General features: G+C 66.7%; 94 protein-coding genes. 36 read left to right on the top strand and 58 right to left on the bottom strand.

Annotated features, from left to right (window positions below):
* Positions 1 to 224 precede the first annotated feature (224 nt).
* The 5 genes from AC1EJR_RS22615 to AC1EJR_RS22595 all read left to right on the top strand — a co-directional run bounded on the left by AC1EJR_RS22615 (position 225) and on the right by AC1EJR_RS22595 (position 5,068).
* Positions 225 to 1,865: an exonuclease domain-containing protein gene (locus AC1EJR_RS22615; RefSeq protein ID WP_477147580.1), complete on the top strand. Its 1,641-nt coding sequence runs from the start codon at positions 225 to 227 to the stop codon at positions 1,863 to 1,865.
* A gap of 69 nt (positions 1,866 to 1,934) precedes the next feature.
* Positions 1,935 to 2,345, top strand: a complete 411-nt coding sequence (locus AC1EJR_RS22610) for a hypothetical protein (protein ID WP_092293353.1) — start codon at positions 1,935 to 1,937, stop codon at positions 2,343 to 2,345.
* An 80-nt stretch (positions 2,346 to 2,425) separates the two neighbouring features.
* A complete protein-coding gene (locus tag AC1EJR_RS22605) occupies positions 2,426 to 3,106 on the top strand; it encodes a TetR/AcrR family transcriptional regulator (RefSeq protein WP_477147579.1) in 681 nt (226 codons plus the stop codon).
* 148 nt (positions 3,107 to 3,254) lie between these two features.
* Complete coding sequence (locus AC1EJR_RS22600; RefSeq protein ID WP_441593678.1) at positions 3,255 to 4,253, top strand: Bug family tripartite tricarboxylate transporter substrate binding protein; 999 nt, start codon at positions 3,255 to 3,257, stop codon at positions 4,251 to 4,253.
* 140 nt (positions 4,254 to 4,393) lie between these two features.
* Positions 4,394 to 5,068, top strand: a complete 675-nt coding sequence (locus AC1EJR_RS22595) for a histidine phosphatase family protein (RefSeq protein ID WP_477147578.1) — start codon at positions 4,394 to 4,396, stop codon at positions 5,066 to 5,068.
* A gap of 23 nt (positions 5,069 to 5,091) precedes the next feature.
* Here AC1EJR_RS22595 and AC1EJR_RS22590 read toward each other — a convergent pair whose 3' ends face one another.
* Positions 5,092 to 5,718: a LysE family translocator gene (locus AC1EJR_RS22590; RefSeq protein ID WP_092293361.1), complete on the bottom strand. Its 627-nt coding sequence runs from the start codon at positions 5,716 to 5,718 to the stop codon at positions 5,092 to 5,094.
* 243 nt (positions 5,719 to 5,961) lie between these two features.
* Here AC1EJR_RS22590 and AC1EJR_RS22585 point away from each other — a divergent pair, with 243 nt between their 5' ends.
* Positions 5,962 to 8,133, top strand: a complete 2,172-nt coding sequence (locus tag AC1EJR_RS22585) for an alpha/beta hydrolase domain-containing protein (RefSeq protein ID WP_477113737.1) — start codon at positions 5,962 to 5,964, stop codon at positions 8,131 to 8,133.
* Between the two features lie 69 nt (positions 8,134 to 8,202).
* On the opposite strand, the gene AC1EJR_RS22580 is transcribed toward AC1EJR_RS22585, so the two are convergent.
* On the bottom strand, positions 8,203 to 8,421 hold the full coding sequence (locus tag AC1EJR_RS22580) for a hypothetical protein (RefSeq protein WP_092293365.1): 219 nt from the start codon (positions 8,419 to 8,421) through the stop codon (positions 8,203 to 8,205).
* Positions 8,422 to 8,700: 279 nt separating this feature from the next.
* On the opposite strand from AC1EJR_RS22580, the gene AC1EJR_RS22575 reads away from it, so the two are divergent.
* Both AC1EJR_RS22575 and AC1EJR_RS22570 read left to right on the top strand, forming a co-directional pair.
* Positions 8,701 to 11,067, top strand: a complete 2,367-nt coding sequence (locus tag AC1EJR_RS22575) for a mechanosensitive ion channel family protein (protein WP_477147577.1) — start codon at positions 8,701 to 8,703, stop codon at positions 11,065 to 11,067.
* Positions 11,068 to 11,387: 320 nt separating this feature from the next.
* Positions 11,388 to 12,569: a helix-turn-helix transcriptional regulator gene (locus AC1EJR_RS22570; RefSeq protein WP_092294323.1), complete on the top strand. Its 1,182-nt coding sequence runs from the start codon at positions 11,388 to 11,390 to the stop codon at positions 12,567 to 12,569.
* Between the two features lie 12 nt (positions 12,570 to 12,581).
* On the opposite strand, the gene AC1EJR_RS22565 is transcribed toward AC1EJR_RS22570, so the two are convergent.
* The 11 genes from AC1EJR_RS22565 to AC1EJR_RS22515 form a co-directional block, all read right to left on the bottom strand.
* A complete protein-coding gene (locus AC1EJR_RS22565; protein WP_477113736.1) occupies positions 12,582 to 13,787 on the bottom strand; it encodes an MFS transporter in 1,206 nt (401 codons plus the stop codon).
* Between the two features lie 42 nt (positions 13,788 to 13,829).
* Positions 13,830 to 14,099, bottom strand: coding sequence for a hydroxyquinol 1,2-dioxygenase (locus tag AC1EJR_RS22560; RefSeq protein WP_177219892.1), 270 nt, complete (start codon positions 14,097 to 14,099; stop codon positions 13,830 to 13,832).
* Positions 14,100 to 14,337: 238 nt separating this feature from the next.
* Positions 14,338 to 14,958 carry a 2-hydroxychromene-2-carboxylate isomerase gene (locus tag AC1EJR_RS22555; RefSeq protein ID WP_092293370.1) on the bottom strand — a complete coding sequence of 207 codons (621 nt, stop codon included), beginning with the start codon at positions 14,956 to 14,958 and terminating at the stop codon, positions 14,338 to 14,340.
* Entirely contained in the window at positions 14,955 to 16,280 is a 1,326-nt protein-coding gene (locus tag AC1EJR_RS22550) for an MFS transporter (RefSeq protein WP_477147576.1), read from the bottom strand. The genes AC1EJR_RS22555 and AC1EJR_RS22550 overlap by 4 nt, the downstream gene beginning before the upstream one ends.
* A gap of 54 nt (positions 16,281 to 16,334) precedes the next feature.
* Entirely contained in the window at positions 16,335 to 17,114 is a 780-nt protein-coding gene (locus AC1EJR_RS22545) for an aldolase (protein WP_092293374.1), read from the bottom strand.
* 116 nt (positions 17,115 to 17,230) lie between these two features.
* Positions 17,231 to 18,130: a LysR family transcriptional regulator gene (locus tag AC1EJR_RS22540; RefSeq protein ID WP_477113734.1), complete on the bottom strand. Its 900-nt coding sequence runs from the start codon at positions 18,128 to 18,130 to the stop codon at positions 17,231 to 17,233.
* A gap of 151 nt (positions 18,131 to 18,281) precedes the next feature.
* Positions 18,282 to 19,817: a SpoVR family protein gene (locus AC1EJR_RS22535; RefSeq protein WP_092293378.1), complete on the bottom strand. Its 1,536-nt coding sequence runs from the start codon at positions 19,815 to 19,817 to the stop codon at positions 18,282 to 18,284.
* A gap of 57 nt (positions 19,818 to 19,874) precedes the next feature.
* On the bottom strand, positions 19,875 to 21,149 hold the full coding sequence (locus AC1EJR_RS22530) for a YeaH/YhbH family protein (protein ID WP_092293380.1): 1,275 nt from the start codon (positions 21,147 to 21,149) through the stop codon (positions 19,875 to 19,877).
* Positions 21,150 to 21,221: 72 nt separating this feature from the next.
* Complete coding sequence (locus AC1EJR_RS22525) at positions 21,222 to 23,144, bottom strand: PrkA family serine protein kinase (protein ID WP_477147575.1); 1,923 nt, start codon at positions 23,142 to 23,144, stop codon at positions 21,222 to 21,224.
* Between the two features lie 467 nt (positions 23,145 to 23,611).
* A complete protein-coding gene (locus AC1EJR_RS22520) occupies positions 23,612 to 23,758 on the bottom strand; it encodes a hypothetical protein (protein ID WP_477113733.1) in 147 nt (48 codons plus the stop codon).
* A gap of 285 nt (positions 23,759 to 24,043) precedes the next feature.
* Positions 24,044 to 24,958 (bottom strand): SDR family NAD(P)-dependent oxidoreductase, encoded by a 915-nt coding sequence (locus AC1EJR_RS22515; RefSeq protein WP_477147574.1) that lies wholly within the window; start codon positions 24,956 to 24,958, stop codon positions 24,044 to 24,046.
* A 148-nt stretch (positions 24,959 to 25,106) separates the two neighbouring features.
* On the opposite strand from AC1EJR_RS22515, the gene AC1EJR_RS22510 reads away from it, so the two are divergent.
* Positions 25,107 to 26,009 carry a LysR substrate-binding domain-containing protein gene (locus AC1EJR_RS22510; protein WP_477147573.1) on the top strand — a complete coding sequence of 301 codons (903 nt, stop codon included), beginning with the start codon at positions 25,107 to 25,109 and terminating at the stop codon, positions 26,007 to 26,009.
* A 33-nt stretch (positions 26,010 to 26,042) separates the two neighbouring features.
* Here AC1EJR_RS22510 and AC1EJR_RS22505 read toward each other — a convergent pair whose 3' ends face one another.
* A complete protein-coding gene (locus AC1EJR_RS22505) occupies positions 26,043 to 27,071 on the bottom strand; it encodes a tripartite tricarboxylate transporter substrate-binding protein (protein WP_477147572.1) in 1,029 nt (342 codons plus the stop codon).
* A 284-nt stretch (positions 27,072 to 27,355) separates the two neighbouring features.
* On the opposite strand from AC1EJR_RS22505, the gene AC1EJR_RS22500 reads away from it, so the two are divergent.
* From AC1EJR_RS22500 to AC1EJR_RS22490, 3 genes are read left to right on the top strand one after another with little or no spacing between them, the layout of a single operon-like run.
* On the top strand, positions 27,356 to 28,525 hold the full coding sequence (locus AC1EJR_RS22500) for an acyl-CoA dehydrogenase family protein (protein WP_477147571.1): 1,170 nt from the start codon (positions 27,356 to 27,358) through the stop codon (positions 28,523 to 28,525).
* Between the two features lie 16 nt (positions 28,526 to 28,541).
* Entirely contained in the window at positions 28,542 to 29,924 is a 1,383-nt protein-coding gene (locus AC1EJR_RS22495) for an MmgE/PrpD family protein (RefSeq protein ID WP_092293390.1), read from the top strand.
* A 19-nt stretch (positions 29,925 to 29,943) separates the two neighbouring features.
* Entirely contained in the window at positions 29,944 to 30,807 is an 864-nt protein-coding gene (locus AC1EJR_RS22490; protein ID WP_092293392.1) for an HTD2 family dehydratase, read from the top strand.
* A gap of 10 nt (positions 30,808 to 30,817) precedes the next feature.
* On the opposite strand, the gene AC1EJR_RS22485 is transcribed toward AC1EJR_RS22490, so the two are convergent.
* From AC1EJR_RS22485 to AC1EJR_RS22465, 5 genes are all read right to left on the bottom strand, one after another.
* A complete protein-coding gene (locus tag AC1EJR_RS22485) occupies positions 30,818 to 32,242 on the bottom strand; it encodes a DUF1996 domain-containing protein (protein WP_477147570.1) in 1,425 nt (474 codons plus the stop codon).
* 137 nt (positions 32,243 to 32,379) lie between these two features.
* Positions 32,380 to 33,558, bottom strand: a complete 1,179-nt coding sequence (locus AC1EJR_RS22480; RefSeq protein WP_477147569.1) for a thiolase — start codon at positions 33,556 to 33,558, stop codon at positions 32,380 to 32,382.
* A gap of 3 nt (positions 33,559 to 33,561) precedes the next feature.
* The gene (locus AC1EJR_RS22475) at positions 33,562 to 33,969 is read right to left on the bottom strand and encodes a Zn-ribbon domain-containing OB-fold protein (RefSeq protein WP_477147568.1); all 408 of its coding nucleotides are present in this window, start codon (positions 33,967 to 33,969) and stop codon (positions 33,562 to 33,564) included.
* 19 nt (positions 33,970 to 33,988) lie between these two features.
* Entirely contained in the window at positions 33,989 to 35,533 is a 1,545-nt protein-coding gene (locus AC1EJR_RS22470) for an acetolactate synthase large subunit (protein WP_477113740.1), read from the bottom strand.
* 75 nt (positions 35,534 to 35,608) lie between these two features.
* Positions 35,609 to 36,361, bottom strand: a complete 753-nt coding sequence (locus tag AC1EJR_RS22465) for a GntR family transcriptional regulator (protein WP_092293402.1) — start codon at positions 36,359 to 36,361, stop codon at positions 35,609 to 35,611.
* Between the two features lie 240 nt (positions 36,362 to 36,601).
* On the opposite strand from AC1EJR_RS22465, the gene AC1EJR_RS22460 reads away from it, so the two are divergent.
* On the top strand, positions 36,602 to 37,099 hold the full coding sequence (locus AC1EJR_RS22460) for an acyl-CoA thioesterase (protein ID WP_092293404.1): 498 nt from the start codon (positions 36,602 to 36,604) through the stop codon (positions 37,097 to 37,099).
* A 24-nt stretch (positions 37,100 to 37,123) separates the two neighbouring features.
* On the opposite strand, the gene AC1EJR_RS22455 is transcribed toward AC1EJR_RS22460, so the two are convergent.
* From AC1EJR_RS22455 to AC1EJR_RS22445, 3 genes are all read right to left on the bottom strand, one after another.
* Positions 37,124 to 38,548: a sensor histidine kinase gene (locus tag AC1EJR_RS22455; RefSeq protein ID WP_477147567.1), complete on the bottom strand. Its 1,425-nt coding sequence runs from the start codon at positions 38,546 to 38,548 to the stop codon at positions 37,124 to 37,126.
* A gap of 229 nt (positions 38,549 to 38,777) precedes the next feature.
* Positions 38,778 to 38,981 (bottom strand): CsbD family protein, encoded by a 204-nt coding sequence (locus AC1EJR_RS22450; RefSeq protein ID WP_092293408.1) that lies wholly within the window; start codon positions 38,979 to 38,981, stop codon positions 38,778 to 38,780.
* Between the two features lie 33 nt (positions 38,982 to 39,014).
* The gene (locus AC1EJR_RS22445; protein ID WP_092294329.1) at positions 39,015 to 39,587 is read right to left on the bottom strand and encodes a hypothetical protein; all 573 of its coding nucleotides are present in this window, start codon (positions 39,585 to 39,587) and stop codon (positions 39,015 to 39,017) included.
* A 278-nt stretch (positions 39,588 to 39,865) separates the two neighbouring features.
* Between AC1EJR_RS22445 and AC1EJR_RS22440 the strand changes: the two genes are divergently transcribed.
* The 4 genes from AC1EJR_RS22440 to AC1EJR_RS22425 all read left to right on the top strand — a co-directional run bounded on the left by AC1EJR_RS22440 (position 39,866) and on the right by AC1EJR_RS22425 (position 43,334).
* The gene (locus tag AC1EJR_RS22440) at positions 39,866 to 40,384 is read left to right on the top strand and encodes a sigma-70 family RNA polymerase sigma factor (protein WP_441593667.1); all 519 of its coding nucleotides are present in this window, start codon (positions 39,866 to 39,868) and stop codon (positions 40,382 to 40,384) included.
* Positions 40,381 to 41,172 carry an anti-sigma factor family protein gene (locus tag AC1EJR_RS22435; RefSeq protein WP_092293412.1) on the top strand — a complete coding sequence of 264 codons (792 nt, stop codon included), beginning with the start codon at positions 40,381 to 40,383 and terminating at the stop codon, positions 41,170 to 41,172. The genes AC1EJR_RS22440 and AC1EJR_RS22435 overlap by 4 nt, the downstream gene beginning before the upstream one ends.
* 136 nt (positions 41,173 to 41,308) lie before the next feature.
* The gene (locus AC1EJR_RS22430) at positions 41,309 to 42,445 is read left to right on the top strand and encodes an FAD-dependent monooxygenase (RefSeq protein WP_477147566.1); all 1,137 of its coding nucleotides are present in this window, start codon (positions 41,309 to 41,311) and stop codon (positions 42,443 to 42,445) included.
* 40 nt (positions 42,446 to 42,485) lie between these two features.
* Positions 42,486 to 43,334, top strand: coding sequence for an IclR family transcriptional regulator (locus AC1EJR_RS22425; protein ID WP_477147565.1), 849 nt, complete (start codon positions 42,486 to 42,488; stop codon positions 43,332 to 43,334).
* Positions 43,335 to 43,392: 58 nt separating this feature from the next.
* Here AC1EJR_RS22425 and AC1EJR_RS22420 read toward each other — a convergent pair whose 3' ends face one another.
* The 4 genes from AC1EJR_RS22420 to AC1EJR_RS22405 form a co-directional block, all read right to left on the bottom strand.
* Positions 43,393 to 45,576, bottom strand: coding sequence for a xanthine dehydrogenase family protein molybdopterin-binding subunit (locus AC1EJR_RS22420; protein ID WP_477147564.1), 2,184 nt, complete (start codon positions 45,574 to 45,576; stop codon positions 43,393 to 43,395).
* On the bottom strand, positions 45,560 to 46,000 hold the full coding sequence (locus AC1EJR_RS22415; protein WP_092293420.1) for a (2Fe-2S)-binding protein: 441 nt from the start codon (positions 45,998 to 46,000) through the stop codon (positions 45,560 to 45,562). Before AC1EJR_RS22415 ends, AC1EJR_RS22420 begins: the two co-directional genes overlap by 17 nt.
* 128 nt (positions 46,001 to 46,128) lie before the next feature.
* Positions 46,129 to 47,142 (bottom strand): tripartite tricarboxylate transporter substrate binding protein, encoded by a 1,014-nt coding sequence (locus AC1EJR_RS22410; protein ID WP_441593663.1) that lies wholly within the window; start codon positions 47,140 to 47,142, stop codon positions 46,129 to 46,131.
* Positions 47,143 to 47,195: 53 nt separating this feature from the next.
* Positions 47,196 to 48,050, bottom strand: a complete 855-nt coding sequence (locus tag AC1EJR_RS22405) for an IclR family transcriptional regulator (RefSeq protein WP_092293424.1) — start codon at positions 48,048 to 48,050, stop codon at positions 47,196 to 47,198.
* Between the two features lie 371 nt (positions 48,051 to 48,421).
* On the opposite strand from AC1EJR_RS22405, the gene AC1EJR_RS22400 reads away from it, so the two are divergent.
* On the top strand, positions 48,422 to 48,943 hold the full coding sequence (locus AC1EJR_RS22400; protein ID WP_092293426.1) for a MarR family winged helix-turn-helix transcriptional regulator: 522 nt from the start codon (positions 48,422 to 48,424) through the stop codon (positions 48,941 to 48,943).
* Between the two features lie 21 nt (positions 48,944 to 48,964).
* On the opposite strand, the gene AC1EJR_RS22395 is transcribed toward AC1EJR_RS22400, so the two are convergent.
* The 13 genes from AC1EJR_RS22395 to AC1EJR_RS22335 form a co-directional block, all read right to left on the bottom strand.
* Entirely contained in the window at positions 48,965 to 50,389 is a 1,425-nt protein-coding gene (locus AC1EJR_RS22395) for an MFS transporter (protein WP_177219894.1), read from the bottom strand.
* Between the two features lie 22 nt (positions 50,390 to 50,411).
* On the bottom strand, positions 50,412 to 51,368 hold the full coding sequence (locus AC1EJR_RS22390) for a PDR/VanB family oxidoreductase (protein WP_477147563.1): 957 nt from the start codon (positions 51,366 to 51,368) through the stop codon (positions 50,412 to 50,414).
* Positions 51,369 to 51,425: 57 nt separating this feature from the next.
* Complete coding sequence (locus AC1EJR_RS22385; protein ID WP_092293431.1) at positions 51,426 to 52,391, bottom strand: VOC family protein; 966 nt, start codon at positions 52,389 to 52,391, stop codon at positions 51,426 to 51,428.
* Between the two features lie 34 nt (positions 52,392 to 52,425).
* On the bottom strand, positions 52,426 to 53,901 hold the full coding sequence (locus AC1EJR_RS22380; protein ID WP_477147562.1) for an aldehyde dehydrogenase: 1,476 nt from the start codon (positions 53,899 to 53,901) through the stop codon (positions 52,426 to 52,428).
* A gap of 12 nt (positions 53,902 to 53,913) precedes the next feature.
* The gene (locus tag AC1EJR_RS22375) at positions 53,914 to 54,720 is read right to left on the bottom strand and encodes an aspartate dehydrogenase (protein WP_092293435.1); all 807 of its coding nucleotides are present in this window, start codon (positions 54,718 to 54,720) and stop codon (positions 53,914 to 53,916) included.
* A gap of 19 nt (positions 54,721 to 54,739) precedes the next feature.
* Positions 54,740 to 56,473: a thiamine pyrophosphate-binding protein gene (locus tag AC1EJR_RS22370; RefSeq protein ID WP_477147561.1), complete on the bottom strand. Its 1,734-nt coding sequence runs from the start codon at positions 56,471 to 56,473 to the stop codon at positions 54,740 to 54,742.
* Complete coding sequence (locus AC1EJR_RS22365) at positions 56,466 to 57,269, bottom strand: SDR family oxidoreductase (protein ID WP_092293439.1); 804 nt, start codon at positions 57,267 to 57,269, stop codon at positions 56,466 to 56,468. The genes AC1EJR_RS22370 and AC1EJR_RS22365 overlap by 8 nt, the downstream gene beginning before the upstream one ends.
* 22 nt (positions 57,270 to 57,291) lie before the next feature.
* Positions 57,292 to 58,131: an IclR family transcriptional regulator gene (locus AC1EJR_RS22360; protein WP_092293441.1), complete on the bottom strand. Its 840-nt coding sequence runs from the start codon at positions 58,129 to 58,131 to the stop codon at positions 57,292 to 57,294.
* A 35-nt stretch (positions 58,132 to 58,166) separates the two neighbouring features.
* Positions 58,167 to 58,703 carry a cupin domain-containing protein gene (locus AC1EJR_RS22355; protein ID WP_092293443.1) on the bottom strand — a complete coding sequence of 179 codons (537 nt, stop codon included), beginning with the start codon at positions 58,701 to 58,703 and terminating at the stop codon, positions 58,167 to 58,169.
* A gap of 19 nt (positions 58,704 to 58,722) precedes the next feature.
* Complete coding sequence (locus AC1EJR_RS22350; RefSeq protein WP_477108576.1) at positions 58,723 to 59,493, bottom strand: SDR family oxidoreductase; 771 nt, start codon at positions 59,491 to 59,493, stop codon at positions 58,723 to 58,725.
* Positions 59,486 to 60,541, bottom strand: coding sequence for an aromatic ring-hydroxylating dioxygenase subunit alpha (locus tag AC1EJR_RS22345; protein WP_454758013.1), 1,056 nt, complete (start codon positions 60,539 to 60,541; stop codon positions 59,486 to 59,488). Before AC1EJR_RS22345 ends, AC1EJR_RS22350 begins: the two co-directional genes overlap by 8 nt.
* Positions 60,542 to 60,566: 25 nt before the next feature.
* Positions 60,567 to 60,887 carry a recombinase-like helix-turn-helix domain-containing protein gene (locus AC1EJR_RS22340; RefSeq protein ID WP_092293449.1) on the bottom strand — a complete coding sequence of 107 codons (321 nt, stop codon included), beginning with the start codon at positions 60,885 to 60,887 and terminating at the stop codon, positions 60,567 to 60,569.
* 187 nt (positions 60,888 to 61,074) lie between these two features.
* Positions 61,075 to 61,953 carry an alpha/beta fold hydrolase gene (locus tag AC1EJR_RS22335; protein WP_441645290.1) on the bottom strand — a complete coding sequence of 293 codons (879 nt, stop codon included), beginning with the start codon at positions 61,951 to 61,953 and terminating at the stop codon, positions 61,075 to 61,077.
* A gap of 497 nt (positions 61,954 to 62,450) precedes the next feature.
* Here AC1EJR_RS22335 and AC1EJR_RS22330 point away from each other — a divergent pair, with 497 nt between their 5' ends.
* Positions 62,451 to 63,545, top strand: a complete 1,095-nt coding sequence (locus AC1EJR_RS22330; protein ID WP_092293453.1) for a porin — start codon at positions 62,451 to 62,453, stop codon at positions 63,543 to 63,545.
* Positions 63,546 to 63,704: 159 nt separating this feature from the next.
* On the top strand, positions 63,705 to 64,700 hold the full coding sequence (locus tag AC1EJR_RS22325; protein ID WP_092293455.1) for a Bug family tripartite tricarboxylate transporter substrate binding protein: 996 nt from the start codon (positions 63,705 to 63,707) through the stop codon (positions 64,698 to 64,700).
* Here AC1EJR_RS22325 and AC1EJR_RS22320 read toward each other — a convergent pair.
* The 4 genes from AC1EJR_RS22320 to AC1EJR_RS22305 all read right to left on the bottom strand — a co-directional run bounded on the left by AC1EJR_RS22320 (position 64,681) and on the right by AC1EJR_RS22305 (position 69,149).
* Positions 64,681 to 65,076 (bottom strand): hypothetical protein, encoded by a 396-nt coding sequence (locus AC1EJR_RS22320; protein WP_441593653.1) that lies wholly within the window; start codon positions 65,074 to 65,076, stop codon positions 64,681 to 64,683. The genes AC1EJR_RS22325 and AC1EJR_RS22320 overlap by 20 nt on opposite strands.
* Positions 65,077 to 65,102: 26 nt before the next feature.
* Positions 65,103 to 66,113 (bottom strand): PAAR domain-containing protein, encoded by a 1,011-nt coding sequence (locus AC1EJR_RS22315; protein WP_477147560.1) that lies wholly within the window; start codon positions 66,111 to 66,113, stop codon positions 65,103 to 65,105.
* Between the two features lie 207 nt (positions 66,114 to 66,320).
* Positions 66,321 to 68,537 (bottom strand): DUF6351 family protein, encoded by a 2,217-nt coding sequence (locus AC1EJR_RS22310; RefSeq protein ID WP_477147559.1) that lies wholly within the window; start codon positions 68,535 to 68,537, stop codon positions 66,321 to 66,323.
* A 246-nt stretch (positions 68,538 to 68,783) separates the two neighbouring features.
* The gene (locus AC1EJR_RS22305; protein ID WP_092293461.1) at positions 68,784 to 69,149 is read right to left on the bottom strand and encodes a hypothetical protein; all 366 of its coding nucleotides are present in this window, start codon (positions 69,147 to 69,149) and stop codon (positions 68,784 to 68,786) included.
* Between the two features lie 132 nt (positions 69,150 to 69,281).
* Here AC1EJR_RS22305 and AC1EJR_RS22300 point away from each other — a divergent pair, with 132 nt between their 5' ends.
* Positions 69,282 to 69,503, top strand: a complete 222-nt coding sequence (locus AC1EJR_RS22300) for a hypothetical protein (protein WP_477113728.1) — start codon at positions 69,282 to 69,284, stop codon at positions 69,501 to 69,503.
* 52 nt (positions 69,504 to 69,555) lie between these two features.
* On the opposite strand, the gene AC1EJR_RS22295 is transcribed toward AC1EJR_RS22300, so the two are convergent.
* Entirely contained in the window at positions 69,556 to 69,996 is a 441-nt protein-coding gene (locus AC1EJR_RS22295; protein ID WP_092293471.1) for a PRC-barrel domain-containing protein, read from the bottom strand.
* A 291-nt stretch (positions 69,997 to 70,287) separates the two neighbouring features.
* Between AC1EJR_RS22295 and AC1EJR_RS22290 the strand changes: the two genes are divergently transcribed.
* A complete protein-coding gene (locus AC1EJR_RS22290) occupies positions 70,288 to 70,650 on the top strand; it encodes an ElaB/YgaM/YqjD family protein (RefSeq protein WP_092293473.1) in 363 nt (120 codons plus the stop codon).
* Here the strand turns inward: AC1EJR_RS22290 and AC1EJR_RS22285 are convergent.
* Positions 70,638 to 71,570 carry a LysR substrate-binding domain-containing protein gene (locus AC1EJR_RS22285; RefSeq protein WP_092293475.1) on the bottom strand — a complete coding sequence of 311 codons (933 nt, stop codon included), beginning with the start codon at positions 71,568 to 71,570 and terminating at the stop codon, positions 70,638 to 70,640. The genes AC1EJR_RS22290 and AC1EJR_RS22285 overlap by 13 nt on opposite strands.
* Positions 71,571 to 71,675: 105 nt before the next feature.
* Between AC1EJR_RS22285 and AC1EJR_RS22280 the strand changes: the two genes are divergently transcribed.
* Entirely contained in the window at positions 71,676 to 72,944 is a 1,269-nt protein-coding gene (locus tag AC1EJR_RS22280; protein ID WP_477147558.1) for an MFS transporter, read from the top strand.
* Between the two features lie 42 nt (positions 72,945 to 72,986).
* Here AC1EJR_RS22280 and AC1EJR_RS22275 read toward each other — a convergent pair whose 3' ends face one another.
* The 5 genes from AC1EJR_RS22275 to AC1EJR_RS22255 form a co-directional block, all read right to left on the bottom strand.
* Positions 72,987 to 76,109 carry an efflux RND transporter permease subunit gene (locus AC1EJR_RS22275; protein ID WP_092293479.1) on the bottom strand — a complete coding sequence of 1,041 codons (3,123 nt, stop codon included), beginning with the start codon at positions 76,107 to 76,109 and terminating at the stop codon, positions 72,987 to 72,989.
* A 15-nt stretch (positions 76,110 to 76,124) separates the two neighbouring features.
* A complete protein-coding gene (locus tag AC1EJR_RS22270) occupies positions 76,125 to 77,309 on the bottom strand; it encodes an efflux RND transporter periplasmic adaptor subunit (RefSeq protein ID WP_369823404.1) in 1,185 nt (394 codons plus the stop codon).
* A gap of 1 nt (position 77,310) precedes the next feature.
* Positions 77,311 to 78,648: a TolC family protein gene (locus AC1EJR_RS22265; RefSeq protein ID WP_092293483.1), complete on the bottom strand. Its 1,338-nt coding sequence runs from the start codon at positions 78,646 to 78,648 to the stop codon at positions 77,311 to 77,313.
* A 278-nt stretch (positions 78,649 to 78,926) separates the two neighbouring features.
* Positions 78,927 to 79,793, bottom strand: coding sequence for an HpcH/HpaI aldolase/citrate lyase family protein (locus AC1EJR_RS22260; RefSeq protein ID WP_092293485.1), 867 nt, complete (start codon positions 79,791 to 79,793; stop codon positions 78,927 to 78,929).
* Positions 79,794 to 79,806: 13 nt separating this feature from the next.
* Positions 79,807 to 80,979: a CaiB/BaiF CoA transferase family protein gene (locus AC1EJR_RS22255; RefSeq protein ID WP_441591361.1), complete on the bottom strand. Its 1,173-nt coding sequence runs from the start codon at positions 80,977 to 80,979 to the stop codon at positions 79,807 to 79,809.
* Between the two features lie 143 nt (positions 80,980 to 81,122).
* Between AC1EJR_RS22255 and AC1EJR_RS22250 the strand changes: the two genes are divergently transcribed.
* Together AC1EJR_RS22250 and AC1EJR_RS22245 are read left to right on the top strand one after the other, a co-directional pair.
* Positions 81,123 to 82,100, top strand: a complete 978-nt coding sequence (locus AC1EJR_RS22250) for a LysR substrate-binding domain-containing protein (RefSeq protein ID WP_441591360.1) — start codon at positions 81,123 to 81,125, stop codon at positions 82,098 to 82,100.
* A 119-nt stretch (positions 82,101 to 82,219) separates the two neighbouring features.
* Complete coding sequence (locus tag AC1EJR_RS22245; RefSeq protein WP_477113727.1) at positions 82,220 to 83,194, top strand: Bug family tripartite tricarboxylate transporter substrate binding protein; 975 nt, start codon at positions 82,220 to 82,222, stop codon at positions 83,192 to 83,194.
* Between the two features lie 20 nt (positions 83,195 to 83,214).
* Here the strand turns inward: AC1EJR_RS22245 and tssE are convergent, their stop codons facing one another.
* The 8 genes from tssE to tssB all read right to left on the bottom strand — a co-directional run bounded on the left by tssE (position 83,215) and on the right by tssB (position 92,733).
* Positions 83,215 to 83,646, bottom strand: coding sequence for a type VI secretion system baseplate subunit TssE (gene tssE / locus AC1EJR_RS22240; protein WP_092293493.1), 432 nt, complete (start codon positions 83,644 to 83,646; stop codon positions 83,215 to 83,217).
* Positions 83,646 to 86,309, bottom strand: a complete 2,664-nt coding sequence (tssH, locus tag AC1EJR_RS22235; RefSeq protein WP_477113726.1) for a type VI secretion system ATPase TssH — start codon at positions 86,307 to 86,309, stop codon at positions 83,646 to 83,648. The genes tssE and tssH overlap by 1 nt, the downstream gene beginning before the upstream one ends.
* A gap of 98 nt (positions 86,310 to 86,407) precedes the next feature.
* Entirely contained in the window at positions 86,408 to 86,893 is a 486-nt protein-coding gene (locus AC1EJR_RS22230) for an Hcp family type VI secretion system effector (RefSeq protein ID WP_092293497.1), read from the bottom strand.
* A gap of 4 nt (positions 86,894 to 86,897) precedes the next feature.
* Positions 86,898 to 88,622 carry an OmpA family protein gene (locus AC1EJR_RS22225; protein WP_477113725.1) on the bottom strand — a complete coding sequence of 575 codons (1,725 nt, stop codon included), beginning with the start codon at positions 88,620 to 88,622 and terminating at the stop codon, positions 86,898 to 86,900.
* Between the two features lie 10 nt (positions 88,623 to 88,632).
* On the bottom strand, positions 88,633 to 89,280 hold the full coding sequence (locus AC1EJR_RS22220; protein WP_477113724.1) for a DotU/TssL family secretion system protein: 648 nt from the start codon (positions 89,278 to 89,280) through the stop codon (positions 88,633 to 88,635).
* The gene (gene tssK / locus AC1EJR_RS22215; protein WP_092293501.1) at positions 89,277 to 90,623 is read right to left on the bottom strand and encodes a type VI secretion system baseplate subunit TssK; all 1,347 of its coding nucleotides are present in this window, start codon (positions 90,621 to 90,623) and stop codon (positions 89,277 to 89,279) included. Before tssK ends, AC1EJR_RS22220 begins: the two co-directional genes overlap by 4 nt.
* Before the next feature lie 20 nt (positions 90,624 to 90,643).
* Complete coding sequence (gene tssC, locus AC1EJR_RS22210; RefSeq protein ID WP_477147557.1) at positions 90,644 to 92,194, bottom strand: type VI secretion system contractile sheath large subunit; 1,551 nt, start codon at positions 92,192 to 92,194, stop codon at positions 90,644 to 90,646.
* Positions 92,195 to 92,217: 23 nt separating this feature from the next.
* The gene (gene tssB, locus AC1EJR_RS22205; RefSeq protein ID WP_477147582.1) at positions 92,218 to 92,733 is read right to left on the bottom strand and encodes a type VI secretion system contractile sheath small subunit; all 516 of its coding nucleotides are present in this window, start codon (positions 92,731 to 92,733) and stop codon (positions 92,218 to 92,220) included.
* Positions 92,734 to 93,026: 293 nt separating this feature from the next.
* Here tssB and AC1EJR_RS22200 point away from each other — a divergent pair, with 293 nt between their 5' ends.
* From AC1EJR_RS22200 to AC1EJR_RS22150, 11 genes are all read left to right on the top strand, one after another.
* On the top strand, positions 93,027 to 95,351 hold the full coding sequence (locus AC1EJR_RS22200) for a type VI secretion system Vgr family protein (RefSeq protein WP_477113722.1): 2,325 nt from the start codon (positions 93,027 to 93,029) through the stop codon (positions 95,349 to 95,351).
* Positions 95,352 to 95,357: 6 nt separating this feature from the next.
* Entirely contained in the window at positions 95,358 to 97,646 is a 2,289-nt protein-coding gene (locus AC1EJR_RS22195; protein ID WP_477147556.1) for a peptidase M23, read from the top strand.
* A gap of 1 nt (position 97,647) precedes the next feature.
* Positions 97,648 to 98,292 carry a hypothetical protein gene (locus AC1EJR_RS22190; RefSeq protein WP_477113720.1) on the top strand — a complete coding sequence of 215 codons (645 nt, stop codon included), beginning with the start codon at positions 97,648 to 97,650 and terminating at the stop codon, positions 98,290 to 98,292.
* A complete protein-coding gene (locus AC1EJR_RS22185; protein ID WP_477147555.1) occupies positions 98,292 to 98,549 on the top strand; it encodes a PAAR domain-containing protein in 258 nt (85 codons plus the stop codon). The genes AC1EJR_RS22190 and AC1EJR_RS22185 overlap by 1 nt, the downstream gene beginning before the upstream one ends.
* A gap of 3 nt (positions 98,550 to 98,552) precedes the next feature.
* Positions 98,553 to 99,815 (top strand): hypothetical protein, encoded by a 1,263-nt coding sequence (locus AC1EJR_RS22180; RefSeq protein WP_477113719.1) that lies wholly within the window; start codon positions 98,553 to 98,555, stop codon positions 99,813 to 99,815.
* Between the two features lie 850 nt (positions 99,816 to 100,665).
* Positions 100,666 to 103,242, top strand: coding sequence for an ImcF-related family protein (locus AC1EJR_RS22175; RefSeq protein ID WP_477147554.1), 2,577 nt, complete (start codon positions 100,666 to 100,668; stop codon positions 103,240 to 103,242).
* Positions 103,235 to 104,800, top strand: coding sequence for a type VI secretion system protein TssA (tssA, locus tag AC1EJR_RS22170; RefSeq protein ID WP_477147553.1), 1,566 nt, complete (start codon positions 103,235 to 103,237; stop codon positions 104,798 to 104,800). The genes AC1EJR_RS22175 and tssA overlap by 8 nt, the downstream gene beginning before the upstream one ends.
* 13 nt (positions 104,801 to 104,813) lie before the next feature.
* Complete coding sequence (gene tssF / locus AC1EJR_RS22165) at positions 104,814 to 106,658, top strand: type VI secretion system baseplate subunit TssF (RefSeq protein WP_477113717.1); 1,845 nt, start codon at positions 104,814 to 104,816, stop codon at positions 106,656 to 106,658.
* A 74-nt stretch (positions 106,659 to 106,732) separates the two neighbouring features.
* Complete coding sequence (gene tssG / locus AC1EJR_RS22160) at positions 106,733 to 107,713, top strand: type VI secretion system baseplate subunit TssG (protein ID WP_477147581.1); 981 nt, start codon at positions 106,733 to 106,735, stop codon at positions 107,711 to 107,713.
* A gap of 17 nt (positions 107,714 to 107,730) precedes the next feature.
* A complete protein-coding gene (gene tssJ, locus AC1EJR_RS22155) occupies positions 107,731 to 108,261 on the top strand; it encodes a type VI secretion system lipoprotein TssJ (protein WP_477105119.1) in 531 nt (176 codons plus the stop codon).
* A 102-nt stretch (positions 108,262 to 108,363) separates the two neighbouring features.
* Positions 108,364 to 108,890, top strand: a 527-nt coding sequence (locus AC1EJR_RS22150) for a sulfite exporter TauE/SafE family protein (RefSeq protein WP_477147552.1), incomplete at its 3' end; no start/stop codon positions are given.

Genomic DNA, 108,890 nt, shown 5'->3' with positions numbered 1-108,890 from the left:
GATTATGAAGAACAACCTGCGTTTCGTCAACAGGTCAGCGAAGTTTTTTTCGCTGCGGTCAGCGCTGGAAAACTCCTCAGCCCGACCACCCATCAACCCCGCAACCCTTGTCGCTGCTGCGTTTGCAGCGCGGTTTGTGTTGCGAGGGGGCGAATATTAAGGGAGCCAACGCAGGCTGGCAAGGGGTTTCGCAAAAGAATTTTCGGGCGCAGTAGAATCGCCCCATGACGACACCGCCTGACCTGATGACCTACGTGCCCGAACGCCTCGCGAGCCGCGACGCCGGCGCCCTCGATGCGCACGCGCTCGCCACCGCCCTCGCGCGGCCGATCGTATTCGTCGACCTGGAAACCACGGGCGCCGATGCCCAGCGTGACCGCATTACCGAGATCGGCGTGGTCGAAGTCGGCCCGGACGGCATCCAGGAATGGGACACGCTGCTGGACCCACAGGCCAGCATCCCGTCTTTCATCCAGGGCATGACCGGCATTACTGAAGAGATGGTGCGCGGCAAACCCACGTTCGAGTCGATTGCCGAGTCGCTGGCAGAGCGGCTGCAAGGCCGCCTCTTCGTGGCCCACAACGCGCGCTTCGACTACGGCTTCCTGAAGAATGCGTTCCGGCGCGCTGGCATCACCTTCCGCGCCGACGTGCTTTGCACCGTGCGACTGTCGCGCGCGCTGTTCCCGTCGGTGGAGCGCCATGGCCTGGACGCGCTGATCGCCCGCTTCGGCCTGACGCCCAAGGGCCGTCACCGCGCGCTGGCGGACGCCGAACTACTCTGGCAGTTCTGGCAGAAGCTCCATGGTCTCTATACCGTGGATCTGGTGGAATCGGCCGTCAAGTCGCTGGTGAAGCAGGCGAGCCTCCCGGCCGGCCTGTCCGAGACCGCGCTCGACGAGGTACCCGATCGTCCCGGCGTCTACCTGTTCTATGGCGACGAAGACGCGCCGCTCTACGTTGGCAAGAGCATTCACCTGCGTCAGCGCATCAAAAGCCATTTCTCGGGCGACCATCGCCATGAGAAGGAGATGCGCCTGGCGCGAGGCGTGCGGCGCGTGGCGTGGCACGAGACCGGCGGCGAAGTCGGCGCGCTGCTGATGGAGGCGCAGTTGGTCAAGTCACTGCAGCCGCTGCACAACCAGTTGCTGCGCCAGAACAGCGAACTGTTCTCGTGGGAGATCCCCGATGGCCTGCCCGTGCCGCGCCTGCGCTCGGACCGGCACGTGGATTTCAGCCGCCATGCCAATCTCTATGGCGCGTTCGGCAGCCGCGCCGCAGCCCAGGCCCGGCTGCGGGAGTTGGCGGAGGAACACACGCTCTGTCTGACCACGCTGATGCTCGAACMCACGCACCGGCGGGGCAACCCGTGTTTCGCGCGACAGTTGCATCGCTGCGCGGGCGCCTGCACGGGCGACGAATCGCGCGCGGCGCATCGGGAGCGGACGATGGCCGCCATCGCCACGCTGGCATTGCAGCCGTGGCCATTCGCCGGCGCGGTGGCGTGGCGGGAATCGGATCAGCCCCAACAGCCATGGCACGTGCTGGAGAACTGGTGCTATCTCGGGTCCGTGACGGACCTCGACGCGGCGGCTGCCCTGCTCGCCGCGCCGGCCCGGTTCGATGTCGATACCTACCAGATCCTCGCGCCGCGCCTGGACGCCCTGCGCGCCTCGGCGGTGCCGCTCGCGGCGTCCCGACCGTTTGCGCTGACGCCACCGGAGCCGCCGGCGCCCAGCCGCGCTCCGTCGATMAAACGCCCCGCCCGGACAACCGAGCGTTCATCGGATACACAAACCCTCACCCTGTTCGCCTKATCGGAGTCGGGATCCGGGTCGGCAGGCAATGTGCGGCGGCGCGCATAGTGGCGTTGCCAGCCGGGCGCCCGCTCGGCTAGTCTGCCGAGGAGGGTTCGCTACCTAGATGGAGCCGCCATGCCCGCGTTGCCCCGCCTTCCGTTTGCCGCCGCCGTGCTCTGCGCGGCCGGCGTGACCATTGGCTGCACCAGCGTCGATGGCGGCGCCATGCATCGGATCTTCGCATCCTGGCAGGGCGCGCCTGTMGAGCAGGTGCAGGCTCAGTGGGGGCCGCCGCAGTCCGTGCAGAGCACGCCGGCCGGCACCGCCTATATATGGGTCGACGAACTGCCGACGGCGCACCCGCCCGGCAGCGGCCCGCGCGATGCGCAGCTTGAGCCACCTGCCTCCACGGCACGATGTCAGCGCAAGCTGCTGGCCGCCGCCAACGGCAAGGTCACCGGCGGGGAGTGGAGCGGTAATGCCTGCTGCGTGCAGACGCTGGTCGGCCAGTGCGCAGGCCTGCCCCGCAAAACGTCCGGATCGTAAACCCCAATTTGACGCTGCGGTATACGAAACCATAATGTGCGGACATAGAACCGAATCCGAATTCGAATACGGAATCCGCCATGCAAGCATCCTTTCCGAGTGTKACGAATAGCACGTCTTCGTCCACAGCCTTCCCCCGCATCGATACCCCCTCGATTCTCCAGCCACCCCGCCAGCGCCGCGCCAAGGAAACGGAACAGGCGCTGCTGACCGCCGGCCGCGAGTTGCTCGCGCAGCGCKACTTCGCCTCCGTCTCGGTGGCGCAGATCGCGGCGGCCTGCCAGGTGTCCGTKGGCGCCTTCTACGGTCGCTTCCGCGACAAGATGGCGTTCTTCGACGCCCTGCGCACGCTCGTGATGGAAGAGACCGACGCCTCCGTTGCGCGCTACCTGAACGAAGGGCGCTGGGCCGAGACGCCGCCGCGCCAGATCGTCGAGAAGACGATGCGTTTCCTGCTGACCGGCTGCCACAACAACCGGGGCGTGATTCGCGCATCACTCAAGCACGCCACCACGCGCCCCGAGGAATGGCTGCCGCATCAGAAGAACGGCCAGGAAATCGTCGACCGGCTCGTGGCGCTGCTGGTGCCGCGCCTGCCCGGCCCGCCAGAAGAAGCCGAGCAGCGCGTGCGCTTTGCCATGCAGGTGGTCTTCGGCATGATCGTCAACGCGGTGCTGAACGACCCCGGCCCGCTCACGCTCGCCGATGAACGGCTACCCGTGGAACTCACGCGCATGGTGGCGAGCTACCTGGACCTCTGAGCGCCCCCCGCCCTACCGCCACACCTCGCTTCACCCCCAGTTCCCCCGCTTTTTCCGGACGGCCCCGCTCCCAATGGGGCCATCCGATCTCGCCGCAACATAGCGGCGCCGCCTGTTTTCAGGCCGGATATAACGTGGAGACAACACCATGAAGCATTCCATCGCGTCACGCAGGAGACTGGCCGCGCGCGTTGCCGGCGTCATGCTCGGGCTGGTTTCACTGGCCACGCATGCGCAGGGTGACTACCCGACCAAACCGATTCGCCTGATCGTGCCGTATCCCGCTGGTGGGCTGACCGACACGATGGCGCGCCAGGTGGCCGACGGGCTGTCCAAGCGCCTGGGCCAGACCGTGGTCGTGGAGAACAAGGGCGGCGCGGGCGGCATCATCGGCACGGATTTCGTCGCCAAGTCCGCCCCGGACGGCTACACGCTGCTGATGACGATTCCCGGGCCGATCACGTCCAACATCGCGCTATATAAGAAGCTGCCCTATGACCCGCGCACCGATCTGCGGCCACTCTCGGACATCGCCATGGCGCGCACCGTGCTGACGGTCAACCCGACGGTGCCCGCGAAGACCGTCAAGGAGCTGCTGGCCTACGCGCAGCAGTCGCCGGGCAAGCTGCGGATGGGCTCGTGGGGCCCCGGCACCTTGCCGCACACCATCCAGGCTTATATGGACAAGACCTACGGCGTGGATATCCTCCACGTGCCGTATCGCGGCGAAGGCCCGCTGGTCACCGACCTCCTCGCCGGGCAGGTCAACATGACGATCAGTTCCGTGACCACGCTGCGGCAGTACGTTGCCACCGGCAAGCTGCGGGCACTGGCAGTGTCCGGCACCACGCGCGCCCGCGGGATGCCCGATGTGCCGACGTTCGCCGAAGCGGGCTATGGCGATGAGGCGTACAAGATCGTCGGGCCGACCACGCTGATGGCGCCCGCCAAGACGCCCGAAGCCATCGTCGAGAAACTGGGCCGCGAGGTCGTGGCGCTGGTCAAGTCGCCCGAGTTCCAGGCGAAGATCGACGAGATGGGTCTCGAGCCCATCGGCAGCTCCCCGGCGGAAGCGCAGCGCGCCTACAAGGCCTACCTGCCGGTGATCCTGAAGCTGGCCGCCGACACCGGAGTGACGCTGGACTGACCCGGGCCGCCCTCTCCGCGCCGGACAATGCAGCGCGGAGATGGCCGGTATGAATTCCGGAGCAGCTTGCTTTGCGGGCGGGAGGCAGGCTTCTAGAATCCGTCTCACGATGATTTTCCGGCGCGAGACGCCCCCTTCCCATGGCAACGCTATTCCTGGTCCGTCACGGACAAGCCTCGTTCGGGGCCGCCAACTATGATTGCCTGTCCGACGTGGGCCGCCAGCAGGCGCGCTGGCTGGGCGAGTATTTCCGCGACCGGGGCGTCAGCTTCCGGCGCGTGGTGGCCGGCTCGCTGGTGCGCCAGCAGGACACGGCCACCGAGATCCTCGCCGGCATGGGGGCGACCGATACCGCCGTGGTGTCCCATCCCGGCCTCAATGAATACGATGGCGAGGCGCTGTATCGCAGTTTCACCAAGGGCGGCGATCATCGCGCCCATCAGAACGGCGACTACCAGGACTACTGGCGCACGTTCCGTGCGGCGTTCGCGGCCTGGACGCAGGACACGTTGACCGGCATGCCGGAGACCTGGACTGATTTCGGCGCGCGGATGCAGTCCGCGCTGACGCACGCCACCGAGGGCGCGGCGCGCGAGGATGCGCTGCTCGTGGTCAGCTCGGGCGGCGCCATCGGCCGCGCGGTGGCCGACCTGCTCGGCGCGCCGACGCAGACCGCCATTGAACTGAACCTGCAGTTCCGCAATACCGGTTTCTGCGAGCTGATCGTGGGACGCGGCACGCAGCGGCTGCTGAGCTTCAACAACGTGCCGCACCTCGAGCACGCCGAGYGCCGCAAGGCCATCACGTTCGCCTGAGGCGCCCGCCTCAGGCTACCGCCTCAGCGCTGCGACAGCGCGAGGCGCCCCGCCAGCGCGAGAAACACCGTGCCGGCAAACCAGTTCATCGCCCGCTGCACGCGGGCCGAGCGCATCAGCACACGGCCAAACACGCCCGAGAACCACGCAATCGCGCCGAAGACCAGCAGCGTGGCGAGGATGAACACGAAGCCGAGCACCATCAGCTGCAGCGCCACGTGCCCGCGCTCGGCCACGACGAACTGCGGCAGGAAGGCCAGGAAGAAGATCACGACCTTCGGATTGGTGAGGTTCATCACCACGCCGCGCCAGTACATGCGGCGGGGCGGATTGGCATCGGCATGTTGCGGTGACATCTCCCCCACCGGTGCGCGGAACGCCTGCCACGCCAGCCAGACCAGATAGAGCGCCCCGGCGACCTTGAGGACCGTAAAGGCCATCGCCGATGCCGCCAGCAGCGCGGCCAGCCCCACCGCCACCACCGCCGTGTGCACGAGCAGTCCGGTGCAGAGCCCAAGCACCACGGTCAGCCCGGCGCGCGTGCCATGCATGGCCGACTGGAGCAGCACGAAGATGTTGTCGGGGCCGGGCGCCAGGCTCAGCAGGACGGCAATCCCGAGGAATGTCAGCAGGGTGTCGATCGACGGCATCGGTGTTCTCCGTGCATTGAGAGCGCCATGGTAGCGGAACACCGCGCGGCGCGTGGGGCCTGACTATCCATCCACATCCTCGATCAATTCATCCAAACAATCAATTTATCAGCTTAATCGGTCACTCCTACACTGCTTTMACTTCGACAGCGGTGCGCACGAACGGGCGGCGACCGCGCGGGGCAATCCCATCCTTGAGGGCTGCCGCGCAAGCAATCCCGAACGACAACGAGGAGACAGACGATGCAAGCACGTGCACCGATGCGGCACGCGGTAGCGCTCGCCCTGACGGGCGCCATGGCCATGTTGACGGCCTGCGGTGGCAGCGACGACAACAACGGCGGCGGGAGCAGTGGCGGCGGTGGTGGCGGTGGCACGCCCCAGACGCATGCGCCCACGCAGACGCTCAAGATCACCGGCACGCAGGACTTCGCGGGCAGCTACGGCAGCGTGGGCCAGTACGAGCAACTGACGGGCACCCTCAGCGGCGAGGTCGACCCGAAAGACCCGAAGAACGCCATCATCCAGGACCTGGCGCTGGCGCCCGTCAACGCGAACGGCATGGTCGAGTACTCGGCCGACTTCGTCATGCTCAAGCCCAAGGACATGAGCAAGGCCAGCGGCGTGCTGCGCTACGACGCGCCCAATCGCGGCAATATCCTGACCATGGTCAACCCCGCCGCGAGCCCGAGCGATGCCGTCTACCTGGAGCGCGGCTACGTGCTGCTGTACTCGGCCTGGCAGGGCGATGTACCGAAATCGAGCCCGGCACGGCTGACCGTGACGGTGCCGGTGGCGAAGAATGCCGATGGCACCGCGATCACCGGCACCTATCGGACCGAACTGGTGCCGGGCGCGGCCGCGCCGGCGATGACGCTGCCCGGCGGCGTATTCAACGGCACGATGATCCCCTACGCGCCGGCCAGCCTCGACAACACCCAGCCCGGCTACTCGCTGACGCGGCGCGTCAATGAGACCGATGCGCGCGTGGCAATTCCCGCCAGCGACTGGAAATTCGCCACGTGCGACGCCAGCGCCAACGCGTTCCCCGGCAAGCCCGACCCGGCCAGCATCTGCCTGCGCGGCGGCTTCGATCCGAAGTACCTCTATGAACTCGTGTACGTGGCGAAGGACCCGAAGGTGATGGGCGTGGGGCTGGCCGCGCTGCGGGACACCGTGAGCTTCTTCCGCAGCAAGGCCGCGGACGGCGCCGGCACGCCGAACCCGGTGGCGGGTCGCATCACCCACACGCTGGGCCAGGGGACGTCGCAGTCCGGCAATGCGATGAAAACCTTCCTGCACCTGGGCTTCAACCAGGCGCTCGACGGCTCGAAGGTCTTCGACGGCATCTACGCCCACGTGGCGGCCCGCCAGACCAACATCAACACGCGCTTCGCCGTGCCGGGCGGCGGTGGCGGCCTGCGTACCGACCACTCGGCGTTCGGCCAGACCGCGCCGCGCGGCCTCGACAAGGACTACGTGGACGATATCTCGGGCACCAAGGGCGGCGTGATGGCGCGCTGCTCGGCGTCGAACACCTGCCCGAAGTTCTTCCTCGGCCTGTCCGGCACCGAGTTCTGGCAGTTGCAGGGCTCGCCGGTGCTGACCGACGCCAACGGCTTCGCCGACCTGAAGCAGCCGGACAACGCCCGTATCTATTACTACACGGGCGCCCAGCACGGCGGGGCGGGCGGCACGGCCAGCATCAGCTTCGCGCCCACCCGTAATGTCTACCCGGCCGGCACGGTGATCCAGCACAACGACACCTTCCGTGCGCTGTTCATCGATCTCGAGGACTGGGTCGTGCGCGGCACCACGCCGCCTGCCAGCCAGGTGCCGGCGCTGGCCGATGGCTCGCTGGTGCGCCCAGCCGACGTGGCCTTCCCCGTCATGAAGGGCGTGACGTGGGCCGTGAGCGGCGTGCAGACGGCGGTGCCTGACTTCCAGTACCTGGCGCGCTACAACGGCTATCCGTTGCTCGACTTCGGCCCGCAGTACCGGCGCGAGGACGAGTCCGGGATCGCCACGGAGCTGCCGCCGGCGTACCTGAACCGCGACTACGCGATCCTCGTGCCGCAGGTGGACCCCTCGACGGGCATCCCCAAGGCGGGCATCCACAGCGTGGAGGCGCGCGCGCCGCTGGGCACCAGCGTCGAGTTCAACTATGTCGCCACGCCGGGCATCGTGGATCTGTCCAACCTGACCGGGTCCTTCCTCCCCTTCCACAAGACCGAGGCGGCGCGCGTCTCGGCCGGTGACGGACGGCCCTCGCTCGAGTCGCTGTACACGGACCAGGCCGGCTATGTGGCCGCGGTGACGGCGGCAGCCAACGACCTCGTGACGCAGCGGTTCCTGTTGCAACGCGATGCGGACGCGATCATCGCGCGGGCGGTGGCCCAGCCAGTGCTGCCCTGACGTCCACAAAAGAAAAGGCGCCGTGCGAGAGGCACGGCGCCTTTTTCTCCAACAATCGGGCATCAACCATCAGCCGCGGGCGCCATCCAGGAACGGATCGAAGCTGCGGGCGCCATCGGTGAAGGTGTCGTGCGTGCGGAAGCCATATCCATATTGGTCTGCCGGCACGCCGGTGCGGAACTGGTAGCCATACTGATCGGCGGGCACGGTGCCAGCCTGGGCGGCGCCGACGGTGGCCAGCGAAACGATCAGGGAAGCGGCGATCTTGAGGGCGGTGGTCTTGGTCATGATTTCTCTCCGGTATGTCATTAAGTGAATTTGAATGTCTTTTGGGCGGTGACTTCGTTTGCTTTGGCTCGTGTTCGCCGTCCATGGGTTGAATATTAGACCTTCGATGTGACCGATACGGGGATGAAGTTCCAATCAGTCATTCAGTTTTTTTGAATTTCCGTCGATCCCGTCCGGCCGGCCCGATAGCGCATCGGCGCGGGCGATGCGCTACAGTGGCGCGATCCTGTCTTTTCGCCCCCCCATGCGGCCGAAGGCTCTTGCCGCTGCGCCCCTTTCATGCCCCGTATCCCGCATCGTCCTGACTGGCTGGCCTGGCTTTGCTTCGTGCTTGTTGCGTGCATGCTGCCGCTGGCTGCCCATGCCGTCGGCGGCCCGCTGGCCGCGCTCGCGCTGAGTCAGAAGAAGGCGGCCCCGCCGCCGGCCTCGGCACCCGCACCCGCAGCCGCGCCCGCCAGCGCGGCGCTCGCCCAGTCGCTGGATCAAGTCATTTCCACGCTGCAGAACGACGTCGAGCGCCAGAATCTGGTTAGCCAGTTGCAGGCACTGCGGCGCGGCGTGGCGGCGGGCGGCGCCTCGGCCCCCGCTGCGGCCTCGGACGTGGCGGCAACGGCCGCATCCGCGCCTTCGCCCTCGCCCGGGCTGATCGGCGCCGTTGCCAAKGCCCTCGAGGAAATCGACAAGGCCCCGCGCAAGGACCACGGCGCGTGGCACTACTGGGGCTGGCGCATCCAGTTCGCCGGGGAGGAATGGCGCGAGGCGCTGACGGTCCGCGACACCCGCCCGGCGTTCATGTCCGTGCGCGAGTTCGCCACCATCCTCGCCGGCTGGGCGCTGACCGGCTGGCTGCTTTGGGAGCTGTCGCGGCGCATCCACCGGAATCGCCTGCGGCCCGCGCAGCCGGCCCACCTGCCCTCCGTGCCGTCGTGGATGGATGTCGGCATCTATTTTCTGCGCCGGATCGGGCCGTGGGTCGTGGCATTCGCGATGACCGTGCTGCTCGCGTACAAGGTCTACGGCCGTACGCCGGCCAGCATGGGCGGCGTGATGGTGGCGTATGCGATCGTGGCCGGCGCGATCATGTCTGCCACGTGCCAGGTGATCTTCGCGCTGTTCCACTCCGCGCACCGATCAAACGCCATACGAGACCTGCTCAAGCACTCGCCATGGCTGCTCTTCGTGACCGGCGCGCTCGCCGCGCTGGGCGAGGCCAGTACCGACCCCCGCATCGTGACCGCGCTGGGCGTCAATCTCGCCGCGCTCGTCGGCACCCTCGCCAACATCCTCGCCGCCATCCTGATTGCCGTCTTTGCGGTGCGTTTCCGCCGCCCCGTCGGCCAGTTGATCTCGCTGCGCCCGCTGGCATTCCGGCAGGCCCACCCGGCCATCGTGGACCTGCTGCGCCTGGCCGGGCATGCCTGGTATCTGCCGATGCTGGCCGTGGTGCTGTCCTCCGTGGTCGGCACCATCATGGCTACCGGGCATGCCGACGAGTTCCTGCGCCGCGCCGTGGTCACGGTGGCGCTGTTCGTGGCGGCGCTGCTGCTGACGCTMGTGGCGGGCCGCTMGCCCAAGGCCACGGTCCGCGCGCCGCGCCTGCGGGACCGCCGGCGCTCGGCCTATATCCAGCGTTTTGCCCGCTTCGGCATCGCGCTGGTGCGCGTCATCATCTGGATGGCGTTCGTCGAACTGGTGGCGCGCGTCTGGAATTCGTCGATCATCCGCCTGGCCGACTCGACCACGCTGGGCCGGCACATCACCGAATCGATCCTCAGCGTGGTCGGCGTGGTGCTGCTGGCGTGGCTGGTCTGGCTGCTGATCGACACCGCCATTACCCAGACGCTGACGCCGGGCCACGGGCGCGGCCAGCAGCCGAGCCTGCGCGCCAAGACCATCCTGCCGCTGGTGCGCAACGCGTCGTTCGTGGGGCTGCTGGTCATTGCGATGATCGCGGTGCTGGCCAATCTCGGCGTCAATGTCACGCCGCTGCTGGCGGGCGCCGGGGTGGTCGGCCTGGCCATCGGCTTCGGCGCCCAGAGCCTGGTGCAGGACCTGATTACCGGCCTGTTCATCGTGATCGAGGATTCGATTGCCATTGGCGATTCGATCGAGCTACCCGACCACGCCGGCGTGGTGGAAGGCATGACCATCCGCACGGTGAAGCTGCGCGACGGCAAGGGCGCCCTGCACACGCTGCCGTACAGCCAGATCAAGGCGGTGAAGAACCTGTCGCGCGGCTATGCGTTCGCCGTGTTCAGCATCGCGGTGGGCTATGAGAGCGACATCGACCGCGCCACCGAGGTGATCCGGGCGACCGGCGCCGAACTGGCCCGCGACCACCGCTACAGCCGCAACCTGCTCTCGGGGCTGGATATCCTGGGGCTCGACCGCTTCGACCCCAACGGCATCGTCGTGCTGGCGCAGTTCAAGACCAGGCCGCTGATGCAGGCCGAGATCACGCGGGGCTTCAACATGCGGCTGAAGCGAAATTTCGACGAAGCCGGCATCCGCATGGCCGCGCCACAACTGACCGTGCGCGTGGATGGCGGGGGGATCAGCCTGGACAGCGCCGGCGGCAAGCCTGGCGCGGAGGCCACCCCGCCGGGCGTCGGACTCGTCACGCGGACTGCCGGGAAATCGGCCTAATGCCCCCCGGTTGTGCAGCATTGTCCCCAGCCGTCACAAAGTTGTCGCTTTTGTGCAATGCAAAGCCGGAACATTCGCCAGGAATGCTTCAAATAACAGGGGCCGCGCATTACTATCACGCGAGCCCGCGCCAGATTGGCCGGGACCGCGCCCTTGCCGGCTCCCTCCCAAGGCGGGATGGCCCGATACAAGGCTTGTGCGGGATCATCGTCGTGACGGCCGGCCAACCCCCGGCCGGCAGTATCCAAACATAAAACAGGGGACCACGCCTCGCCGCAGTGGTCCTGAGGAAAAGGCGTTTGCCACCGGGGGAAATGAAAATGGGCGAACACCCGTCTGCCGACGATGTCTTCCATCGTCTGGTCGATAGCATCTATGAATCCGCCATGGACGTGGCGGCCATGCCAGAGGCGCTCGACCTCTTTTCCCGCTACACCTGCACCGGCAGCCCGCGCTACCTGATCTGGGACAAGCTCGCAGGCCAGGCACGCCTGGGCGTGACGCCGAACGGCTGCTACACCAGCGTCGGCACCATGCCGGACAGCATGCGCGCCCTCCCGGGACACTTCGCCAGCGCAGACGCCGTACCGGCATCGGTCGCCATGGCATCCGGTGCCGACACCCAACTGCTGACAAAACCCGTGGCGGCCGGCGGCGGCTATGACTGCATGGGCCTCGCCCGGGGCGTGCGGCTCTTCGACACCTCCGAAGTCTGCGTGCTGATGAGCGCCACACCCGGCGGCTGCGATGACTTCATGCCCGCCGACCACCGCGAGCGCCGCCTGGCGCAGGTAATGCCCCACTGGGCTCGCGCCGCCCGCATGCAGCACCGCAATTTCGAGCTGAGCGGCCTGGCTTCGCTGGGACTGGCCGGCCTCGATACCCTCGACTTCGGCGTGATGGTGCTCCAGGCGGACATGCGCGTGCGCTACGCCAACAGCTGGGCCGAATCGCTGGTACAGGCCGACGCCAACCTGGCGCTCGACAACGGCCTGCTGCGCGCGCGGCCGGAATCCCTGCAAGGCGTGCTGCGCGACCTGCTCCAGGCCGCCGTCCATGGCGGCCGCAACGGCGGCGCCGCGGCGGGATCCTGGATGCACATCACGTCGGGCGGCCAGCCCGTGCCGATCATCGTCATGCCGCTGGTCTCGCGCCAGCCGGTCGAAGGCCCGTGGCAACTGCCGGCGGCCATGATGCTGCTGGGCAATTCCGAGTCCCGCTCGGTGCTGGACGCCGCCGTGCTGACGTCGCTGTTCGGCCTGTCGAAGAAGGAAAGCATCATCGCCATCCGCCTCGCCGCCGGCGAGACGCTGAACGAGATCGCCGAGCGCGAGTTCCTGTCGCCCCACACCGTGCGCGTGCATATCCGCGACACGCTGCGCAAGACCGGCACGCACCGCCAGTCGGAACTGGTGCGGCTGCTGCACCTGCTGCCGGGCGTGGATCTGGACCGGGCCGGGGCGTCGTCGACAGCCCGGCCGAGGGCGGCCAAGCTGCGATAACTCCCTCGCGCATCAGGCATCGGCGGTGTCTTCCCGCAGCCGTGGCGCAAGCCACGGCGTCAGCACCAGCAGCGCCACCGATGCGGCAACCAGCACCCCATAGGATGCCTGGAAATGCCCCGTCACGTCGCGCAGGAAGCCAAAGACAAACGGTCCAAGCGCGGCAACAAGGTAGCCCACGAACAGCATGAAGGCGGTCCATTGGCTCGCTTCATGATGGGACGTGGTGTTGTCCAGGGGCAGCGTCATGGCCAAGGCGAAGCAGACGCCCTGGCCCAGGGCGAGCGCCACCACCGGCATCACCCCGAACATGCCCGGCGACCACCAAAGCACGCCGGCGCCCCCTATCGAGAGCAGAGCCGCCCAGGCCAGCCAGCCGCGACGGTCCAATGACTTGCCGGTGACATAGCCCGACAGGAAGCTGCTGATCGCGATCATTGCGGCGAACAAGCCCAGATTGACACCCGCGCTCAGCGCGTTGATCTGCAATTCCCGGCTGCTCTCCCCTACCCAGGCGAAGCAGGCGTAGCAGATGAACTGACCGATCCCGAAATACATGGCAATCAGCCAGGCCCGCCCCGAGCGCCATGGCGCACGGCTGACCGCGGCTTCCACACGGGCAGCGTGCGACTTCGACGGAAATGCCGATGTCAGGCGGCGCCAGCTCACAATGGCGAGGACGCAGACCACGGCCCAGATGCCGGCGCCCAGCCGCCAGCCGCCACCGGCGTGGGCGATGACCTCGCTACCCACCGCCGCCAACGTTGCCCCGATACCGAGCCCGGCGGCATAGATGCCCATGAAGAACGCGGCCTCGCCGGAGAAATGGCTCTTGATCCAGCCGCCGAGGAGCGGCCCGGAAATCGCGACCCCAATCCCAACCAGCAGCGTGGCGAACAACAGGCTGCCGGGCGATCCGGCGAATGCCCGCAGGGCCAACGCCACGCCCAACAACGCAAGCGAGAACAGCACCACCCGGTCGCCGCCGAAGCGGCGGCCGATTGCCGGCACGAAGATCGCGCAGATACCCATGCACAGGTCAGGAATGGCGGTCAGCAGCGCCGCCTCCGCGTGTTTCATGCCGAATTCCGACTGAATGGCATGCACCAGCGGCCCCATCGACACAATGCCCGGTCTCAGCGACAGCGCCATGATGAACAGGCCAAGTCCAGCAAACAGCCTGAGCGATCGGTCTTCCTGCGTGGTAGCAACCAACACTGGCTTCTCCTGGTTCTAAAAGGGGGGATCCGGCGTCAGGCGTCAGGCGCCGTCGGTGAACGGGCTGCGCTGGTCTTGCACCGAGCGGGCGCCGTCGAGATACGGGTCCGCCGAGCGGGCGCCTTCGGTGTACGGGTCGCGGGCCGCCGTCGCCGAGCGGGCACCTTCGCTGAACACATCCCGCGCGCTCTGCACGGCGCGGGCGCCATCGCTGTACGGGTCGCGGGCGCCAAGGACGGAAGCTTGTGCGCCGACAGCGGCGGCAGCGAGGGCAACGGCGAGAACGAGGCGGGAGGTGAAGGTCTTGGACATGATCGATTTCCTTGGTGGATGCGTGAGCGGGTTGCAGTCGTGTGTGATGCCAAGGCAGCGATCCGCTGTGTCGTTGTCGCGTTGCGCTGCCATGGATGCTATTTAAGCCCGCTCACGTATCGCGCTCGTGGCGTATTTGCCCCCTTAGTGTCGCGTCCCGTATCGCGCGTGCGGCCAGATACAAAGGCGTACAAAAGGACGGGGCGACGTGCCGGATCGGCAGTTCGCCCCGTACGGCCTACGCCGACAGCCGCGCCGCGACAGTCACTTCCAGCATGTGCAGCCGGTCCTGGCCCCAGAACAACTCCCCGTCGAAGACATACGACGGCGAACCGAATACCCCGGCGGCCACGGCTTCGTCGGTATTGCGCCGGTATGTCTCCTGGGTGTCTGCCGAGCGCGCCCGCACAAGCGTCGCGTCCGCGTTGAACCCCTGCGCGGCGAGGATCTCGCGCAGCGTGGCCTCCGACGAGATATCGCGCTCCTCGCACCATTGCGCGCGGAGGATGGCCTTGTACAGCTCCAGCACCGGCAGCCCCTGCGCATCCACGGCGATGACGATGCCCGACGCGAGGTCCGCGTTCGGGCACATGGTTTTCGGCAGCGGATTGACCTGGATGTTCAGGTGGCGGCACCACCGCGCCAGTTCCGTGATGCGGTATTGCTGCCGCTCGGGCGAGCGCTGCCCCAGCAGTACGCCCCCTGTTCGCGCATACACCTCGGGCAGGTTCACGGGCTTGTGCCGGATCTCGACGCCCTGGCGCCGCGCCAGCGCATCGAGCCGATCCGCGCCCAGATACGCCCAGTCCGAATTCAGCCAGAAGTAATAGTCGATGACAGGTCGGTTCGCGCGGGTCATACGTGTCGGCTCCCGTTGACCGCCGCTACCGGCAAGCCGACCAGTGCTGTTTCCCGCATGCAGGCCGCGCTCACGAATGCGATGACACTCAGCGCACCGAGGTACCAGACGATATAGGTCGGGCTGCCGCCGCCGTACTTCAGCAGCGACGTGGCGACGATCGGCGCCAGCCCGCCTCCGATGGCGCCCGAGACCTGCACGGCAATCGAGATGCCGCTGTAGCGCACCTCGGCGGGGAACTGCGCGGCAAAGAGGCTGCCTTCCGGTGCATAGAGACAGGCGTAGACCAGCCCGATGGCAATGGAGAGCGCGATGGTGATGTTGCGTGGATCCAGCGACTGCAACAGGTCGAAGAACTGCGACGAGAACAACAGGATGCCGACCGTACCGGCCATGAACACCCACTTGAAGCCGATGCGATCCGCCAGCATGCCGCACAGGGGCATGGTGAACAGCGCGATGGCAGCGCCCCAAACCGTGGCGTCGAGCATCACTGTCTTGGGGATGCCCAACGTGCCGGTGGCATAGGCCAGCGCGAACGTGACCACCGTGTAGAACCAAGTCACCTCGGCCAGCCGGCCGCCCACCACGGTCAGGACCTGGCGCGGATACTGGCGCAGCACGACCATTGCCGGCATTTCCACCTTCTCGCCCTGCTTCTTCATCTGCTCGAAGTCCGGCGACTCGGCCACCTTGGCGCGAATGAACCAGCCTACCGCCAGCAGGACGACGCTCGCCAGGAACGGCACGCGCCAGCCCCAAGTCAGCATGTCCTGCTCCGRCAGCGTCGCCACCATCCCCATCGCCAGCGACGACAGCACCAGCCCCGGCGCGACCCCAGCCTGCGGCAGGCTGCCGAAGAAGCCCTTCTTGCCTTCGGGCGCATGCTCCACGGCCATCAGCACCGCGCCGCCCCACTCGCCGCCGACCGCAATCCCTTGTAGCAACCGCAGCAGCACCAGCGCCACGGCAGCCCAGTAGCCGATGCTGTCGTACGACGGAATCAGGCCAATCAGGATCGTGGGAATACCCATCATGAACAGCGTGATCAGCAGCATCGACTTGCGGCCCATCCGATCGCCAAAATGGCCGAAGACGATGCCGCCGAGCGGCCGGGCGAAGAACCCCACCGAGTAGGTGGCGAAGGCCGCCAGCGTACCCGTCAGGGGATCGAATGACGGAAAGAAGATCTTGTTGAAGATCAGTGCGGCGGCCGTGCCGTACAGGAAGAAGTCATACCATTCGATCGTCGTGCCCATCATGCTCGCCAGGCCCGCGGTGATATACGCGCGGCGTGAGCGCGCGGCAGGAATCTTGTTCATCGTAACGCTCCTTGGATTCGGATAAGCCGTCGGCCATGCGCCGGCGGCAGGCACTCAGGCGGGTGGCAGCGGCGCGATGCCGTGCGTCTGGCGCGCCCAGTACGCGAAGGTGGCGTTGACGATGGAAGGCTTGAGCAGGTAGTCGTGGGCCTCGCGGGCGAGCGCATCGTCCACGGGCGTCAGCGGGCCGAAAGCCTGCGCACGGATCTGCATCCGCGCGGCGCGTTCGAGGTAGACCGAGAGATAGGTGGCTTCCTCGCAGGTCTTGCCCGCGGTCAGGTAGCCGTGGTGCGCCAGGATGATCGACCGTTTGTCGCCCAGCGCTGCGGAGATGATCACGCCCTCCTGGTCCGCGATCGGCACGCCGGGCCATTCGCCCAGGAATGCACAATCGTCGTGCAACGGCGTCATGTCCATCTGCGCGATGACCAGTGGCTGGCGCGCGGCGGCCAGTGCCGAGGCCCAGGGCGAATGCGTATGGATGATCGAATTGACGTCCGGGCGCGCGTCGTACACCCACAGATGGAAACGCGTGGCGGGGTTGGGCATCCCATCGCCCGTCAGCGTGTTGAGGTCACGATCCACCTCGATGAAGTCGTCCGGCGTCGCCTCGTCGAAACCGAGGCCGAAGCGCAGCGTCCAGTAGGCGCCGGGGCGCTCCGACCGCACGCTGATCTGGCCGGCCAGACCGGCTTCCTGCTCGGTCATCGCCAGGATGCGGCAGGCGTAGGCCATGGTCTCCTGCATGGTGCGCGGCCTGTTGCGCAGGTGCCTCGCCATCTCGTTGGTGGCGCGCGTGTCGAAGTACGACTTGTCTCTGAGGGGGGCGTTCATGTCTTCTCTTCTCCGTGGAATGCCATCCGGCAACCGGTGCGGGGCATGAAGGGAAGTATGAAAACCAGGCGCCTGCCGTGCTATGTAGCCACGCGCATAGCTGCTATCTCACTGCGTCACGGCTTGAGGGTGCGGGCCACCTGCAAGGCCGAGGCGAGCAGGACGTCCGCCAGCGGCAGCGCGTGGCGGGCGGCGTGAGTGACGGCCACCATACGGCGGCGCAGCAACGGGCTGCGGATCTTGAGCTTGTGCAGGCCGTACTCGTGGAGCAGCTTGTCGGGTAGCCGGCACGGCAGGATGCAATCGCCCACGCCAGCAGAGACCAGCTTCAGGATGGCATCGACAGTCTCGGCCTCGGCCACATACGTGGGCTGCAACCCGGCGCTCTCCACCATCCGGCGTAGCGCGTAGCCGTGCGGAAAGCCGACGAGGCGCAGCGGCTGGCCGCGCAAGTCGAGCCCGTCCTGGGACGCGGACTGCAGCCCATCTGAACGCTGCAGCGTGACCAGGCACATCTCGTCCTCGAACAGCGGATGCGTGGTCAGGGTGGCCGTATCGACCGCGGTGTCGTAGACCACGCCAAGATCGGCCTTGCCGCTTTCCACCAGCGCCACCACATCGGCCGAACTGCGTCCCATCAGCGAAAGATTGACGTTGGGATGGGCGCTGACAAAGCTGGCCACCACGTCGGCGATGAAGTAATAGCTGACCGTGTGGACGATTGCCAGCCGGACGGTTCCCTGCGTGGTGCCGTGGGCATCGCGGATCGCATCCACAGCCTGGTCGATCGCGCGGTACGGCCCTTCGAGGGCCTCCTGCAGCTTCTGCCCAGCCTCGGTCAAGGCCACGCCACGGCCAGTTCGCACGAACAGGGGCTTGCCGAGCTGCGCCTCCAGCGTGGCGAGTTGCCGGCTGACGCCCGACTGGGTCTGATCGAGATCCTCCGCCGCCCTGGACAGCGACTTGAGTTCGGCAATACGAAGGAAAATGCGGAGAAGACGGTCAGGCGTATCCATGGGGGAGCGGCTGGCTTCCCTGGAAGGGCCAGTTTAGTGATGTGTCGACACGGTACAGCAGCCGCATGCGGCCGCAATGCGCAGATACCCGGCCCAGCCATGGGGCATGGCCGAGTGCGGGTATCTGTACAGCAACGTTCGTGCCAGTTTTTTAAGCCGCCTTCCGATGCTGGTGCTTCCGCTCCGGCTTGCACTCGTACTTGAGTTCGCGCCGGCCGTCCTCGTAGGCCACCTCGAGCCGCACGGTGAAGCCCCAGAGGCGCGTCACGTGGCGCACCACTTCGTCGAAGCTGTGTGCCAGCGGGCGGCGGTCGCTCTGCAGGTGGCGCAGCGTCAGGGAGCGGTCTCCGCCCACATCCACGTTCGTCACCTGGATATTGGGCTCCATGTTGGAGAGGTCGTACTGGTTCGCCAGCAGCTGGCGAATCGCGCGATAGCCTTCGTCGTCATGGATGGCCGTCACGCGCAGCTTGCCTTCGCGATCGTCGTCGAGGACCGAGAACAGCTTCAGCTCGCGGATCACGCGCGGCGACAGGAACTGGAGCAGGAAGCTTTCGTCCTTGAAGTTGCGCATCGCGAAGTCCAGCGTCTGGCGCCAGTCGCTGCCCGCGATCTCGGGCGCCCAGCGGCGGTCCTCCTCGGTCGGGTTCTCGCACATGCGGCGCAGGTCCTGGAACATCAGGAAACCCAGCGTGTAGGGGTTCAGGCCGCTGTAGTAGGGGCTGTGGTACGGCGGCTGGTAGATGACGTTGGTGTGGGCCTGCAGCAGTTCGAGCATGAAGGCGTCGTTGACGAGCTTCTCCTCGTAGAGCTGGTGCAGGATCGTGTAGTGCCAGAACGTGGCCCAGCCTTCGTTCATCACCTTGGTCTGGCGCTGCGGATAGAAGTACTGCGCGATCTTGCGCACGATGCGCACGATCTCCCGCTGCCACGGCTGCAGCTTGGGCGCGTTCTTCTCGATGAAGTACAGCAGGTTCTCCTGCGGCTCCGGCGGGAAGGCGATTTCCGGCTCCATCGCCTCCTCTTCCTCCTTGAGCAGATGCGACCGGTGCTTGGGCAAGGTGCGCCAGAGATCGTTCACCTGCATCTGGAGGTAGCTCTCGCGCTCGGTCTGGCGTGCCTGCTCCTCGGTGATCGACAGCTTCTTGGGCCGCTTGTAGCGGTCCACGCCGTAGTTCTGCAAGGCATGGCACGAGTCCAGCAGCAACTCCACTTCCTGCTCGCCGTAGCGCTGCTCGCACTCGGCCACGTAGTTCTTGGCGAAGAGCAGGTAGTCGATGATCGCGTCGGCGTTGGTCCAGGTGCGGAACAGGTAGTTGCCCTTGAAGAACGAGTTGTGCCCGTAACAGGCGTGCGCGATGGTCAGCGCCTGCATCGGCATCGTGTTCTCCTCCATCAGGTACGCGATGCACGGATTGGAGTTGATCACGATCTCGTAGGCCAGCCCCATGTGGCCGCGCTGGTAGCTGCGCTCCGAGGAGAGGAAATGCTTGCCGTACGACCAATGGTTGTATCCCACCGGCAGCCCGGCCGATGCATACGCGTCGAGCATCTGCTCGGCGGTGATGATCTCGATCTGGTTCGGATACGAGTCGAGCCCGAACTCGCCGGCAATGCGGGCGATCTCGCGGTCATAGCGCTGGATCAGCTCGAAGGTCCACTCCGAGCCTGTGGATAGGTAAGCCATGAACTTCCTCCCTTATCCCATGAACGTACGCGGATGCGCCGCCGTGCCGGCGCGCCGCTACCTGCCGGGCCAGGCGGCCCGCTTCTGGAAGAGATCGTGCAGCACCGGGTAGATCTCGTCGGCACCGATGATGCGCTGCATCGCGAAGTGCTCGAACTGGTTCTTCACCGTGAGATATTCCTCCCACAGGTTCTGCGGTTCCTCGGATGCCACTTCCACATAGGCGTAGTACTGCACCAGCGGCAGGATCGACTCGCGCAGCAGCCGGCCGCACAGTTCGGAGTCCCCCGCCCAGTTGTCGCCATCGGACGCCTGCGCGCAGTAGATGTTCCACTGGCTCGCCGGATAGCGGTCGTGAATCACCTCCACCATCAGCTTCAGCGCGCTGGACACTACCGTGCCGCCCGATTCGCGCGAGTGGAAGAAGTCTTCCTCCTCCACTTCCTTGGCCACCGTGTGGTGACGGATGAACACCACGTCGATCCGCTCGTAGTTGCGCTTCAGGAACAGGTACAGCAGCATGAAGAAGCGCTTGGCCAGGTCCTTGCGGCTCTCGTCCATCGAGCCGGACACGTCCATCAGGCAGAACATCACCGCCTGGGCCTGCGGGCGCTTCTTGAGCACGCGGTTGTTGTAGCGCAGGTCGAGCTTTTCGATGAAGGGCACGCGGTCCACGCAGGCGCGCAGGTGCCGCATCTTCTCCATCATCTCCACCGCCGTGTCCGTATAGGGGCCGTGCGCCTCGATTTCCTCGCTGTAGGCAGCTTCGAGTTCGCGCAGACGCTTCTGGTACGGGCTCGACAGCGCGATCCGGCGGCCGAGCGAGCTACGCATCGTGCGCAGGATGGAGAGATTCGATGGGGTGCCGTCGATCGAGAACCCGGCGCGCACCTTGCGCACCTCGGCGATCTTGGCGAGGTGGCGCTTGGCCAGGTCCGGTAGCGCCATGTCCTCGAAGAAGAAATTCAGGAAGTCCTCGCGCGACAGGGTGAAGACGAAATCATCCTCGCCCTCCCCGCTGTCGCTGGCCCGCGAGCCGCCGCCACCACTGCCCTGCTGCTGGCGGTCGAAGCTGTCACCCCGGACGAACTTCTTGTTGCCGGGGTGAATCCACTCGCGCTTGCCGCCCTGGCCGTGATGAAACACCGGCTCGGTGATGTCCTTGACCGGAATGGACACCTGGCCACTTTGCTCGATGTCCATGATCTTCCGGCCGGACACCGCCTTCGCCACCGCTTGCCGGATCTGCTCGCGGTATCGCTTGATGAAGCGTTGCTGGTTGACGGCACTCTTGTTGCCGCCGTTTTCGCGCCGATCGATGACCGTAGCCATAAGCCGTCCGCCCGCCTTGATAAGCCGCAACCGCGAGGTCGCGTGGATGAAGGAGACCGCGTCCGGTTGCTGTTACGACGATTTCCTGACGCGCAGATACCACTCCACCAGTAGTCGAACCTGCTTCGGCGTGTACCCTTTCTCCACCATCCGGTTGACGAAGTTCTCGTGCTTGTCCTGGTCCTCCCGCGTCGATTTCGCGTTGAACGAGATCACCGGCAGCAGGTCCTCCGTGGTGGAGAACATGCGCTTCTCGATCACCATCCGCAGCTTCTCGTAGCTGGTCCAGACCGGGTTCTTGCCACCGTTGTTGGCGCGCGCCCGCAGCACGAAGTTGACGATCTCGTTGCGGAAATCCTTCGGGTTCGAGATCCCCGCGGGCTTCTCCACCTTCTCGAGTTCATCGTTCAACGCGTTGCGATCGAGGATTTCGCCGGTGTTCGGATCGCGGTACTCCTGGTCCTGGATCCACAGATCGGCGAACACCACGTAACGGTCGAAGATGTTCTGGCCATACTCGGAATACGATTCCAGGTAAGCGGTCTGGATCTCCTTGCCGATGAACTCCACGAACGGCGTGGTCAGGTACTCCTTGATGTACGAGAGCAGCTTGGCTTCCTGCTCCGGCGGGAACTGCTCGCGCTCGATCTGCTGCTCGAGCACATAGAGCAGGTGCACCGGGTTGGCCGCGACCTCGGTATTGTCGAAGTTGAACACCTTGGACAACACCTTGAACGCGAAGCGCGTGGACAGCCCGTTCATGCCTTCGTCGATGCCGGCGTAGTCGCGGTACTCCTGGTACGACTTCGCCTTCGGGTCCACGTCCTTGAGGCTTTCACCGTCATAGACACGCATCTTCGAGAACACGTTCGAGTTCTCCGGCTCCTTGATCCGCGTGAGCACCGCGAACTGCGCCATCATCTTGAGCGTGTTCGGGGCGTTGGGCGCCGCCGAGAGCGAACTGCTGCGCAGCAGCTTGTCGTAGATCTTGACCTCGTCCKACACGCGCAGGCAGTACGGCACCTTCACGATATAGATCCGGTCGAGGAATGCCTCGTTGTTCTTGTCAGCCTTGAAGGTCTGCCATTCCGCCTCGTTCGAGTGGGCGAGGATCACGCCATCGAACGGAATCGCGCCGAAGCCTTCCGTACCCTTGTAGTTGCCTTCCTGCGTAGCGGTCAGCAACGGGTGCAGGACTTTGATGGGCGCCTTGAACATTTCCACGAACTCAAGCAGGCCACGGTTGGCCAGGCAAAGTCCGCCGGAATAGGAATAGGCATCCGGATCGTCCTGCGGGAAATCCTCCAGTTTGCKAATGTCGACCTTGCCGACCAGCGAGGAGATATCCTGGTTGTTTTCATCGCCAGGCTCCGTCTTGGAAATCGCGATCTGCGACAGCACCGATGGCCTGAGCTTGACCACGCGGAACTTGGTGATATCGCCATTGAACTCGTGCAGGCGCTTGACCGCCCACGGCGAGGGAATGGTATTCAGGTAGCGCACCGGAATGCCATAGTCCTCCTCCATGATCTTGCCGTCTTCGTCGGAAGAGAACAGCCCGAGCGGCGATTCATGGATGGGGGAACCCTTCAGCGCATAGATGGGAATCTCTTCCATCAGCGCCTTGAGCTTTTCCGCGAGAGACGACTTGCCGCCGCCCGGGGGCCCGAGCAGATACAGGATCTGCTTGCGTTCCTCAAGGCCCTGCGCCGCGTGCTTGAAGAAGGAGACGATCTGCTCGATCGTGTCTTCCATTCCATAGAAGTCGCGGAAGGCCGGGTAGACCCGGATGACCTTGTTGAAGAACAGTCGGGACAGTCGAGGATCGTGGTGGGTATCCACCAGTTCAGGCTGTCCGATTGCGGCGAGCATACGTTCGGCAGCAGTCGCGTAGGCAGTAGGATCCTTCTTGCAGATCTCCAGGTACTCCTGGATGCTGTATTCCTCTTCCTTGCGTGCTTCGAAGCGCGTGGCGTAGTGGCCAAAAATGTCCATACCTCACTCCCGTCAGAGTCCCACGTCCGAGGCGAAGGCAGTTTGACTCCCCTAAGACATTCGCGGCAATTTTGCGTTCCACCACCCCGGCCTGGCGGAGTTGCCATGTTGCGAAGTCTTTACTTCATCATAGTCAAATAACGGCGTTCATGAGGACAGAGTTGACGTGTGATGCACGTCCGTTCGTTCCTTGCGACACGCAACGCAACACAACTCGCTTCGCGTTTCGCACTGCACGAATCCCTCGCTGTTCTCATCCCGCTGCGACGGGCCATTGACCATGCTTGTGACACACCTTACACCTTTCCGGCGTGAAGTGCACAACGCCGTGTGTAACGATGCATCGAATCCAGTAACGTCTGACACGTCTGTCGGTCATGCACCGACATCGCTTCTGCAGAGCGCTTTCACTATGCCGCGACACGTGACCATCCGCCATCGTGCAAACGAACGATCCGCGCATGACGTCATGCGCAATGCGTGCGCACAGCAGCATGACGGGCAAGCTTCGCGCCTGCCTTCATGACATAGCTTTCGACCACCGCGCGCATGGCGATGATGACCACGCGGGCGTCGGTGTTTTCGCTGCGGCAAGTTGCCGCGTGAAGATTCATGAGGGGCCGTCAGCAGTGTCGACCACCGAGTGCCAATCGGACTTCGCATTGCACGCCCCACTGCACGCCCGACCCGGCGCGCATGCACCGACATTGCGTTTGCTCCCGGTGGCAGCCTGCGCCACGCACCGCGCAAGTGCGCGCGGCGCTGGCCCGCCACCCTGCGGGACGGTACKAGCACTTTGCGTGCCACGGTCCGCGCGCGCGGCGTTTTGCGTCGCAGCAATTTCCGAAGCGGGCGCACACACGATCACACGTGTGGCGCCGCCAATGGCTTGGCGTGGATCAGATCGGATCCCAGTTGATCACGTCGGGCGAGCGATCGAGCGCGAAGAAGCTGCTGCGCATGGCCGGCATGGCGATCTCCGCCACGGTCTCCGGCGTCCAGCCCTCGCTGGTATGCACCGAGCGCACCGGGCGCGGCTGGCTCATCAGCATGATCTCGTTGGCGCGTACGGCGAAGATCTGGGCGTTGACCTCGTGCGCGGCGTCGCTGGCCAGGAACACGGCCACGGGCGAGATCTTGCCCGCCTCCATCTTCTGCAGCCGCGCCACGCGCGCCTTCTCCTCCGGCGTCTCGGACGGAATCGAGCTGGTCATGCGGCTCCAGGCGAATGGCGCGATGCAGTTCGAACGCACGTTGAAGCGCGCCATATCCAGCGCGATGGATTTCGAGAGCGCCGCGATGCCCAGCTTCGCCGCCGAATAGTTGGCCTGGCCGAGGTTGCCGATCAGGCCCGAGGTCGACGTCATATGAACGAACGCCCCGCTCTCCTGGTCCTTGAAGTAGTTGGCCGCCGCGCGGCTGACATAGAACGTGCCGTTCAGGTGCACGTCGATGACCGAGCGCCATTCTTCCTMGTTCATCTTGAAGAACATGCGATCGCGCAGGTTGCCGGCGTTGTTGACGACCGCGTCGATGCGGCCAAAGTGGTCCAGCGCGCATTGCACGATGGCATTGGCCGAACTCCAGCCAGACACGCTGTCGGTGTTGGCCACGGCCTCGCCGCCCGCCGCGCGGATCTCCGCCGCCACGCGCTCGGCCGGGCCGGCGTCGCCGCCCTCGCCGGTCATGCTCACGCCCAGGTCGTTCGCCACCACCTTGGCGCCGGCCGCCGCCATGCCGAGGGCAATCCCACGCCCGATGCCGCCACCCGCGCCCGTCACCACCACCACCTTGCCTGCCATCAAACCGCTCATCGTCTCGCTCCTGTTCTGCGCACTGGCGCGCCATTGCCGCCGCACCGGGGAACATCCCCGTTTTATTGCGGCGCAAGATACGATAGATTGTCGGCGCTGACTTTGGAATTCACAAATCACAAAAGTGGCCTTTGGCACGAACGAAACCATGCACTACGATTTGACCGACCTGCGCCTCTTCCTCAACGTGGGGGAGACCGAGAACCTGACGCGGGCGGCCGAACGCAGCTTCCTGTCCCTGCCTGCCGCCAGCACGCGCATCAAGCAGCTGGAGGAGGCGTTCCAGACCCAGTTGCTGATCCGCCAKGTGAAAGGCGTGCGCCTGACACCGGCCGGCGACGCCCTGCTGCGCCACGCGCGGGAGGTGTTCCGCGAGCTGGAGTGCATGCATTCCGACTTGCGGCCCTATGCCAAGGGCGTGAAGGGGCGGGTCCGGCTGCTGGCCAACACCACGGCCACCAACTCCTTCCTGGCCACGGCGCTGTCGCGCTTCCTGTCCGAGAACCCCGATGTCGATGTCGAGCTGGAGGAGCACCTGTCCGCCGAAATCGTCTCGGCCATCGGCGCGGGCGCGGCCGACCTGGGCATCGTGGCCGGCGAGGTGGCCACCCAGGACCTGGACGCGATGCAGCTCTGCAGCGACGAACTGATCGTGATCGCCCCGGTCAACCATCCGCTGCCGGCGTTCAAGACGCTGCATTTCGCCGATCTGCTCGATAGCTGCCGCTTCGTCGGGCTGAACCAGTTCTCGGCGATCCAGTCCTTCCTGGACCGGATTGCCAATGGCATGGGCAAGCGCATCAGCCTGCGGATCCAGGTGGGCAGCTTCGACGCGGTGTGCCGGATGGTGGAAGCCGGCGCCGGCATCGCCATCGTGCCGAACAGTTGCGCGCGCCGCTACGCCAGCCGCAAGGTGCTGCGCTTTATCCGGCTGGAGGACGACTGGGCGCGCCGCGAGCTGCGGCTCGTGCGCCGGCCCGGGCGCGAACTGCCCCAGTTCGCCGAAACGCTGATCCAGTATCTGGTGGAGGCGGCGCGGGAGCCGGTCTAGCCGGTCTCCCGCCGCCCCGGGGTCAGCGGGCCGTCAGTCCGCCTTCACCCCGGCTTCCTTGATGATCGGCGACCATTTGTCGATCTCCGCCGCCAGCCAGGTGCGCAGCCCCTCAGGCGTCTGCTTGTCCGCCGGCACGATCACCGCGCCGAGTTCCTGGAGCCGCGCCGCCACCGCCGGGTCCTTCAGCGAGGCGCGCAGCGCGCCGTTGAGCTTGTCGATCACCGCCGGCGGCGTGCCCTTGGGCGCGTAGATGCCGTGCCAGACCTTGACTTCGAAGCCCTTCAGCCCGCCCTCGCGCAGCGTGGGGGTATTCGGCAGCGCGGGAATCCGCTCCGCCGTGGTCACGCCGTACAGCTTCACCTTCTCCGCCTTGATATGCGGCAGCGTCTGCGTGGTCTGGTCGCAGAGCACATCCACCTGACCGCCCAGCAGCGCGGTCAGCGCCGGCGCGGTGCCCTGGTACGGAATCGTCTGCAATTCCACGCCGATGGCCTTCTGGAACAGCATGCCGCATAGCTGCGACACGGCGCCCAGCCCGGCGTTCGCCAGGTTCACCTTGTTCTGGTTCTGCTTGATATAGGTAATCAGCTCCGGCAGCGTGTTGGCCGGCAGGTCGTGCCGGCCCAGCAGCGTCATCGGCACGTCCGCCACCTGGCCGACGAAGCTGAAGTCCGTCAGCGGCTTGTACGACAGCTTGGAGTACAGCGCCGGCGCCGTGGCCATGCCGTTGTGATGGATCAGGATCGTGTAGCCGTCCGGCGCGGCCTTGGCCACGTAGGCGGCGGACACCGTGCCGCCCGCCCCGAGGCGGTTTTCCACCACCACGGTCTGGCCCAGCGACTTGGACATCGCCGCCGCCACCGAGCGCGCCACCACGTCCGTGGGGCCGCCCGCCGCGAATGGCACGACCATGGTGATGGGCTTGGCCGGATACGGATMTGCCGCGTGGCTGCGTCCCGGCAGGGTCAGGGCCACGGCGGCGGCCATGCCAAGTGCCGCCCACAGCACGTTTCGGCAATGATGGGCGATCACGGCGGTCTTCGGCCTGGATGATTTCATACAGCGTCTCCTGGGTGCGCGTGTTCCACGCGTCTGGTTTGAGAATCGATGGCCGCAGCGTGGAAGCAATCGCCGCGCGGCACAATTCCGATTTGCCGAAGGCGGAGCACGGCGCCCGTGAAGTGCAAGGGTTCCCCCTAATGGGTCCCTGCCCCCCCGGACCGGCCGGGCCAGATTCCCAAACCCCCTGGCCCCGCCCCAAAGCCTCGCTTCGGCAAATCCGAATGTCCCCGGCGTGGCCCCTCGGGAATAATGGCCACACTTCGACACGGACCGACATTGCCATGCTTCCCGAACAGGACCAAGACCAGATTTACCCGGAAATCCGCGAAGCCGTGCGCGACCTCTGCGCGGGTTTCGACTCCGCCTACTGGCAGCGGGTGGAGGAACAGAACGCGTTTCCGGAGACCTTCGTCCAGGCGCTGACGCAGGCCGGCTGGCTCTCCGCGCTGATTCCCGAGGCCTACGGCGGCTCCGGCCTGCCGCTGACGGCGGCGTCGGTGATCATGGAGGAGATCAACCGCAGCGGCGGCAACTCGGGCGCCTGCCACGGCCAGATGTACGTGATGGGCTGCCTGCTGCGCCATGGCTCCGAGGCCCAGAAGCAGCGCTGGCTGCCGGCCATCGCCTCCGGCGAGCTGCGCATGCAGTCGATGGCCGTGACCGAGCCGACCACCGGCACGGACACCACCAAGCTCAAGACCACCGCCGTGCGCCAGGGCGACAAATACATCGTCAACGGCCAGAAGGTGTGGATTTCGCGCGTGCAGCACTCGGACCTGATGCTGCTGCTGGCCCGCACCACGCCGCTGGATCAGGTGAAGAAGAAGTCGGAGGGCCTGTCCGTGTTCGTGGTGGACCTGCGCGAGGCCATCGGCAAGGGCCTGACCGTCCAGCCGATCCGCAACATKGTCAACCACGAGACCAACGAGCTGTTCTTCGACAACCTGGAGATCCCCGCCGAGAACCTGATCGGCGAGGAAGGCCGTGGGCTCAAGTACATCCTCGACGGCCTGAACGCCGAGCGCATCCTGATTGCCGCCGAGTGCATCGGCGACGGCTACTGGTTCGTCGAGCGCGCCAGCAGCTATGCGCGCGAGCGCATCGTGTTCGACCGCCCCATCGGCCAGAACCAGGGCGTGCAGTTCCCCATCGCCCGTTCGTTCGTCAACGTGGAGGCGGCCAGCCTGATGCGCTACAAGGCCGCCCAGCTGTTCGACGCCGGCAAGCCCTGCGGCAAGGAGGCCAATATCGCCAAGCTGCTGGCCGCCGATGCCTCGTGGGAGGCCGCCAACGTCTGMCTGCAGACMCACGGCGGTTTCGGCTTCGCCGCCGAGTACGACATCGAGCGCAAGTTCCGCGAGACGCGCCTGTACCAGGTGGCGCCGATCTCGACCAACCTGATCCTGTCCTACGTGGCCGAACACGTGCTGGACCTGCCCCGTTCCTACTGAGATTGCCGAGATTCCCATGTCCGACCAAGCCGCACCGCAATACCCGACGCGCCAGCTTTGCGACTTCCTGGCCCGCCTGACGCTCGACGACGTCCCCGCGCCGGTCATCGAGCGCACCAAGGACCTGTTTCTCGACTGGATGGCATCGGCCATCGCCGGCAAGGACGCGCCCGCCGTGCGCCGCATCCAGGAATTCGCCGCCGCGATGGGGCCGCAGGGCGGCGACGCCGAGGTCTTTGTCGACCGGCGCCGCACCTCGCCCTACTTCGCCGCGCTGATCAACGGCGCCTCGTCCCACGTGGTGGAACAGGATGATGTGCATAACGGCTCGGTGCTGCATCCGGCCGCCGTGGTGTTCCCGGCCGTGGTGGCCGCCGCGCAGGCCGAGGGCAAGACCGGCGCCGAGGTGCTGCTGGCCAGCATCGCCGGCTACGAGGCCGGCATCCGCATCGGCGAATTCATGGGCCGCTCGCACTACCGGGTGTTCCACACCACCGGCACGGTCGGCACGCTGGCGGCTGCGGCGGCGGTGGCCAAGCTGTTTGGCCTGGATGCGGAAGGCATCAACCAGGCGCTCGGCTCCGCCGGCACGCAGGCCGCCGGCCTGTGGGAATTCCTGCGCGACGCCGCCGACTCCAAGCAACTGCACACGGCCAAGGCCGCCGCCGATGGGCTCCAGTCGGCCTGGCTCGCCCGCGCGGGCTTTACCGGCGCCCGGCAGATCCTCGAAGGGGCGCAGGGCATGGCTGCCGGCATGTCGAGCGATGCCAACCCCGCCGCGCTGACCGATGGCCTGGGCACGCGCTGGGCCACGGCAGAGACCTCGTTCAAGTTCTTCGCCTCGTGCCGCCATACGCACCCCGCCGCCGACGCGCTCAAGGCGCTGATGCAGCGCGATGGCCTGCGCGCCAGCGACATCGCCGCCGTCACCGCCCATGTACACCAGGGCGCCATCGACGTGCTCGGCCCGGTGGTGGACCCGCGCACCATTCATCAGGCCAAGTTCTCGATGGGCACCGTGCTCGGGCTGGTAGCCTGGTATGCCCACGCCGGGCTGGGTGAATTCGAGGAGCACGCGCTGCGCGACGCCGAGGTGGCCGCGTTCCGCGACAAGGTCACCATGGAGCTGGACGACGAGATCAACGCCGCCTATCCGCGCCAGTGGATTGGCCGCGTGACCGTGCGCACCAACGATGGCCGCACGCTAGGCGCCCGCGTGGACGTACCCAAGGGTGATCCGGACAACACGCTGTCGCGCCCCGAACTGGAGACCAAGGCGATCCAGCTCGGCGCGTTCCGGCACGGCGCCACGGAAGCCGAGATGCGCACGATCATCGCGCGCGTCTGGCAACTCGAACAGGCGGCCGACGTGCGCGACTGGCTGCCGTTCGCCCGCTGACAGGAAGGAATCMAATCCCATGACCCAGACCCCCACGCTCGAACAACTGCGCGAATGGATCGGCCGCTCTGAGACACGCACCGAGACCCTCGCGCCCGAACCAGTCCTCGCGCTGGCCGCCACGCTGGACCTCGATGGCGAAGCCGTCGCCAGCCAGCCCCTGCCGCCGCTATGGCACTGGCTCTACTTCCTGCCGCGCGCCCCGCAACGCGACCTCGGCGCCGATGGCCATCCCGCGCTKGGCGGCTTCCTGCCGCCCGTGCCGCTGCCGCGCCGCATGTGGGCCGGCGGCGAGCTGACGTTCACGCGCGGCCTGCGCGTGGGCGACACGGTGACCAAGACCTCCACCATCACCGATGTGCAGCACAAGTCCGGCCGCACCGGCGAACTCTGGTTCGTGACGGTGGACCACGTGCTGACCGTGGACGGCGAGACCGCGCTGACCGAGCGGCACGACATCGTCTATCGCGCCATGCCCGAGCGCGGCACCCCCCAGCCGCCGCGCCCACGCCTGCCCCACACGGCGCAGTTCGGCCGCACGCTGCAGGCCGATCCGGTCATGCTGTTCCGCTTCTCGGCGCTCACGTTCAACGGGCACCGCATCCACTACGACCTGGACTACGTGCGTGACGTGGAAGGCTATCCCGGGCTGATCGTCCACGGCCCCCTGCAGGCCATGCTGATGCTGGAGCTGCTGCGGCACGCCCGGCCTGAGGCACGGGTGGCGCGCTTCGGCTTCCGTGGCGTGGCGCCGCTGTTCCATCAGGACACGGTGAGCGTAGGCGGGCAGGACGACCCGGAGCGCGATGGCCGGGTCATCCTGTGGACCGGCGACGATGCGGGCGGCCAGGCCATGCAGGCCTGGGCCGAGGTGGCGCGCTGAGCCAGCGCGCTCAGAGCGGATTCAACGCATAGAGGTACAGGATGGCGCCGTTCGCGCCCTCCTTGCTGTCGAACTTGAAGGCATTGCCGGACGGGTTGCCACGGATGCAGAACGAAATGGTGTCGTGGCCGCCGGCAATGGCCGTCTTGACCAGATCCGTGACGTTGAAGTACCGGTACGCCTTGGCCGTATCCAGGTACAGCGTAGCGGATGGCCCGCCGCAGGTCGGCGCGTTATGGTTGTTGATATGGTCCTCGTGCCAGTTGGTCGCCGTGCTCTGCGCACTGATGATGGCCGTGGCATCCACGCCGCCGCCCCAGATCATCAGCCGGTACTCCGGCGTGAACTCGGGCGGGATCTCCACGGCGCCCTTCGGAATCKGCATCATGATGTAGATCTTCGATTCCGGCTCGCTGCCGACCGCACGCTGGGTAAGCAGCGATGCCTCCTGCCCGAAGTTATCGTTCGCGGTCTCGCCGCCACGGACGGTGGCGTCCGCGGTAGGCCGGGTGAACGCATAGGCCACGGTGCGGGAGCAGGAACGGCTGAGGTTCAGGCAGTATTCAACGATGTACCGCATCGCGTCTTCGGTCCAGCCATTGAAGAAATCGGCGTGGGCCGTGTAGATCGAGCCCCAGTTCAGGCTCTCCACATTCCCGTTCTTGTCCAGCGTCGGGTCCATCGAGAGCTGCGCGTCCGTCAGATCCCTCACATCACCAATTTGGTAGGCGAGATTGAAGCTCAGGTGCGGCAGCGGCACGGGGTAGTCCGTCGGGCAGACCCCGTCGGCATTGGCATAGGCGATGTTGTTCCGGCCGCTTCGGAACGGATGCAGGTGCACCCCGTCCCAGCAGTTCGGAAACGCCAGCGCGATATTCAGCTGGACGTTGCCATTCGCGTCCGGCACGCAATCGTTCGGCGGCGTACGGGTGTAGCCCTTCTTCGATCCCGTGCAGAGGAAGTTGACCGCCACGCTGGGCCCCGTGCCACGGTGATCGCCGGCCAGCATCTGCAGCCCGGGCGGAATCACCGTGACCCGCCGGTGCGTGTTCGCCGGGAAGGCCCGGTTCTGGTAGTAGGTCTTCTGGTACTGGGGCGCCACCACGCGCCCATCCGGCAGCTTCAGCGAAGGCGCCCAGTAGGACGTGTTGTCCGCCGCGTTCTCGCAGGTGGAACTGTGCTCCGTGTACAGGTCTTCCGCCGTGGTGTTACCAGTGGTAGTGGTATGGCCGAAGAAGTCATGCGACATCGCGATCCCCGGCTTGCCGGGGTAGATGATCGGATCGTCCGGTAGCCGGTGCGAGTACGTGCAGCTGACGTTGGCGGCCCCCTCGCCAATCGCCTCGCCGCGCGCACTTGGGGCGCCGAACCACACGGCGGCCAGCAACACGCCGCCGCAGAGCACCGCGATCGAGTAATACAGGCGACTTTTCATGATGGAATCTCCCTCGCTGTGTGGATGCGAAGGATGTTCCCGCCATGGTCCCGACGGGACAATGGACGATGATGGGTCATCCCTCACCGCGCGCCGGGAGTCCCCCGCGCGGGTGAGGGAGGCGGGTCAGAGCGGAATCAGAGCGCCGCCGCCGTGCCCAGCAGCGCGGTGGACTGGCTGGACAAGGTCCCGCCATTGCCGTGCACGAGCGCGATCTCCGCCCCCGCCACCTGCCGTTCGCCGCACTCGCCGCGCAGCTGCCGCACCGCCTCGATGGTGATGAACATGCCGTACATGCCCGGATGCACGCATGACAGGCCGCCACCGTTGGTGTTCACCGGCAGCCGCCCGCCCGGGGCGATGGCCCCGCCGCTGACGAACGCCCCGCCCTCGCCCTTGGCGCAGAAGCCCAGGTCCTCGAGGAACAGGATCGTGTTGATCGTGAAGGCGTCATAGAGTTCGAGCACGTCCACGTCGGACGGCTTGAGCCCCGCCATCGCGAAGGCCCGGGCGCCGCTTTCCTGCGCCGCCGTCACCGTCACGTCCGGCATCGACGAAATCTGCCGGTGCCAGGTGGCCGTGGCGTTGCCGAGCACGTACACCGGCGGCTTGGCCAGCGACTTCGCGCGGTCGGCCCGCACCATCACGTAAGCGCCGGCGCCATCGGTCACCAGGCAGCAGTCGCGCACCGAGAGCGGGTCGGACACCATGCGGGCGCCCAGCACGTCCTMGATGGAGAGCGGGTCGCGCATCATCGCCTCGGGGTTCATCCGCGCCCACTGGCGCGCCGCCACGGCCACCTCGGCCAGCTGCGTGCGCGTGGTGCCGTACTGGTGCATGTGCCGCGCGGCGGCCAGCGCGTAGGAGGTGATCGGCGCCAGCGGCTGGTAGGGGTTCTCGTACGGCTGCGGGTCCAGCACGGCGCGCACCTTGCCGATGCCTGCCMGGCCCACCGTGGAGGTGCGCTGGTTGCTGCCGTAGCAGACCAGCACGGCGTCGCAGAGGCCGGCTTCCAGCGCCATCATCGCGGGCAGCATGTGCGAGACGAAGCTCGAGCCGCCGATCATCGTGCTGTCGACGAACTTMGGCTGGATGCCGAGGTACTCCGCCACCGGCATGACCCACATGGTGGCGCCGACGCTGGCCGTGGCGATGCCGTCGATGTCGCGCATCGACAGGCCGGCATCCTTGACGGCCGCCTTGGCCGCCTCCACGAGGATTTCCATCTCGGTCTTGCCATGGGCCTCGCCGAGGCCGGCCTGGCCCACGCCGACAATGGCCACGCCGCCGCGCAGGTGCGATCCGTTGCTTGCCATGGTTCAGCCCTCCCCAACCAGATCGAACACGACCAGCGCCGGTTCGGTATCGCTCTTTGCCGGCGCCACACGCGCCTTGACGCGCATGCCGATGCGCACCTCGGCCGGGGCGATGCCCTCGACCCGGCTCATCATCCGCACGCCTTCGTCCAGGTCCACCAGCACCACGTTGTAGTCGCCGCCCGCGTCGGGCTTGCGGCGCACCACGCTGGTCGAGTAGACCGTGCCGGTGCCGGCGGGGGTGGTCCAGGCCAGCGMATCACCGCCGCAGTGCGGGCAGATATTGCGCGGATAGAAGACATGGCGATGGCAGCCCCCGCAAAGCTGGATGCGGAACTGGCCGGCGGCCAGCGCCTCGGCGTACTGCTTGTCCGGACCGGGATCGGTCACGGCAGGAATGGATTGCGGCATGGGGTCTCCGGAAGGCGGGTCAGATCACCAGTTCGATCAGGAACGGGCCCTTGCGCTGGTTGGCCATCGCGAAGAGATCGGCAAAGGTTTCCATGTTGTCCACGCGCGCGGCCTCCACGCCCATGCCGTTGGCCATCTTGACCCAGTCCAGGTCCGGATTGCCGAGGTCGAGCATGTCGAGCGCGGTCTTGCCCGGGTTGGCGCCCACACCGGCCAGCTCACCCAGCAGGATCGCGTACTTGCGGTTGGCCAGCAGCACGATGGTGACGTCGAGCTTCTCGCGCGCCATGGTCCACAGCGATTGCAGCGTGTACATGCCCGAGCCATCGGCCTGCAGGGCCACCACGCGGCGGTCCGGTGCGGCGATGGCGGCGCCGGTGGCCAGCGGCAGGCCGGCGCCGATCGCACCGCCCGTCAGTTGCAGCCAGTCGTGCGGGGCGGCGTGCACGGTGCCCGGATAGAAGGCGCGGCCAAAGCTCACGCTCTCCTCCACCACCACGGCCTGCTCCGGCAGCAGCGCGGCCAGCGTCTGCGCCACGGCCTCGGAGGTCACGGCGCCCTTGGCGGTCTCGCGCGGCACCTGGGTGGCGGCAGCCGGCAGCGCGGCGTTGCGGGCGCCCAGTTCGTCGGCCAGCCGGGCCAGCGCCTCGGCCAGGTCTTCCTCGGCACGGGCCAGCACATGGATATTGGCGTCCTCGGGGTACGGGCGCGGCGACTGGCCCGGGTAGGCGAAGAACGTCACCGGCGCCGGCGCACCCACCAGGATCACGTTGCGGATGCCGGCGAGCTTGGCGCGCGCGACATCGCCCGAATACGGAATCCGGTCGACGGCCAGCCGGCCCCGGCCACGCGTGACGCGGGCGTTGGACATCGGCGTGATCAGGCGCGCGTCCGTGGCGGCGGCGATGCGGTGCGCATCGGCCAGCGCGGCTTCGCGCAGCGCGCTGCCGGCCAGCACGATCAGCGTGGGCTGGCCGCTGCGCAGCACGCGCGCGGCGTTCTGCACGGCGTCCGGGGAAACCTTGGGCACCGGCAGCGCCGGCAGCGGCGCGGCCACCTGGCCGCCGGCATCCCAGCACACGTCTGACGGCAGGATCAGGCTGGCGACACCACCCGGCGCGCCGCGCGCAGCCTGCACCGCCACGGCGGCGTCAGCCCCTACCGAGGCGGCACGGGTGGCCGTGCGCGTCCACACGGACACCGGGCGCGCCCAGCCTTCGGTATCGGCGGTCAGCGGCGCGTCGAGCGGCCGGTGGTAGGTCGCCTGATCGCCAATGATGTTGACGATGGGCGTCTGCGCGCGCCGTGCGTTATGGAGATTCGCCAGCCCATTGGCGAGGCCCGGGCCGCAGTGCAGCAGCGTGGCTGCCGGCTTGTCGGCCATGCGGGCGTAGCCGTCAGCGGCGCCGGTCACCACCCCCTCGAACAAACCCAGCACGCAGCGCATGCCGGGAATGCGGTCCAGCGCGGCCACGAAATGCATCTCGCTGGTGCCGGGGTTGGCGAAGCAGGTATCCACGCCGCAGGCCAGCAGCGTCTTGACAAGGCTTTCCGCGCCGTTCATCGGGGATTGGGTCGTCTCCATGTCTCGGGTTCCGTTCGGGTTATTTGTTGAGTGGGATCTGAATAATGTGCGGCATCAACCACGTGATGCCAGCAAGTCGAAATCTAGGCAGACGAATTCCGTCGGGAACTCGATGCGCGCGTAGTACACGATCACGTCGTCCACGCAGGCGAAGCGGCGCAACTCCGCCACCGGCGCGCCGACTGGCAGCTCCAGCGCCTTGGCGGCGTCGCCGCCGGCCGCCACGATGGACAGCCGCTGGCGCGCCGCCGAAACCTGGAGGCCGGGAAAGCGGTCCAGCACCGGCACCGAGGCGCCCTGGCGGAATGCCTCGGGCTCGCGCGCGAACACGGCTGCTTCTATATAGACCTCGCCCACGGCGAACGGCCGGCCGTCCAGCCGATGGGCGCGATGCAGGAAGTGATAGGCGGCGGCGCGGCGGGCGTCGCACGGCATGCCGAGGTCATCCGGCAGCGGCACGTCGGCGGTGGATTCGACGATGGCCTCGGTGGACAGGCGATCGCCCACGGCCACGGCCTGATCCCAACTGGTCGGCAGCGCCAGCGGGCGACGGTCACGCCCTGCCGCCTTGACGAAGGTGCCCCGCCCGCGCGAGCGCGCGACCAGCCCTTCGGCATCCAACTGGGAGATGGCGTGGTGCATGGTCATGCGCGCGACGCCGTATTCGCGACACAGCGCCTCGAGTGACGGAATCTGCTCACCGGGCCGCCATGCGCCGCTCTCGATCTGCCGGCGGAAGATCGTGGCGAGCTGGAGATAGACCGGCTCGCGGCTGCGGGAGAGAAGTTGGGCGGCGGCGTCGGACATGCGCGGCGCGAGATGCGCACTAATAAGATAAGGCGACTTTATAAAAGTCTAGTTGGCTAGACTACTAGGGTTTACGGCAAACCCCTTCCTCTCCCCCTTATCTGGCGCCGCTCTCGCGTGTGTTTACCCCTCCACGTCCGCCCATGGCCGGTGACAAAGCCCCGCAGAATGCCTCCATGCCCCGCGCGACGCCGGGGCGGGCGTGGCTGCCGCTTTGCAGCCATCTAAAGGAGTCATTCCATGTTGATGCGAGACGTGATCCCGCAAGTGCTGAACCGCGGTACGGCCCTGCTTGGCCAGGACGTACTGGAGACCCCGCCTCAAAAGACCTTCCACCATGCGATCGACATCTATCTCAAGGATTCGAATGCGTTCATGAACACTTACTTCGCCCGGTACTTCGAATGGCAGGGCATCTGCCGCGAGCGCTGGTTCCACGAGTGCATCCACGGCAACCTGCTGGCCGCCGGCGGCGTGTTCGTGACCAAGCGCGCCCACCAGGAGTACGTGGAGGAAACCTTCCCGTTCCAGCGCGTGGACTGCTACCTGAACACCTTCCAGGTGCGCCAGTGCTCGGCCTACCTGCTGTTCCGCTTCTGCGTGGAGGGGCGGCCGGTGTCGCTGGGCTACCAGCAGATCGTGTTCGCGGACCGGGACAAGCGCATCACGCGCTTCCCGAAGGAAATCATCGACAAGGTGAAGGAATACGAGCTGGTGCTGCCGCCGCTGACTAACTGATGAGTCGCGCGCCGTCGGGCTGGTTCAGCCGGTGGCGCGCGTGGGGAAGGGGCTGTCCGGCTCCACCGTGGCGTGGAAGCGCGGCAGCCGCAGCGTGAAGGTGGTGTGCACGCCCGGCACGGACTCACAGTCGATGCGGCCGCCAAACGCATCGGCCACGCGACGGCAGAAGGCCAGCCCGAGGCCGTTGCCGCTCCCGTGCGCCTTGGTCGAGAAGAACGGGTCGAAGATACGCGGCAGCACATCGGCGGGAATGCCCGAACCCGTATCGCGGCAGCGCAGCAGGTAGAAGCCGCCCTCGGCCGCGCCCGAGATCTCGATCCCGCCCTCGCCCTGCGCACGCACGGCGTAGAGGCCGTTCTTCAGCAGATTGAACAGCACGTAGACCAGCAGCGTGTCCGAGCCGACGAAGCGCCAGCCGGCCGGCATCGGCGCCAGGTGCACGCGCTCGCGCTCGCCGGGCTGGAACGGGTAGCGCGCCAGCGCCGCCTCCACGCAGGCCGCCAGCCCGTGCGGGGCAAAGCTGCGTCGATCCACACGCTCCAGCGTGACCGAGGCCAGCGCCATGTCGATGACCGTGCTGGTGCCATCCACCTCGCGCGTGATGCCCTCCACCACCGTGCCCATGCGCTCAAGCTGCCCCGGCCGCAGGCGATCTTCGATCAGCCCGTGCGCCACGGCCAGCCGGTAGCCCTCGATGACCTGCGGGAAGGTCCGCGCCATCTCCTGCGCCTGCATGCGGATGGTGGCCAACGGCGTGCGCACCTCGTGCGCCACGGTGGCCGCCAACGAGTACGGATGCATGAGGTTGTAGCGCACCACGGTCACGGCGAGGATGCCCAGGCTCAGCGCGATGCACACCACGCCCGGCGGATAGAACGCGTAGCCGTAGTTGACCGCGTAGTCGACCGCAGCCAGCGAATAGAGGCCCAGGCTTACCAGACAGAGATTGAAGCGGCGGCGGCGCTCCACGGTGGCATTGGCGCGCGCCACCCAGAGCAGCCATGCGCACCGGCACGCCAGCACCGCGGTCTGCGCCACATGCAGCGGATGCAGCGGCCCGGCCTTCGGATAATCGCCAAAAAACAGGGTGTAGTAGCCGGACACCACCTGGCTCGTGGTCAGCAGCAGCACGGCGAGGATCAGGCTCAGGCCGTATGAGGCCAGCACGGCGGGCCGCTMGCGGCGGCACTCGGTGACCTCGCAAATAAACTGATAGAACGTGGTCGGCAGGAACAGGATGAACAGGTAGCCGACCTTGGCGAGCACCACCGCCACGTCCGGGTGCGTGGCCTGGAACAGGAACGCCCAGGTGCCCTGCCACGCGAAAGTGGTCACGCACATCAGGAAGAACGCCGCCGACACGCGTGTCACGCCCTGGGTCACGAGCACATAGAGCCCATACCCAAGGAAGATCGCGGAAACGAAGGCGGGAAGGATCGCGTACATGCACAGCCGCGATGCGCGCGGCGCAGCAGGAGGGACCGCCATGGTACGGCGTGCGTGATCTGTCCGCACTAAAATTGGCTGTATTCAGACCTAAGCCGCGCTGAATTCGCAACGGTTACGGCCCTGCCCCACCGAAGGGGAATGGTGCTCCGTGGGGAAACAAAAACGGCGGGACTGATCGTCCCGCCGTGCGGAATGCCTGCCGGCATCGCTGCCGGCCCGTGCTGGATTACCAGCGCGTGTCGCGTTCCCAGGCCTTCAGTTCTTCCTCGGTGCGCTCCTTGGTGTAGCCATAGCGCTCCTGGATGCGGCCAGCGAGCTGGTCCCGCTTACCGTTGATGACCGTGAGGTCGTCGTCGGTGAGCTGGCCCCACTTCTCCTTGACCTTGCCCTTGGCCTGTTCCCACTTGCCTTCGATCTGGTCCCAATTCATGTACCACTCCTGTTGGCTATCCGACGGATTGGATTACTTGGCGTACTTGGCCTTCACGTTGGCCTGGCACTTGTCCTTGGCATCGCCGGACATCGCATCGCACTTTTCCTTGTCAGCCTTGTAGGCGGCGTCCACGGTGTCCTTCTTGGCGTCGGCGCGGGCTTCGGCCACATCGGTGCTGGTGCCCGTGGCGGCGGCCTTCTCAGTCTTGGCCGGGGCCAGGTTACGTTCGTGCGTGGCCTTGGCTTCCTTCACGCACACGTCCTTGTCGTTACCCTTCTTGTCGTCGCACATTTCCTTGGCGACGTCATAGTCACGGTCGGCCTTGGTCTTCATGGCCTTGGCGTGGGCTTTCTCGGTGCCGTCGCGCTTGGCTTCGGCATTGGCCTTGGCCACGTCACGGTCACGCTTGGCTTCGGCCTTGCAGACGTCCTTGGCGTTGGCCTTGAGGCCATCGCACTTGCTGCTGGCCGCCTTGTAGTCCGCATCCGCCTGCTTCGTGGCGGCGTCGTAGTCGGCTTTGGAGCCGGCCTGGGCGTAGGCGACGCCTGCCGGGGCGGCGAACATCATCGAACACATTGCTGCGGCAAGCCACTTTTTGGTCATCATGTCGTGCTCCTTTTCTTGGTGGATCCTTTGGACGGAACCCTGTTCTAGCCACACGCTGCATCAAACTCGCTGCGTCATGGCCACGCTGTACTTGCAGGTTACGTTTCCCCACCAGATCGAAGCAGAAGACCGCTGCTGAAATGTACGTAAGACAATTCCGACACTTCACATTTTTATTCAGTGGCGATGGAATAAAGTCGGGCATGGCGGGAATAAGCGCCCATGCCGTTCGTCTTACGCTGCAAGCGGTACAAGAACTTTTCCGGACACTCGCCATGAGCCAGACCCTGACCGACGACGCCCTGCGCGAAGTCATTCCGCGCCTGCGTCGCTTCGCCCTCACGCTGACCCGGCAGGAGGCGAGCGCCGACGACCTGGTGCAGGCGTGCCTGGAGCGCGCGCTGTCGCGCGGCGCCGCCCGCCACCACGACGGCGACCTGCGCGCATGGTTGTTCACAATCCTGTACCGCCAGTTCCTCGACGGCCAGCGCCGCGCCAAGCGCTACGCCGGCGTGCTGGCGCTGTTCGGCGTGGGTGACGATGCCGACATGGCGCCCTCCACCGAGGACGTGGTGCTGGCCCGCTCCGCGCTGCAAGCCTTCAACCACCTGCCGGCCGAGCAGCGTGCGCTGCTCACGCTGATCACCGTGGAGGGCCTGACCTACCAGGAAGCCGCCGATACGCTGGGCGTGGCCATCGGCACCATCATGTCCAGGCTGTCGCGCGCCCGCAAAGCCATGCGCGACATGACCGAAGGCCAACCCGCCCGTCCCACCGTCCAGGTCCTGAAATGACCATCCACAAGACGACCCAACACTCCCTGATGCCCGCCGACGCCGAACTCCACGCCTATGTGGATGGCGAACTCGACACTGCGCGCCGCGCCCAGATCGACGCGCTGCTGCCCACGCACCCGGACCTCGCCCGCCAGATCGACGCGATCCGGGCCGCCGCCCAGCAACTGCGCGCGAGCCTGCCGGAGCCCTCCCCGGCGGACACCCCGGCGCGGCTCGACCCCTTCCGCATCCGCCGCACCCTGCGCGACCGCGCGCAGCGCCGCATGGCCGTGGCCGCCTCGCTGGTGATGGCGCTCGGCATCGGCGGCGTGGGCGGCTGGCAGACCCGCGAACTCGCCATGCGCCAGAACTATCTGCCGATGGCCGACGCCGTGCAGGCCTACCGCATGTTCGCGGCCAGCGAGGGGCCGCAGGTGGTGGATGTGAGCGCGACCGATCCGCGCGCGCTCCAGTCCTGGCTCGACCGTCACTTCGTCCAGCCCGCCCCGCTGCCCGATTTCACCCAGTACGGCTTCCGGCCCGCCGGCGGGCGGCTGATGCCGACCGAGCAGGGCACGGCGGCGATGGTCCTGTACCGCAACGACCAGGGCCAGACCATCGTCTATTACGTACGGCCGCCGGGCAACCTGCTGCGCTTCGGCAACGGCAACCGGCAGGACGGCAACCTGCTGGCGCAGTACTGGCGGCAGGGCCGCTACTCCTATGCGGTGGTCAGCCCCACCGATACGCCGGTGACGCGCACGCTTCAGCAGGCGATCGAACCGTCACGCCGCGATGCCACCTAAATAGATAGCTCGATTCCCCGCTTGACGGGGCGCGCCATGCTCAATATTCTTTTTATGAACTTGTCGTTCATATTTGAACATTTCATTGAGCAACCGGCCGACGCGTAACGCATCGGCCACAAGACGGAGCGCCCCCATGGTTTCAGKAAAGATCGGCATCAACGGTGCCGGCATTGGCGGACTGGCCGCCGCCATCGCCCTGCGCAAGCTCGGCATGGATGTCGTGGTCTACGAGCAGGCGGCGCGGTTCGCACGTGTCGGCGCGGACATCAATCTCACGCCGAACGCGGTGCGCGCGCTGGACGGCCTGGGCGTGGGCGCCGCGCTGCGCGAAACGGCGGCCCGGCCCACGCACCGCATCAGCCGCACCTGGGACACCGGCGCGGAAACCTCCCGCCTCGCCATGTCGGACGAAGCCGAGCAGCGCTACGGTGCGCCGCAGCTCACCATGCACCGGGGCGACCTGATGGCCGCGCTGGAAGCCGCCGTGCCGGGCGCCTGCGTGCGGCTGGCGCATAAGGCCACCCACGTCGCGCCGAAGGACGGCGGGCGCGGCGCCACGCTGCGCTTCGCCAACGGCAATACCGAGGAGGTGGACGTGCTGATCGGCGCCGATGGCATCCACTCGATCGTCCGCACGGCCCTGCTGGGCGAGGAACACCCGATCTTCACCGGCGTGGTGGCCTACCGCGCCGTGGTGCCGGCGGAGAAGCTGGCCGGCGTGCCGAACCTCGGCGCCTTCACCAAGTGGTGGGGGCCCGAGCCGACCAGCCAGATCGTGACCTTCCCGCTCAATCGTGGCCGCGAGATCTTCGTGTTCGCCACCGTGGCGCAGGACAGCTGGCGCAACGAGTCCTGGACCACGCCGGGCCGGGTCGAGGACCTGCGCGCCGCCTACGCCGGCTTCCATCCCGATGCCCGCGCGCTGCTCGACGCCTGCGACGACGTGCTGATCTCCGCGCTGTACGTGCGCGACCCGCTGCCGTCCTGGTCGACCGGCCATATCGCGCTGATGGGCGATGCCTGCCATCCGATGATGCCGTTCATGGCGCAGGGCGCCGGCATGGCCATCGAGGACGGCGTGGTGCTGGCGCGCTGCCTGGCCGAGGCCAGCGACGACACCATCCCCGAGGCGCTGGCGCGCTACCAGGCGGCCCGCCATGACCGCACCAGCCGCATCCAGATCGGCTCGCGCGGCAACGAGTGGCTCAAGGCCGGCGGCAATGCGGACTGGGTGTACGATTACAACGCCTGGAACGTGGCGCTCGGCTGATCCTGCCTGCACCCGTTCCGTTTTTCTTTTCCACGTGCCGATGCCCAAGACCGCCGCGCCAGACGACTCCCTCGACAACCCCAATGCGTTCGATAGCGACGATGCCAGCGGCGCGTCGCAGGCGCTCGTGACCCCGGTCATGCGCGGCCTGCGGCTGCTGCGCTTCATTGCCGAAGGCGGCTCGACGGCCAATCTGAGCGAGGTGGGCCGGCGCATCGACGTGAACCGCGTGACGGTGATKCGCCTGCTGGCCACGCTGGAGCACGAGGGCATGGTCGAGCGGCTGCCGCAGGGCGGGCACACGGTGGGGTTCTCGTTCCTGAAGCTGGCGTCACGCGTGCTGGCGGCGAACGACCTCACCACCTTCGCGCGGCGCGTGCTGGCTCAGCTGAGCGGCTCACTGCAACTGTCGGCCTATCTGGCGGTACCGGACGGCGGCCACGTGCTCTACCTGCTGCGGGACATGCCCAACACCGGGCTGGTCAGCAACATCCAGGTCGGCAGCCGCGTGCCGGCGCACCTGACCACGCCGGGACGGATGCTGATTGCGCACCTGTCGCCCGAGGCGCTGCGCGAGCGGCTGGGCGATGACCCGCTGCCCACCGTGACCGGCCAGAGCCCCGCCACGCACGCCCGGCTGGCGGAGATCCTCGGCGCGGACCTGGAGCGCGGCTGCGCGTGGAGCTTCTCGGCCTTCGAGCCGGGCATCGACGCCTGCGCCGCGCCGGTGATGGATGCCACGGGCGACGTGATCGCCGCGATCAGCGTGGCCGGCCCGCAGCAGCGCTTCGAGGCGGACGGCACGCTGCGCGAACGGGTGGAAAAGGAAGTGAAAGCGGCAGCGAAGGACCTGTCGGCGCTGCTGGGGTATCGGGCGGGCAAGCGCTAAACGGCTTCGGGATACGCCGCCCCTCTCCCCCGGCCCCTCTCCCGCTAGCGGGCCACCGTCAAGCCTCCAGCTTCATCGGCATCGACCTGCGCCGGGCCTTGGTCGCCAAGTACAGCGCGTGCGCCACGGCGGGCGCCACCGGGCCGAGCGACACCTCGCCGCAGCCCTGCGGGGGCCGGTCGCTCGGCACGATCACCACGTCGACCTTCGGCATCTCCGCCAGTTGCAGCAGCGGATAGTCGTGGAAGTTGCTCTGCTGCACCACGCCCGCCTTGAACGTGATCTCGCTCTTGAGCGTGTTGGTCAGCGCAAAGCCGATGCCGCCCTCGATATTGGCGCGGATCAGGTTCGGGTTGATCGCCCGTCCGCACTCCACCGCACAGACCACGCGCCGCACCCGGAACGCCTTGCCGCTGCGCTCCAGCTCCAGCGCCATCGCCACATAGGTCTGGAATGCCTCGCCCCGCCCCGTGTAGAGGTTGAACGTGAACCCGCGCGACACCCCGGGCGCCGGCTTGCGGTCCCAGTTCGCCGCCTTGGCCGCCGCGTCCAGCACCCGCAGCGCCAGCGGGTTGTGCGCCAGCAGCGCGCGGCGGTAGCGGTACGGGTCCATGCCGGCCGCGTCGGCCATCTCGTTGACGAAGCTCTCCAGCATGAAGATGCTCGACGTGGAGCCCACGCTGCGCATGAAGCTGACCGGAATCGGCTGCTTCACGTCGATCATGTCGACCTTCAGGTTGGGCACGCGGTAGACGCAGTCGTAGAGCGCTTCCAGCATGGTCTCGTCCCAGCCGCCCTGCTTGGCCATGCGCTCGGCCTTGATCACGCCGTAGAGCGACTGGCCGGTCAGCCGGGCATGCAGCGCGCGCGGCAGGCCCTTGTCGTCGAGCACGGCGCGGAAGCGCCCCGACACCCCGGGCCGGTAGAAGCCATGGCGGATGTCGTCCTCGCGCGAGCGGATGACCTTGACCGGCTTGCCCACCGCCGCCGAGGCCCGCGCCGCGTGCACCACGAAGTCCGGCAGGAACTTGCGCCCGAAGCTGCCGCCAAGGAAGGTGGTGTGGACGATGATCGTCTCGGGCTTGCGCTGGTAGAGCTTGCCGAGCGCGTTGCGCACGAAGTCCTGGCCCTGGATCGGCCCCCAGACCTCGATGGCGTCCTCGCGCACGTGCACGGTGGCGTTCACCGACTCCATCGTGGCGTGGACGATGTACGGCGTGTGGTAATCGGCCTCGACGAGCTTGCCGCCGGCGGCCAGCACCGCGTCCGGGTCGCCCAGCTGCGTCGCCACCACGGCCTCGGGGGCGCCGAGCGCGGCCTGGCGCGCGGCCAGGATCTGGTCGCTGTCGAGCGACCTGGACGGGCCGGGATCGACCTCCAGCTCCAGCGCATCGGCGCCCTTCTTGGCGAGCCAGTAGCTCGTGGCGACCACGATGGCGGCGTCCGGCGCCTGCACCACGGCCTGCACGCCCGGCATGGCCTTGACGGCTTCGGCGTTGCGCAGGCCGGTGACCTTGCCCGTCACGGTGGGGGCGAACTTCAGCGCGCCGTACAGCATGCCCGGCACCTTCACGTCGATGCCGAATTCGGCGGACCCGTCGACCTTGGCCGGGGTGTCCAGCCGCTGCAGGTCCTTGCCGATCAACTGGTGCGCGGCTTCGTTCTTGAGGCGCGGCGTGGGGTTCAGCGGCAGCTTCGCCGCCTCTTCGGCCAGCTCGCCATAGCTGAACGAGCGGCCCGTGGCGCCGTGATAGACGCGACCCTTCTCCGTGTAGCACTGGCCCGGGCGCACTTGCAGGTGCTTGGCGGCGGTCATCACCAGTACCTCGCGCGCCTGCGCGCCGGCCACGCGCAGCCGCTGGTAGAACAGCGTGGCGGACATCGACGCGCCAACGAACTGCTGCGGCTCCTCGTACGCGGCGCCGGTGCGGTAGGCGTCCCGGCCGGTGACGAAGGTCACGGCCACCTGCTGCCAGTCGGCGTCCAGTTCATCGGCCAGCACCTGCGGCATGCCGGTATAGACGCCCTGCCCGCACTCGCACTGCGACAGCCMGAGCGTGATCTTGCCGTTCGGCTCGATCCAGATCCAGTMCGTGATCTCGTGCGTGCCGTGCGGGCCGCTGTCCACGGTGCGGGAGGCCAGCGCCGGCAGCGGAATGCAAAGCGCGCCGGCCAGCGCCATGCCGCCCTTCAGGAAGCCGCGCCGCGCGGGGCTGGCGATGGGGTTACTTTGCGGCAGCATGAACGGCCTCCCGGATGCGGTGGTAGGTGGCGCAACGGCACAGGTTGCTGACCGAGGCGTCGATCTCCTTGTCGGTGGGGTGCGGATTCTGCTTGAGCAGCGCCGTCACCGCCATGACCATGCCGGACTGGCAGTAGCCGCACTGCGGCACGTCCTTGGCGATCCACGCCTGCTGCACCTTGGACGAGCGGTCCGGCGAGAGCCCTTCGATGGTGGTGACCTTGCGGCCCGCCACGCTGGAGACCGGCGTCACGCACGACCGCTGCGCGTTGCCATCCACATGCACGGTGCAGGCGCCGCATGCGCCGATGCCGCAGCCGTACTTGGTGCCGGTCAGGCCGGCGTCATCGCGAATCACCCACAGCAGCGGCGTATCGCCGTCGCCGTCGAAGCGGGTCGCTTTTCCGTTCAACACAAAATCCATGATTGCCCTCGCTCGTGCAAGAAGTCACGCTGAAATGACGGCCGCAGGCCACCCTGCACGGCGCAGGGTGCGGCCAGGTACGACTGGGTTGGAAACTCGGGGAGGGGCGTCTGAGGGACGCCCGGAGGCTATTCCGCCGTGATGTGGTACGTGCGGATCAGCGTGGCCCACGCCGCGGTGTCGTCGCGGATGCGCGCGGCCAGGGCGTCGGGGGTGCTGGCCACGGGCTCGAGGCCCTGGCGCTTCAGGTCATCGCGCACGCTCGCGGTGGCGAACAGCGTGCGCACATCGGCGGCCAGCGCATCGGCCAGCGGCTGGGGCGTGGCGGACGGCACCAGCAGGGCGTACCAGGAACTGACGTCGATGCCGGGCATGCCCTGCTCGGCCAGCGACGGCACGTCCGGCGCCGCCGGAGAGCGCTTCGACTGGGTGACGGCCAGCGCGCGCAGCGCGCCGGACTGGATGAACGGCGCCAGCGTGGGCCACGTGCCGAACAGCACGGGCACCTGCCCGCCCACCACATCGGTCACGGCCTGGGTGGTGCCTTTGTAAGGGACATGAAGCATGGTCACGCCGGCCTTGTTGCGGAACAGCTCGCCGGCCAGATGCAGGCCGCTGCCGACGCCGGGACTGGCGTAGCCGAGCGGCGACTTCGCTTGATCCGCCTGCTTCGCCAGCGCGATCAGTTCCGGCACGGTGCGCGCCTTCACCGCCGGGTTCACAGCCAGCACGTTGGGCGAGCTGGCCAGCAGCGAGACGGGCCGGAAATCGCGCGTGACCTGATAGGACAGCGCGGGGAACAGCGTGGGGTTGATGGTCAGGTTGCCGGCCGGCACCACCAGCCAGGTGCAGCCATCGCCCGCCGCACGGCGCACCGCGTCGATGCCGATATTGCCGTTGGCGCCGGGCTTGTTGTCGACGACCATCGTGGCGGCCTTGCGGTGGGGTAGCTGCTGGAGCCCCTGCGACAGCGTGCGGGCAAGCTGGTCGGCCGGGCCGCCGGCCGGGAACGGCACCACGATCCGCACTGCGTGACAGGCCGGGGCGGCCTGTGCCATACCCGCTGCCCCCATCGCCACCATCGCCACCATCGCCACCATCGGCAGCACTGCCGCCATCCCCATCCACCGTGCTTTCCTCATGCCAGCCCCGTTCCTTCCGTGATTTCGCCATCCGCCGGGGCATCAGCCCGGCGTCATTCGTTGGCCACCCTGCCCTGCAGGGTCGGCCGGTAATCCAGCAGGCGCGACAGCTCCCCTGCCGCCTCGCGCACCTTCTCGACCATCGAATCGAGCAGCGCCGGATCGATCCGGGCTGCCGGGATGGTCGCCCCCAGCGCCGCCACCACGCGCGTGGTGCGGTCACGCACCGGCGCGGCGATGGTCGAGATGCTGGCCTCGAAGAAGCCTTCGTGCAGCACGTAGCCGCGCTGGCGGTCACGCTGCACCATCTCGTACAGCTCTTCCACGGTGCGCGGCGTGCTGTCCGAGTACACCTCCAGCCGTGGCTCCGGATACAGCTCCCGCAGCGCCTCCAGCGAGAGGTCTTCCAGCAGCACGCGTCCCAGCACCGTGGCATGCGCCGGCAGGCGGGTGCCCACGTTCACCGTGCTGGTGAACGGCCGCGCCGCCACCGACTTGGCCACGTACACGATCGACCGGCCATCCCGCACCACCAGGTTGCACGGGTAGTGGATGTCGTCGCGCAGGCGGTCCAGCAACGGCCGGCCCAGCTCGGTCAGCTCMAGCGAGGCCAGGTAGTCGAAGCCCAGCCGCAGCACCGCCATGCCGAGGCGGAACTCGCGCCCGCCGTCGGTCCGTTCCACGAAGCCCATCATCTCCAGCGTGGCCAGCAGCCGGAACACCGTCGAGCGCGGCACCTTCAGCCGCCGCGCCAGTTCCGCCGCCGACAGCGTGCGGTCCTTGCTGCTGAACTCGCCCAACAGCCTGAGCCCGCGTTCGAGCCCCGGCACGATGTACTTATCTTGTGTGTCCTGTACTTCCTGCTGCGTTTCCTGCTGCGTTTCCTCTCTGGGAAGGTCCTGGTTCATGGTCTCTCTCTGCGTAGCGTTCGGTCCTGCCGCCGGCTTTTCGCACTTCAGCCGGCTGGCAACGGATCCGTATAACATGCGGCGTCGCGCACAGCACGAGCCCCCGCACGTCTCCACTCCGAACCCTAGCAGATATGTTTTATCTATGAAACCCGGATTCACATCAGGAACGAATTCAGATTAGGGCGACTTTGTTGATGACTCAACTTAAGTTAATCCCGGATTGACATAGCCCTTGTGATCTGTCGTGTTTTGCTGCGTGGCACAAAGTTGCGGGCCCCGCCAGCTGTGAGACAATCGCCGCCGGTTTCCGGCCGTCTTGCGGCATCCCGCGACATTCCGCGGCATCCTTTCCCGCCTTCCACTTCGCCATGTCCAGCCCCACCTCCGCACACGAACAAGCCACTCCGGCCGCAGATCCCTGGTCCCAACTCGACGAGGCGGGCACAGGACTGACCGTCAACGACTTCCTGACGACGATGTTGAGCCAGCTAGTGACGGCGCTGCGCAGCAGCGTGACCGAGCCGTACGCCACGCAGTTCGAACTGACCGTGCCGGAATGGCGCATGCTGGCGCTGCTGGCGCATGGCAAGGAGCTGTCCTTCGCGGAGATGGTCAAGCAGTCCACCTCGGACAAGGCGCTGGTCAGCCGCACCCTGCGGCTGCTGGAGGACCGGGGGCTCGTCACACTGGAGTCGGAAGGCAGCACGCCGCGCCGGCGCCTGATCTGCCGCATCACGCCCGCTGGCGAGGCGCTCCATGCGCAGGTGATTCCGCTGGCGCAGCGCGGGCAGGCATCGGTGATCCGCCTGCTGACGCCCGAGGAGCGCCACGGGCTGTACACGGGCCTGCGCAAGCTGCACGGCATCTGCACCGGCGCCGGCCGCGACTGACCCCCTTCAGCGTTGCCGAGGCTAGGCCTCCAGCGCCTCCAGCACCTGACCCTTGGTCTCGATGCCGAGGAAGAACACCGTCACGGCGGCCACTAGCGGCACCACAGCCAGCCCGTAGAACGCCAGGCTCAGGTTGCCGCTGCCGATGGTGCTGGCGATCAGCCCCGGGGCGAAGATCGCCGAGATCTTGAGCCACGCGCCGCCCAGCCCGCAGCCCATGGCGCGGATGCTGGTGGGGTACAGCTCCGGCGTGTAGACATAGGCCGTGATGAAGCCGCAGGCCAGGAAGCCCATCGCCAGCGCGCAGAACGTGGCCACCACGTAGACCGTGGAGGCGTGGAACACGCCCGCCAGCACCAGCGACACCGCGCACAGCACGAAGGACACATTGATCACCGGCTTGCGGCCCACCTTGTCCACCACCATCGCGCAGATCAGCGACCCGACCACGCCCAGCACCGAGGCGCCCGCCGCGAGGTTCAGCGCCAGTTGCAGCGGCGCGTGGTAGACGGTCTTGTAGACCGTGGGCAGCCACGTCGACAGCCCGTACTGGATGAAACCGCAGGTCGCCCACAGCATCCACACAGCCAGCGTGCGGCCGATATAGACGCGGCCGACGAGGTCGCGCACGCGGCGGCGCGGGTGGCGGGCCGCCATGGCGTCGAACGCCGAGGTATCGCCCACTGGTGGTAGCGGCTGCTTGGCGCGGGCCTCGAAGGCGCTCAGCGCCGCGTCGGCCTCGCCCAGCCGGCCCTTCTCCGCCAGCCAGCGCGGCGACTCGGGAATCAGCTTGCGCAGCACGAAGAACAGCACGATCGGCACCCCGCCCAGGAAGTACATCACCTCCCAGCCGTAGCGCGGCACCAGGAAGGCGCCCATCGCGTTGGACACCATCAGCCCGATCGGGAACACCACCTCGTACAGCAGCACGAAGCGGCCCCGGCCATGCGCGCGGGTGACCTCGTTGATATAGGTGGCCGCCACCGGCAGTTCGCCGCCCAGCCCCAGCCCCTGGATGATGCGCAGCAGCGCGAAAATCTCGAACGACGGCGCGAAGCCGCAGGCAATGCTCATCAGGCCGATGATGCCCGCGCTCCAGCCCACCGAACGCAGCCGGCCAAAGCGCTCGGCCAGCGCCGGGAACAGCAGCGCGCCGACCAGCTGGCCCACCGAGGGCGCCGCGATCAGGAAGCCGATCTGGCCCGGCGTGAGCGACCAGTTGGCGATCAGCAGCGGCAGCGTGGCCGCGATGGCGATCACGTCGAAGCCGTCGAAGAAGGTGGCGAGGCCGATCAGCAGCCKGGCGCGGATATGCATCGCGTTGCCGGGCATCCGCTCGATACGGGCGATGATCTGGCCGCGCGTAACGGCGCGGGGGTTGGCCTGGGGGTGTGCGGGGGCCGTGGCGCTGGCTGATGCCGCGCCGTCTACGCTATCGATATACATCGGTGGGGGTTTCCTCGGCGGCTCAGAGATCCAGCACGAGCCGCTGGCCCTTGCATCCGGATACGCACACCATCATGGTGTTGTTGGCGGCGCGCTCGCTGTTGCTGAGCACGCTGTCGCGGTGGTCAGGGCAGCCGTCGAGCACGGCGGTCTCGCACGAGCCGCACACGCCTTCCCGGCAGCTGTACTCCATTGCCACGCCGGCTTCCAGCAGGGCATCGAGCAGCGACTTGCCGGACGGCACGCGCACGTTGGCGCCCGTGCGTTGCAGCGTGACGCTGTACTCGCCCTCCTGCACCGCCTCGGTGGCCGGGTCGGCGGCAAAGCGCTCGATGTGGACGTTGGCGTAGCCGTGGGCCGCGCAGGCCGCCTCGAAGGCGTTGAGCATCGGGCCGGGGCCGCAGCAGTAGAAGTGCGTGCCGGCCTCCTGCCCGGCCAGCATCGCCTGGAGGTCCGGCGGCGCGCCCTGCTCGTCATCGAAATGGAAGCGCACGGCGTCGCCATAGGCCGACAGGGTGTCGACGAAGGCCGCCTCCTCCCGCGAACGGGCGCAGTACACCAGCGTGAACGCCCGGCCAAGCTCGGCCAGCCGGCGCGCCATGCAGACGATGGGCGTGACGCCAATGCCGCCGGCCACCAGCACCGTGTGCGCGGCGTCCTCGTCCAGCGCGAAGTGGTTGCGCGGCGTCGMCACGGTGAGCGTGCTGCCCACGCGCAGCTGCTCGTGCACGAAGCGCGAGCCGCCCCGGCTGTTGCGGTCCTGCAGCACGCCCACGGTGTAGCGGTCGCGCGCCTCGGGCGCACCGCACAGCGAATAGCTGCGCACCAGGCCGTTGGCCAGGTGGAGGTCGATATGCGCGCCCGGGCTGAACTCGGGCAAGGTGGCGCCGCTGGGGTCGCGCAGCTCGATGCTGACCACACCGCGCGCCTCGAACCGCATGGCCTGCACGCGCATCGTCAGGGATTGACTGGCACTCATGACTGCTTCCTTCTCAATGCTTGCCTCGCCAGAGGCAACAGCGACTTCAACACCGATTCAACGCTTTTCCGTGAGGAACTTGCCCTGCGGGCCGCCGGCGTTCTTCTGCCGGCGCGTATTGCCGTCGATGCCACCCTCGATGGCCCATTCGGCGAACACGGTCGGGCCCGGCTCGAACGCGCGCGGCTCCCAGTGGGCGTCGAGCTGGTCCTCGTCGGCGTAGTACTCGATCAGGCCGCCGGCCGGATTCTTGAAGTACCAGAAGTAGGCGGACGAGATCGGGTGGCGGCCCGGGCCGAGCTGGGTGTCCCAGCCCGTGCGGGACATGTGCATGCCGCCGCCGAAGACCTCGTGGATGTCCCGCACCGTGAAGGCGACGTGGTTCAGGCCGCGCTTGGGCTGCGGCAGCTGCAGCAGGAACAGGTCGTGGTGGCCGCCCTCGGCCGCGCAGCGCAGGAAGGCGCCGCGCTCCGGATAGTTGTCCGACTGCACGAAGCCGAACTTCTCCACATAGAAGCGCTCGGTGGCCTTCACGTCCGTGACGAAGAACACCACGTGGCCCACCTCGATCGGCGCGGCGCGCTCGTAGACCGGGCTGCGCTGGTTCAGGCGCGGCTTTTCGTTCCACGTGTTCATCACCGCGCATTCCACCTCCACCTCGCGCTTGCGCGAGACCTGGAAGCGCACGGCCAGCCCGTTCGGGTCGGTGCAGCCCACGCGCGCGCCGTCCTGCTGGCGCACGAAGGTCGGCTCGGCGCCGATGGCGTCGGCAATCGCCTCCAGCGACGCCTGGTCCGCCACGCCCCACACCACCTCGCGCAGCGTGGGGCCGTCCTCGATGGCCGGCGCCAGCGCCGGATCGGCGATCTTGCGCACCAGCACGCGGCAGCCGTTCAGCGTTTCGAAGTCCAGCGCCTCGGCGTCGTCGCGCTTGACCGTGAGGCCCCAGTCGCTGAAGAAGCCTCGGCACGCGTCGAAGTCGTCGGCGCCGTAGGTGATTTCGTCGATTCCCAATACCTTCATCTTGCTTCTCCGTCCTGCCGGTTGATACCCGGGCTCAGTTGGCCCACGGCAGCGGTTGTTCGTTCAGGCCCCAGTACACGGCCTTCTGTTCCATGTATTGCAGGATGCCCAGTCGTCCCTTCTCGCGGCCCAGGCCGCTGTCCCGCCAGCCGCCGAACGGCGTCGAGATCGAGAACTGCTTGTAGGTGTTGATCCACACGTTCCCGGCTTGCACGGATCGTGCCACCCGCCAGGCGCGCTTGTAGTCGCGCGTCCAGATGCCGGCGGCCAGGGCGTAGATGCTGTCGTTGGCCTGGGCGATCAGGTCGTCCTCGTCGTCGAACGGCATCGCCACCAGCACCGGCCCGAAGATCTCCTCCTGGCAGATGCGCGCGTGGTTATCGAGCCCTTCGATGATGGTCGGCATGTAGAAGTAGCCGTTGGCCAGCCCCGCCACGTCCGGGCGCATGCCGCCCGTGCGCAGCTGGCCGCCGTCTTCCACGCCCATCGCCACGTAGGACTCGATACTGTCGCGGTGCCGGTCGGTGATCAGCGGGCCCATCTGGGTGCGTTCGTCGGCCGGATCGCCCACGCGCAGCCTGGCGGCGGCGGCGGCCAGACGGTCCATGAACGGCTCGTACTGCGCGCGTGCCACGAACAGGCGCGAGCCGGCGATGCACGATTCGCCCGACGAACTGAAGATGCCGTACAGCACGCCGTTCACCGCGTGGTCCAGGTCGGCGTCGTCGAAAATCATGGTCGGCGACTTGCCGCCCAGTTCCAGCGACACCGGCATCATCTTGTCCGCGGCGATGTGGGCGATGTGCTTGCCCGTGGTGGTGCCGCCCGTGAACGACACGCGGCGCACCAGCGGATGCTTGGTGATGGCGTCGCCGATCACCGAGCCCTTGCCCGGCAGCACGCTGATCAGGCCCCGGGGCACGCCAGCTTCCTCGCAGATCGCGGCCAGTTMCAGCGCCATCAGCGGCGTTACCTCGGCCGGCTTGACCACCACGGCGTTGCCGGCGGCCAGCGCGGGCGCCATCTTCTGTGCCTCGCTGGCAATCGGCGAATTCCACGGCGTGATGGCGGCCACCACGCCCATCGGCTCGTAGACGCTCATGGTCAGGCAGTCCCCCCGCTGCGGCGTGATGGATTCCTCCATGGTTTCGCAGGCGGCGGCGAAGAACTGGAACGTGCCGGCGGCGCTGGCGACGAGCGCACGCGTCTCGCTGATCGGCTTGCCATTGTCCAGGCGCTGGCGCTGGGCCAGCGGCTCGGCGCGCGCGCGGATCATCTCGGCCACGCGGTACAGCACGGCGGCGCGCTCATGCGGCTTGCGCTGCGCCCAGCCGCTGGTCAGGAAGGCGCGATGGGCGCCCTGCACGGCTTCTTCCACATCGGCCAGGCTGGCCGCGTTCAGTTCGGCCACGACTTCGCCGGTGGCGGGGTAGCGCGTGGCGTAGCGGTCGCCCGAACCCAGGCGCCAGGCGCCGGCGATGCAGATCGGGAGGACTTGTTGTGTGCTCATGTCAGATTCACTTCAGATCGACACCGCGTGGGCGCGGTTGCCGAGGGCGCGCACCACGCTGAACACGGTCAGCGCGGACGTCTTGGGATTGGCCGCGAGCGGCTTGCCGCGCATGGTCAGCTCGAAGCCGCCAAACGCGCCGCGTGCTTCCACGTGGTGGACGTTTTCCTCCGCGTGCGGGTCGGCCAGCAGCTTGACCGACGTGCGGTCCAGGCCGAGCCCGGCCAGCGAGACCGTGGCGGCCACGTTGGCGTTCTTCGGATAGAGCCGCGCGGCGTCGCGCGCGGTGCCTTCGAAGATCACCGTGGCTTCGGTCAGGGCGTCGAGGTCGAACAGGTCGGCCGCCGGCGTGCCGGCCCAGGCGCGGGCCGGCTTGCGGCCGGTGTAGATGACTTCGTCCAGACCGCCCACGCGGGCGGCAGCCAGCGCGTCGATGGCGCCGATGGCGCCCGACAGGAGCTGCACCTGCGTGTTGCCACGGCGGGCTGCCGCCTCCAGGCGCTCGGCCATGCCCGGCTCGGACAGCGCGCCGACTGACACCACCATGCACGGAATGCCACGCTCCAGCGCCGGCACGATATGTTCCTCCAGCGCGCGATGGCCCGCGCACTCCACGAGCAGGTCCGGGCGACGGTCGCCATCGGCCAGCCCGGTGGCCACGCGCACATTGGGCGCCAGCGCCGACAGCGCGCCGCGTGCCGCGTCCATCGTGCCCGCCGGCACGATCACGACGTCGAACACGACATCCGGATCCGACTTCAGCAGTTCCAGCACGCCGCGGCCAATCGCCCCGCAACCCACCATGGACACATGCAGCATGGGCGTTCTCCTGGTTGGCTTAAGCCGCCGCCGCAGCGGCTGCTGCCGCCGGGGTCGATACGGGGCTGGAAGTCGGGCTTGCAATCGGCTGCTGCTTGTTGACCGGCGGGCCGGCGAACACGGTCTTGAAGCTGCCGATGGACAGCATGTCGATTTCCAGCAGGAACGGGCCCGGCTCGACCGTGGCCTCTTCCAGCGCCGCGCCGATGTCGGCGAGGTTGCTCACACGGCGGTGACGCAGCGCGAGCGACTTCGAGAGCTGGGCGTAGTCCGGCGTGTGCAGGTCCACGTAGTGGCGGCGACCGCCGTACTGCGCGTCCTGGATGTTCTTGATCACGCCGTAGCCCTTGTCGTTCATCAGCACGATGACCATGTCGGCACGCTCCTGCACCGCCGTGGCGAGTTCGCCCAGGTTCAGGATGAACCCGCCATCGCCGGCCAGCGTGAAGGTCTTCTTGCCCGAAGCCGTGGCCGCCGCGCCGATGGCGGCGCCGATGCCCATGGCCAGGCCCTGGCCGATACCGCCGCCGAGCGCGTGCACGCCGGCGCGGGAATCGAAAATCTGCAGGTGACGGTTGCCCCAGGTGCTGTTGGACACCGTGACGTCGCGCACCCAGTTGAAGTTGCGGCCCACCGCCTGCTGGAGCGCCTGCACCAGCGCGCTGTACGGGCCGAGGCCGTCCACCAGCGCGCCCACGGCCACGTCGTGGGCACGGCGCAGGTCGGCGGCGAAACTGGCGTCCACTTTCAGGCGGCCTTCAAGCCGATCGGCGAGGCCATCCAGCGCCAGGGCGGCGTCGCCGCTGACGAAGTGGTCGCTCTGGTAGCAGCGACCTTCCGAGGCCGGATCGGCGTCGATACGCAGCAGCGGGCGCGGCAGCTTCAGCTCGTACTTCAGGGTTTCATTGCCGCGCAGGCGCGAGCCGACCACCAGCATCGCATCGCACGTCTGGTAGAAGGTTTCGATGGGCTTGTGGAGGTTGTAGGCGCCCAGCGAGCGCGGATCGTCCTCCGCCACGATGCCGCGACCCTGCGTGGAGGTGACCACGCCAAACCCCATGTCCAGCAGGCGCTTGACCTGCTGGCTGGCGTGGCGCGCGCCGCCGCCGAGCCACAGCATCGGCCGGCGGGCCTTGGCGAGTTGGTCGGCCAGCGCGTCGAGCGCATGGGCCGAGGGCTGGTGCTGCGGCACCGGCAGCGGTTGCAGGTCGGCCGGCATAGGGATCAGCGCGGCCTGGATGTCGATGGGGATTTCCACGCTGACCGGGCCGGTCGGCGCCGTCAGCGCGGTCTGCACGGCCAGCTTGATGGTCGAGAGCGCGGTGTCGGCGCTGCGGATGCGGAAGGCGGMCTTCGACACGGCCTTCAGCATGGTGAGCTGGTCCGGGGCCTCGTGGATATAGGCGAGGCTCTGGTCCAGGTACGGCGTTTCGATCTGGCCGGTGATGTGGAGCATCGGCGTGCCGGCCGTCAGGGCCTCGACCATCGCGCCGGCGGCATTGCCCGCCGCCGTGCCCGTGCTGGTCAGGCACACGCCCAGGCCACCCGTGGTGCGGGCGTAGGCATCGGCCATATTGGTGCCGCCCGCTTCGCCGCGCGCCGGCACGAAGCGGATCTTGCCGCGCTCGCCCATCGCGTCGAGGATGGGCATGTTGTGGATCGAAATCACGCCGAAGGCAGCCTTGACGCCGCACTGTTCGAGGAAGGCCGCGATGGCGCAGCCCACGGTGACTTGTTGTTGTTCGTTACGCATGACGGGAGAGTCCTCCGGAAATATCGATGTGGCTGCCCGTGGTGTACGAAGACAACGGCGAGGCAAGGAACAGGATGGCGCGCGCGGCTTCCTGCGGCAGGCCGAGACGGCCCAGTTGGATGTTCTTCTGGCGGGCCAGACGCGCGGTCCACGCGGTCCAGTCCAGGTGGCGGTCTTCCTCCGGGCGCGCGTCGAAGCGGCGGCGCCACTGGCCGGACTCGACGAGCCCGATCAGGATGCCGTTCACGCGCACGCCGCGCGGCGCGAATTCGGTGGCCAGCGAGCGCACGAGGTTGTGCACGCCGGCGCGCGCCGCCGAGGTGGCGACCATGTGCGGCTCCGGCTGGGTAGCCAGCAGCGAGTTMACGCAGACCACGGCGCCCTGCCCCGACTGCTCGAGTTGCGGCAGGAAGGCGCGGGTCGGGTGGATCACGGAGAAGAACTTCAGTTGCAGCTCCTCCATCCAGGCGGCGTCCTCGGTGCTGGCGAAGGTCGACACGCGGCCCTGGCCGGCGTTGTTGACCAGCATGTCCACCGGGCCGAGTTCGCGCGCCACGTCGGCGGCGAAGGCGTTGACCTGCGCAGCCTGCAGCACGTCGCACTGGGCCGCGTAGAGGCGGCAGCCGGTGAAACGCGCGCGCAGCGAGGCCTCGGCCTGGCGCAGGCGCCGTTCGTCACGGCCGCACATGGCCACGGCGGCGCCGGCTTCCAGCAACAGTTCGACGGTCGCCAGCCCGATGCCGGAGGACCCGCCGGTCACGACGGCCACTTTGCCGTCGAGTTGAATCATGGACATCGTCCTCACTCCCCTCTTTTGCTCATTCCCGATGTAAAGACACGACCTTGCCGTGCCCGTTGGCGCGATGCGGCCGGTAGTCCAGCAGCCGCGACAGCTCGCGCGCGGACGCCCTCACCCGTTCCACCATCAGCCCGAGCTGCTCCGGGTCGATGCGCGACGCCGGGATCGTGGCGCCCAGCGCGGCGGTGACCTTGCCGGTGCGGTCGCGCACCGGCGCGGCGATGGTGGAGATGCTGGCTTCGAAGAAGCCTTCGTGCAGCACGTAGCCGCGCGAGCGGTCTTGCTGCACCATCTCGAACAGCGCGTCCACGGTGCGTGGCGTGCTGTCCGAGTAGATCTGCAACTGCGGCTCCGGATAGATCTCGCGTAGCTGCGCCAGCGAGAGGTCTTCCAGCAGCACGCGCCCCAGCACGGTCGCATGCACCGGCAGGCGCGTGCCCACGTTGACATTGCTGGCGAACGGGCGCGACGCCGCCGACTTGGCGACGTAGACCACCGAGCGGCCATCGCGCACCACGAGGTTGCACGGGTACTCGATTTCATCGCGCAGCTTGTTCAGCAGCGGCGCGCCCAGTTCGGTCAGCTCCAGCGAGGCCAGGTAGTCGAAGCCGAGCCGGAGCACGGCCAGGCCCAGCCGGTATTCGCGGCCGCCGTCGGCACGCTCCACGTAGCCCGTGGCTTCCAGCGTCGCCAGCAGGCGGAACACCGTGGAGCGGGGCACGTCGAGCCGGCGCGCGAGGTCGGCCGCCGACAGCACGCGGTCACGCGCGCTGAACTCGGCCAGCAGGCGCAGGCCACGCTCCAGGCCGGGCACGATGTACCGGTCCTGGATCTCGGCGGGCAGTGGTTGGGTGCTCATGGCGGATGGCTGGATGGATCGACGATCGGCGCGGTTCAGCGCTTGACCTGGGTGAGCGGATGCTCGGGCGGGTACGTCGGCGTGATCGGCTTCTTGGCGCCGAGCATCACGCACATCAGCGCGTCTTCGTCGCCGATGTTGATTTCCTCGCGGTACACGCCCGGCGGCACCGACACGAGGTCGCGGTCGGTCAGGATGGTCTCGAAGCGCTCGCCGTCCTTCTCCAGGACCAGCTTGATCTTGCCGCGCAGGATGAAGAAGACCTCTTCCACATCGGTGTGCAGGTGCGACGGGCCTTCGTGGCCGGCCGGGATGATCATCGTGGAGAACGTGAAATGCTCCGACGGCACCGTGTTGGTGTCCGCGGCCACGCCGGTGCCGCCCGTACCGAGGTAGCGCATCTGGGCGCGGCGGTACTTCGGGTCGTAGTCGGCCTGGAACTTCAGGGCATCCCAGTCGTACCGGCGGGTGGAGAAGCGCGCCACGCGGCTTTCCATCCACTGGTCGAACGAGGCGTCGGCAGGTTGCTCCCAGCTACGCTTGATGTTTTCCTGTTGGGACATATCGCTCATTGGATCGGGTTCCTTGGTTTCAGTGCATGACAAAGCCGCCGTTCACGGCCAGGGTCTGGCCGGTGACGAAGCGGGAGAGGTCGGACAGCGCGAACAGCACGGCGCCGCAGACATCGTCGGGGACTTGCTCGCGCTGGAGCGCGCGCTGGTTGCGGTACAGGTCGTGGCGGTGCTGCGGCACGTATTCGGTGGCTTCCACCAGCGTGAGGCCCGGCGCCACGGCGTTGACCGTGACCTGCGCATCGCCCAGTTCACGGGCCAGCGAGCGGGTCATGCCGATGATGGCGCTCTTGCTGGCCACGTAGGCCAGCAGGTTGGGCGCGCCCCACAGCGGGGTGTCCGAGGCCAGGTTGACCACGGCGCCCCGGCCGCTGGCGCGCAGCGCGGGCGTGCAGGCGGCGGTCATCAGCCAGGTGCCGCGCACGTTCACGTTCATCACGCGGTCCCAGGTGGCCACGTCCAGCGCGGTCAGGTCCCGGCCGCCGGAATCGGTGACCGCGCCGTTGTTGACCAGGCCGTCGAGGCCGCCGAGGGCCTCTGCGGCGGCGGCGGCGCAGGCCTGCACCGAGGCCGGGTCGTTCAGGTCCAGCGTCAGCGGCACCACGTTGAAGCCGCGCGCCTGCAAGGCGGCGGCCGATTCCTGCACGCGGTCCGCGAGGATGTCGGCCATCGCCACGGCGCCGCCGGCTTCGGCAATCGCGGTGGCGAAGGCCAGCCCGAGGCCGCGCGCGGCGCCGGTGACCAGCACCTTGCGCCCTGCCAGCAGGTTGGCGGTTGCGGCGTCACGCATGGCTGGGGACTCCGCCTGCCGGTTGCAGCATCGCCACCGGTTCGTTGGCCACTTCGGCATCGGCGCGGCGCTTCAGCAAGCGGCGCACGCGGGTGATGCCGGCGTCGTGCTGGTACAGCATCTCGTGGTCGCGCGCGTTCGGCGCCATCGACTCCAGCACCACGCGGTCTTGCTCGAGGACGTCCCAGTGCAGCCCTTCCAGGCGGTTGCGATACAGGAAGCGCCACACGTCKCGCTCCCAGCCCTGCACGTGGCGGGTGCGCCAGAAGAACACCAGGCAGTGATCCTCGTCCACCGGCGTGGCCATGCCGACGATGCCGAACGGGCCGCCGGGGCCGACCTTGTCGCGGTAGGGGATGGACAGGCGCAGCCACAGCGTGCCGGTCTCGCCGAATTCCACCCAGTCGAAGTTCACGCCGCGCTGGCCGGTCTTCTCGAAGATCAGGCCGCTCTCGGTCTCGCGGATCTGCATGACGGCCGACTTCTCGCCGCTGGCCATCGAGTGCGAGACGGCGTGCAGGTAGGCGCCGTGCATCGGGTCCATGACGTTGTCGATCGCGTAGCGGTAGTTGCAGTCCCAGTGGGCCACGCAGAGGAAGTTGGTGTGTTCGTCGCTGACCAGTTCCTCGGGCAGGCGCAGGGCATCGGCTTCGGCCGGGGCGCTGTCGCCGAACCACAGGAAGATCGCGCCGGCCTGCTCCTGCACCGGGTAGCTGCGCACGCAGGTGCGGCCTTCCAGCGGGCAGCTCTCCACGGCCGGCACGCTCTTGACCTGGCCGTCGCCGCCCACTTCCACGCCGTGGTACCAGCAGGCCACGCGGTCGCCGAGGTTCCAGCCCATCGACAGACGCGCGCCACGGTGCGGGCAGCGGTCTTCCAGTGCGTGCAGCGCGCCGGCGTTATCACGCCACACGACGATGTTCTGGCCCAGGCGGGTGATGCCGATGGGCGCGTGGGTGACCTGCCACGACGCCGCCACCGGATACCAGTAGTTGCGCAGGCCGCTGTTCAGACGCGCCTCGGCACGTGCTTGCTTGTTCGATTCCATGTCTTGTCTCGCTGGGGTTCCGGCGTCAGGCGCCCAGGCGGCGCATTTCGGCGAGGAAGGCTTCCTCGGTCCACGGCTGGCCATCGGCGGCCAGGAAATTCGTGCGGTTGAGCGCGCGGACGATGTCGCCGGGGTTCTTGGCGCCGCCCTCGAAGGCCGCCTCCAGCGCATCGGCGAGCGCGTTCTCGTACGCGGTGGGGGCCGCCGCACGGGTCTGCCAGACGATGTTGGCCACCTTGCCCGGCTGCTCGATATGGCCCTTGCCCGCTACGTTGTTCGGCGCGGGGCGCTCCCACGGCACCAGGTTCGGGTTGTACGAGAGGCTTTCCATTGCGCTTTGCTCCATGGCTGGCTTTGTTGGGGACGGCGGGTTCAACCGCGCTCGCGTTCTCAGGCTCGCTTTGTTTTACCTATGAAACACTAGTTTAAATATTGAACACAGGTACGACTATAGACAACGACGCTTCAAAAATTGACTGGGGTTAACCCCGTGAAGCGCCGGTTCGTGGCGGAGAAGTGCTGAAACCCTCGCCTTAATCGTGCAGCGTGGCGCGAATCCGTTGGGCGACGGCCCGGGGCTGCTCGATGTAGCAGGCGTGGCCGGCGTCGGCGATCAGGTGGAACGGGAACTGGCATCGCCCGGCCAGCGCGGACGAGGCGGCGGGCGTGGTCACCACGTCCTGCGCGCCGCAGCCGACATCCACGGGGCGGGAGGCATCGGCAAGGTATTCATCGATGTCATCGCCACAGAGCAATGCGACCGCCTGGCGGTAGCCGTCCGGATGCAGGCGGCGCATATTCCAGCGCACCCAGGCTTGGGCATCGGGCGTGGCAGCCGGGCTGAGCAGACGGGTGGGGCCGCGCTGGGCGAGACCATCGACGCCGAGGGTGTCGAGCGCTTCGAGGCGCTGGGCCGAGACCTCGCGCGACTTGGCCTCATTACCCGGCGCGCCATAGCCGAGTGCGGGACTCAATAGAAGGAAGCTGGCCGGTTGCATGTCCGGCGCGGCCTGGGCGGCGTAGCCGGCGGCCATCAGCGCGCCGAGCGAATGGCCGACGATCAGGTCCGGGCGGACCTGGAGAGCGGCCAGCAGTTGCTCGAGCCGCGCGGCGTAGTCGCGGGCCGTGGGGGCGGGCATCGGCAATGGGGTGGAATCGCCGTAACCTGGCGCATCCCAGGCAATCACCCGCGCGCCGGCGGCGAGCAGGCTCGCGCAGGGCAGCCAGGATGCCGCGCCGGAACTGATGCCGTGCAGCAACACGATCACCGGACCATGCGCGCCACCGACGCGGCAGGACACGCGTGTGCCTTGCGCATCGACCATCACGGTACGCGCGGCGAAATGGTTGTCCAACGCCGCCAGCAGGTCGGCGCCCGGTTCAAGTGCTCGATGGGGCGCGTTTTGTTCCATATGTGAAACCTGTATTTATAAATAAAACTCCTCGACTATAGGCCGGGTTCCGGGAGGGGTGGGATCAGGGTAAACAAGTAGAAAAAATCCACGTCTGAAGCGCCGCCGCCACGCGCAGTCCGGACGGCCTCGGCATGCCCCGCAACGGGGCATCGTCAGATTTCACCCGAAAGCGGCTTGCTGCCTCGGTTTGCCGAGCGAGGACTGACTTCGCCCGCCCGGCCACTTTCGCAAAGGCGGTGCGCTGCCCTGGAAGCCGCGCACCACAACGATTCCAGGCCTTTGTGGTATCCGCGCCATGCCACGGCGTCGCCATGTCGCCTCACTAGGGTTCCCCCTGATCTACGCCGCAGGCTCTCCTGTCTATATTTCGCTGAACGTTTCCTATGTAGTTCATTGTTTTACTAATGAAACGCAAAGACGGATCGGTCCCCCAACATGCCCCGGCCGGACGGAAACGCAGACGAGCCCACGAAAACTAGAGAAGGAAACGGTAGATGAAGATCGGAAAGTACGCGGCAGGCCTGCTGGCCGCAGCGCCCCTGCTGGCCTCGGCGCAATCGTCCGTCACACTGTATGGCGTGGTGGACACCGGCGTCGAGTTCGTCAACAACGTCGGCGCGGCCGGCAACAGCGTGGCCCGCATGAATACGCTGACCGGCACCGTGCCGTCCCGCTGGGGCCTGCGCGGCACCGAGGATCTCGGCGGCGGCCTGAAGAGCGTCTTCGTGCTGGAGTCCGGCTTCGCGCCGGATTCCGGCACCGCCAACCAGGGCGGGCGCCTGTTCGGGCGCCAGGCGCTGGTCGGCCTGAGCGGCAAGTGGGGCCAGGTCTCCTTCGGCCGCCAGTACACCATGCTGTTCTGGGCCGTGCTCGATCCGGACATCCTCGGGCCGAACGCGTTCGGCTCCGGTTCGCTGGACAGCTACATCCCGAACACCCGCGCCGACAACGCCATCGCGTACAAGGGCACCTTCGGCGGCCTGACCGTGGGCGGCACGTACAGCTTCGGCCGCGACGTGGCCAACGCCGGTCCGAGCCCGGCCGGCACGAACTGCGCCGGCGAGAATCCGGCCGACAAGTCGCAGTGCCGCGAGTGGTCCGCCATGATCGGCTGGGACCAGAAGACCTGGGGCATTACCGCCGCGTATGACTCGCAGCGCGGTGGCCCGGGCGCCTTCGCCGGCCTGACCAGCAGCAGCCTCCGTGACGACCGCGCCTCGCTGGCTGGCTACGTGTTGCTCGATCGCACCAAGATCGGCGCCGGCGTGATCCGCCGCGAGAACCAGGGCAGCGCCACGCCGATCTCGGCGCTGTACTACATCGGCGCCGCATACGACATCACGCCCGCGTTCACGCTGGCCGGCCAGGTCTACTATCTGAACTACAACAGCAGTGATAACAAGTCGATGCTGTACGCCATCCGCGGCATGTACAACTTCAGCAAGCGCACGGCCGTGTATGCGACCGCCGGCTTTATCAACAACGACGGCAACCTGACGTTGTCCGTCAGCGGCGCGCAGGCCGGCGCCAACACGAAGCCGGGCGGCCAGCAGTTTGGCGCCATGCTCGGCATCAAGCACATCTTCTAAGAACGGCGGACGCACGCGGCGCCGGGCAGCGTGTCCTCTGCCTTGCGCGCCGCTCGCCACAAGCCCGATGGGAAATCCGGCACAGCACCGTTTCCCCGACTCCTTCGCGCCGCCATGCCCCCGCATCGGGCGCGAACCCTGACAAGAGGTGTTTCGACCATGAAGACTGTCCGCCGCAACGTTCTCGCCGCCATGGGTGCGGCCTTCGGCGCCGCTGCCCTGCTCGCCGCCCTGCCCGCGATGGCCCAGGGCGGCTACCCCAACAAGCCGATCACCATCGTGGTGGCCTACCCCGCCGGCGGCGACGTGGACGTGCTCGCCCGCCTGATGGCCGACAAGCTCGGCGCGCGGCTGAAGCAATCGGTAGTGGTGGAGAACCGCACCGGCGCCGCCGGCACCATCGGCAGCGCCTACGTGGCGCGCGCCGCCGCCGACGGCTACACGCTGCTGATGGCGCCCAACACGTTGTCGATCGCCCCGCTGGTGTTGAAGTCCGGCACCGGCGCCACCTACGACGTGCAGAACGACTTCACGCCGATTGCGCAGCTCGGCACGCAATCGCTGTTCGTGGTGGTGGCCAAGACCACCGGCATCACCAAGATGAGCGACCTCGTGGCGCGCGCCAAGGCCGGCAAGCTGGAGACGTACGCCACGCCGGGCAATGGCTCGCCGATGCACATCATGGGCGAGATGTTCAACAAGTCGGCCAGCGTGAAGATCGCGCAGGTGCCGTACCGGGGCACGGCGCCGGCCATCGTCGACGTGCTGGGCGGGCAGGTGCCGATGACCTACGTCACCTACGGCGCCGTGGCGCAGTACGTCGGCAACGGCAGCCTGGTGCCGCTGGCCGTGGCCGACACCAAGCGCTCCCCCTTCGCGCCGAACGTGCCGACGCTGGGCGAGCTGGGCTACAAGGACGTGGAGATTGGCGCGTGGCAGGCGATGCTGGGCCCGAAGAATCTGCCGCCGGAAATCGTCCGCACGCTGAACGGCCATGTGAACGAGATCCTCAAGCAGCCCGACGTCATCGCCAGGATGGCGACCATCGCCGTCACACCAGTCGGCGGCGAGCCCGCCGTGCTCCAGAAGCTGATTGCGGCGGACACCGCGCGCTACACCAAACTCGTGAAGGAATTCAATATCCAGGCCGATTAGACGTCTGAATCTTGAAGGTGCCGGCGCCGAAAACACCGGTAGTACTGGCCACCCCGGCATTGCTGCCGGGGTTTTTTTGTTTCTGGTGGAGTTGGTGATGGATCCATACCCTGGACACCGCAAACGCCAGCATGACGCAAACGATGCCAATTGCGAACGCCCGGAGCATCGCCCATTTGTGCGGGCGACGCCGGACGAGCGCGATGAAGAAGACAAGCAGACCCACGATAAGCAATGCGGCGACTGCCAGCGCGGCCATCGCAAGGTAGGCCGCAGCCGGACCGGTATAGCGGTCCCCGGGCTTGAAAGGGGTCAGCACCAGCGCCACGACGTAGGCCACGCCCACGATGGCAAGAAGCCACGCGATGACGTTCATGGTGCGCAGCAACCTTGATCCCGGCGTCATCGTAGGCCTTCCGATGCGAGACGCTTCGCAAGGCCTTCCCACCGACGTGGACTGTCTTTCACGGCGTGCGCGTAATAGAAGTGTCCCTCTCCCTTTCCATCCAGCATCTGTTTGCCAAGAATGGGCGCCATGGCAACAAGTTCGACCCAGGACATTCCGGCATAGATCGGATCCCCAAACTCCCGCAGATCAATCGTCACAACCTTGCCTATGCGGGGGTGCGTCTGTAGATCGGATAGGAAATCCTCGTCGATCGGGGATCCGATCAGGACAAGATGGTCGATCACGTGGCCTGCGCGTGCATAGGACCAGGCAGTTTGCGCGGCTAGCAAGGAGCCGTAGCTATATCCGATCAAGTTGAACTGCGGGGCCTCCGGTGACATGCCTTTCGTGATCGTCCACTCACTGTCATCACGATAGCGCACGACGAGACCAGCCCGGAGGGCATCCAGGATTTGTCCAGCCTCCTTGTAGTCCTCGTTCAGCCCGTGGTTTGCCGAGTTCGTCAGTCCCATGAAACAGTGCTCGATCCCCGCCTTCCGGAACGCCTCCAGCTGCGGCCGCACGTAGTCTCCGTCGAGCCCAGCTCCGCCCCAGTACAACGTCCCGCGCGGCCGCAGAAGGTATTCCTTCGTCGACGGTTTTTCCGCAGCCAAGTGCGTTACACCGGGATTCGGCGTGGCGGCTACCGCGGCTTCCTCCTCCTGCTCTGGCGACCGGTCTACTTCGATCGAAAAGATATGCTGCGACGGCAGCACGCGCGGGTGCTCCTTGCACTTGCAGAACACGCGCGCCCCCGAAACCAKAATCTGCTTCCCATGCAGCGAGTATCTTGGATCGCAGTCGTTGTACACCGGCCCGCCGACCTTGCACGCCGGGCAGGTCGCATGGTCGCCTTCCACGCCAACATTGACGCCGTGGTGAATCGTGTACGTGTTGAGCGCGATCAGCACGCCACCTGTCGTGGTGGCGTTCCCGTTCAACAGTGCGTAGCGTATATCCCGCATGATCCTTCCTCCTTATAGAGACGATGGCTGGCACCTTCGMTCCATTCGAGGAAGAAATCTTTGGCGCAAATCAAGGAAGGGATGCGGCGAGATCCGCCGCTTTCGGAGGGATCCGGAGGGGAATAGGAAGGTTCTGACCGGCTCGGAAATGAAGCGGGGCGGGAGCCGGCTCTGCGGCCGGTCCGCCCCTGTTACGCCTACCCGCTCCTAGGACTTGGTGATATCGAACACCACGTTCACCGGCGATGGGCCGAACGAGCCGTTCGGGACCACGCCGGACTGGTTGACGCCCGGCTTCGACCAGTCGCATACGCCGCTGGGGAAGATGGCCTGCAGGCGCGTCATCTCGGCGCCCGAGAACATCACCGTGTAGTCAGACGCCGCAATCGGCTTCAGCGTGCACTTGATGATGTTGCCCGCCACCGGTCCGCCCGCCGCGATGCGCGAGGCCGTCCACGAGGGGAACAGCCCGTTGCAGGTGGTGTTGCCGATGGCACTCAGCGTCTGCTTCTCGTTGACGAACGTCGCGGCGTCGCTCCAGCAGCCGTCCACCGCCGTGGCCGGCTTGTGGGTGACCACCTTGTCCTTCTGCGCGGTGGTCGTCACATCGGCCTTGTACGCCGCCACCCACTGGATGAAGGTGTTCCACGCCGTATCGGCCGGCACGGGATTGCCGCGCCACATCACGTGGTTGTTGCTGTCGCCGTTCGCCGCCACCATCCGCTCGCGCAGGGCGAAGTGGAAGTACTGGTAGTGGTAACCCGAGTMGTCGTTGTAGATACCCGTCACGTCGAACACGGGGATGCTCGCCAGCCCGCCGTTGGTGCYGATCTGCAGGCCGCTCTGCTGCGCCCGCAGGATAGCGCCGGGGTCGCCCGCGGTGCGATTGGTCACGTAGTTGGCATCCTGGTCATAGCCGCCAACCTTCTCGTTCAGGTCCAGGAACTGCGTGGTGGTGATCGCCCCGGTGTTCAACGCCGCGAGGCCGTACTGCACGCCCACGTTGTCGTAGGGCCTGAGCGCGAAGCCGGTGGCCTTGTCGACACCGTAGATGTTTTTCGCGGCATCGTAGACCGTGGGACGCACGCCGGTCTTGTTGTTGACCGGGTCATAGCGCACCGACGTCGGCACCACGCTGTTGAACACGCCGGAGTTGTAGCCCGCGTAGTCCACACGCGCCGGCACCGGATCGGTCCGGCCAGCCTGGTTGGCGGCGTCCTCGAAGGCCTTGCGGCTCTTGTAGCCGGTTACGGCCGCGATCTGCGCGTCTGTCAGCGCCGTTGGGAAGAGCGTGATGTAGTGCGTGATCAGGTGCCCATCAGACCCGGCGAAAGCAATCGACAGCGGGTCGGGGAAGGTGCACGAGATGAGCACGCCGTCGAACAGTCCCGGGATGCGGTCTGCCGGCTGCGTGCTGCCATAGGAGCCGCCCGAGCAACCCGCGCTCACCGTGAACGCCGGCACGCCGAAGCGTTCGATCGTGGCTTCCTTCKACATCATCGCCGCCTCGCTGGCCAGCACCGCGTTGCAGTTGTTCGACGCATGCTGGAGCGTGTTGGCGAACGTCGCATAGCCCTCGGCCAGCCGCTGCGTGTTCAACAGGCTGAAGTCGAAACCGGCGCTCTGGATGTTGCCAATCGCCCCGCCCTGGATATACCAGCCGCCGGGGCAGCCGAAGCCTTCCACGGCGATGAGGCGCCGGTTCCAGGCTTTAGGCGGCGAAGTCGGCGTGGGCGCGGATTCCGTCGTCGGGTCATGCAGGACGGCGTTCTGGTAGATACCGCGATCGACGGTGCCCGTTTCCACCCGTACGATGAAGGGCGCCTGGGTGCCGCTGAGCGTGGTGACCGTCGCCACGTCTGCGGGGCGTGTCCTGGTGTCGGTCATCGGCTTCAGTGCCCCGCCCTGCGTGGACTGGTAGAGATAGGTCACGCGCGTAGCCACGCTGCAGTTCTCGTCGAGCGGCGCGCCAAGCGTGGAGCCATCCGGCAACGCAAACGTGCTGGTCTGGCAGATGAACGGCGTCTGCCACGGCCCCGAAATCACCGGACCGGTGATCGGGTAGTTGGTCATCGTGATGGTCTTGGAAGCCTTGCCCACGCTAGCCGTGACGGAGTTCGTGCCATTCACGAGCCCGGTCAGCACGGCTTGCTGGTGGGAGGAATCGGTGGGGCTGGTCTTGAATTGGGCGCTGACGTCATTGCCGTTCAGCGAAACCTTGAGGGGGCGATCGTTGTTCACCGTGGTGGGCACGCCAATGTCGATCAGCGCATTGCCGCCGGTCACATAGTCGGGTTGCGACGAAAGCAGCTGGACGGTGGGCGCGATGCCCGGGTCATCATCCCCGCCTCCGCCGCACGACGAAAGGCCGATGAGCATAATGCCGGCGAGCGCAACGCCGAGCATTCTCCTGATGGATTTCATGGGGAGTCTCCTAATGTTTTTAATGTTCCAGACAGCCCTGTCATGGATCAGCTGCCTGAGGCCAGCTTAGGAGGCAGTTTTGGGCTTTACAACGGGCGTGCGAATTCGCAACGATGGCTTGAAAGAACTGCGCGCGTCTGTGATGTGAGGCACATTGTCTTGAGGCCTGGTGTGTAAGAACACCAAGAAACGTGATGCAGTGCGGGGTGGAATTCCTGCGCGGGTTGAAGTTTTGTGCGCTGTTTTTTACAACGCGGCGTCGACCATCGCGACAGCCAACCCCACGAGCAAGGCCACGGCCGAGCCGATAAACCAGCGCACCGTCTGCCGATATTCATCGACGGCGTCATCCTCGATGCGCAGCGCGCGAAACAGCGCCACGATCTGCAGCGCCACCGCGATCAGCAGTGCCGCAGCGGCGAGAATAGCGAGCGTGCCCCATCGCCCCGGTGTCTCGAGCCCCCAGAATTTCCAGAACGCCAGGGAGAAGCCAAGTAGGACCGTGATCGCCGTGATGATGCCTTGTCGGAATCCGGAAGGAACGACTTGCGGCGTGGGAGGTTTGGGCGGGGTGGACGCGGCGTCTTGCTGGGCGGGCGGTGGCAGGGTCATAGCTTGCCTTGTCTTCTGGGGCGCCCGTCGAGTATAGGTGCCGGGATCCACAGAATGCGAATCGTCTCATGGACTGGCGGGGTGGGATGGGGAAGACTGATCCGACTGAACAGCCCACCTCCCAGATCTAAGATGCGTATGTCCGAATCTAAACTGCCTTCGCCCGCCGGGACGACAACCGGTCCATCGAGCCGCGCGGCCAATGCCGAGGCCGTGCTGGCCGGCCTCGACGGGGTGCTGGAATTGCTGGAGAAGCAAAGCGAGACGTCCGAGCCTTCGTATAACGCTTACTGTTTGCTGGGACTGGTGCGGGGGAAGTTGGCGGAGGTGTTGCGGGACAAGGGGGAAGAATAACGGCGGCCGTCGTTGCAACGGCCGCCGCCTATCCAGCCAGCAAACGCTCAGCTCAAAGCGCCCCACCCACTCCAGTCCAATACGGATCCCGCCCGTAGTACTCATGGATCGTAGTCGCCCACTGCGGATCGGCCATGCCGGGCCAGCTGTCCTTGTTGAAGCCTGGGGCGTCCTTGATGCGGTCCGCGGTCAGGCCGAGGCGGAAGCATTTGGCGTCGGTGTCCATGACCAGGGCACTCCAGGGAATGGCGTGGAGGGTGTCGCCGATGCCGAGGAAGCCGCCGGTGCTCAGCACGGCGTAGGCCACGCGGCCGCGGGGGACATCGATCATGATTTCCGAGATTTCGCCGACGTGCTCGCCGTCGGACGAATAGACCTTGGTGTCGTCGAGGCTCGATGCGGCCATCACCTCGGGGCCGGGGCCTTCGCCCACGCCGGAGCCGACGATGCCGGCGCCCTGGCCGGAAGTGAGGGTGGGATCAGCGGTGTTCATCTGCAACTCCTTGCGTGGGGGTGTGGGACCCGTGATCCGCAACGAGCGTGCCGAGGGAGCGCCCGCCTTGCCGGGCGCGTGCAGCGGTCCGGGGCGGCGTGTCGCGCACCCTTTGCCGTCGCGGACAAATTACAAGCACCGGTAACTTGCCACGGCGTTTCTATATTAGAGAGCGCGCCGCACAAGTGGGGTGGCGGCGCGTGTGCTGGTACGGAACCTGCGCAGGCATGTGTTGCATCAACTTTCCCGCACCTTCCCCCGCACCTTCGCACTGCCTGACAGGAGACACGCATGGATCCGAACAACCTCAATCCACAGAACTCGAGCGCCGATGCATCCGCCGCGCGAGCCAACCTGCGCGCCGACACCAACCAGCTGGCCAAGGATCTCGACGATCTGCTCTCGCAGTTGCCGAATCTGACCGGCGAGGCCGTCGACGCCGCCAAGAAGACGTTTCTCTCCAAGGCGGAGCGCGGCTCGCAGGCGCTGGACTCGATCAAGTCGACGGTCAGTCACAACTGGCAGCAAGGCCAGGAGTGCGTGACCGAGTACGTGAACAAGCAGCCGATGCGCGCCATCGGCATGGCGCTCGGGATTGGCGTGCTGCTGGGCGCGGTGCTTTGCCGGCCGAGCCGGCACCGCTACGACGACTGACTAGCCGCCCGCGCTTCCCGCAACGACGCCAGCAGGATGTCCGCCAGCCGCTCCACCTCGGGCGGCATGATCGGCGCCGCCCGCAGCATGACCAGCGGTAGCGACGGCAGCCCGGGCAGGCCGGCCTCCCCGGCTGGCACCGCGCGCACGTTGGCAGGCAGGCCGTAGCGGGAACGCACGGTCAGCCCCAGGCCCGCGGCKGCGGCGGCCCACAGCCCGCCGAGGCTAGGGCTCGAGAACGCCAGGCGCCATGGAATGCCGGCGCGATCCAGCGCAGCCGTGGCTGCGGCGTGGAACTGGCATGGGCGGTCGAAGGCGATCAGCGGTAGCGGCTCGCCCGGTTCCCAGATCATCGGCGCCGTCGCGGAGCCGACCCAGCACATGGGCGGTTCGTCGATGGGCTCGACTGCGCGCTGGCCCAGCGCGTAGCCGGGGATGCCCGGATCGGGCGATCCCAGACCGCCATCGGACCAGATCAGCGCGAGGTCCAGCCGCCCGGTATCGATCCGCGCCAGCAGTTCGGCATTGCGCGCCACCACCGCCTCGATGCGCACCTTCGGGTGCGCGCGGGTGAACCTGCCGAGCACGTCGGGCAGCAGCCCTTCGCCAAATTCCTCCTGCAAGCCCAGTCGGATGCCGCCCGCCAGATCCACGCCGCGCACCGCCGCCGCGGCTTCGTCATTCAGGTCCACCAGCCGCCGGGCGTAGCCGAGCATGGCCTCGCCGGCCGCCGTCAGCGCCAGTCCGCGTCCGGATTTGCGGAACAGCGCCGTGCCGGCCTGCTCCTCCAGCTTCTTGATCTGCGCGCTAATGGCGGACGTGGAGCGCCCGACGCGATCCGCCGCCCGTGCGAAGCTGCCCAACTCCATCCCCGCCAGCAGGCTACGCAAGGCGGCGACGTCGAAATTCGTGCGTGACATCGATCATCCTGTTTTGTCGAACGATTGCTGAAGTATTTTCTGATATTCAGGATGAATTGTGGGTGAGAGACTCGGTCCGGTCAAATCATCGATCGGAAACCAGCCATGTCATCCCAGACCCTTGCCTCGGCGCCCGCGTCGACAAATCATCACTTCGGTGCAGGCCACCGCTGGAAAGTCCTCGGCGTGGGCGTCGCCGCCAATGCCAGCGTGATGGCCGGCGCCAGCGGCATTCCCACCACCGCCGTCTGGCTGCGGACGGGGTATCACTTCGACAACGCCGAGCTGGGCCTCGCCCTCGGGGCGCTCGGTTTCGGCGTCGCCCTGTCCGAACTGCCCTGGGGCGTGGCGGCGGACCGCTGGGGCGACCGCCCCGTGCTGCTCGGCGGCCTCGCCTCCACCGCCATCGCCCTGCTGGTCATGGCGCTGTGGCTCGCTCCGGCCGGTGGTCATGCGCCGCCGCTGGGCTGGCTGATGAGTGCGATGGCGGTCGTCGGGCTGTTGAGCGGGAGTGTCAATGGCGCGAGCGGCCGAGCCGTGATGCGCTGGTTCCGCGAAGGCGAACGCGGGCTGGCCATGAGCATCCGGCAGACGGCGGTGCCGCTGGGCGGTGGCATCGGCGCCCTCACGCTGCCGTGGCTCGCCTCGACGGTCGGCTTCACMTGGGTCTATGGATGGGTAGCGCTGCTGTGCGGCGTGTCGGCGTGGCTGACGTGGCGATGGCTGCATGAGCCGCCGGCGGCAGGCTGCGTGGCGTCACCGGCGTGCCGGGTTCCCACGGCGAATCCCCTGCGGCAACCGGGCATCTGGCGCATCGTCGCGGCCATCGGCCTGCTCTGCATGCCGCAGTTCGCGGTGCTGACGTTCGCGTCGATATTCCTGCACGACTTTGCGCACGCCGGGCTCGGCGTCATCACCGCCACCATGGTCGCCGTGCAGGGCGGCGCGATGGCCATGCGCGTATGGAGCGGGCGCTGGACCGACCGCCGTGGCAACCGTCGCGCCTATCTGCGCGGCTGCACGCTGGTGTCGGTGGCCGCCTTCCTGGTGCTGGCGGCCTGCGTCCAGGGCAGCGCCGGCAACGCCCACGGCCTGTGGATGGCCCTGCTGCCGGCGATGATCGCCCTCGCCGGCATCTGCGTCTCGGCCTGGCACGGCGTGGCTTATGCGGAGCTGGCGGCCATGGCCGGGGCCGAGCGCGCGGGCACGGCGCTCGGCATGGCGAATACCGCCGTGTTMCTCGGATTCTTCCTCACGCCACTAACCCTGCCGCACTGGCTCGCGGCCACCTCATGGCCGGTGGTCTGGGCCGGCACTGCTGTGATCGCGCTGATGGCGTGGCCGCTGTTTCCGGGAACGAAGCCCAGAATGTGAATCGCCCCCGGGGGACCGGGGGCGATTCACGATGCTGCGGGCTTACGATGCCAGCGAGGGCGAGATCCGGTTGTGGTCTTCGTCCTCCGGCTCCTCGTCCGGCCAGGAGCGTCCCACCATCCACTCGTACAGCGTCGGCAGCACGATCAGCGTCAGCATCGTTGCCGTAATCAGGCCGCCGATGATCACGATGGCCAGCGGGCGCTGCGTCTCCGCGCCAATCGCGCGCGAGATCGCCATCGGGAACAGGCCCAGCATGGCCAGCATCGCCGTCATCAGCACGGTCCGCAGCCGATCCATCGAGCCAGCCAGCACGGCCTCGCGCACGGAGAGCCCTTCATCGCGCAGCTGGTTGAAGTACGTCACCATCACCACGCCGTTCAGCACGGCCTGGCCGAACAGCGCGATAAAGCCGATCGCCGCCGAGACGGACAGCGGAATCCCGGTCAGGAACAGCGCGAACACGCCGCCGATCAGCGCGAACGGGATGTTCGAGATGATCAGCGTGGCACTCTTGAACGACTTGAACGCGTTGAACAGCAGCAGGAAGATCACCAGCACCGACAGCGGCACCACGATCGACAGCCGCGCCATGGCGCGCTCCTGGTTCTCGAACTCGCCGGACCAGCTGATCTTCACGTCCTCGGCGTTGACGTTCTTCTTCACCAGCGCCTGCATGTCCTTCACCACGCTACCCATGTCCCGGTCGTGGATGAAGATGCCGATCGACGTGGTGCGCTGGCCGTTCTCGCGGCTGATGTTCATGGCGCCCGAGGCGGCCCGGAACGTCACCAGTTGCGACAGCGGCACCTGCGCGCCATCGGCGGTCTGCATGAAGATGTTCGGCAGGTTCGGCAGTTCGCGCTCGCCCGCCTTCAGGCGCACGGCCACGCTGAAGTGGCGCTCGCCCTCCCACAGCTCCGTGGCGGCCTTGCCGGCCAGCGCGGTTTCCATCAGGTCCTGCACGTCGGCCACGTTGATGCCGTAGCGCGCCGCCTGGGCCCGATCGAACTCCAGCACGTACTGCGGCAGTTCGCCGTCGCGGTCGATGAACGCGCGCATCACGCCCTTGACCGACTGCACGTTCGCCAGGATCTGGTCCGCTACCTGCTTGTTCTGCTGCAGGCTGTCGCTCTGCACCTTGATCACGATCTGGCCCTTGATCTGGGAGATGCTCTCAAGAATGTTGTCGCGCACCGGCTGCGAAAAGTTCGGCTCGATGCCGGGCATCTGGCGCAGGTTGCGGTTGATTTCCTCGATGATCTTGCGCTTGTCGTAGCCGGCCCGCCACTTCTGGTCCGGCTTCAGGTCCACCAGGATTTCGACGGTGTTGATCAGCTTCGGATCCGTGCCGTCGTCCGGGCGGCCCACCTTGGAGATCGTGGTGTTCACCTCGGGCGTCTGGCGGATCACGGTCCGCAGCTTGCGCGCCTGGTCGCGGGCCTCATCCAGCGAGACCGACGCCGGCAGGTCGAAGCTGACCCACATCGAGCCTTCGTCCAGCTCCGGCAGGAACTCGCTGCCGAGGAACTTGCCCACGCCCACGGTGGCGACCAGCAAACCCAGCGCGATGCCAACMACCATCTTCTTGTGGTCCAGCGCCCACTTCAGCATCGGCTCATAGAGCCGCTTGCAGTGGCGCACCATGAAGTTGTCTTCGTGCGCGATGTTCTTCTTCAGCAGCAGGTGGCACAGCAGCGGCACCAGCGTCAGCGAGATGATCAGCGAGCCGATCAGCGCCCCGGTCACCGTATAGGCCATCGGCGCGAAGATTTTGCCCTCATGGCGCTGCAGCGTGAAGATCGGGATGTGCGCCGCGATGATGATCACCATCGAGAACACGGTCGGCCGGCCCACCTCGGTCGTCGCCAGCAGGATGGCGTTGAGCCGCGCCTTGTTGTCCTGGATCTGCTGCTCCTTCAGCTCGCCCAGCCGCTTGAAGATGTTCTCCACCACGATCACCGCGCCGTCCACGATGATGCCGAAGTCCATCGCGCCGAGCGACAGCAGGTTGGCCGGAATGCCCACCCAGGTCAGGCCGATGAAGGTGGAGAGCAGCGCCAGCGGAATCACCAGCGCCACGATGGCCGCCGCACGCACGTTGGCGAGGAACAGGTACAGCACCGCCATTACCAGCAGCGCGCCTTCCACCAGGTTGCCGAACACCGTGTGCAGGGTCTTGTCGATCAGCGTGGAGCGGTCGTAGTACGGCACGATCTTCACGCCCTTCGGCAGGATCGTGCTGTCGAGCAGGTCGATCTTCTGCTTCAGCGCGTCCAGCACGATCGACGGGTTCTCGCCCTTGCGCATCACCACGATGCCAGAGACGATATCGTCCTCGTCGTCCTGCCCCATCAGGCCCTGCGGCGGCGCCGAGCCCACCTTCACCTCGGCGATGCCCTTGACCAGGATCGGCGTGCCGTTCTTCTCGCTCACCACCACGTTGGCGATGTCCGCCGAGGTGCGGAAGCTGCCCAGTGAGCGCAGCAGGAACTGCTGCCGGCCATGCGCCACCGCGCCGCCGCCGGCGTTCGAGTTGCCACGCTGGAGCGCCGTGAACAGTTCGGACAACGAGATCCCGGCATCGCGCATCCGCGCCAGGTTCGGGTTCACCTCGTACTGCTTGATGCTGCCGCCAATCGTCACCAGGTCGGCCACACCGGGCACCTGGCGCAGGTTCTTCTCGACCACCCAGTCCTGCAGCGTGCGCAGTTCCTGCGGCGAATAGCCCTTGCCGGTCAGCCGGAAACGATAGATTTCGCCGATGGCCGTGGAGAGCGGCGCGAGGTCCGGATGCACGCCGTCGGGCAGGTCCACGCTGCGCAGCCGCTCGATGATCTGCTGGCGGGCGGTGACGTCGGTGGCCTTGTCGTTGAACGTGACCATCATGAACGACAGGCCGAACTGGGTGTGCGAGAACACCCGCACCGAGTTCGGCGTGCCGGCCAGGGCGGTCTCGATCGGGATCGTGACCTGCCGCTCCACTTCCTCGGCCGCACGGCCCGGGTAGAGCGTGATGATGTTGACCTGGATGTCGGAGACGTCCGGGAAGGCCTCGATCGGCAGGTTCTTGAAGGCGGCCAGGCCGCCGGCGACGAAGATGATCAGGCCGAGCCAGACGAACAGCTTCTGGTGCAGCGCAAAGTTGACGATACGGGAGATCATGTGTCCGCCATTCCCTTACTTGGCGGACGCGCGCGCCGCATTGACCGCCGTGGCGTCACGCAGGATGTCCTGCAGATAGAGGTTGCCGTCGGTGACCACCACCTCGCCGTCGGTCAGCCCTTCCAGCACCTCGGTCATGCCCGGCAGTGACACGCCGGTCTTCACCAGGCGCCGCTCGAACGTGTTCGTGCCCTTGCGGACGAACACGTAGTTCTTGTTGTCAGCCAGGAACACGGCCTTCGACGGCACCGCGATCCCCTTGAACGAGGCGGCCTGGAGGCGCGCCGTGACGAACATCTCGGCCTTCAGGCGGCGGTCCGCGTTCGGCACGGTCAGCCGCACCTTGATGCTGCGCGACGACGGATCCACGTAATCGGCGATCTTGACCACGGTGCCCTGGAACGTCTCGCCCGGATAGGCGGCGCTGGTCAGTTGCACCGTCACGCCCGGCTTGAACAGGCCGAGGTCCGCCTCGGCCGCATCCACCTGGGCCCAGAGCGTGGTCGGGTCGGTGATCAGGAACAGCGGCGAGCTGGGCGCCTGGTCCGGGCGCAGTTCCATGCCCGTGTTGATATTGCGCTCCACCACCAGGCCCTCGATCGGGCTGCGCAGCGCGAAGCGCTGGTTCACCGCATCGCCACCGGCGGCCGCGCCGTACATGCGCAGCGCCGCCTGCGTGCGTTGCTGGTCGGCGGCGGCACGGGCGCTATCGGCCTGCGCCTGCTCCAGTTCCTTCTGGGCGACGATGCCGGCGCCATACAGCTCGCGCTGGCGTGCCAGGGACTTGGCGGCCACGGCGCTGTCGGCGGCGGCCTTGCGGGCATCGGCCTGGGCCAGGCCATAGTCGGGCGAGGTCAGCGTCGCCAGCGGCTGGCCGGCCTTCACGGTCGCGCCGGGTTGCACGAGGATGTCCATCACGCGGCCCGCGAACGGGGTGGTCACGCGTACGGTCTTGTCCTCGTTCCAGACCAGCCGGCCCGGCAGGCTCAGCATGCGGTCGCCGCCCAGCTTCACCGGCTGGCCGACGATGCCGGGCAGGGTCTTCACCGACTCCGGAAACTGGATGGTCTGGCCGCTGACCTTGGGGTCGTCATCAGCCACGGGTGCCTCCTTCTTGCCACAGGCGACCAGCGCCAGCGCGCAAAGTGACCCGACGGCTGCCAGGCGGAGAGGACGGAACCACTGGGACGAAGACAGCATGTTATGGACGCGACGCATCGGTACGGACCTGGGGAAGCTTGTTGATATCGGAATTGGTAGCTTGCAGCGCGGTGCGGTAGGCGGCCAGCGCCTTGGCGTAGTTGCCCTGCGCCTCGACGGCGTCCACGCGGGTCTGGCGCAGCGCGCGGCGCGCGTCGAGCAGATCCAGCACGCCCGTGGCGCCCTTCGTGTACGCGAATTCGGCACTGTTCGCGACGGACTCGGCGGCCGGCAGCACGGCGGCCTGCATCTGTTGCAGCGTGGCGCGCGCGGCCTCTAGCTGGCTGCGCAGGCGCTCGATGTCGTTCTGCGCCTCCAGCAGGATGCGGTTGCGGTCGTCCAGCGCGGCGTAGTAATCCACCTCCGCGCGGCGGGCCTCGCCGCCATTGCTGTGCCGCACAAACAGCGGGATCGAGATGAACACGCCGTAGCTGTTGCCATCGCCATAGGTATTAGTGGGCGATTGCGGATAGTGCTCGGCCTGCGCGCCCACCGTCACATCGGGCACGCGGCCGGCGCGGGCCAGGTCGCGCGAGGCGGCGGCGGCGGCCAGCCGGGCTTCGGCGGCGGTCACGTCGGGGCGGCGTTGCAGCACGTCGGGGTCCACCGGCGGGACCGGGGTGTCCAGCGCCGGCCAGTCCGGCACGAGTCGGTTGTCGATCAGCGTGCCCGGCACACCGATGGCGGCGGCCAGGGCGGCCTTGTCGCTGGCGTGGTCAGCCTGGGCGTTGCGCAGGTCGCTCTGGGCGCGCAGCGTTTCCAGCTGGAGCTTGGTGACGTCGGCGCGGGAAATATCGCCGGCCTTCAGCCGGGTCTCATTGGCTTGCTGGGTGCGGGAATAGAGGCCGACGGTCTCGGTCAGCACTTCCAGCCGGGTCTGGCTGACCACGGCTTCGTACCAGGCCTGGTCCACCGCGCCGAGTTGCTGCGCCACGATGGCCTGGGTGGTCTCCCCGGCGGCGGCGCTGGCCTTGCGGGCTGCGTCCACGCGCAGGTTGCCCTTGTTGGCGGTTTCGATGACCTGATCGATGCGCAGCGTGGAATCCACCGTCTTGCTGCGCAGGCTGCCCGATCCCACCCCCGCATGCGGATTGATATTAGTGACACCGAGGCTCAGGACCGGATTCGGCCGTTGCGAGGCGATCTGGACATCGGCCTGGCTGGCTTCCTCGCCGCGCCGGGCGGCAATGATGTCGCGATTGCAGCGCTGGGCGTCAAGCCGCGCCTGGGCAAGTGTGAGCGTGGCCTTGGCCGGTGGCGGCACACAGGGGCCGTCTGGGGGCATCGGCTGGCTGGCGGCGTGGCCAGCAACGGCTGCCACGGCCAGCAGCACGGCCATGGCGGCGCGGGAAACTGAAAAATGCACGATCGGTCTGGCTCAATGTCACTTCGGTCTGACGTAAACGACCGTGCCAGCCGAACGGTGCACCGGGCGGGCGATTTTCTTTCATCGCTCCCCGGGAACCCGCTCTTTTAGCCGCGCTGCCTTGCCGCGCACGATCTCCCGTGCGCATTCAATCGCAATCTCATTACAAACGGCTTTCATCTTGTCGGCATTCCCACCCAAATTCGCCCAACGTGTGGGTCGGGAAAACACCGATTGGCGCTGCGCCCGGTTCAGGCGGAGGTGGCGGATGAGGCGGATGGCGCCGCTGGGCCCGGCGCTGCGGCGACGATCCGCAGCGCACGTTCGAGCACCGGGCGGTCCACCATCTTGCCGTCCACGGCGATGGCCGCGCCCTGCGCGGCGGCGGCTTGGTCCACCACGCGCCGTGCCCACGCCACTTCCTGGGCAGACGGCGCCAGCGCCGCATGCACGCCTTCCACCTGGTTCGGATGGATCAGCAGCTTGGCGCCGAAGCCGAAGCGGCGGCCCCGGGCGGTGTCGTCCGCCAGCGCCTCGGCATCGCCGATGGCGGTGCAGACCCCGTCGACCGGCGCCGGCAGCCCGGCCGCGCGCGAATGGAGTACCAACTCGCTGCGGAAGTGATGCAGCGGCTCGCCATCGTCGGCCACGTCGAGATCGAACATCAGGTCGATGCTGCCGAACACCAGCCGGGTGACGCCGGGCGCGCGCGCCACGTCGTACAGGTCGGCAAACCCGGCGGCGGTCTCCAGCAGGGCATGGCAGTGGGCGTCCGGCAGCTCGGCGTGGAGGGCGGCCAGCGCGGTGGCATCGGCCTTCGGCAGCATGATCTGGCGCACCTGATGCGCCCGGCACCAGGCGAGATCGTCGGCGAACCATGCGGTATCGGCGCCGTTCACGCGCACAAAAAGCTGCACGCCGCCGACCTGGGCGGCAGTCCGCAGGCCGCTCCAGGGGTCGGACAGCCCCGCGCGGGCCTCGGCCTTGGCATCGGGGGCGACGGCATCCTCCAGGTCGACAATGACCGCATCGGCGCCGGCCGACAGGGCCTTGCCGATGCGCTCGGGGCGGGAGGCGGGAACGAACAGGTAGCTGCGCGGTACGCGGGGGGTAGTCATGGTCGGCTCCTGATCAAACCACGCCGTCGGCGTGAAGTTGGGCCACTTGCGCGGCGGAACAGCCGATTTCCGACAGGATGGCATCGGTATGCTCGCCGACTGCGGGAATCGGATCCATGCGCGCATCGGTCAGGCCCGGCGGCAGCAGCGCCGGGATCTCGCCGACCGGCGACGCCACGGTGCGCCACCGCTCCCGGGCGGCCAACTGCGGGTGGTGCCAGACATCGGCCATGGTATTGACGTTGGCGTTGGCGATCTTGGCCTCCTCGAGCCGCTGCACCACCTGCTCCGCCGTCATATGCGAGAACGCTTCGACGATCCTCGCCCGCAACTGGGCCCGGTTGGCGCTGCGCAGGCTGTTGGTGGCGAACGCGGCATGCGTGGCCAGCGCCGGCTCGCCCAGCACGGTCTTGCAGAAGACCGACCACTCCCGCTCGTTCTGCAGCCCCAGCATCACGGTCTTGCCGTCGCCGGTCGGGAACGGCCCGTAGGGGTAGATGGTGGCGTGGGCGGCGCCTGCGCGCGGCGGCGGCTCGGCGCCATCGAACGCGTAGTACATCGGGAAGCTCATCCACTCGACCATCGACTCCAGCATCGACACGTCGATCCGCTTGCCGCGCCCGGTCTGGCCGCGCTCGATCAGCGCCGCCAGGATATTGCTATAGGCGTACATGCCGGCGGCGATGTCCGCCACCGAGGCACCCGCCTTGACGCCCTCCTCGGCCGTGCCGGTCACCGAGACGAACCCCGATTCGCTCTGCACCAGCAGGTCGTAAGCCTTCTTGTCGCGGTAGGGGCCGTCGCCGCCGTAGCCCGAGATGTCGCAGACAATCAGGCGCGGATAGCGGGCCGAGAGCGTCTCGTAATCCAGCCCGAGCCGGGCCGCCGCGCCCGGGGCGAGGTTCTGCACCAGCACGTCCGCGCGCTCCAGCAGCCCTTCCATCACCGGCGCGGCGCCGGGCGCCTTCACATCCAGCGTCAGGCTTTCCTTCGAACGGTTGGTCCAGACGAAGTGCGAGGACAGGCCGCGCACGCGCGTGTCGTAGGCGCGGGCGAAATCCCCCGGGCCGGGCCGCTCGATCTTGATCACGCGTGCACCGAGGTCCGCCAGCTGGCGGGTGCAGAACGGCGCGGCAATCGCCTGTTCGAGGGAGATGACGGTAATGCCGGCTAGGGGTCGGGTCATGGCGATGGGTCCGGGGGTGCTCGATGCCGCCAATCTACCCGCGCGCCCCGACTATGTGAAATAGGGATTGCCGAAGCCTCCATAAGTAGAATCAATACCCTCAACGAGACGACACCCGGCGAACGGGGCAGGAGGCAGCAGCGATGGACATCCGGGCAATGCGGTATTTCGTGGCGATCGTCGACCACGGCAGCCTGACGCGCGCCGCCGAGGTCGTGTGCGTGGCGCAGCCGGCGCTGAGCCAGCAACTGGCCGCGCTCGAGGAGGAATTCGGCGTGCCGCTGGTGCATCGCGGCGCCAAGGGCGTACGGCCGACCGAGGCCGGCAAGACACTTTATCGTCACATTCGCAATATCCTGCGCCAGGTCGAGATGGCCGGGGCGGACGTCCGGGTGGCCGGCTCGGAAATCTCCGGCAACGTCGCCATCGGCCTGCCGACCACGGCGGCGGCGGCCTTCGGCATGCCGCTGGTGCGGGCCGTGCGGCAGCGCTATCCGCAGGTGCGGCTGCAACTGTTCGAGAGCATGAGCGGCTATATCTCCGAGCTGCTGAACCAGAACCGGCTCGACTTCGCGATCCTGTTCCGCGACACGGCGTCGCGCGCTGTGGAGCCCGAACCGCTGGCCAGCGAACCGCTCTACCTGATCGGCACGCCGCCCGGGCGCGCCACCCGCTCGGCCACCATCGCACTGAAGGCCCTCGACGGCATGCCGCTGGTGCTGCCCAGCGGCTCGCAGGGCCTGCGCGAGGTGGTGGAGCGCAGCTGCGCCAAGGCCGGTATCGCCCTGAACGTGGTGGCGGACCTCGATTCGCTGCCCTTCCTGCTGGCCGCCGCCCGCGAGGGGCTGGCCTGCACGGTGCTGCCGGCGTCGTCGCTGGGCGAGAGTCCGGGCGCAGAAGGGAATGGGGATGGGGCTGGCGATGCCGAGGGGGGCATCGGGCGTCGCCTGATCCTGCCGGAGTTGCGCCGCACGCTGTCCCTGTGCTGGCCGCGCGCGCTGCCGCGTTCGAATGCGGCCGAAGCCGTCGCCGACATCCTGCGGGAGATCGTTGCAGCGCGCATCGCCCAGGGCGGCTCGCTGGCGCCGCCGCCCGCCCCTACGGCACCTGCCAGCCGATAAGAAATCCTTATGGCCATAGTCGGCGATTGAATTTCTCCTGCGCACCGGCCTCGGCTAGAGTGGGCGCCAGCATGGGCGGGACCGACATCCCAGATAACCGCCCGCCATAGGAGACAACAATGCTTCGCACCCTTCCCGCCTTCGCCGGCATGGCCGTGGCTCTCACGCTGGCCGCCGTGGGCAGCGCCCACGCCGACACCTATCCCAGCAAGCCCATCCAGATGATCGTGCCCCAGGCGCCGGGCGGCACCAACGACATCGTCGCCCGGCTGGTGGCCGCCGATCTGTCGCAGCGCCTGGGCCAGCAGGTGGTGGTCGAAAACCGTCCCGGCGCCGGCGGCAACATCGGCACCCAGGCCGCCGCGCGCGCCACGGCCGATGGCTACACGCTGCTGATGACCATCAGCAGCACGCAGGCGATCAACCCGTCGCTCTATCGCCAGATTCCGTTCGATCCGATCAAGGACTTCGAGCCGATCGCCCCCGTGGCGACGGTGCCGAACGTGCTGGTCGTGAATCCCGCGTTCCCGGCCAAGTCGATGGCGGAGCTGATCACGATGGCCAAGGCCAAGCCGGATTTCTATCGCTATGCGTCGGCCGGCAATGGCACGCTGAACCACCTGCTCGGCGAGATGCTGAACAGCATGGCCGGCATCAAGCTTGAACATGTGCCCTACAAGGGTGTGGCGCCGGCGCTGAACGACGTGCTCGGCAACCAGGTGCCGATGGCCTTCGCCAGCCTGCCCTCGGTGCTGGCCCATATCAAGGCCGGCAAGGTGCGGGCGCTGGGTGTGAGTTCGGCCAAGCGGTCGCCATTCGCGCCGGACATCCCGGCCATCAGCGAAACCGTGCCCGGCTATAGCGGCGATCTCTGGGTTGGCCTGTTCGCCGTGCGCGGCACGCCGAAGGCGGTGACGGAGAAGCTCGCCAAGACCTTGCAGGCCGCGCTGGCCGACGCACCGCTGCGCGACAAGCTCGCCGCGCAGGGCGCCGAGGTGCTCATCGGCACGCCGCAGCAGTTCTCGACCATGTTGCGTGCGGATATCGACAAATGGGGCAAGATCGTCAAGGCCTCGGGCGCCCAGGTCGACTGAACGGCGTTAGCCGTAGCCCCTCAGTCGCGGTCCTGCACCGCGCGCAGCAGCGTCAGCCGGGTCTTGCCGTCAGGCATGAAATGCGTGCCGAAGCGCACCAGCCCGGCGCGGCGCAGGTGGCAGGTCATCGTGAAACTCAGCAGCATCCCGGGCTCGGTATCGTCGATGTCGATATCGATGCCCCGGAGCCTCGGCTCGTAGCGCAGCAGCGTGGTTTCAATCTCCCGCTTGAGCGTGTGGGCCGACGCGGGCAGGTGCCGGTAGATGCGCGACAGGTCGCCCAGCCCATAGTCCGGCAGATGAGCCAGCCCGCCGCGCCGACTGTTCAGAATGCGCTGGATATTGTCCTGGACGGACAGGAAGGTCTGCGTCGCCAAATCGAATTCCTCGACCGGCACCCCATTCGCGAAATGCCCTGTCACGGCCTCGAACAGGCCCGGACCGCCGGCCATTACTGGCCAGCCTCATCGAATTCCAGCCCGATGCCGTCTGCGTCCGAGAAGGTCAGCCGCATCGTGGCCGGGGCGCTCGTCTCCGCTGTCTTGTTCCCCATTCTTATTAGCAGCTCGCGGGCCAGCACCGGCAGGATCTGCTGGTCGAGCAGGCTGTCGATATTGCGCGCGCCGGTGTCCGGCAACAGGCAGGCGGCGACCAGCGCGTCCACCAGCCCATTGTCGTAACGCAGCGGCACGCCGAACCGGCGCGCCACCCGCTCGCTCACCTTATCCAGCTTCATGCGTACGATTGTCGCCATCGGCCCGGCGGCCAACGGCCGGAACACCACGGTCTGGAAGCGCGCCAGCAGCGCGGGCTGGAAATGCTCGACCAGCGTCGGGCGGATCGCCTCCATCAGCATGCCGGGGGTCGCCGCGCCGCCGGCCTCGGTCACGGCGTCCGTGGCGGCCAGGATCTGGTCGCTGCCCAGGTTCGACGTCATCACGATCACCGTGTTGCGGAAATCGATCACCCGGCCTTCGCCATCGCGCATAAAGCCACGGTCGAACACCTGATAGAACAGGCTCAGCACGTCGCGGTGGGCTTTCTCGACCTCGTCGAGCAACACCACGCTGTAGGGGCGCTGGCGCACCGCCTCGGTCAGGACGCCGCCCTCGCCGTAGCCGACGTAGCCGGGTGGCGAGCCCTTCAGCTGCGACACCGTATGCGCTTCCTGGTATTCGGACAGGTTGATGGTGATCAGCGCCCGCTCGCCGCCGAACATCAGGTCGGCCAGCGCCCGCGCCGTCTCGGTCTTGCCGACGCCCGAGGGCCCCACGAGCAGGAACACGCCGATCGGCGCGTCCTCGGCCTTGAGCCCCGCCTTCGCCGCCCGCAGCCGCTTGCCGAGCGCTGCGAGCGCCTCGTCCTGACCCACCACCACGCTGCCCAGGTTGGCCTCCAGGTCCAGCAGCGTGGCCAGTTCGCTGGCCAGCAGGCTCTCGGCCGGCACGCCGGTCCAGTCTGCGATGACTTCGGCAATCGCGTGCTCATCCACCTCGGCGCGGATCAGGGCGGCCTGCCCGGCCGAACCCACCGCGCGGTGAGCGGCTTCGATCGATGGGGAGAGGTCCTGCCGCAGCGCCTCGTCCGCGGCCTGCCATTGGCGACGCAGGCCGAACAGGGTTTCCGTTGCGGCCTTCTGGGCGGCGAGCGTCAGCGTGAATCGGGCGAGGTCGCCGTCCAGCGCCTCCAGCCGGCTGTCGATGGCGCCGATCCGTGCGGCGTCACGGATGCCCGTGGCGCCCTCGTCCTGCGCCAGCGCAGCCCGCTCGGTCTCCAGCGCCGCGCGCTCGGCCTCGCACCGGGCGAAGGCAATCGGCGTGGCGTCCTGGCTCATGCGCACCCGCGCGGCGGCGGTATCGAGCAGGTCGACCGCCTTGTCGGGCAACTGGCGCCCGGTCAGGTAGCGGCGCGAGAGGCGCACGGCGGCGACGACCGCCGCATCGGTGACATGCACGTCATGGTGCCGCGCATAGCGCTCCTTGAGGCCGCGCAGCATCAGGCACGCGGCCGCGTCGTCGGGCTCGTCCACCTTCACCATCTGGAAGCGGCGTTCGAGTGCCGCGTCCCGTTCGAAATACTGCTTGTATTCGGACCACGTGGTCGCCGCGATGGTCCGCAGCTCGCCCCGCGCCAGCGCCGGCTTCAGCAGGTTGGCCGCGTCGGCGCCGCCAGCGCTGTTACCTGCCCCGATCAGCGTATGGGCTTCGTCGATAAACAGCAGGATTGGCGTCGGCGACTGCTGCACCGCCTCGATCACCTGCTTGAGCCGCTGCTCGAACTCGCCCTTGACGCCGGCGCCGGCCTGCAACAGGCCGAGGTCAAGCGTCAGCACACTGGTGTTGGCGATGATCGCCGGGACATCGCCCTCCGCAATACGCAGCGCGAGCCCCTCGACCAGTGCGGTTTTGCCGACGCCGGGCTCGCCCACGAGGATCGGATTGTTCTTACGGCGCCGCGCGAGGATGTCGATCATCTGCCGGATCTCGACATCACGGCCAAAGACCGGATCGATCTGCCCGGCACGGGCCTTGGCGGTGATGTCGATGGTGAAGCGGCCCAGCACCGGGTTGTCGGGGAGGTGCGCCACGGCCGGGGTGTCGGTCGGAAGGGGAAGGATCTCGGGCAGCCTGTGCGCCTCGCTCGATATCTGATCCAGCTCCGGCATCAGTCGTTCGATCTGCGCGGCGGAGATGCTGAGCAGCGGCCAGGCATCCGGCGCGCGCAGCCAATGCGGCGCTTCCACCAGCGCGGCGAGCAGGTGCGCCGAGCGAATGTCGGTGTCACCCGGTGCCGTCGCAGCGAGCGACGCACGCATCCATGCCGCCTCCAGCCACTGCCCCACGCGCGGCGAGAGCCCGGGCCGGCCGCGCAGGTCATGCGGCAGGCGGTCGATGGCGACGAGCAAGGCATTCCAGATGGCATCGACATCGATTTCATAGCGCCGCAGGATCGCCAGCAGGTCGCCCTCGCCCAGTTCGAGCAGCTTGATCAGCCAGTGCTCGACCTCGATGTCCCGGTGGGCGCGGGTTTCGCAAAGGCTGGCCGCCTCGGTCAGCGCGCGGGCGCAATGGGGGTTCAGGCGGCGCAGGAACGGGGAATGGTCGCGGGCAGTCATGAGGGAGGGATGGCGATGGGCGGGAAGAATGCGGGGTCGAGGGATGGGGCGGCCGGCGGCGCGGCCGAGGGGCCGGCGCGAGGCCGGCCCGACCTTACTCAGGCACGCTCGTTCCAACTATCGGCGTGGATGATGTTGCCGTCCTTGTACGACCAGGTGATCTTCTCGTAGCGCAGCTCGATGCTCTCGAGGTGGTTGTGCTTCTCGAAGGCCGGGCTCTTGATGTCGTGCATCTTCGGCGTGACGCCGACCACCTTGACGTTCTCGAGCTTGGTGTTGAAGTACTCCTTCTCCTTGCCGGCGTCGTCGATCTTGTACCAGCGAATCTCCACCGCCTTCAGCGTCTGGCCGCTGGAGACGGCCTTGTAGAGATACGGCGTCGAGGCGTCGGTCTCCTTGGTGAAGACGATCGGCTCGTGCACGCGCGTGCCGGTCAGCTTGCCGGTGTTGGCGTCCGTCGGGATCTTGACCGCGTGATCGAACGCCACCACTTCGACGCTGCCCTCGCGGCCCGAAACCGTGACCGAACCCTTGATGTCGGCGCCACCATCGTCCTTGATCCACATGTATGCGGGAATTGCCATTTACTTACTCCTTCTGCTGAAATGAACAGGCCGACTGGCCAGAAGTGACCCGATCGCCGTCACGGCAATCGGGAACAAGGGTAATTTCCACACGGCGATTGGCGGCGCGGCCCGCCTCCGTGTCATTGCCCGCCTTCGGGCGGGTGTCGCCGTAGCCTTGCGTCGCGAAATGCGTCAACGGCAAGCCGGCGGCATCGGCCAGCCAGTTGCGGACGGACACCGCGCGGGCCTCCGACAGGCGCAGGTTGCTGCGCGGGTTGCCGGTGGCATCGGTATGGCCAGCCACCAGCACGCGCTTGTCCGGATGCGCCCGGATCATTTCCAGCGCACCGATCAGCACGCGGTTGGAGCCGGGATTCAGGGTGGCGCTGCCGCTGCGGAACAGCGACAGGCTGTCCAGCTCGATCGTGGCCGGCGGCGGAGGCGGCGGGCGGTAGCCGGCGATCAGCGTGTCGATTGGCGCACGCAGCGCGGCCCCGCGATACAGACCGAGGCCGAGCCGCAGCGGCACGCCGTTGCGGGCGTGGCGGTCGAGTTCGTCCCGGTCGCGTTTGATGACCTTGAGCGCATCGATACGCGCGGCGTCCTGTGCCGGCGCCAACGCGCGATAGCGGTCCATATTGCCGGTGACGCGCGCCACCAGCGCCCGGTTCTGCCACGCCGAGGCGGCCGCAGCCGCGCAGAACGCCACCGCGAGCCACGCGAAGCCATGCGCCAGCGCACGTGGCAACGCGCGCCGCGCCGGCTGTCGACCGATGCCACGGATCAACGGGTCCGGCAGTGGGTAGCGACCGCTGCCGCCCTCTTGTGCCGGGCGGGCTCCGACCAGACCGGTGATGCGGGCCACGGCACTGGCAAACAGCGAGTTGTCGGCTGGCGTGCCGCATACCGCGATCGCGCCGACAGCGGCCACCTGCACCGGCCTTCCCGTACGGTGGCCGTCGCGGCTGTCGTCCCGTAAGCGCGGCAACAACGTCGATTGCACCCATCTGGCTAGCGCGTGCAGCCGATTAGCGCGAGACCAACGTGCGGCGCGGTCGGCCGGCTTGGCGGCGCGGGCGTACTGGTCGAGGCTCGCCGCGACTTGCGCGATCCATGCCTCGTCCGCCGGCATCGCTTCGCCAGACATACCGAACCATGGGCTTTCGTCCGGCGGACCCGCGGCGTCCTCGCCGTAGACCGCGATGCACACTGGCAGCGGATAGCCGACGGCGCGGCTCGCCTCGCCAATCGCGTGACGCAAACGGCCGAGGCGCGCGCTCAGCGTTGCGGCGTCTCGGATCCGGTCGGCGGCGGTCAGGCACACCACGGCGTCCGGGCCCTGCCCCTCGCGCCAGCGCTTCAGGGCATCCGCCACGTGAGCCAGCCGCGACGGGTCGCCCACACGTACCCAGATCGCGGACTCGGTGATACGGACCAATTCGTCGCCGAATGCCCGCACCAAGGCGCCGTCCGGCTCACCAACGGCGAGCACGAGCGGCGTATTCCGGCGCATGTCGCCGGGCAATGCATCGAGTGACGCGTTCACGGCGACCAGCACCGCCTGCGAGGCCTGACGGCCAGCACGCCCGCGCCGCGTGGCGACAATCATCGCCACCAACATCAGCGCCACGACGAACAGCCCCAACAGCAGATTCCACGTGGTCGACCACGGCGAGCTGAATCCGAGCCACGCCAGACAAAGCGCCGCGATCCAGCCGGCCAAGGTGCGATAGGGATAACCGGTCACGTCGCGCCCTTCAAACAGCCAGCCGCGCGATGGCCGCGTCGAGCCAGCGGTCCAGCGCCAGATAGACCAGCCCGGCGCCAACGAGCGCCAGCACCACCCATGCAATCGGCGAGATGCGCCAGCCGGCGCGTGCCTTGCCGTGGGTGACAATGACCGGCCCGTTGCCCTGGTCGAGCCCCGCGCGCGCCAGTCGCTCATCGAGCGCGCGCAGCAATGCGGCGCGGTCCGTGGCGCCGTTCAGGGCGAATCGCCCCTGGAAGCCCAGCCCAAGCACCACATGGAAGACCGCGAGCAACGGCAGCACCGGTTGGGGCGCTGCGAGGCGCCGTTCGATGCGGTCGATCAGCGCGTCACCCGCGTCGTGACTCTGGAACTCCTTGACTTGCAAGGGCTCGTGCTCCCACTCGTCCCGGCTCGCCCCTTCCAGGTGGCGGAGCGCGAACTCGTCGATCAGCGCGCATTGCGCATAGATCGCGTCCTCGACGACATCCGGGGATTGCCCCGCCGCCCGGAGTTCCTCACGCAGCCGGGCGATATGGCCCAGGCACGTTTCACGGAACGCCGCGAAGGTCACGGGCCTGTCCCCKCCGGCCAGCGAAGCGACAGTCAGGGCCGTATCGCGTAGCGCGAGCGGAAAGATCGGAAGCGAAGTTGTCATGCCGGCAATACCGCGAAGAGTTCGAGCGAGACGTCCGGCACGGAAGCCGGCACATAGAACTGGCACGCCCGCGCGTCGAGCATGCGCCGGAACGCCGGGTGGGCACTGTCAAGCGCGAAGTACTGGTTTTCGATCCGCACGGGAATGGCGGCAGGCAGGCGCGACATCGTCCGCAACGGAATGCCGGGCAGCGCCGAGTTGACGATCTGCGAGACTTCATCCGGCGCCCCCGCCTTGCAAAGGCGCGGCAGTTGTTCGAGCAAGGCGTGCGCGGGCATGCCCGCCTGCACCGACAGGTAGTACTCGGTGCCCTCGACCAGGCGCTCATCGAGGATCTTGCCGTCCCAGATCGTGGGCCGCAGCCGTTCCAGCGCGACCGGCACGACGCGTGACGGCACTACCGCATCCACCAGCCGTCGAATCATCGACTCCAGTTCCGCGAACACGGGCTCCGGCGCCATGTGGTCGTAGGCTGGAATGGCCTGCAGGGTCTCCGTGGTCGAGAACGTCAGCAGCGCGCCCGCCAGCCGGGCCAGCACACGGTAGAGTTGCTCGGGATGCTGCTGCGGGGCCGCGCGCAGCCGCGCCAGCTCCGGCCAGGCACTGTTGACACTGTGCAGCAGCCAGAACAGTGCCACATCGGCCACGGCGTAATCGGCCATCTGGTCGGAACGCTCGCGCCGGCGCACGCCCAGGCTCGCACTCTTTGCGCTGAGGATGGTCGACAGCCGTGCCATGCGGGCGGTCAGCTGCTCGCTTGCGGACAGGAACAGGCTTGGCGGCACGTAGGCCGGATCGAGTTCGATCTGGCCCTGCGGCGTCCGGATAAGCCGAGCGATCGGGCAGGTCACGTAGTCGCCTTGTGCCTCGCCGTCGAACAGCAGGGCCAGTGCGTGACGTTCGACGCTGATTTCCTCCTTGCCCTCACCGTGCAGGTCGGCGACCTCCAGGTACTCACGCACGAAGCGGCGTGGCCGCGCCGGCCGTTCGCCATCGTCGACGCAATTGCCACCCAGCGCGTCCATCAGCGGCAGCCCGATCAGGACCACCGCCGAGTCTGCACCGGCCGGCAGATCGGCCAGATCGCGCGCGGGAGGCGTCCGGTCGGCCGTCTCCGTGTCGATCACGGTGCCATCCGGCAGGCGTGCGGCAAGCGAACTCACCGCCAGTCGATTCACTGTCAGTGCCTGGGAATCGATGACGACGCGCACGACGCCCCATGGTTCCGGGGTGGCGATACGCGCAATCTGCTCGCCGGCGTGGCGCTCCCATAGCGCCTGCTGCTGGAAATGCTGCGGCGTCATAAAGATGCCCTGCGCCCACAGCGGTCTTGTGATCTTCATGGTATCGGGCCGATTCCGCTTCAGTTCTTCGCCTTGGGCATCTGCGAGACGAGCGACAGGTTGATGTCCATCCCCTCGATCTGGAAATGCGGCACGATGAACAGCTTCACGCGGAAGAAGCCCGGGTTGTCTTCGATATCCTCGACAATGACCCGCGCGTCGCGCAGCGGGTGCGATGCCTGCAGTTCGTCGCCCGGATCGGTCATCTCGGTCACGAGCGTCTTGATCCAGCTGTTCAACTCCAACTMGAGGAGGCGGCGGTCCTTGGTGGTGCCGATGTTCTCGCGCTGGATCAGCTTCAGGTAATGCGCAATGCGCGACAGCAGGAAGATGTACGGCAGGCGCGCGTTGACACGACTGTTGGCGGTGGCTTCCTTGGTGTCGTACAGCGCCGGCTTCTGGGTCGAATGCGCCGAGAAGAAGCACGCGAAATCGTGATTCTTGTAGTACGACAGCGGGATGAAGCCAAGGTTGGCGAACTCGAACTCGCGCGTTTCCGGAATCAACACCTCGGTCGGGATCTTGGCCTGGTTGCCGGTGCCCAGGTCATAGAGGTGAATCGGCAGGTCCTCGACCAGACCGCCAGCCTGCGGCCCCCGGATCTGCACGCACCAGCCGTTCTTGATGAAGCTCTGCACCATGTTCGCGGCGAACGAGAACGATGCATTGGCCCAGAGGTAACGGTTGTGATCCGGCCCCTTGACGGCTTCCGTATAGTTGAACGCCCGGACCGGCACGGTTTCCGGACCGTACGGCAGGCGCGCCAGGAAGCGGGRCAGCGTCAGGCCGATGTAGCGCGCGTCGTCGGACTCGCGGAAGCTCTTCCACTTCAGGTATTCGGCGCGGTCAAAATAGTTGCCGATGTCGCGGATCGCGGCCACGTCCTCCATCGACGTCTTGCCGAAGAACTCCGGCGCCACCGCGCCGACGAACGGCATGTGCGCGGCCGCCGACACCTTCGAGATATTGCGCAGCAGGGCGATGTCCTGCGGGCTGCGGTCGAACGCGTAGTTCGAGATGATCGAGCCGATCGGCTCGCCGCCCGGCGTGTCGTACTCCTGGATATAGGTGTGCAGGTACAGGCCGCTCTGGATCACCTCGGGGGTGTCCTCGAAGTCCTGGCGCAGCGCTTCCTTCGAGACATCGAGCACCTCGATCTTCACGTTCTTGCGGAAGTCAGTGCGATCGACCAGGAACTTCAGGCCGCGCCAGGCCGATTCGATCTCCTGGAACGTCTCGTGATGCATGATCGCATCGAGCTGCCGGCTGATCTTCTCGTCCAGATGGGCGATGTGGAAGTMGAGCAGGCTCTTGTCGAGCCGGTCCACCTGCTGTGACGAGTCCTGAATCATCTTCAGGAACACGTGCATGGCCTGCGCCACGCGCTCGTCGAGCGACGATTCGGACAACGCATCGGCGCTCTGGAACGACTCCACCGGCCGCGTGCTGCGGACCGGCGACAGGTTGATCTTCTCGCAGAGCGCCTCATAGACGCTCTTGCCCGGTGCGTCGAGGACGGCGGCAGCGGCGGCGCTATGGGTACGTGCGGACAGTTCGTGCTTCTTTTCCATGGGGAAAATCCTCGGGTAACGGGTTACTGGGCGGAGGCGGGAGCCGKGGCAGCCTGGCCGATCTTCTGCAGATCGGCGCGCAGGCGTTCGGACAGCCCGGGGTCCTTGAGGATCTTCTCGAGCTCGCGGCGAAACATCGCGTTGTCGAGCAGGTTCGACTTGAGATCGCGCAGCAGATTGCGCGCCGCCATCAGCGCGCGCAGCTCGGGCACCTTGCCGGCGACTACCTCCGGCTTGAAGTCATCCATGGAATGGAAGTCGAGATCAACGGGCAGCTCGGAGCCATCGGCGGCGAGCGTGTTCTCGACGGCAATCTTCGCCCGCGGATTGAAGTCCGCCAGGACCGCATTGAAGTTGTTCTTGTTGATGGAAACCTTCTCCCGCTCCGCCAGCGCGCGGGTGTCCTGCCCATTACTGTAGTCGCCCATCACCAGCAGCTTCAGTGGCAATTCCACCTTCTTCTGCGCGCCGCCGGTATGCAAATCCAGCTTGATGTTGACCCGCGCCTTGGGCACTTCGTTCTGGAAGCTCTCTGCCATTCTCGATTCCTTCTCCAACAGGTTTTCAATCCGCACGGCACTCGATTCGTCGATCGCCGCATGGCCGGTAGACACGCAAGTGYGGGAGACTATCTTTTTTATTTCCCACTGTATTTAGGTGACTTCCTAAAATTCATCGGATTTTTGATCTTTTTTATCTAAATCAATAATTCGATCCAGTCCTATTTTCGTGAAAGCGACAAGACGGTAAGGTGCGGCGCGCAGGAGCATGTCGCTTGCGAAGCGACACGCCTGACCTGTTACGCCGGATTGCCCGGCCTTGGAGAGAGACGATGTCGGCTGGGGTAGCAACACTGAAGGCATACGGGGAAGCGCTGCTCAAGGGACTGGGCGGTGGCCAGCAGTCTTACTTCCTGAAGGTGCCGGGCGCGGAGACCGCCGTGGGTCTGTCGGTGGTGTCGTTCGAAGCGGTGGAGAAGCTCGGCGCTCCCTACGCCGTCACTGTCCAGCTTACGCATCCGCTGGAGCTTGAGCGCGCCAGCTACCTCGGCAAGCCCGCGACATTCGAGATCGACCCTGGTGATGGCACCGAGCCGCGCAAGTTCGCGGGTTGCATCACGCAGTTCTCCAAGACGAAGCAGACGCAGGATTTTCACGGCTACCAGATGGTGGTGGAACCGCTAGTGGCACGGCTTCGGCTGACCCAATCCACCCGCATCTACCAGCACCAGACCGCGCCCCAGATCATCGAGGCGATCCTGCGGCGGCACGAACTGGTTGGTCACCAGTTCGCTTTCAAGCTTCGGCGCGAGTACCCGCAGCACCCGTTCCGCTTGCAGTACCAGATGTCCGATTGGGACTTCATCCGGCTACTGATGGAGCAGGAAGGGCTCTATTCCTATTTCCTGCCGGGGAAATTCGGCGAGATGGTGGTGTTTGGCGACGACATCGACCATTACCTCTACAAGCCTGAATTGCGTGTGCCCTATCGGGAATCGGCCGGGCTTGAGGCCGGCATCGAAGCCGTCTTTGGCATTCGTACTAATGCTAAAACGGTCCCCGAATCGTTCCTCGTGGCAGATTACAACCCGGATCTGGCATGGGAACCCTTGAAGGGCGAAGCCAACGTCGCGAGGAAGGACAAGACCACTTACGGGCAACCGTATGTCTTCGGTACGCATCACCTTGATTTCGATGGTGCCAAATGGGAAGCGCAGCTTCGTCATGAGGCGGCGATGGCGTCTCAGGTCGAATACGAGGGCGAAAGCAACGTCCTGGAACTGCGTCCGGCGCGGATCCTAAGAATGGATCTCGACTTGCCCGACGCCCCAAACGGGCAGGTCATCACCGAAGTCACCCACACCGGCGCGCGCGATGCGGCGTATCGCAATACCTTCAAATCKATCCCATCCGATCGTCGCTTCCGGCTGCCGCTGGATGAGGCCAACTGGCCAAAGATCGCAGGCACGCTGAGCGCCCGCATTACCTCACCCAGCCAATACACGTACGCCTACCTGACGCAGCAGGGCTACTACACCGTCCGCTTCGACTTCGATTTCGAGAAATGGCCCGGTGGTGGTGAGTGCGTGCCACTGCGGCTGGCAAAGCCATTCGCCGGCGCATTCCAGAGAGGATTCCACTTTCCGCTGATCGACGGCACCGAAGCCGCCATCGCGTTCCGGGACGGGAACCCGAACAAGCCCTACATCGCTCATGTTCACCACAACAGCCGCCAGACGGACCTGATCACCAATCAGGACCGGTGGCTGTCGCGCAACGTCATCCGCACGCAAAGCGACAACAAGCTCGAGTTCGAGGACTGGGAGGGCCAGGAGCACGTCAAGCTGTCCACGGAGCATTCCGGCAAATCGCAGCTGACACTTGGCCATATGGTGGATGGGAAGTGGAGGAAGCGGGGGGAGGGGTTCGAGCTGCGGACCGATGCGGCGGGCAGCATCAGGAGCAAGGGACTCCTACTGAGTGCCGACGTCCGCAAGCGCGGTACCGGGCATCAGCTTGACATGCAGGAGGCGCTGTCCGAACTGCGTCTGGCGCTAGACCGAGTATCAGCGCTGGCGCACGCGACGACACAGGCTGGCGCGACACCGGCGGACAACACCACCCAGTCGGAACTACTTTCGGCCATGGACCAACTTAGGGGCGCAGGCATTCTCGCGACTGCACCCGGTGGAATTGCTTTCCTTACGCCCGAATCGATTCAGCATAGCGCAAGTGGAAACGTCATCTTGACATCCGGCAAACAGATCGATGTGAGCGCCGTGAGACGCTTCGCTGTCGCAGCCGGCGAATTAATCTCGTTATGCGCCCACAAGTTGGGGGTCAAGCTATTTGCTGCAAAGGGAAAAGTCGAAATCCAGGCGCAGACCGACGCGCTTGACTTGTTTTCCGCCAAGCGGTTGCACATTGCCAGCGCAGACGACGACGTCGTTGTGTCTGCACAAGGAAAACTCACCCTAATGTGCGATGGCGCCTACATCAGACTGGAGGGCGGAAGCATTGAAATCGGATGCCCGGGCGACTTCAACATCAAAAGCGCGTCCTTCAGCTATTCCGGGCCCGACAGGCTGGATGCTGTCTTACCTGTCTTGCCGATCAGTGAGCCGTTGTCCATCGGCAAATACCGCTTATCCGTCTAACACGCCATGATCATTAGTCCTCCGTTTCTACCTCTCACCGACAGTGCATCGGACCTGATGGATTGGGCCGATCGCCGCGAACAGCTTCATGGAACATATCCGATCTGCTCCGACCGGCGTTGGCACGGCGGCTGTCACTTGGCACCCGAACATCAGAACGATCCTGTGAGAGCGATTGCAGATGGGGAGGTTGTGGCCTATCGCGTCTGCCAGCACCCCGAAGGGCACGAGGGAGAAATCAGGGACACCAACACCGGATTCGTGCTTTTGCGGCATGAGAGCGAGACCGGTGAAGGGCGCGTGCTCCGATACTACTCCCTCTATATGCACCTTCGTCACCTCGGTGGATATGGCGGCAACTGCGATCCAGCTCGCCTGCCCGACTGGTTGCGCATGCCAACGGAGGCGAAAGCAGGCAAGGGCAAGCGAGTCCACCGAAAGGAGATACTAGGCTGGACAGGGCGATGCGATGGAGCCATGTATCTTCATTTCGAGATCTTCATGACAACGGCGGATTTCGAGACCTATTTCAGTGGCACGCAGCTTGGTCAGGCAGCGCCGACGACGCCATCTGGGACGGACTATTGGGGAAACAGCTATTACGTTTTGCCCAGAGGCACTCCGATTCTCCCGCAACCACCCGGCACGATAGGAAACAGGTTAAAGGGCATTGATTTTCCTCCGCTGAAGGGTATTGCGGCGACCGAGCGGGAGCTTTACATCGAAGTCTGTTTCCATCTCGGGAAGAAGGTTACTCGCGTATGGCGCGATAACGGAAATGGTGTGCGTACGCTCCTGACCACAGCTCCTATTAAGGAGACAGACTACGAGTACAACATGCATCAGCGTGCCTCCTCGTTATACCCGGCCTGCCCTAGCGACGGGTACGAGCTGTTGCGCTTTGGAAGAATTTTAAGCCGGCCGGCAACGCTACCATCGGCTGCGAGGACAACTTGGTTTCGCGTTGCGTTCGATGAGAACGCGGAAGGGTATGTTGATGTCAACGATCCACGTATCCAAAAACTCTCTGACGCAGATTTTCCTATATTCGCAGGATGGCAAACGGTACGCKAGACAACCGGTCCGTTCACACAGGATGGCCTGTGCGATATCGAGTCACTTAAGGCACTACTTAAGCAAAAAAACCCTGAACACAACCCGTATATAGGAACGTCCGCGGACAAGGAACTGCGCTACTACGTGCACATGGGCGACGACGTAAAAAGGAAGCTAAAAGGGTTAGTTTGCGAAATGCCATCGGAGTGGGACGGCACGAACAACGACGCACGCTATCGCAAAATCAAGGAAAGGGGAGAGTTCTACGCCGGCAATGAAAGCGGCTACGAAAGGTTCATTAGACTACATGAGAAGTGCCAGTTTTGGGGTAAAACAGGCTTGCCACCTACGGCGTCGGATCGGCTTTGGTTCTTCCACCCCCTAAGCTTTATCAGACATTTTCGCAAATGTGCGTKGCTTGGTTCAAAAGAGTTCGCTCAGATATATCCGAACAAGTCCCATCCGAAAACGGATTTGGAAAGCCTCCGCGCAGAGTATCTCACTMCCCTCAATTTCGCAACGAGGAAGTTTGGCATTACCACGCCTACGCGGCTAGCGCATTTCCTTGGACAAGGCGCAGTGGAAAGTGCACATCTCACGCAGATGCAGGAACTCAGTATGACCGGGGATATGAAGCCCGACGGTTTATATGGCAGCGAATTGAATCGCCTCTCGCGATCACGTGAATCTGACCTCGGCCATTGGTATGGAGAGCACCCAGCAGAGCACGACCCTTGGTATGGGTCAACAAAGTTCAACAGCAAGGGAACACGTATTGCTAGCTCCTACGACTGGAGGAATGGAAACTGCGATTTCGAGGATGCACAGAAGTTCCGAGGCCGTGGATTCAAACAGCTTACCGGGAGGAGTAATTATGCCGACTACTGGGTATTTCGAGGATGGAATTCCGAAGAATTCTCTCGCAGTTGGTGGACCGACCCCTCGTTCAAAGCAAAAAATCGAACAGGGATGAAATTGAAGCCAATCGTTATAAATAACCCACACCGGGTGGCCCTGCCGGAAAATTGTATAGATAGCGGGGCTTTCTATATGAGATTTTGCCGTCCCAACGTCTTTATTAATATCGACAAGGATAGATCTTCTCTCGCATTCTCTGCCGTGGCTATTTCCGCTGAGAAGAAAATTTCCACCGCGGTCACAGTATCCATTAACGGCGGAAGACTCGCTGAAGACGAACGTTTTAAATTTACTCGTGCCGCAAAATTGATACTGGGTTGATATGAGCGACGCATTCCTTACCTCCGTCATTACAACATGCCTTCTGATTCCAGCGCTTTCATGCGCAGCCACTGAATATGAGGCCTCGGGGGATAAAATCACCATACGTACTGACGGCTCGTCCCAAACATGCTTGTTGTCCGATTCAGCAAATTTCGCTACGACAAGTCACGACGGATCAGCAGTGATTATTTCCGCACGAGGGTACCTGAGCCGAGAAAATTTGGAGAACTGCGAGATTGATGTGCCTGTCCGTGTGAACACGATTCCGGAAGGGGTTGGATTTCTGACGGACATTAACTTAGAAAAGGAAATCTATATTTCCTTGGATTTCGTAAGTGTGCGACCGTTCTTATATCTAGCAACGGTCGCTCGCATCGGCACGACCAAAAATCTCGTATCAATTGCGGGATCATATTCACCCAACAAGCGAATGTCTGAGTTGACAAAGCATGCCTTTCAGAATGATGGAATTGCAGGGTCTTCGATCATATCTCCGAGCGGAGATTATGTTGCCCCATCGGGTTCAATCGACTGCGATCCGCAGGCGTTTCCGGGAGTGTGGGACGTCAAACACAACAAACGTGTGTTCGCGACACCTGAGGTTTGTAGCGAGTTGTTTAGGAAATCGAGAGGAAGAAATTAATGCGCGGAGCGGTCAGAGTCAGCGACAAACTCGAGAACGGCGGAACGGTGTTAGCCGGTTCCAGCGCCATGGTGTTCATGGGTMGTGGCATCGCACGGCAAGGAGATCCGGCGCGATGCAACGTTCATGGCGACACCTGTATCGCCGAAGGCGATCGCGCCTTCACCGATAAAGGCAAACCCATCGCGCTGCATCTCCATAAATGCGCGTGTGGCTGTCGCCTGATCTCGTCGCTTATGACGGCAGGGAAGGGGTAAGCCATGCCAATCGACTATGCCAAAGCCGGCTCCGACATGATGTTTCCCGATCGAACCCGTCCACGGCAATGGGTATTGCTCTGGGCACTTTGCACGGCAATGGGAGCGGCAGTCGTCGTGCTCTTGTGGCCAACCGGGAGGCCCGCACAGGGCCCCCAATTCTGGTTCGCCATCCTCGCTGCGCCCCAGATCGTTTTTGCATTAGTGCTGGGATGGTTTCGTCACAGCTATGAAAGCGCGTATCTGGCGGCGCTGTATCACAACCAACATCGGGAGGAATACCTGCACCGGTTGGTTTCACGCTCGCAAGTGCCGTTGCATATTATCGCATCGTCTCACTGTGTACCGAGTCCGGACCTGTCCCTTGTCGACGTTCTGCACCCGGGTAAGGTGCAACTCGCAGCGCGGCCCGTGCGTATGGGTGCCGATTTGGTACGTCATAGCCCGTTGCCAGAATGGGACGAGGAATTGAATGTATCCAAGCAAGAGGGCGCCGATGCGACGGTGCTAGATCGCTTCGATGTGCTCCTGGAGAAGCTCCTGAATCCTGTCTTGGATACCCTCGTAGCATTGCATCGGCATGGTGGTCGCTACGCCCCCGAAATCCGGCTGATCAACGGCACGTCAGCKACAGCAAAGGACCGTTTGCAGCAACTGCGGCGCGTCTTGGACGCGAATGGCTTGACGGATCTCGATGCGCTTGTTGTCGACACCACGAGTATCCAATCGCTCCTGCTCGCGGATGAGTGGCTGGACCGCGAACCATCGACGCCCTTGCTCTTGCTCGCCACACAACTGCATGAATTCCCCCCGAAAGAGAGCGCCGAAGCGGGCGCAGCGCTGCTGATGGTTCCAGACAGCCTGGCACTTCCGAGTGATGTGCATTCAGTCGGCAGGCTCCATCGCCCCGTGACATGCCCATTGAGCGCACTGACGGAAGGGTTCGCCGAGGCACTCCGTGCAGGCTCCACCTCCCCAAGTGCGATCAAGCGCCTGTGGATCGCTGGCGTCGAAAGCGATGCGGATGCGGCCGTCGCGAGGGGCTTGGCGGACGCCGGTCTCACCCAACTATCAGACCCCGGCAGTCAGCATCACCTTGATCGCATTCTCGGTCATGCAGGCGCGGCGGCGGGATGGATCGCCGTTTGTGGTGCGATCGAATCGGAGGACACCGGCCCCCAGCTGGTATTGACCGAAGGTGGCGACATGCAGCTCGCCGTCGTCTATTCAGTGGCAAGGAAATTGGAATCAGATGTCAATGTCTAGCGATGTACCGCACCAAGGCACTGCAGGGGCAGCGCCGATCCTCTCATGGGGCTTCCTGTTGGTCGTGGCGTCGTTGGCCATATTCGGCTTGGCCGCAATCTGGCTTTGGGGCGATGACCTGGGCTGGCCGACCACTGCGTCGAAGAAGACGGCCACGCTGTGGCTCGTTGCGATCGTGACATCGGCGATGGCGATTCATGCGCTCGCTTCTCGCGTGGGTGCCTATCGGGCCGCAGGTTGGCTGTTTCGACAGCGGACTAACATCGGTCGGACGTCAGACACCAAGACGAGTGCAAGCCCGGCTTCGCGGCTGCGTGATCTTCGGAACGAGCTATCCCGCGACCACGGATACCGTTGGCGGCATCGCCAGCCCTGGCTGCTGCTGACTGGAGATGATACGGCGATTGCGCGACTCGTTCCCAATGCCGAGGAACGCCGCTGGACGGTCACCCCCAACGCGGTACTGCTGTGGCATCGGCCGACCGAGGCTGGCCAAGCGGACGCCGACTGGCTGAAGCAAGTGTGCCGGCTGCGACGCCATCGCCCGGTGGACGCAATTGTGCTGATTACTAATGGCGGGGAGGAAGGGAAACCGTCATCACAAGGTGGCACACATCGGCACGTCGCTTCATTAACCCACATCGGGAGGGTGCTGCGCTGGTCCGCGCCGGTCTACGCGCTTGACATTACGCAATCGCATGCCACGGCCAAGCCCGATGCAGCGGTGGTCGCTTGCGAATGGAGCCAATTTGCGGATGCCGAAGCCTGCAAGAGATCGTTGGAGACCCTACGCCACACCCTCGCCCGCCGTGGCACCGCACAGCTGACCGCTGACCACACAGACCGCTACATGGCGACCCTGTCCCAACAACTCGACAAGCGCATCAGCGAGTTGGCCGAATGGGCGGCGGGGCTGACGAATTCGCGCAGCAGCCCTGTTCCGCTTGCCGGGATGGTGTTTTCTCCCTATCCAAACTCCGATACCACCACCCACCTCCCCCTCTGGCAACACATCGCCGATTCCGCCCGCCGTCATKCCGGCCGGCGTGTCGGCTTCCATCCCGTTACCGTGCTCTCGACCATCGCCCTCGGCGCCATCGGGCTGTGGACGGCCGGGATGCTCCTTTCAGGCTTCCAGAACGCCCGCCACATCCACGCCGCGCAGTGGGCTATCGATGCCAACGCATCCGAGTTGAGCCCAGCCGGGCGCCTCCGCTCGCTTGTGGCGATGCAACACCAGATCGCACGCTACGAACCCCGCGCCGGTCATCACGCGCCGCTCACCACCCGCTTCGGCCTGAACCGCGACGCCGCCCTGCTTGCGGCCATGTGGAAGCCCTATGCGGCGGCCAGCCGCGAGCTTCTCGTCAGCCCGATTCAGCAGGATCTGGAGGATGTGCTCGTCGATCTCTCCCAGATGCCGGTGGATGGGCTCGACGCGCAGGCCAGCCAGTGGGCGCTGGACGGCCATCACACGCTCAAGACCTATCTGATGCTGGCCAACCCCGAGCGCGCCGAGCCAGACTTCCTCGGGCCGCAACTGGTCCGGCACTGGCAGACGGAGGCCCGTATCACGCCGGGCGAGCGGGACGATCTGGCGGAGCGGCTGCTCACGTTCCATGCCGCCCGCGTCAAGGCCCATCCCGACTGGCGCATCGAGGCGAGCCCCGAGCTGGTGGCCGGCGCGCGGCGCACGGTGCTGGCGGTCATCGGCCAGCGCAACGCGCAGGACACGATCTACCGTCAAGTGATCGACGGCATCGGCAACAAGTATCCGGATCAGACGCTGGTGTCGCTCACCCCCGGCACCGACGCGCGCGGGCTGGTCCGAGCCAATGCGCTGGTGCCCGGCGCCTACACCCGGCAGGCCTACGAGGGCCACGTGGCCGAAGCCATCGCGCGGGCCGCCAAGCGCACGGAAGTCGCCAGCGATTGGGTGCTGTCAGACGGCGATGCCCAGCAGTCGGCCAGCCCAAATGACTTGCAGGCCACGCTCACCGCCCAGTATTTCGCCGATTACGCCGAGCAGTGGCAGCGCTTCATGAACAGCCTCCAGTGGGAGCCCGCGCCCACGTTGCCGGCAGCCATCKACCAGTTGAAGCTGATGGCCGATGCGCGCCAGTCGCCCGTGATCGCGCTAATGAAGTCGCTCGATTACCAGGGCGGCGCGGGCGCGCGGAAGGACTCGCTGTCCGACACGCTCGTCGCCAAGGCGCAGGACATGCTCGGCAAGAAGGCTGCCAGCGCCGGGATCGTCAAACCCGACACCGCCGGCCCGCTGGGCCCGACCTTCGGGCCGATCCAGCGGCTGATGGCCGTTGGTGAAGGTGCCGGCGGCGACATGAGCCTGCAGCGCTTCCTCGATCGCGCGACGGCCCTGCGGTTGCGGCTCCAGCAGGTCAGCAACAGCCCGGACGCCGACGCCCAGGCCCGCCAGATGGCGCAGGCGCTGTTCCAGGGCAAGGGCTCGGAATTGGCCGATACCCAGGCGTACGCGCAACTGATTGCCGCAAGCCTCGGCGCCGAGTGGGCCGGGATGGGCGAGTCGCTGTTCGTGCGCCCCATCGCCCAGGCCACCCAGACCGTGCTCCAGCCGGCGCAGGCCAGCCTGAACGCCGCCTGGCGAGACAGCATCGCCATGGCATGGGGCCGCGCCTTCGCCGGCCGCTACCCGTTTGCGGATACCGCTAACGACGCCTCGCTGCCGGAACTGGCCCGCTTCCTGCGTCCGCAGGGCGGGCTGATCCACGGCTTTCTCACGGCCCAGCTCGCCGGCGTGCTCGAACTGCAGGGCGATGCGTGGCAGCCGGCGGCGTCGGGCGGGCACGCGCTCGCGTTCGATCCGGCCTTCCTTGCGGCGATCAACCGGCTCCAGCGCATCGGCACGCGGCTGCTCACGCAAGGCGAGCCCCGCTACCAGTTCGAGATGAAGCCGATTCCCACGCCGGGCCTGACCGATACGCTACTGACCCTCGACGGCCAGACCCTCCACTACTACAACCAGCGCGAACACTGGCAAGCCATGACGTGGCCGGCGAGCAACCTGGAGAACCCCGGCACCCGGCTCCAGTGGCAGGCCGAGACGGCCGGCACCAACAAGCACTATGAGTTCACCGGACGATGGGGCCTCGTCAGGATGCTCGAGCGGGCCAGCATCGAGCCGATCGACAGCGCCACGTTCCAGCTCACATGGCAGGGCCAGCCGGATAGCCCCGTCGTGGCTGCGGCGCCGGACCCCGACAGCCTCACCGCGCGCCCGGCCATGCAGCCGCCGGCCAAGGACGTCACCTACCCCATCCGCTACCAGTTGCGCACCGAGCTTGGCCATGGGCCGCTCGAACTGCTCTCGCTGCGCGATTTCGTGCTGCCGTCCCGGATCTTCCTCGACAAGCCCCAACCATCCACCACCAAGGGGAACGATGTTTAACCAGTTGCTCAACGCGCTGTTCGGCACGCGCGCGCCGTCGGATCTGGCCCGGGCGGCCATCGCGCGATGGGAACCGTGGCTGCGGCCCATCCGCCCCGATGCGCCCGCCGGGGACGACCCCSGCTACGACGACGATTTCCTCGCCATCAAGGACGAAGTCGCCAAGCTGTCCGATGTCAACGACACGCTGATTGTCGAGACGGCGGAGCGTCTGCTCCAGGGCACCGCCAAGGATGCGCGGCTCGCCGCCTACTATCTCTACGCGCGCATGCGGCGGGACGGTGCGGAGGGCATCGCGTCCGGCTTCGAGCTGCTGGCGGCGCTGGTGGACCGCTTCGGCACGCAACTGCTGCCCGTCCGGGCCGAAAGCCGCAAGGCGTCGCTCGAATGGCTCGCCAGCGCAACGTTCACGGATCGGCTCGATCGCGTGCACGGGCTGACCGGGCTGCCGCTGGAGCGCACGCTGTCGGCGCTGGCGCTGATCCTCGAGCGCACCGCGCAGTGGCCGGAGGCCGCCCGGCCGGCGCTGGACGCCCTCTTCCGGCGCTTCGAGGGCCGCGTGGAATCGCCCGCCGCCCATGACTCTGGCGCCGAGCCCGCGTCACCTGCAACGCCGATGGCGCTGCCCGCAGGCGACGTTTCCTCCTCGCGCGACCTGCTCGACCGCGCGCGCCAGATGGCCACGTTCCTGCGCGAGCAGCCGCAGGGCTATCTGGCCGCGTACCGGCTCATGCGCTGCGTCCGTTGGGACACCCTGACCGAGGCGCCGCCGCACGAGCCCAGCGGCAAGACGCGGCTGGTCGCCCCGCGCGCCGAGCTACGCGCCCAGCTCAAGCGCCTGCTGTTGCAGAAGCAGTGGCCGGAGTTGCTCGATCGACTTGAACGCGCCTTTGCGGAGGGCGCCAACCATTTCTGGCTGGACCTCCAGTACTACGCCTTCACGGCGCAGGATCAGGCCGGCGGCGACTACGCGCGCGTCCGGGACCTGCTGGCCACCGACTGCGCGCTGATGCTGGAGCGGCTGCCCGGCATCGAGCAACTGAGCTTTGCCGATGGCACGCCATTCGCCGACGACACCACGCTCGAGTGGATCGCGCGCCACGCCACCGTGCGCGATGTCGAGCGAGGCGAGGCCGTCGCGCCGGTGTCGGTCTCATCCGCCAGCACCGACTGGGCGGAAACCGAGGCCCAGGCCATCGATCTCTCCGCGCAGCAGAGTCTGGACGTGGCGTTCGCGTGGCTGCAAGGGCTGCCTTTGCCCGATGGCGAGCGCGACCGCTTCATCCGCCAACTGGTGATGGCGCGCGTGGCCGCCCGCGCGGACCGCGCCGATACGGCGCTGCACCTGCTCGCCACGCTGGAAGCCACCGCCGCGCGCTTCCAGCTGGCCGCGTGGGAGCCGGGCCTCGCGTTCGAGGCCAAGCAGCAACTGCTGCGGTTGCTCCGGGCGCGGCTGTCGCGCAAGGACGCCGACAAGCCCGCCATCGCCCACCGCATCGACACCCTGCTGGCCGATCTGATCGCCATCGACCCGGCGCGCGCCATCGCCACCGCCTAGCCCTTCCCGAGACATGAAGCACCCGACCCAAGACAACGAGATCCTGCGCTATTACGAAGCGGAGATGCGCTACCTGCGCGAAGCGGGCACCGAGTTCGCCCGGGCCTACCCGGACCGCGCGCGCATGCTGAACCTGGACCGCATCGGCGAGCGCGACCCGCACGTCGAGCGGCTGTTCGAGGGCTTCGCCTTCCTGATGGGCCGCCTGCGTCACAAACTGGACGATGAACTGCCGGAATTGACCGAGGGCCTCGTCAGCATGCTGTGGCCCCACTACCTGCGCATGATCCCGTCGCTCTCGATCATCGAAATGGCGCCGGCCATGGGCACGCTGCAACGCCACGAGGTGCTGCCTGCCGGGCTGGAAGTCGTCTCCGACCCGGTTGCGCTGGGCGCGCAGCCGGGGCAAGGCCAGAGCAGTCAGGCCGACAGCGTTGCCTGCATCTACCGCACCACGCAGGCTGTAGACCTGTATCCGCTGCGCCTGACCGAAGCGGCCACCTATACCCGCGAGGACGGCCGCTCGGTGATCCGCCTGCGGCTGGCGTTGCAGGCGCAGGCCAAGATCGCGCTGCTGGAGGTGCCACGCCTGCGGCTGTTTCTCCATGCCGACCGCCCCTTGGCGCTCGCGCTCTATGCCGCGCTGACCGCCAAACCGGTGGCGATGCACGTCCGGGTGCCGGGTCACCCGGCCGACCGCCCCGGCACGCCCCTCCCGATGCCGGGCCTGTCGCTGCGGCCCGCCGGCTTCGCGGCCGACGAGCGGCTGTGGCCCAAGCCGGACAACGCCTTCGGCGGCTACCAACTGATGCTCGAGTACTTCACGTTCCCCGAGAAGTTCATGTTCGTGGACCTGTTCGGGCTCGACCTCCCCGCCATCGCCCGGCTGGCGCCGGAGGCGGAACAGTTCGATGTCGAGGTCGTGCTCGCCCGGCCGTTCCCGGACGACCTGCGCTTCTCCGCCGAGAATGTGCGGCTGCATTGCGCGCCGATCATCAACCTGTTCGAACTCGAGGCTGACCCGGTCACTCTTACGCACTGCGAGACCGAGTACCGCGTGCGGGCGATGGCGCAGCATGGCCGGCATGTCGAGGCGTACTCGGTGGACACCGTGCGCGGCTTCGAGCCCGCCAGCGGCGAGCGCTTCGAGTACGCACCATTCGCGGCGTTCCGGCATCGCGGCGGCATGCTGCGGCACGAGATGCCCGAGCGCTACTTCCACACGCGCGTGCGGCGCGGGCCGTCAGGCCGGGTGGACACCTGGCTGGTGCTCGGCGGCCATGCCTGGGAGCAGCAGGACACGCTGCCCGAGGAAACGCTGTCCCTGTCCGTCACCGGCACCCACGGCATGCTGCCGCGCAAGGGCCTGCGCGAGGCTGGCATCACGCAGATGCGCGGTGGCTTCACCAACGTGGCGTCGATCCGCAACCTCACGGCGCCGACGCTGCCCGTCTATCCGCCCACCGGCGACCGCTTCCACTGGCGCGTGCTCTCGCATCTGGCGCCGAACTACCTCTCGCTGCTCGACGCGGAGGTGCTGCGCGGCACGCTGGCGCTCTATGACTGGACGGACGGCGAGACCAACCGGCAACGGATCGACGCCATCGCCGAGGTGCGGCACCGCCCCTTGCAAAAACTGGAGAGCGGCGGCCTGCTGCGCGGCGTGGAGATCGAGGTCTGGCTGGACAGCACGCGCTTTGCCGGCGCGGGCGACCTCGAACTGTTCGGCGAGATGCTGAACCGCTTCCTGTCGCTGTACGCCACGCTCAATCTCTACACGCGGCTCGTGATTGTCTCGCAACCGTCCGGACAGCGGCTGACGTGGCCGGACAGCAAGGGCCAGGGAGCGCCGTTTTGAACGCGCCGGAGACCGCGCCGGACAACCGGGCACCCCGCCGTCTGAGCGAGGCATTGCTGGCCGATGCCCCGCGCATGAACTTCTTCCGCCTGTGCGAGTTGATCGAGCTGGCGGCGCCAGGCCACCCGCCGCTCGGCACCACCGATTCGCCGGCCAATGAGCCGGTACGCTTCCGCTCGAACGGCCGGCTCGGCTTTCCGGGGCGCGAGATCGACGCCGTGGAGCGTGACCCGGACCACCCCGGCGCCCCGCCCGTAGTGCGCACCAACTTCCTGGGGTTGTATGGCGTCGATGCCCGTATGCCATCGTATTTCGTCGACGAAGTGGCCCAGCGGCGCGATGGCGCGGAGCCGCTGGCGGCCTTCCTCGACCTGTTCCACCACCGCATCGTCACGCAGTTCTATCGTGTGGCGCGCAAGTACCGCTACCCGCTGGGCTTCCGGCGCGACGGCGGCGACGAGGTATCCCGCTACCTGCTGAGCCTGCTCGGGCTCGGTCTTGGCGGGTCCGCCGTCAGCAACACCGTGCCCACCCAGAAGCTGCTGTCGATGCTGGGGCTGGCCAGCCAGCGCACCCGCACGGCCGAGGGCCTGGCCGGCGTGCTGCAACACGCGGTGCCAGACGCCGGCGTGCGCGTGGATGAGTTCCATCCGGTCTGGACCCGCCTGCCGGCCGGCGCCGACGAACGCCGGCCGCTCGGGCAGAACTGCGTGCTCGGGCGCGGTTTTTTCGATCGCGCGAATGCCGTGCGGGTGGTCATCACGCCCCGTACGGCGGACCTCGTGCAGGGCCTGATGCCCGGCCACGCCCAGCACCGGGAGGTGATGGCCCTGTTGCGCTTCTACCTTGGGCACACCGCGCATGCCTGTATCGAAATGCACGTGCGCACGTCGCTGATGCCGGCGCCGGCGCTGAACGACGGGGCGGTGCGGCTGGGCTACTCCACCCAGCTGCCCGCGCMCGAGGAAGCCGTGACCCGGGTGCAACTGGGCATCTGGAACGGCATCGTCCAGCCCGCCGCCCGCCCCGAACGCCACTCCTCCAGCCACCACTAATCATGAAGACAAACACGATGAGACAGCCGTTCCGCACCGGGGCGATGTGCCTGTTCGCCACCCTCGCCACCAGCCTTGCCGGATGCGGCATCGGCCAGGCCGTGAAAGACAACACCGTGGACGCCGCGAAGTGGGCCTTCACCACGCAGGTCAAGACGATGAATCTCGACCTCGCCAGCCGGTCGTCGCTGAACGCCACCGACGCCGGGAAATCGTTGTCGACGGTGGTCCGGGTCTACCAGTTGAAGACGCCCGACGCCTTCCGCGAACTAAGCTACGCCCAGCTCCAGACCAACGACCTGGCAGCGCTGAAGCCCGACCTGCTGGCGCAGCGCGATGTCGTCCTGCGCCCGGACGAGCGGGTCAGCCTGGCCGAGCCGATGCATGCCGATGCCGAGTTCGTCGGCATCGTCGCCCTGTTCCGCAACCCGGACGAGGCAGCCGGCTGGAAGCTGGTGGTGCCCCGGCGGCAATGGAAGCAGACCGATCCGGTCAGGGTGGAAGTGCGCGCCAATACGCTGGCGCTGACTGCGCCGGCGAAGGGGTAGTTAGCGGATCGCTAAAGGGTAGCCCCCGGGCGGCGGCCATGTATCCCCCAATGTCCGCGTATCATCGACGCTCTTCGCCCCCCTGATGCCCCCGGATTCACCATGCCTGACCATTCGTTGCTGTCTGCCCTGCTCATCTTCGGACTTGGAGGGCTGCTCGGCGGGGTCGGAGGCTTGTTCGGCATCGGCGGCGGGCTGATCGCCATTCCGGCCCTCGGCCTGCTCTACGGGATGGACCAGCAGCTCGCCCAGGGCACCTCGCTGGTGATGATCGCGCCCAACGTGGTCATCGGCTTCTGGCAGTACCGCAAGCGGGCCGATATCGAACTGCGCACCGCCATCGTGCTCGGCCTCTCGGCCGTGCTGGCCACCTACTTCTCCGCCCGGCTGKCCACCGCCATGGACGCCCAGCTACTGCGCCGGATCTTCGCGATCTTCATGATCGGCCTTGCCCTGTATTTTTTGTGGCGCCTGATGCCGGGCCGGGCCGTGACCCAGCAGCAGGCGCGGCTGTCATCGCGCTGGATTCCGGCTGTGGGCGTGGTGGGTGGGCTCTTCTCGGGCTTCTTCAGCGTGGGCGGCGGCGTGGTGGCCGCGCCGGCGCTGGTCGGCCTGTTCGGCATGCGGCA

This window comes from Cupriavidus sp. 05T42 (genome assembly GCF_056396345.1).
This window is presented reverse-complemented; position numbering and strand designations above follow the sequence as displayed.

What these genes read in the sequence shown, in the direction of transcription:
- AC1EJR_RS22540 (WP_477113734.1), bottom strand. Translation starts at nt 18,130, where the DNA reads ATGGATACGCCTGACCGTCTTCTCCGCATTTTCCTTCGTATTGCCGAA.
- AC1EJR_RS22415 (WP_092293420.1), bottom strand. Translation starts at nt 46,000, where the DNA reads ATGGATTTTGTGTTGAACGGAAAAGCGACCCGCTTCGACGGCGACGGC.
- AC1EJR_RS22470 (WP_477113740.1), bottom strand. Translation starts at nt 35,533, where the DNA reads ATGAACGGCGCGGAAAGCCTTGTCAAGACGCTGCTGGCCTGCGGCGTG.
- AC1EJR_RS22440 (WP_441593667.1), top strand. Translation starts at nt 39,866, where the DNA reads ATGAGCCAGACCCTGACCGACGACGCCCTGCGCGAAGTCATTCCGCGC.
- AC1EJR_RS22245 (WP_477113727.1), top strand. Translation starts at nt 82,220, where the DNA reads ATGCTTCGCACCCTTCCCGCCTTCGCCGGCATGGCCGTGGCTCTCACG.
- tssJ (WP_477105119.1), top strand. Translation starts at nt 107,731, where the DNA reads ATGAGACAGCCGTTCCGCACCGGGGCGATGTGCCTGTTCGCCACCCTC.
- AC1EJR_RS22585 (WP_477113737.1), top strand. Translation starts at nt 5,962, where the DNA reads ATGCAAGCACGTGCACCGATGCGGCACGCGGTAGCGCTCGCCCTGACG.
- AC1EJR_RS22600 (WP_441593678.1), top strand. Translation starts at nt 3,255, where the DNA reads ATGAAGCATTCCATCGCGTCACGCAGGAGACTGGCCGCGCGCGTTGCC.
- AC1EJR_RS22530 (WP_092293380.1), bottom strand. Translation starts at nt 21,149, where the DNA reads ATGGCTACGGTCATCGATCGGCGCGAAAACGGCGGCAACAAGAGTGCC.
- AC1EJR_RS22290 (WP_092293473.1), top strand. Translation starts at nt 70,288, where the DNA reads ATGGATCCGAACAACCTCAATCCACAGAACTCGAGCGCCGATGCATCC.
- AC1EJR_RS22445 (WP_092294329.1), bottom strand. Translation starts at nt 39,587, where the DNA reads ATGACCAAAAAGTGGCTTGCCGCAGCAATGTGTTCGATGATGTTCGCC.
- tssK (WP_092293501.1), bottom strand. Translation starts at nt 90,623, where the DNA reads ATGAAGATCACAAGACCGCTGTGGGCGCAGGGCATCTTTATGACGCCG.
- AC1EJR_RS22340 (WP_092293449.1), bottom strand. Translation starts at nt 60,887, where the DNA reads ATGGAGCAAAGCGCAATGGAAAGCCTCTCGTACAACCCGAACCTGGTG.
- AC1EJR_RS22355 (WP_092293443.1), bottom strand. Translation starts at nt 58,703, where the DNA reads ATGAGCGATATGTCCCAACAGGAAAACATCAAGCGTAGCTGGGAGCAA.
- AC1EJR_RS22335 (WP_441645290.1), bottom strand. Translation starts at nt 61,953, where the DNA reads ATGGAACAAAACGCGCCCCATCGAGCACTTGAACCGGGCGCCGACCTG.
- tssF (WP_477113717.1), top strand. Translation starts at nt 104,814, where the DNA reads ATGAAGCACCCGACCCAAGACAACGAGATCCTGCGCTATTACGAAGCG.
- AC1EJR_RS22495 (WP_092293390.1), top strand. Translation starts at nt 28,542, where the DNA reads ATGTCCGACCAAGCCGCACCGCAATACCCGACGCGCCAGCTTTGCGAC.
- AC1EJR_RS22590 (WP_092293361.1), bottom strand. Translation starts at nt 5,718, where the DNA reads ATGCCGTCGATCGACACCCTGCTGACATTCCTCGGGATTGCCGTCCTG.
- tssE (WP_092293493.1), bottom strand. Translation starts at nt 83,646, where the DNA reads ATGGCCGGCGGTCCGGGCCTGTTCGAGGCCGTGACAGGGCATTTCGCG.
- AC1EJR_RS22375 (WP_092293435.1), bottom strand. Translation starts at nt 54,720, where the DNA reads ATGCTGCATGTGTCCATGGTGGGTTGCGGGGCGATTGGCCGCGGCGTG.
- AC1EJR_RS22410 (WP_441593663.1), bottom strand. Translation starts at nt 47,142, where the DNA reads ATGAGGAAAGCACGGTGGATGGGGATGGCGGCAGTGCTGCCGATGGTG.
- AC1EJR_RS22190 (WP_477113720.1), top strand. Translation starts at nt 97,648, where the DNA reads ATGAGCGACGCATTCCTTACCTCCGTCATTACAACATGCCTTCTGATT.
- AC1EJR_RS22460 (WP_092293404.1), top strand. Translation starts at nt 36,602, where the DNA reads ATGTTGATGCGAGACGTGATCCCGCAAGTGCTGAACCGCGGTACGGCC.
- AC1EJR_RS22265 (WP_092293483.1), bottom strand. Translation starts at nt 78,648, where the DNA reads ATGGCCGTGCTGCTGGCCGTGGCAGCCGTTGCTGGCCACGCCGCCAGC.
- AC1EJR_RS22520 (WP_477113733.1), bottom strand. Translation starts at nt 23,758, where the DNA reads ATGAATCTTCACGCGGCAACTTGCCGCAGCGAAAACACCGACGCCCGC.
- AC1EJR_RS22300 (WP_477113728.1), top strand. Translation starts at nt 69,282, where the DNA reads ATGCGTATGTCCGAATCTAAACTGCCTTCGCCCGCCGGGACGACAACC.
- AC1EJR_RS22465 (WP_092293402.1), bottom strand. Translation starts at nt 36,361, where the DNA reads ATGTCCGACGCCGCCGCCCAACTTCTCTCCCGCAGCCGCGAGCCGGTC.
- AC1EJR_RS22400 (WP_092293426.1), top strand. Translation starts at nt 48,422, where the DNA reads ATGTCCAGCCCCACCTCCGCACACGAACAAGCCACTCCGGCCGCAGAT.
- AC1EJR_RS22270 (WP_369823404.1), bottom strand. Translation starts at nt 77,309, where the DNA reads ATGCTGTCTTCGTCCCAGTGGTTCCGTCCTCTCCGCCTGGCAGCCGTC.
- AC1EJR_RS22325 (WP_092293455.1), top strand. Translation starts at nt 63,705, where the DNA reads ATGAAGACTGTCCGCCGCAACGTTCTCGCCGCCATGGGTGCGGCCTTC.
- AC1EJR_RS22350 (WP_477108576.1), bottom strand. Translation starts at nt 59,493, where the DNA reads ATGCGTGACGCCGCAACCGCCAACCTGCTGGCAGGGCGCAAGGTGCTG.
- AC1EJR_RS22260 (WP_092293485.1), bottom strand. Translation starts at nt 79,793, where the DNA reads ATGACTACCCCCCGCGTACCGCGCAGCTACCTGTTCGTTCCCGCCTCC.
- AC1EJR_RS22385 (WP_092293431.1), bottom strand. Translation starts at nt 52,391, where the DNA reads ATGAAGGTATTGGGAATCGACGAAATCACCTACGGCGCCGACGACTTC.
- AC1EJR_RS22435 (WP_092293412.1), top strand. Translation starts at nt 40,381, where the DNA reads ATGACCATCCACAAGACGACCCAACACTCCCTGATGCCCGCCGACGCC.
- AC1EJR_RS22360 (WP_092293441.1), bottom strand. Translation starts at nt 58,131, where the DNA reads ATGAGCACCCAACCACTGCCCGCCGAGATCCAGGACCGGTACATCGTG.
- AC1EJR_RS22330 (WP_092293453.1), top strand. Translation starts at nt 62,451, where the DNA reads ATGAAGATCGGAAAGTACGCGGCAGGCCTGCTGGCCGCAGCGCCCCTG.
- tssH (WP_477113726.1), bottom strand. Translation starts at nt 86,309, where the DNA reads ATGACTGCCCGCGACCATTCCCCGTTCCTGCGCCGCCTGAACCCCCAT.
- AC1EJR_RS22305 (WP_092293461.1), bottom strand. Translation starts at nt 69,149, where the DNA reads ATGACCCTGCCACCGCCCGCCCAGCAAGACGCCGCGTCCACCCCGCCC.
- AC1EJR_RS22570 (WP_092294323.1), top strand. Translation starts at nt 11,388, where the DNA reads ATGGGCGAACACCCGTCTGCCGACGATGTCTTCCATCGTCTGGTCGAT.
- AC1EJR_RS22555 (WP_092293370.1), bottom strand. Translation starts at nt 14,958, where the DNA reads ATGACCCGCGCGAACCGACCTGTCATCGACTATTACTTCTGGCTGAAT.
- AC1EJR_RS22295 (WP_092293471.1), bottom strand. Translation starts at nt 69,996, where the DNA reads ATGAACACCGCTGATCCCACCCTCACTTCCGGCCAGGGCGCCGGCATC.
- AC1EJR_RS22230 (WP_092293497.1), bottom strand. Translation starts at nt 86,893, where the DNA reads ATGGCAATTCCCGCATACATGTGGATCAAGGACGATGGTGGCGCCGAC.
- AC1EJR_RS22450 (WP_092293408.1), bottom strand. Translation starts at nt 38,981, where the DNA reads ATGAATTGGGACCAGATCGAAGGCAAGTGGGAACAGGCCAAGGGCAAG.
- AC1EJR_RS22320 (WP_441593653.1), bottom strand. Translation starts at nt 65,076, where the DNA reads ATGAACGTCATCGCGTGGCTTCTTGCCATCGTGGGCGTGGCCTACGTC.
- AC1EJR_RS22250 (WP_441591360.1), top strand. Translation starts at nt 81,123, where the DNA reads ATGGACATCCGGGCAATGCGGTATTTCGTGGCGATCGTCGACCACGGC.
- AC1EJR_RS22545 (WP_092293374.1), bottom strand. Translation starts at nt 17,114, where the DNA reads ATGAACGCCCCCCTCAGAGACAAGTCGTACTTCGACACGCGCGCCACC.
- AC1EJR_RS22255 (WP_441591361.1), bottom strand. Translation starts at nt 80,979, where the DNA reads ATGACCCGACCCCTAGCCGGCATTACCGTCATCTCCCTCGAACAGGCG.
- AC1EJR_RS22560 (WP_177219892.1), bottom strand. Translation starts at nt 14,099, where the DNA reads ATGTCCAAGACCTTCACCTCCCGCCTCGTTCTCGCCGTTGCCCTCGCT.
- AC1EJR_RS22580 (WP_092293365.1), bottom strand. Translation starts at nt 8,421, where the DNA reads ATGACCAAGACCACCGCCCTCAAGATCGCCGCTTCCCTGATCGTTTCG.
- AC1EJR_RS22535 (WP_092293378.1), bottom strand. Translation starts at nt 19,817, where the DNA reads ATGGCTTACCTATCCACAGGCTCGGAGTGGACCTTCGAGCTGATCCAG.